Below are 115,343 nucleotides of genomic sequence, written 5' to 3'. Positions count from 1 at the left end.
AGGATAAATTCTGGGCCACTTTGTCTGGCTTTTCGTTTGTTATTTAAGTTTTATGAGGCTCTTATGCGCACCGCTGCAGTCATCTCTATGCTGTTGTTTGGCGTGTTAACCAGTGTTAACGCCAGCGCCAAGGATAATGAGTTAGTGTTTGCTAGCGATTTTGAGGGTAACCGCTTATCACAACCTTGGTCTTGGATCATGGGGTGCCAATTTGAGGGTGCTGAGCCCCATAGTGGCGAGAGTGCGTTGTTATGTGCAGAAGGCAATAGCAGTATTGTCAGTAAATACCCTGTATCGGAAGCGGGTCTATTAGAGTTTTGGGTAAAAACTCAAAATATCCAAACCCAATATCGGATTAATGTGCTCACATCGCCCGTATTAAAACTGGATGCCCAGTGGCAGCATGTGGCGCTTATCGATGTTACTCCTGGCACAAATGAATATTTAGCCCATCGGGTGTCGATTGACGATCCGAGTCGTCAATATGTTCGCCTCGATATTGAAGCGATTAATGGCCCTATCAGTTTGGATGATTTAACCCTCGATAAAATTCGCTTAGATATTGCCCTGCAAAAAAACGAGCAAAAAATTATCGGCGGCATTTTAGATAAACTTAAAGAAGACAAAAACTACGAGGTTCAGGCCGAATCCTTTAGAACGCTGGGGAAAAACTACGCCGCCCAGCTCGAAAGCCAAAGACAATACCTTGAGTATTCGAACGCGATTTATTCCAGTATCACCTTTGTACTGGCGACCTCTGAGCGCAATAAAATGTCTAACCCTTTGGGTTATAACACCTTTAGGTCGGTGTTAACTGACGCTAAGCGGATTGCGTCGCCGATTCAACAGGCGCGTTTAGGCTCTATGGTTAAGCCCTTTGGCGACTTAGCAACCGCCACCTTAAATGTAGTGAGTGCTGGCGCCTACTCAGCCTTTGCTGAACCTTTTAAATCCTTCCTTGCGGCCACCTTTGACCGCTCAAACTATGACAACAGCGACTTAAGTCGCAGTGATAAAAAGTTTGCCGAGGAAAACGGCCTTAAGATTTACCAGCAGGCCGAGCGCTTTATGTCTGAAATCGAAAAAGAGTTGCAACAGGTGACCGCACTCGATAATGATTTAGTCAGTATGCAGAAGAACTTAGATAATTTCCGCAAGGATTTAGACAAACATCTGCGTAGCTATCTGCAACACGCCAGCATTGCCCGTACGCCCGAAAATTACAGTAAGGTGATGAGTAAAGATGAGCAGACTCGGGCGCAAATCATGGCTGAAGTGAATGCCAATATCAGCGCCAAAGCCGAAGCCTTACTTGCCTCTAATAGTAATGCTGAACTGGTACAGTACATGATTAAAACGACTGAAAAAATGGATGAGTTTCAGGAGTTTAAAGAACGTTTTAATCAAATTACTTCAGCGATGTTAACCTTCTATGACCGCTTTGAGCGCTCGATTGCCGCCGAGCAAAATCCCTTTACCGATCCAAGCGATAGGGCGGTATGGGAACAACATGCTCAAAGTGCACGCAATTATATTCGCCAGTCGAAGGAAGCCTTTACGAAAGCCTTTATGTAGTGATGTGTTGTAGAAAGGTTTACTGGGCTTGTTCATCAAAATGGCAGCGAAGGTTTTGCGCTGCCATTTTATGTTATCCATAGTGTTGTTCGTAAACTCAAAGTGCCTCAAAGCAAGATAGCTTGATCATTAGGTGTACTGAGTGAATTGTCATTGTTTCCCCAGTGACACGCCGTGAATATGTCCTTATAGGCTCGACGGCGACATCCATGTCGCCAACGGTCACTGGTGCAACAATGCCAATCTTCACGACCCCTCTGGCAGTTCGTTCAGCTAAAAGTTATTGCCCCAAAGTGTGTTTCAAAGTTAAAAATTCAAGTAGGGTGAATAAAGCAGTGGCTATAGAAAAGCTAATGTGATGAGGTTACTTTAAACCTAGAAGTCATGCCCGTCCGATATTTTAAAGCCAGCTAGTACTCCAGCTAGGATAGCCACGCCCGGAATGGCTGACAGTGAAAAGTAGTCAAACTTATAGGCGCAAGCCTGTGAGGGGGGGGCGGTACGAGCATCAGCCTGAATGTGAGGTCAGAATGCTGTCAACCAAGGTCAAAAACCAGTCGACAGTGAGCGTAAAAGAATGAGAAAGCTAAAACGATATCAAGTAATTACCCATCAAACTGTATAAAAAACCGCTACCGCAAAAAAGCAAATTCCTATAGCATCATTTATACCAATTGGCACGGATGTAGCAACGGCCATATTTAAGATTGAGTCAACAAGCGATTTATGCCCTGCAAACAGCGCAGCGCATAAATACTAAGACGTTAAATTTCTCAGAGAGATTCGTGCGATGAACGAGAAGAAATTCCCGAATAAAGAAAGTCTAAAAAAATGGTTAATTTCTGCAACTGGCATTGTACTTACATCTGTTTCTATGATGAGCGATGTTCAAGATTTGGAGTTTCAATTTTCAAATCCAAAGGCTCTGGTTACGGTGATGGAAGGAGCTCCTACTTATTTTCCTGATGGGCAATACATCATTACCTATTCCAACAGTTCAGATCTGGATTCTGATGATCTCGATTATTCAAAAATGGCAATGGTAATATCCCTTGAAGCAAAGTTGGCTAAATCGGATACATTAATTGGTGGTTTAAGACCACTACTTACTGCACTAGCCGACTTTGAATATTGCTGTACTATAGATCGAACCAATCCAGCTTACGTGACCGCAGGCATCTGGATAGTAGAGCCGAGTAATCCCGCTGAACTTGAGAATTTGAAACAAGTTTTGCACGAAAATTCTGTATTTTATGCTTTTAATGATGGTTCTGGCTTTGTCACACTCAACAACGCAAGGATGGGTAATGGTGTGCAGAAGCTGGTCAAAATTTAACAAGCAAAGGCAGGGCGACGCCAAAACGCGGCGCGCCTGCTTTGAGCTTTATGAATTATGGATGAATTGTGGAGTATTATTTAAAAAAGTATGGGGATTGGGCGTTTCTTGTATATATCTTAGTTGGAGTCGCTCCAACATTTATGTACGACACAATCCTAAATGAATCATACGATTGGGCATTTAAGTTCTTATCTCTTCCTATCGGCGCGCTTTGTTTTTATGTGTACCTTTTTAAAGTTCCAAAATATCGAAGGAAAGCAGGAAAAGTAAAAGGTTTTCTGTGGACTTCAATGATTGCAGCAATGCTTATTTTTATAAGTGGTGGCTATGTTATGGGACTAAACGCAATGGTTGGGGAACAGCAACAAGTTCAACTAACGGGTGAAATTGTCGAGCTAGACACATATGAAAGTACTAAGGGTGGTATGAGTTACTATGTTTATATTCAAACTACTCATACCAACGAGCCAACTAAACTTGATGTTTCAAAGAGGCATTTTGAATCACTAAAAGTTGGTGACTACTTTTCAGAGAGTTGGTCAAAAGGCTCATTTGGTCTGCTTTATAAGCGGAGATAATGCATAACAAAGCAATTATGAATGGGACGTCTAAAGCTTGGCTGGCGCTCATTCTTCGCTAATTTTAGCCAAGCTTAATACGCCCCATATTGCAGCGTCTATGCAAATACAGGAGGAACAATTGACTATTGCAGATACTGCACGTGATTATTTTCACATCAATAGAGCTGCTCCTTGGTCTCCATTTGAAATGTGGAGAGAAGGACAGGAAATAGATATTGGTGGAGAGAGTAATCCATATTTCAAGTTTTTTGAGACTCAACGAAAAGAGTATTCAGTAAACACCGAATCAGGTTCTATCATGGTACCAGCTGCAAAGTTTGTTGGGAGTGTCGCTAGAGGTGAGATCAATTCTCCTCATGTGGCTGATATTGCTAGTGAGGTTATTAGGCATTTTGTTGCTTATGTTAGAGAGTTGATTTGGGAAGATATAAGAAAGCAAGAGTTTCCTCATTTGCCATCAAGGCAGCGGTGCATCTGGTTAATCCTAGAACGGGAAGGTGTCAGGTTCTGGCTTGAGCGTTTAGGGCTCGAGGGACAAAGTTTTCAAATAGCGCGGGTTAGATTGCAAGGTCGTCTGCACACTGGTAGTGATGAGCACCTTTTAGGTGATAGCGAGCCAATGGAGATGACACTAAAACGTGCAAGACAATATTGGTTAGGAATCCATAATGATTCAGCGACTCAGGAAATCCTTTTTGAAGGACGCCTTCGAGTTATGGAGTTTCTGAGCCCTGAAGAATTTGCATAACAAATAAGGATAGGCCGCGCGTAGCCGCGACCCATTCTCAAAAGGCATGGCAAGTGTTGAACAAGTCCGATGTTGGTTATTGACACTTTATTATGCAAATAGCTGATTGAGAATTTGAAGGTGCTAAGGTCGTATTTTGAAAGAGACTTTTGTGCAGATATGACCTGCCCTTAGAGAACAATTGGTAGAAGAGGATACTGGGCGAATCATTCGCAATGATAAACGTGGCGCCATCAGTGAAACTAGCACTAAGTTACTGACAAGATTAAATATCCTCATGAAAACTGGCTCAAGCCCACTACTGAGTTTGGCAAGTTAAAGGGCCTGAGGAAAGTTAACTCAGACCCTATAAGTACTCGGTTAAAGCGCTGGCCAAATAGAGTTGACCATTGAATGAGTCCATTTAGGAGGAAGAGGGTTACACTGGCTTACAACACACTCCATATCTTAAGCTCGCTCTGCGATGGAGTTCATAGACTTCACAACCTAACAATGGCTCAGTTCTATTCAGTACTGCGCCAAAACGCTCAAAGTAGTCCTCATTAACTTGCTTTGCACTGATAAGCGGCACTTCAATACTGACATCTACACGACCTTTACGTATCAACGCAGGGTCAAGATGATCGAGATGATTTGTGGTCATTATGACAAGGCAGTCATCAAGAGGAATGACGCCGTCTAACGCGTTGAGTACGCCACCTAAAGTGAGTGGTGGGTTGTCTACGTTGCTTTCAGCTGTACGTGATACCGTAGCCTTTACACAATCACAGTCCTCTATTAACAACATCGCTCCGGGCGCTACCTTTCTAATCGCCTTATGAATAGTGGCATCATTGACAGTCGATAGATTCAATATGTATAGATCGCGATGATACTCAACCGCTAAGGCCCTCGCGATACCCGTCTTACCCGTGCCCGTTTTTCCATGTAGCAGTATGGTTAGCTTACTTACAACCGATTTTCCCCGACTTGCAAAGTTATCAACTTCCCTCATCAAGTCCTGCTTAAACCCTTCATCTAGCACTAAGTCACTAAAACCCGATGATTTCAATGTACCGTAGCGACACCATTCGGTTTCTTCGAAAATATTCACTTTCGGCTCAGTAGGAATGTCTCCACGAGTATCTTCTAAAAAACGATATAGTTTATCTTTTGCCCACCATGGTGCTCTTACAGTAATAGAATCGTATGCCATCGAACTATCGACCTTAGTACGGGTTGCCAACATAAAACAACCACCGTATTTAAACAGATGCATACCATAGCCGATAGACTTAACACTGACACGCCCGTCGTAATTCACACCATAGTCAAAGTACACAGCCTCAGAGATAGAACGTGAAAAAAACGGAATGGTAGTATTACTGATCAAAAAGGACAGCTTATTGAATATCTCTGTGCGTGCCTGATGGCTATCGTCTATAGTGAGCCGCACAAATAGCAGGCTACTGAGCCAACTTAACAGTTTCGCGGGGACATCTTTTAGCATGTAGCCTACGAGTCCAATTAACGTAAATGTTAATACTCCAACAATGACAGCCGTCAACAAAGGATCACTATTGGTGAGCGCCTTTATTTGTAGTAATACCTCGTTCATTTACTCACCTTTACTATAAATGCCTAATAGATATAGTCGAGAATACGACCTGCCGCGTCGAGGATACTCGTAAGGTATCTTCAGTATTGCGCTATCGCATCTGGTTAAAGCGACTTGATAAAGATCCTTTACTTATCACTAGTTATTGCTTTAGGCTGCGGCGCTCATCAAAGAGCAGTACGGCGCGGCCTTGCATCCACTGATTGACTTGCACTACATCCGTGTTTAACAGCCCGTTCGCCATCTTATAGGTAGGACGCCTGAATGTCGTGCAATGCAGGGATACGTGAGAACGACCATGGCTCTCGTTCATAAGCTTAGAAATCCTAGATTTCTCTATTCACCGAGTCGGCGGCGAATGCCATGGCAAGCCTGTACCTGTAGGCGAATAACCCTTATAAATCAAATGTTTCAAATATTGTTATGCTAAATTTTAAATAAGAAAGCCGCCAATAAAGGTCGGCTTTCATGTTTCGATTGTCCCGTAACCTTTGCGTTTCTTGGTTACATTAAATCTTGAGGCATTACAGCAAATACACGTTCGAGCTGCAGGCGCCGTGAGCACCGACGACGAGGGCTTGTTCGATATCGGCGGTTTTTGAGGGACCGGCGATAAACACCCCAAACTCACCTGAGGCTAGCGTGATTTCTTTTGCCGCTTGATGCATGTTTGGCACAATCTTATTGGCTGGCAGGGCTAAGATCAGGTTTTCACAGATAAAAGGCGTTACTCTGTGGCCTAAGTTCTTATTGTTTACCCAAATGGCACCATTTTCGGCAACACCAATATCCCCAGGTATCACCGCATAATCGATATCCCTGAGCTCGTGAGCCGTTGGTGGCACATCACGGTTTGCTGTGATGCCCTCAACGAGGGAGATAACCTGTAAGCCTTGGGCGACAAGCTCATCCACTTTGGCTTGCAGTGCCGCGAGGCCGCCTTCACGGTGAAGTGTACCCGCAACGGTTTTCAGATTGGTTTCAAACTGGCCAACCAGATCTTCAACCCTTGGGGCGACATCGATGCTCGGCATAGGATGGTTTGTTAAAGCCGACAGTTTGAGCGCATTGAGAATTTCGTGCTTACTAGACATCTTATAGGCTCCTGTGTTTCTTAAACCAAGCTTCGAAGCTGGAGTTGGGGGCGACTGGCAGTTCACGGTATTTACCCCAGGCACCGCTAAAGGGCTTGAGCAGACTACCCGGCAGAATGCGCAGTGCAGTTCGGGCCGCGCCCATTGAGCAATTGAGCAGAGTCGTGCTTGCCATAAATTTACCCACTAATGGCATATAGCCGTTTTTGCCGTAGGGGAGTTGTCCGGCTTCGGCCTTAAGGCGTCTGTGGTGGTGAATAATCTTATCGAGCGGCACCTTGGTCGGGCAGACATAGGTACAGCTACCACACAGAGTACAAGCCCAAGCGATGGAGTTGGTATCGTCATGCTTGGCACCCACCGCAATCCCAATCGGGCCGGGAATGGTGTAGTTGTAGCTGTAACCACCAGAGCGGCGATACACAGGACAAGTATTTAAACAACCGCCGCAACGAATACATTTCAATGATTCGGCAAGGATTTTATCCTTCATCATCTCGGTACGGCCGTTATCGACGATGATCACATGCATCTCTCCATCGACCTGTGGTCCACGGTAGAAGGCGCTATAAGTAGTGACGGGTTGGCCAGTTGCGTTGCGTGCGAGGGTGCGTAGTAACACGGCGGCGCTGTCGATATCGGGGACAATTTTGTCGATCCCCATTGAATGCAACTGCAACTTGGGCAGGTTAGCGCCCATATCGGCGTTACCTTCGTTGGTACAAACGACCACGGCGCCCTTATCGGCAATCGCCATGTTTACCCCTGTCATGGCGGCATCGGCGCTGAGGAATTTTTCACGCAAATGCGCGCGGGCGGCACGGGTTAAATACAAGGGATCGGCTGCCCCCGCTTTAGTGCCGAGTTTCTCATGGAAGAGGTCACCGACTTCTTCTTTTTTCATGTGAATAGCGGGCACCACAATGTGCGAAGGCGGCATTTTCGCGAGCTGAATAATGCGCTCACCTAAGTCGGTGTCGATGACTTCAATTCCACGCTGCTCTAAGTAAGGATTGAGATGACATTCCTCGGTGAGCATGGATTTGGACTTAACTAACTTCTTCACTTTATGGCTAGCTAAGATCTCGTGCACGATACGGTTGTGCTCGGCACCATCTTTAGCCCAATGCACTTTGATGCCGTTGGCAAGGCAGTTTTGCTCAAAGGTTTCAAGGTATTGTGCAAGGTTGGTTAAGGTGTGCAGTTTGATTTCAGAACCTAACTGACGCAGTTGCTCCCATTCGGGTAAGCTGCCAGCGGCGCGGTCACGTTTTTCACGCAGTACCCAGAGGGCTTTAGAGTGCCAGTCAACTCGGGTTTCATCGCGGCAGAAAATATCGGCTTTATGAGCGTGAACCTGTGAACCCGTGGCTCCGTGATTATGTTGATATGCCATAGTGGGTCTCCTAGAGCGCGGCGTTTAGCACTTGCGCTATGTGGCGAATTTCAATCGGCAATTGTTGTCTGCGGATCATGCCATCGAGGTGCAAGAGGCAAGAGGGGTCGAAGCCAACCACATATTGCGCGCCTGTTGCCGCGTGGGCTTGGGCTTTGTCTTTACCCATCTTGGCGGATACGGCACCTTCATCGACGGCAAACGTACCACCAAAGCCACAGCATTCATCGCGGCGGTCTGGATAGACAATGTCGATACCTGCGATATTAGCAAGCACGGCTTCAACTTTGTTGAATCGTGGGCCCATTTGCTCGCTTGGCGTGGCAAGGCTCAGCATACGAATGCCGTGACAGCTTAGTTGCAGGCTGATCTTATGGGCAAAAGGTTTGTTGAAGGCGGGAATGGGAGCGATATCGTGGAGGAACTCGGTCAGCTCATAGAGTTTGTCGATAACGGCTTGAGCTTCTGGGCTGCTATCAAACTCGTGGAAATTTTCTTTGGCGGCCACTAAACAAGAAGCGGCAGGACAAACAATGGCATCGCATTCTACACCTTTGAAGGCATTGAGTAATTTCAAGGTGGTACTGCGTGCTGCATCAAAGCAACCCGAGTTAGTCATCGGTTGGCCACAGCAAGTTTGGCCTGCGGGTAGAATCACTTGGTGTCCGAGTTTTTCCAGTAATTCCAGAGTGGCAATGGCCACATCCGGCATCATTTGGTTAACAAGACACGGGATGAAAAGGGCGATTTTCATTGTGCTTTCTCTTTCTTGTTAGTGAACGACATTGCCTTGCATTGTGGCCCCAAAGTCCACACAAATGCTAAGGTAGTTGATCCAATATAGGCTTATCTAAAGTAAATAAGTAGCCCTAATTTAGTAAATGATCTACTAGATTTTTGCAAAAATGAGAAGTTTTTAACAATATGATTTTAAATGGTTAATTTGGTTTTTATTTTAAGATTTATTTCGTTAACTTTGCGGAGTTGTCGATAAATGAGAATAGTTTTCTTCTAAAGAAAAACGGGGCTATCTTTAGCCCCGTTTGGTCAGTGTGTTAGCGACTGCACTCTTCGAGCAGATACGCTAAGTGGCGGTAGGAAATACCACTGTGTTGGGTCAAACCGACCTCGCACATACGGTTGGCGTAATAGCCTTCTTTAACCTCAACTGGGATTAACTTCTTAATATTGCGCAGGGCGCTGGCGTTGATTTCTGGCTTATATAAACCTTTTTCACCGGCGTATCCACAACATTCAATACCCGCGGGTTTGAGCACTTGCGCCGAGCAAGCATTGGCAATGGCTTGCATCTTAGGCTCTAACTTCATCTTGCGAGCACTACAACCTAAGTGTAAAGCAACATTGACCTTTTTGTTGATGGTCAGCTTGTCCAGCAGCTTGTCATGCATAAACTCAACTAGATCCGTTATTTGTACCTTTGGGTTACCCGTGAGGGTGCGATAAGTACAAGATAAGGCATCGACTAACACTGGGATCTTGCCGCCATTGCTCATCTTGCTAAGCACATCGATAAGCTCTTGGCGTTTGGCGTCGGCGTTTTTAAAGTCGCCCTTTGATTCCCACATTTGGCCGCAACATAAATCGCGGGTCTTTTCTGGCGTGACAACGTTATAGCCCGCGCGCTCTAGTAGGGTTACAACCACTTCTGGCAAGGTGCGGTTATCCGGATCTTTCGGCGTTGGACCAAAGGTCCGGCCACCACAGGCGGGGAAGTAAACCACGGTTTCTTGGCCTGCTTTGGCGGGTGACGGTTTAGGCAGTTTGCCGCCTTTGGGGAAGTCAGGATTCCAGTAGGGCACTTCTTTAGAAATCAGCCGACCCGTTTTCATCAGTGCATTAGTAATGCCATCGCCGGTGATTTTATGGATAACGCCAAGTACATCAAAGCCCGTACTGATCACTTGGTTTACCGCGCCAAAATGCTTGGCTTGGAAATCCAATACTTTTTGCTCTGTGGTGCTGATATAAGGTGTACGTAGTTTACGGACTAACTGACCCATGCTGTTATCGACTGGACAGGCGATAGTACAAAGCTGACAGGCAGCGCAGGTATCAATCACATCGTATTTTGCATCGGCGCGCATTTTAGCGGCCGCAGCTTTATCACCGGACTGCTCTAAGCGTTCGATTTCACGCAGAGTAGCGATACGTTGACGTGGCGAGAAGTTAAGTGCTGATGTTGGGCAGGTTTTTTCGCAGAAGCCACATTCAATACATCTATCAACAAAATCATCGACAACAGGGCAGGGCTTAATATTTTTAACGTGGACGTTCGCATCATCGTTAAGAATAACGCCTGGGTTTAGAATACCCTGAGGATCAAATAGTTGTTTGATGCTCTTCATCAAAGTGTAAGCATCTTGTCCCCATTCTTTTTCAACAAATGGTGCCACAGCGCGGCCGGTGCCATGCTCAGCTTTCATTGAGCCGTTGTACTTGTTAATCACCATATCGGCAATATCGTCCATAAAGGCATGGAAGCGGTCAATATCGGCTTGAGTGGAGAAGGTAGGAGTAATAATGAAGTGGAAGTTACCTGCTAGCGCGTGGCCATAAATACAGCCTTCAGGGTAACCATGTTTATGGAAAAGCTCAGTGATATCGTGAGCTGCTGCGGCTAGATGTTCAAGCTCAAAGGCCACGTCTTCGATGATAACTGAGGTTCCTTTTGGACGCTCGCCACCGACAATGGGGAAAAGCCCTTTACGCATCGCCCAGTACTTGTCGTAAACCGCGGGATTGGTACTGAATTCCATCGGACGGATGAAGTCAAAACCAGCCAGCTTGGTACTGACATCTTGGGTATAGCGTTCGAGCGTTTGAGCATCATCCGCACGGGATTCTATCAATAGAATCGCCGATAATGCAGGCAGTTCCGACAACCAATCTGGCATGCCTGGCTTGCCTGTTACCGCTTTAATGGATGGCCAGTCAAGGAGTTCGGCCGCAGAAACACTTTCACCATTAATCAGCGGAATGGCGCGTGCAGCATCTTCCATATTATGGAATACAGCCATGGCTGAGGCTTTAAATTTAGCTTCATTTACAGTGTGGTAAGTGACTTCGTTAATGAAAGCTAACGTACCTTCCATCCCGACCATTAAGTGGTTAATGATGTCAAATGGGTCGGTAAAATCGATTAAGGAGTTAATACCGTAGCCAGTGGTATTTTTGATGGAATACTTTTTACGAATGCGCTCGGCCAATACGGTGTTATGGCGTGTCAGATGGGAGAGCTCGCTCAGATCTTGCAGTAATTTTCCGTGGGTCTTAGCAAACTCAGCCTTAGATTTTTCACAGCCAGTATCGAGTTCAGTGCCATCGGCAAACAACAGTTTTGCCGATGCGATGGTTTGGTAACTGTTTTGAGCAGTACCACAGCACATGCCTGAAGCGTTGTTAGCAACAATTCCGCCAATTTTTGCCGAAGCAATCGTCGCTGGATCGGGGCCGATTTTGCGATTCAGTGGCGCAAGCGCAGCATTCGCGTCTGAACCAATAACGGCGGCACCTAAGGTAATTTGTTTTGCATCGCTACTGACTTCAATCTTTCTAAAACCATCATGGCCAAGGATAAGTAGTATCCCTTCACCAATCGCTTGGCCAGATAAACTGGTGCCTGCTGCTCTAAATGTGACGGGCGCATTATGCTTGCGGGCAACGGCTAAGGTGAGTTTTACCTGTTCTAAGGTCTCGGTATGGACAACAACTTCGGGCACGATTCTGAAGTAGCTGGCATCGGTAGACCAAGCAAAACGACGGACGGGATCATCCGTCACCGGACGATCACCTAATTGTGTTCTGAGATCACTGATGACCTCTTTGTAGTTAATCGACATAACATCACTCTCTTTATCTTATAGAAGAAAGTCGAAGTCACTCGGCGTGACTTCGAACAAGATGGATTAGAAGCCACCCCAAAGTGTTGCGATAGTGCCTGCAAGTAAGGCGTAGCCAAGGGCAACAGGCATGGTTTTACGAATAATTTCCGACTCTCTACCCGCCATACCTACTACAGTTGCTGCGGCAACCACGTTCATTACGCACATCATGTTACCGGCGTTTGCACCGATACCTTGCAGTGCCAATATCAGCGTATGGTTCATGCCAACATTATCAGCCACACTGTATTGCAGGCTTGAGAACATCATGTTTGAGAACGTCGCTGAACCTGACAGGAAGGCACCAAAAATCCCCACGATAGGCGCCATCCATGCCCATACCGCGCCCATTGAATGGCCCAACATATCGGCTAAGGCCACTGGCATAGAGGCTAGTCCAGCACCATTAGCACCTGAGTTTAAGAAGATTTTCACCATAGGTACTGAAGCACCTAATGAAATAATCGTCGGTAACATTGATTTGCATGAAACACCGATGGATTGCTTAATCGCAGGACTTTTCATTTTGAACAGGAAGAAACCGATAATACACACTGCGACGAAGAAGGCGCCAGGGGCGTATAAGGTTGCAAAGCTCGCTTTAAGCTCAGTACCCATCAGGCCTGTCCAGCTAATGTTGAAACTCGATAACCAAGCTTTCAGTGGCGTGACTGTACGAGATAACACTAACAGCGCAGCCATGATGATATAAGGTGTCCAGGCGGCAATTTGTGAAAACTGGGCTTTCGCTTCGATCTTCACACCTTCTTGGTTGTCATTCTCTGCGAAATCATTCCAAGGTGTTTTAGGCAGTAGGTAGCCCTTACGCGCAACAGGGATCACCAGTGCCATACCGATTAATGCACCAATAACTGATGGGAATTCAGGGCCTGCAAGGTAGTTAATAATCCAGGCGGGGACAGTAAAGGCAAGACCTGCGAAAATCGCAAATTTCCAAATGGCTAAGCCTTCTTTAAAGGATTTGTTGCGGCCAAAGAACCCGGTCAGCATCGTCACCATAACCAGTGGAATTAATGAACCTGTGATTAAGTCGATAGTGATCATATGCATTACGATATATCGAGCATAACCCGCATAGGTTCCACCATGGGCAGCAAACTGCTCAGCAGCCATGCTTACACCACCTTGGATAAGACCCTGTTCCATCCCAAAGAGCACGGGTAAACCAATTGCCCCAAATGATACGCAGGCTGAGTCAGCAATTAAGGCGACTACGGCGGCGGCGACAGGAGGTACTCCCAGTAATACCAGCAGTGGCGCGCCAATGGCGGCTGGCGTACCAAAGCCTGCGCTACCTTCGATAAAGGCGCCGAATAACCAACAAATAATAATCACCTGTACACGGGCATCGGCACTGATGTTAGTGAAGCCTGCTCGGATAGTATCCATTGCACCTGAATATTTCAGAGTATTAAGTAGGAATACCGCACCGAAGATGATGGTTAATGGCGTGATCGCTGACAGCAGTCCTTCAAGAACGGATGCGGCCAATAGAGTGGTATCCATTTGCCAAATAAATACGGCGGCGATGGCCGTAACTACCATGGAAATGGGCATAGCTTTTGACGCGGGCATTCTCAGTAATACAAGAAAGATCATTACACTGAGCACTGGCGTCAAGCTGGCGAAGAGTTGGAGTATTGTCATGCTTGCCTCTACATAAAGTGGTCTGTCTTATTTTTTATAGGAATCTTATTGGTGCTTCGATATCAGAACTTATGGTGGATAAATCAGCAGTATTCACTACTAATAATCACTGTTACGACATTCTGTGGTGTGTACTAGACGCTATTCGGGGTTGAACTTATATGATCTAGATCATTTTGACTGCTGTATGAAATGCTAATTTACAGTGCTGCGGGAGGCTTCTCTCATAGGATTTCTTCAACTGTGACCAATGTCACTTAAAGAGTGGTTTGTATATTCCTGTTATTAGTAATTTATTTAACTTTTATGCTTTTTAGTTATAAAAAATCAGATCTTCACTAAATTAGCGATCAGTATTGCAATTAACTGATCCATTTATTTCATTAATGGGCACTTAATGAATTTTTAAGACAATATTAAGGTGTGATCTGCGTCACTCAGGCTCTCATTAAAAGGAACGGTGGTTTTTAATGATTTATTTTAAATATATGATTTTTATTATTTTATATGATTTTTAGATGGAGATTTTTAGTGTGATCTAGCTCACGCTTTATCGGGCGGGGAAATTGAGTGTGAGCAATGTCACTTTATGAAATATGAGTTAATCTGAAATTTAATAACGGTTAATAAAGCTGTTTACAGCAATGCAGCTGCACAACTCCATTTTGTTAACAACTATAGTCAGTCATTGTCTATATTTTTTTATGGTAGGTTGCTTGAGTTAAGCTTCGCATCATCTCATCGTACAAACTCAAAACAACTTACTGCCCCAGCCAAGTTTGCTTCGTAATACATGGAAGTAATTATGGCCTTTAGGATGGATAAGCCTAAGTTGCTCAGAGCTGCGGCGCACGATGATCTCATCACCGGGTAATACTGCTAAATGCACATGGCCATCACAGCTAACCTCAAGGTTTTCGCCATTTTCAGGGGAAACCACCATCTTAATGGTGCTGCAAGCATCGACCACAATAGGACGGCATGACAAGGTGTGTGGAAACATCGGGACTAAAATTAATGCCTGTAAATTGGGGGTGAGAATCGCCCCACCTGCTGACAGTGCATAGGCGGTTGACCCCGTGGGAGTGGAAACTATCATGCCATCGGCGCGTTGGCTGTACATGAATTGATTGTCAATATAGACTTCAAATTCAATCATGTGAGCGATCTTCCCCGGATGCAGCACCGCTTCATTTACCGCGGTATTACTGGCTTTTAGCTGTCCATGGCGATAGACCTCTGCCTCAAGTAAAAAACGGTGTTCGGTATCAAACTCACCATCGAGCACTTTAGCGAGCGCCTCTTCGAATGCATCCGGCGGTAAATCCGTTAAAAAGCCAAGGTTGCCACGGTTTACACCAATCACGCCCACATCGAAGCGCGCCAGCACTCTGGCGGCGCCGAGCATATTGCCATCACCGCCAACGACTATCGCTAAATCACAACGCTCGCCAATCTCTAATAAATCAACCGCCACAATTTGTGGGCCTAACTCAGTTGCTACCCGCTCTTCTACGAGGACTTCATAACCTTGCATCGTCAGCCAGTGGTGCAGACGTTTGAGGGTTTGATTTGTCCCTGGATGATGCGGCTTACCAATTAGGCCAATGGTGTGGAACTTTGTGGTCATATTTATGCTAGATCTGGCCTTAGGCCTTGAAACGTCAAAATTGATCCCCATAATATGCCCAGAGTATTTAGAAACAAAGCATTTTTAGCTGGAGTGAAAATGAGCAACGAGTCGATTAAAGCAGAACAGGATCTGATCCAAGAGGGTGTAGAGTCTGAAGTTTCTACCGAAGAAGCAAGTCTGATTGATGAGCTTACCCAAGCCAATTTCCGTATTGAAGAGCTGGAACAGTTACTCGCTGACGCTTTGGCGAAAGTTGATGAGCAAAAAGATTCAGTAATACGTGCAGCTGCCGAAGTGGATAACATTCGTCGTCGCGCTGCGATGGATGTAGAGAAAGCCAATAAGTTTGCTCTGGAAAAATTCGCCAACGAATTGCTGCCAGTGATAGACAATATGGAGCGAGCGCTGCAAGGGACTAATCCGCAGGATGAAACCACTAAAGCTATCTATGAAGGTGTTGAGTTAACACAAAAGAGTTTGTTGACCGCTGTGGCGAAATTTGGTGTAAAACAAATTGATCCTCAAGGACAAGCCTTCAACCCTGATCAACATCAAGCGATTGGTATGCAACCAAGTGCTGAATTCCCAGCCAATACTGTGATGTTAGTAATGCAAAAAGGCTACGAACTGAATAGCCGTTTATTGCGCCCAGCCATGGTGATGGTGTCTCAAGGTGGCCCTAGCCAAGAGTCAGCTTCGATTGATATTGAAGCTTAAGCGGTAAAACGTTAAACCAATAAAAAGGACTGCCGATACAGTCCTTTTTATTTGTCTGTTGCTTTTCTATTTGCCGTTAATCGTGAATTATCACGTTTGTAGTATTGATGGGAGCTTAGCCCCCATCAATAATCAATCGGCGAGATAGGCATTAATCTGCGCTAACATGCCTTCGGCATCGAGTTGTAAGTCATGGATCACTTCTTCTGGTGATCCATGTTTAATAAACTCATCGGGCAAGCCAATTTGTAGTACAGGTTTAGGCATTTTAAGCTTTTGCAGAAGCTCTAGCACACCTGAGCCAGCGCCGCCCATAATGGCGTTTTCTTCCACTGTGACGAGCACATCGTGGGTTTGAGCCATCTCTTTGACTAAATCCACATCCAGCGGTTTCACAAAGCGCATATCGACCACTGTTGCATCTAAACTCTCTGCGGCAGTGAGTGCTGCGGCTAAGGTAGTCCCGAAGTTAAGCATCGCGATACGTTTGCCTAAACGCTTAATCACCCCTTTACCAATTGGCAGTGCCGTCATGGCTTCAACTTGAGTCGCACCTGTTGCACTACCTCTTGGATAGCGTACCGCGCTTGGGCCTGCATCATAGCAATACCCGGTATACAGCATCTGGCGACATTCATTTTCATCCGATGGCGCCATAATCACCATATTTGGGATACAGCGCATAAAGCTTAAATCGAACGCCCCTTGATGGGTTGGGCCGTCGGCACCGACAATACCTCCACGGTCAATCGCAAATAGTACGGGTAAACGCTGCAATGCGACGTCGTGGATCAGCTGATCATAGCCGCGTTGCAAGAAAGTCGAATAAATGGCGACCACAGGTTTATAGCCCTCACAGGCAAACCCTGCGCCTAAGGTCACCGCATGTTGCTCGGCAATGGCTGCATCAAAATATTGTTTTGGGAAGCGCTGCGAGAACTCCACCATACCCGACCCTTCACGCATGGCAGGGGTAATGCCTAAGACTTTTTCATCCTGCTCAGCGATATCACATAACCATTTGCCAAACACTTGGGAAAAGGTTGGTAGTCCCGGCTTAGTCGCTGGCTTCTTAAACTGTGATGGGTCAAATTTAGGGACGGCGTGCCAACCGATAGGATCTTTTTCTGCTGGCTCATAACCGCGACCTTTTTTGGTCATAATGTGTAGCACTTGTGGCCCCTTGAGATTGCGCATATTGCGCAGGGTTTCCACTAGGGCATCGACATCGTGGCCATCGATAGGGCCGATATAGTTAAAGCCTAACTCTTCAAACAGTGTGCCAGGAACCACCATGCCTTTGAGGTGTTCTTCGGTGCGCTTGGCCATTTCTTTGATAACAGGCATGCCCTTGAGCACTTTCTTGCTGCTTTCACGAATCGTGGTGTAGAAGCGGCCTGACATCAATTGGGCTAAGTGATTGTTGAGTGCGCCGACATTTTCTGAAATCGACATTTCATTATCGTTTAGCACCATCAGCATATCATTGTGCAAATCACCCGCGTGGTTCATTGCCTCGAACACCATGCCGCCTGTCATGGCACCATCGCCAATCACGGCAACCACTTTACGGCCTGCCTGTTCTTTTTCGGCTGCAACGGCCATGGCTAATGCGGCACTGATGGAGGTGCCTGAGTGGCCTACGCTAAAGGTGTCATATTCACTTTCTTCCCGCCAAGGGAAGGGGTGTAAACCGTTCTTTTGCCTAATGGTGTGCATTCTATCACGGCGACCAGTGAGGATTTTATGGGGATAGGCTTGGTGACCAACATCCCAAATCAAACGGTCAAACGGGGTGTTATAGACATAATGCAGGGCAACAGTCAGCTCGACTGTGCCAAGCCCAGAGGCAAAATGTCCGCTGGACATGCCAACGGACTTAAGAAGGAACTCCCGCAACTCATCGGCCAATTGGGGTAATAGGGCCTGTGGAAGCTGGCGGAGTTCATTAGGTGTGTTGGCCTGTGCCAACACCGGAAACTGAGAAATGTCCAAACTCATAGCGAGATACTTCGTCTCTTTTTATATTCTTCGCTCAATAATATAGCGGGCGAAGTCTGCAATTAACTGGCTATTGTATGGCAATTTAGCCAGCGCTGATAGTGCCTCTTGGATCAGTTGCGCGGCGGTATCTTTTGCGCCTTGCAGTCCAAGTAGTTGCGGAAAAGTACTCTTATTTGACTCGGCATCTGAGCCTTGAGGTTTGCCGAGTTCTTCCGTGGTGGCAATAATGTCCAGAATATCGTCTTGGACTTGGAAGGCAAGTCCTACGGCATGGGCAAATTCCATCATAGTCTGATATTGATCTTTTGGCGCGTTCGCGGCAATCAATGCTAACTCAACGGCGCAGCTGATCAGCGCCCCTGTTTTCATATTATGCAGTTGAGTTAATGCTTTAAGATCAATGTGCTTATCGGTGGAGGCTAAGTCGATGGCTTGACCGCCACACATCCCCCGATAACCAGAGGCTTTTGCCAATGCTCTGACCATAGCGATATGTTGCTCGCTGGTAATCCCTGGCACGGCTTCAGTCACAATCTCAAAAGCTAAGGTTTGTAGTGCATCCCCAGCAAGAATTGCGGTGGCTTCATCGAAAGCGATATGCACTGTGGGTTGACCACGGCGAAGTGCATCATCATCCATAGCGGGTAAATCGTCATGGATTAACGAATAGGCGTGGATGCATTCAATCGCGGCGGCGCAGGCATCGAGTTTTTCAAGTGCTACACCAAACATTTGCCCGACACTGTAAACCAAGAAGGGACGAATGCGTTTTCCCCCTAAAAGGGCGCCATGGGTCATCGCGGCTTTTAACTGAGGAGCTGTATCTTCGAGTGTACTAAAACGTTGTTTTAATTGGTTATCAACTCGTAGTTGATATTCTTTTATTGCATTGACTAACACGCTTATTCGCCCTCAACGGCATAGGGAGAGAGGGGCGCATTTTCATCCTGCTTGAGTAAAATGGCCACTTTTTGCTGAGCTTGTTCAAGTTTTGCCTGGCTGTTACGCACCAGATTGATGCCTCGTTCAAATTGTTTTAACGCATCATCGAGAGAGACATCGCCCTGCTCTAACTCAGCAACGATGCGCTCGAGTTCACCAAGGGATTCTTCAAAACTGAGATTTTCGGGTTTCTTTGCCACGTTAATAATTCCTTTGAAAGAGCGGACACAAGGTATATCAGGGCGGCTCAAGGGTCAAATTCAGTCGATGGATATTTGCTCGATAGCACGCTTTGTTGCTGAATTTTTTTCAGAAAATAGAAATTGCCACTAAACTTGCTTAGAGCTTGTCCGATAAATGACAATAGTAGCATTATGCTTATAATCATCTTAAGACATCATAAAATAAGGCTTGGGTTAAGACCAAAGTGTTAACCGTTGACGGATGACATTTAGTGTTATTTTGCCAATAGAGTCAGTATCATGTCGTTTATACAGAATATTGAGGAGCCGTTGTGGATTTAGCTACAGTTATTGGACTAGTCGGGGGCTTTGGTTTTATCCTTTGGGCCATGATGACCAGCGGCGGCATTGCCATTTTTATCGACGTCCCCTCTGTTTTTATCGTATTCGGTGGTTCCTTCTTCGTCGTGATGATGAAATTCAATTTAAAACAGTTTTTAGGTGCGGTAAAAATCGCAGTAAAAGCCTTTATGTTTAAAATTGATAAACCTGAAGATCTTATCGAACAATCAGTGACGATGGCTGATGCGGCGCGTAAAGGTGGATTTCTTGCTCTTGAAGAAGCACAAATTTCCAACAGTTTTATGCAAAAAGCCGTCGATATGTTAGTGGATGGTCATGACGGTGAGGTGGTGCGTGCCGCGCTTGAAAAAGATATCGCCCTCACCGAAGAGCGCCATCGTAACGGCATTGCCATTTTCCGAGCTTTTGGTGACGTAGGACCCGCGATGGGGATGATTGGTACCCTAGTGGGCTTGGTGGCGATGTTATCCAATATGTCGGACCCGAAATCGATTGGCCCTTCAATGGCGGTTGCGTTGTTAACTACCCTATATGGTGCGGTAGTGGCTAACATGGTGTGTATTCCTATCGCCGATAAATTAAGCCTTAGAATGGGTGAGGAAATGCTAAACCGTAACTTGATTATGGATGCGGTATTGGCGATTCAAGATGGCCAAAACCCTCGAGTAATTGAAGGCTTTTTGAAAAACTATCTTGCTGAAAAACAGCGGAAAATCGATACAACGGACGGAGAGTAGCCCATGGCTAAGTGCAACTGTCCACCGCCCGGAGCACCACTCTGGTTGGCAACATTTGCCGATTTGATGTCCCTCTTGATGTGTTTCTTCGTGTTGCTGCTGTCATTCTCCGAAATGGATGTGATGAAGTTTAAGCAGATTGCAGGTTCGATGAAGTATGCATTTGGGGTGCAAAACAAAGTCGAAGTCAAAGATATTCCTAAGGGGACGTCTGTGATTGCCCTCGAGTTCCGTCCTGGTCGTCCCGATCCCACGCCGATTGAGATCATCAACCAACAAACCAATGAAATGACCGAACCCACGTTGGATTTCCAAGCGGGGGAAGATGATAGTGCGGGTGGGGTACAACAACAGAACGGTTCGCAGCGAGGTGGCGAAGCAACGGCTACAGCCCAAGAAACCGCAGATGCAGTGAAGGCCGAGGCTGCGGCAGCGCAGGATAAGATTAATCAGCAAGTGAAAAAAATGGCGCAGGAGCTCAATAAAGAGATCACCGATGGGGCGATTGAAATTGAGTCACTTGGACAGCAGATTATTATTCGAATCCGTGAAAAAGGTTCATTTGCCTCAGGCTCTGGTTTCCTACAACCGCGATTTAAACCAGTGGTGCGTTCGGTGGGTGAGTTGCTCAAAGATGTGCCGGGAATTATTACCGTATCGGGTTATACCGACGATATGCAGATAAGTGATGAGCTCTATAGCTCAAACTGGGATCTCTCCAGTAAACGTGCTGTAGCTGTGGCTGATGTGTTATTGCAGGTCAAGGGCTTTGATCCTAAACGGATGAAAGTGGTCGGTATGGCCTCAAATAATCCAATTGTTTTAAATGATTCGCCTGAAAATCGCGCGCGAAATCGTCGAGTTGAGATTGCGATTGAACAAGGTAAAGCAAAAGAATCCGAAGAAATTCAAGTAGGTAAATAGCTTTTAATCCAAATAAGTTATTTGATAAAAACGCCGTGACTTGCTCACGGCTTTTTTATTTGGGCTTTTTTGACTATAAGTTCAACTGTGCGTAAGCGCACGCCACGAGCAGCCCTAGTGTGGAAACAGGTGCGCCAATCGCCGTGAGTTTGTTATAATCCGGCGATTATTCTTTTAACCAATTTTGCTGTTGCCAAAATTGCCCGCGGAAATCCCATGAAGTTTATTGTAAAGCTGTACCCAGAAATCATGATGAAGAGTAAGCCTGTGCGCATGCGCTTCACTAAAATGCTTGAAACCAACATCCGTAACGTGCTCAAAAAAGTTGATGAAGATGCTAAAGTGCAACGTCAATGGGACCGTATTTGGGTAAAGGTGCCAAATGATAAACCTGAATTAGCTCAGGCCTTTGGTGAGCGTTTAGCTTGTATCCCTGGGATCGCCCACGTAGTGCAAGTGGATGAATACAGCTTTACGTCAGTTGATGATATCTACCAGCAAGTATTACCCGTTTATCGCGACCAAATTGCCGGCAAAACCTTCTGTGTACGTGTCAAGCGCACTGGTAATCACGATTTTAACTCTATTGAAGTAGAGCGTTATGTCGGTGGTGGTTTAAACCAGTTTACCGATGCGATTGGCGTGCGCTTAAAGAACCCCGAAGTCACTGTTAACCTCGAAATCGAGGGCGATAAACTGTATATGGTGACTAAGCGTATCGAAGGCTTAGGCGGTTTCCCAATGGCAACGCAGGAAGATGTGTTGTCGTTAATTTCGGGCGGTTTTGACTCGGGCGTATCGAGTTATCAATTTATTAAGAAGGGCGCTCGTACCCATTACTGTTTCTTCAACCTAGGCGGCGCGCAGCACGAGATTGGCGTTAAGCAGGTTGCTTACCATTTGTGGAAAACCTATGGTGAATCCCACAAGGTGAAGTTTGTGTCCGTGCCGTTTGAGCCTGTGGTGGCCGAGATTTTAGAGAAAATCGACAATGGTCAAATGGGCGTGGTGCTCAAGCGTATGATGATGCGCACCGCGGCACGTATTGCTGAGCGTATGGGCATTCAGGCGATTGTAACAGGTGAAAGCTTGGGTCAAGTGTCGAGCCAAACCTTAACCAACTTAAACGTGATTGATCGTTGCACCGATATGTTGATTTTGCGTCCGCTGATCACTATGGATAAGCAAGATATTATCAATGAATGCCGCCGTATCGGCACCGAAGATTTTGCTAAGTCTATGCCGGAATATTGCGGTGTGATTTCACAAAAGCCGACTGTTAAAGCGGTACTGGCTAAGGTGGAAGCGGAAGAGACGAAATTCTCTGAGGATTTGATTGACCGTATCATAGAGCAAGCCGTGGCTATTGATATCCGGGAGATAGCAGAACAAATGAATACCCGTATCACTGAAACTGAGACCGTTGTTGCTATCGACACCAATGAAGTGGTGATTGATATTCGCGCCCCAGAGGAAGAAGAGAATAAACCGCTGGAGATTGAAGGCGTGGAAATCAAGCGCATTCCTTTCTTCAAATTAGCGACTCAGTTTGCCGATCTCGATAAGCAAAAGACTTACCTGCTGTACTGTGAGCGTGGCGTGATGAGTAAATTACAGGCACTTTACCTGATTGAGCAAGGTTATCACAATGTTAAGGTTTACCGCCCTTAAGCGATAACCAGCAAAGTGTATGCAAGGTCAAGCCTCGGGTTTGACCTTGATATGCAGCAATCTACGGGATTATGAATACAAAAAAGCCGCATTGGAATGCGGCTTTTATGTTATTGCGAAGCAGTGCAATTTACTCGGTTTTGACCACTTGCTGTGCTGGTAACACCTCATCGGCAATCAATAAGGTGGGATCTTGCAGCGCTTCTTGGTGCATTTTTTCCATCGTTGCCGTCAGTTCGGCATTGATACTTGTTTGTAAATCACTGGTGTCGATAATAATTTCAGCATTGATAACATTAGCGTAGACATTGGCACTGAGTGCGCTGACTAACACTAACGCAAAAGCAGATTTTAAATTGAACATAGTCGCCTCCGGGCTGACAAAGTATTGCTGTCAGACATTCCCATCACCCGTTCGAGATTGTCCAACTCATGTGTTTCGTTGGCGCAAAATTTAATCAAAAATGCTGGCCTTTACAAACGATTAAATGTAACAATACGGATTAGAAAAACTAATTAAAAATTGAGATAGAGATCACTATGTCAAGACGCTTACCACCACTGAATGCGGTTAAAGCATTTGAGGCCGCCGCACGGCATTTGAGCTTTACTCGAGCGGCTGAAGAATTGTTTGTGACTCAGGCTGCGGTGAGTCATCAAATTAAAGCGCTGGAAGATTTTCTCGGATTAAAATTATTTCGCCGAAAAAATCGTTCACTGCTGCTAACCGAGGAAGGCCAGAGTTATTTTCTCGATATTAAGGACATCTTTATTCAATTGGCAGATGCGACCGATAGGCTGCTCGCACGTAGTGCTATTGGTTCGTTGACCGTGAGCATGTCGCCAAGCTTTGCGATTCAGTGGCTGGTGCCGCGTCTGTCCAAGTTTAGTGAAAAGAATCCTGATATTGACGTACGGATCAAGGCGGTGGACACAGAGGCCAGTTCCTTAACTGACGATGTTGATGTCGCGATCTATTATGGTTTAGGCAATTGGCCTGGGCTGCGGGCCGATAAACTTCGCAATGAAGTGCTTATTCCGGTGTGTTCACCCATGCTGTTAAATGGCCCTAAGCCGCTGTCAAAGCCGGAAGATTTAAAACACCACACATTGCTACACGATATGAGTCGCCACGATTGGCAGGCGTGGTTTAGACAATGCGGTATTACCGATATCAATGTGAACCAAGGTCCAATTTTCAGTCATTCTTCCCTCGTCTTGCAGGCGGCAGCTCATGGTCAAGGTGTGGCGTTAGGTTATAGCGTGTTGGCTCGGCCCGATATTAAGGCGGGACGACTGGTATGCCCATTCCAAGAAGTGCTAGTGAGCAAAGATGCTTACTACCTCGTTTGCCAACAGAATCATGCCGAGCTGGGTAAAGTGGTCGCGTTTCGTGAGTGGATGTTAGATATGTTTGCCGAGGAGTCACGCAGTGAGTTGTTGCCCGGATAATCCCTCGGTAAATGTTGCACTGAGTGCCCATGTGTTAGAAGGTGAACCCTCAGAGATCTTGATTTTATTTGCCCATGGCGCGGGAGCGAATCGAGACTCAGACTTTATGTGCCAAATGGCAGCAGGTCTTGTTGCCAAGGGCTTTCAAGTGATGCGTTTTAACTTTCCCTACATGCAGGCTAATGCCATGGATGGTAAAAAGCGACCGCCAGACAGGGCTCCAAAGCTGCTTGCCTGTTTTAGCGAGATGCTCGATGTGGCACACGCTCAGCCTAAGGTTAAGCGTGTGGTCTTGATGGGCAAATCCATGGGCGGACGCATGGCGGCTTTACTGGCTTGTGATAGCGTACAAGCCAGCCGTATCGATAGGGTTATTTGTTTAGGTTATCCCTTTATTCCGCTTAAGGGCGGTGAGCCTAGGTTGGAACCCCTGAACGACTGCCAAGTGCCCGTGTTAGTGCTGCAAGGGGAGCGGGATAAGTTTGGCGGCAAGATGCAAATCCCCACTAATGATATTCAAATTGAATACTTAGCTGATGGGGATCATAGTTTTGTCCCAAGAAAGTCGTCAGGTACGACTGAAGCGGCTAACCTTGCACTGGCTGTTGATTTATCAGCAAAATTTATTGGCTAATGTTTCTTCTTGATATGACGTAAAGTGCTCAGAGTCTGGATTAACGGCTCGGGCGTCATCCGTTGTAAAGCCTATTGGTTTTTGGAGGTTAAAATGCGTAAAGGATTGTTGTTACTCGCCGCGGTAAGCGGTTTTTTTGCGGTCGCGCTAGGTGCTTTTGGTGCCCACGGTTTAAAAGCCGTGGCGCCCCCAGAGTTGATTGAAGTGTTTAATCTTGGGGTGCAATACCACTTCTACCATACCTTTGCCTTGATTGTGGTTGCTTTTGCGGGGCAGTGGTTAACCTCACGTTTACTCGATTGGGCGGCGTATTTATTTATTGCGGGTATAGTGCTGTTTTCTGGCTCGCTCTACGGTTTGGCGCTGGTCGGCAGCAAATGGTTTGGCCCTATCACGCCGATGGGCGGCGGCTGTTTCCTCTTAGGTTGGTTATTGCTGGCCGCGGCCGTATGGCGCCATAAAGTGGTGGATGGTAACGAGTCATAATGCTTGTATGGCGCAGCTACTGCGCCGTGCGTCCACGCAGCCAATAGCACAAAAGCCCGATAGCAAATCGGGCTTTTGTGTATTGAAATTGCTATACTGGCGCCCAAATCGATAGTCGGCCATGTTTATGGCTTGGATTTCTTAAGGATCTCCATGAAAAACCTATTTTTATTTTGCCGTGCAGGCTATGAGAAAGAATGCGCAGCAGAAATCCAACAGCGAGCCGCCGAGCTCAATGTGGGTGGCTTTGTTAAGGCCAACAATAACGATGCCTATGTGGTATACCAATGTTTTGACGATGATGGCGGCGATACCTTGGCTAAGCAGCTGTCGTTAGATTCGCTGATCTTTGCTCGTCAGATGTTTGCCGCGAGTGAACTGCTAGCCGATTTGCCCGAGTCTGACCGTGTCAGCCCGATTGTGGCAGCGCTCAGTGAGGTGAGTAAAGCGGGCGAGCTGAGGGTTGAAACCCCTGATACCAATGAAGCAAAAGAGCTGTCGGCATTTTGCCGTAAGTTTACTGTGCCTTTGCGCCAGCATTTGAAAAAATCAGGTAGTTTACTGGCGCAGGAAAACCCTAAGCGTCCGATTATTCATGTGTGTTTTGTTGGCCCAGGACGCGCCTACGTTGGTTATTCCTTCAGCAACAACAGCTCACCCTATTTTATGGGGATCCCGCGCCTGAAAATGGCTGCCGATGCACCAAGTCGTTCAAGCCTGAAACTCGATGAAGCATTCGCGCAGTTTGTGCCTAAAGAAGCGCAGGAAGAGCGGGTTCGCAGCGGCATGAATGCGGTGGACTTAGGCGCTTGCCCAGGTGGCTGGACCTATCAGTTAGTGCGTCGTGGCATGATGGTCTCCGCGGTCGATAATGGCCCAATGAACGAAAAACTGATGGAAACCGGACAAGTGAAACATTTCCGTGAGGATGGTTTCCGCTTCGAGCCACAGCGTAAAAACATTTATTGGTTAGTGTGTGACATGGTTGAAAAACCCGCGCGCGTGGCTGAGCTGATTGAGGCTTGGGCCATCAATGGCTGGTTTAAAGAAGCCATTTTCAACCTCAAGCTGCCGATGAAGAGCCGTTATAAAGAAGTGATGGCGATTTTGAATACCATGCAGGAAATCCTCAAGGAAAATGGTATCAACGAATTCCAGTTGCAGTGTAAGCACTTATACCATGACCGCGATGAAGTGACGGTGCACTTATGGCTTAAACCTAGCCAGCCTTGGAACTAATCTACGGTTTTTTACCGTTCTGTTAGTGAGTGAAGCCCCAAGTCATGTTTGGGGCTTTTTATTTGGCTGTTCTGCTAAATGGCGGGCATAAAAAACGCACCCTAAGGTTAATGCCGTTCACTTAAGAGTGAACGGCATTTTTCTTTGGTCTAACCGGAAACTTGTTTTTGCTCATTTTAAGGACTCGTGGATATGCCCTTTCCCGTTTACCATCCAGCTTAAATTGCCGTGCATTTCGTTCTATATCCAATACGTCTCTCGGGACATTCCCCGGTGTTTGTGATGACAGTTGTGTCAACTTGAAGATGATATAACTCGCCGCATCCCGAAAACTCAGTTGATTGGGATGGACCGATGGCAAGCTTTTAGCCATCAGCAACATCTTATATCTAATGAGATTATAGGCCAGTAGCACGCCCCATAACTCTTGAGTCACCAGCTCCGGTAGTTGACTGCGGAGCGTAAAACGGCTCTCCAGTAGATGTTGTTTCATCTCTCTATAGCCCAGTTCGATTTCCCATCGATGGGCATATAAGTCGACGATGTCTTCGCTGGGGTAACGCATCGGGTCTGTCAACGAGGTCAAAATGGCGACTGACTTACCTTTCACTGTCTTAGTCAATAAACGCGCTTCAAGAGTTTCAGGGAGCTGCGGCCATTTCTTTCTGGCTTGAGGTGTCGTGGTGAGTTTCACCCTCTGGTCATGCTTTCCTAGCGTTCGCACCACCTCATATTGAGTGCCTTTCTTCAATGGCAACAACCAGTGGCTATCAGGTTGCGCTTGCTGCCAAGCGTGCAGCAGGCCGAGCGAGTAAAATCCTCGGTCAAATAGGGTTAGGCTGTGATTAGGAATGCTAGGAATGAGCTGGGACGCTAAGTTCATTTCATTTTCGGCAACCGAATCAAAGGCGCTGTTGACCAACAAATGGCTGCTTAATTCCATCAAGCAAACCATGCGAATTTGCGGATAAGCCGCTTCGCCTAAAGCGTTGGCGGTTCGTCCAAAGGCGGCTTGATTTTGGACACTATCGGGTGTCCGCCACACGACACCGTCAACACCATACAAGTTAAGGCCGCACCAATGAGGATGTTCAGCTCTCGCGTGCCAGGTATTGGCGCTGCGGCTAAATACTTCTCTAATAACCTCACTGCCCAATCGTTTACGCGCCTGAGTCACGGCGCTGCGTGCAACATAATCAATCTCTTGCGGCAAAACAATGTCGAGTTTGTTGATGAGTGACCGAACAGACTCCCCTCGGAACAAAGCCATTCCGATAACGGCCCAAATCATCGCGTCCATCGGCAATTTACGCCGTCTTAACGTCGCAACGCCCTGGGAGTCTAGGCAAGATTGAATTAACTCAGGTTCTAACACATCAGCTAAGCAGGTGAATTCGGTTAGGCGGGTAATATGGGTACGGGCGAGTGCTTCTGAGAGTTGCATAAAAAATCCGATGACATGAGGTCATCGGATTTTGATCTTTTCAGCGAGATCGTCAAGCGATCTGTCTTAACTGATCGGCATTACACCCTAAGGTGCGTTTTTTGTTTCGCGCAAAGCGATTATGACAGACGGTCAAGCACCGCTTGAGTGAAGTCAGTTGTACCGTGGGTGCCGCCTAAATCGCGAGTCGTACGGTCGCCTTCTTCAATCACTGCCGATACGGCTTTACGGATCATGTCGGCTTTATCAGCCATGCCTAAGTATTCCAGCATTTGGATAGAGGCTAAGATCACTGAGGTTGGGTTAGCGAGGTTTTTACCCGCGATATCTGGCGCGCTGCCGTGAACCGCTTCGAAAATCGCTGCATCACGGCCAATGTTGGCGCCGGGTGCCATACCTAAACCACCGACTAAACCGGCACACAGATCCGACAGAATGTCACCAAACAGGTTGGTGGTCACGATGACGTCGAAGTTTTCTGGGTTCATCACTAACTTCATGCAAGTTGCATCGACGATCATTTCTTCAGTTTTGATGTCTGGGTAGCGTAGGCTCACTTCGCGGGCCACTTTCAGGAACAGACCTGAAGTTGACTTCATGATGTTTGCTTTGTGCACGATAGTGACTTTCTTGCGGTTTTCTTTACGGGCCAGTTCGTAAGCGAAGGTCGCGATTTGCTCTGCGCCTTGGCGAGTGACAATACTGGTCGCTTCTGCGGTGCTGCCGTCTTCAGACACTTTTTGACCGTGGCCTGAGTACATGCCTTCGGTGTTTTCACGCACTGTGATGATATCAATGTTTTCATAACGGGCTTGAGTGCCTTTGAAAGACAACACAGGACGCACGTTCGCGTACAGGCCGAATTTCTTACGTAATGTCACGTTGATAGAGGTGAAGCCTTCGCCTACTGGTGTCGTCAGCGGGCCTTTTAGGGTGATGCGGTTTTTTTCGATCAGTTCTAAAGTACGCTGCGGAAGTAGTTCGCCTTGCTTCTCGAGAGCGGTTAAGCCTGCATCTGCAAATTCATATTCAAAATCACAACCTGCTTTATCAAGAATTTTTAAGGCTGAATCAATAATACTTGGGCCAATTCCATCACCTGGAATTACGGTTATCGTTCTTTTTGACATGGAGAAGTCCTTCCACGGTTCGTCGTTACTGCAATTGTCCGACCCGGGATCAGCCGGGTAACATGACTATGAATTTGGTGTTTTTTCTCACTATTATTTTAACCGTCTTTGGTCAAACTTCACAGGAAATAGTGAGCAATATCACGATTTTTTATTGGGTAAAACTTGTAAAAATACTGGGTTATAACGATGATGGAGAGCCAATGGTTAAAAAAGTCTACTTTAGTCTAACAACTACATAAAAGAGGAAGACATTGAAGTTATTACCTATCACATCGCTAGTGCTGTTATCCCTCGGAATATTGCAGCATGCCCATGCTGAAACTAGCACTAAACCCCTTACCCTAAACGACATCATGCATTTTGAGTCCCTCGAAAAGCCCGTTATCGCTGACAATGGTCAAGTGCTAGCGGTAGAGGTGGCGCCGGATCGTGGCGATAGCCATGGTTTAATTAAAAATCTACAAACAGGTAAAGCGTTTCAGATTGAAGGCGGCTCAGATCCTATCGTGAGTCACACAGGCCGTTATGTAGCGATGGCGGTTAAGCCAAGTTTACTCACCGTTGAAACCAGCGATGCTAAAGCGAAGAAAAAGCTTAAGGCCGATATGGTGCTGCTCGACACTGAAACGGGCACACAAACCAAATTTGAACGGGTAAAAGAATTTGTCTTTAGTGACGATGGCGCGCATTTAGCCATTTGGTTTGAAGCCGACGAAGAGGCCAAAAAAGACGCCAAAGAGAAGAGCGAAGGCACTGATGATAAGCCCAAAGCCGAAAAGGTGAAGATTGATAAGTTCGACCAAGGCCGTCGTTTGAGTTTAGTGAATTTGTCTTCACCATCGCAGCGGGTGGATCTGGAGCATGTGACCGCCTATCAGTTTGATAAAGACAGTCGCCGCTTGGCCGTCGCGGTTAATGATATCGAAGCAAAGCAACATCAATTGCAACTGATTGATTTGAAAAACTACAAAAAATCAACGGCATTTGAGTCTCAAACCCAACAAATTGGCGCGCTAGCACTTTCAAAAAATGGTCGCTGGCTGGCCTTTACTCAAGGTGATGCGAGTGAATTACCCTATGGCCGCAGTTATCAGTTAAGCCTAGTCGATATCGCTTCGGGCAAAATTCGCCCTGTGCCAAACACCAAAGAGTGGACGTTAAACAGTTACGCCAGTTTAAACTTTTCATTAGACAGTGAGCGACTCTTCTTTGGCCGTGTGCCTGAGGTGAGCCAACAGCTCAGCCTGAAGAAAATCGCCGAAGAAAAAGATCTTTATGATAAAGAGATTGTGACTGGCCAGCGCAAACTTAAAGTTTGGCATGGGGACGATCCGCGGATTAAACCCCATGAAATTAAGCAATATGAGGCAGAGCAAAAGCGTACTTATTTAGCGGTACTGCATTTAGGCTCTAACAATGTGGTGCAGCTTGGCGATAAAACGGTGCCGGATGTCACCCTGTCACAGCATAAGCGTTTTATGCTGGCAAGCTCTGACTTACCCTATCGCAAGATGATCACTTGGGCAGGGTTCTATCAAGATTATTATTTGGTGGATATCAATACGGGTCGCAAGTTGCCGCTGTTAACCCAACAACCCAGTGATGCTGAGCCAAGCTTATCGGGCGACGGTAAATATGTGGCCTATTATCAGCAAGGTCATGTGTATTTATACGATATTGCCGAAGGTCGCCGCACTAATCTGACCCAGTCTTTAAAGGTGAGTTTTGCCGATGAAGATCATGATTCTCCCTCCAATGCGCCGGGTTATGGTTTTGGCCCTTGGCTTAAGGACGATGCCGGCTTCCTCGTCTACGATAAATTCGATGTGTGGCAGTTTAATACCGCATCGAAAACGGGCTTTACCTTAACAGCAGGGCTGGGACGCGCTCAAAAAATTCAATATCGTGTTGAAGGTTTAGTCGATAATCCCGATGAGCCAACCACATTGGCCTACAACGCCACTGTGCTGCTGCATGGTTACAGCGACAAGACTAAGGCCGATGGTTTTTATCAAGCGACCCTTGGCGAAGCGGGCGTTAAGACCTTGATGGAAGGCGAGTATAAATTAACTGTGCTTGGGCGCAGTAAAGATGCCGATACCTTGGTGTTTTCTAAGGAGCGATTTGATCTCTTCCCCGATTTATACACCGCAAGCTATCAAGCGCCACAACAAGCAGTGAAGCAAACCGATTTTGATAAGCAGCGCCAAGCTTTTAATTGGAGCCAAGCTGAATTAGTGCATTGGATCAATGGTGATGGTAAACCCCTCGATGGTGTGTTGATAAAACCGACCAACTATCAAGCGGGCGAGCGTTATCCTGTGCTGGTGTACTACTATGAATTGATGACCGACAGACTGCATGCCTTTCCGCAAATGAAGGTCAACCATAGACCTAACTTCGCTTGGTATGTCAATAATGGTTATGCGGTATTTTTGCCGGATATTCGTTTCGATATCGGTTATCCCGGTGCTAGCTCAGTACAAACATTGACCTCGGGCGTGCAAAAGCTTATCGATATGGGTGTTGCCGATGCTAACGCCATTGGTTTACAAGGACACTCTTGGAGCGGTTATCAAACGGCGTTTGCCATCACCCAAACTAAGATGTTTAAAGCCGCGGTGGCGGGGGCGCCAGTGGCGAATATGACCAGCGCCTACAGCGGTATTCGCCATGGCACCGGCATTGCACGCCAATTCCAATACGAAACAGGCCAAAGCCGCATAGGTGCAAGTTTATTTGCAGCGCCACAAAAATACATTGAGAACTCGCCCGTGTTTTATGCCGATCGCATTAATACGCCGTTGATGATCATGTTTGGCGATAAAGACGATGCGGTGCCCTGGGAGCAAGGTGTTGAAATGTACTTAGCGATGCGCCGTGCGGGTAAAGATGTGGTGTTTTTACAATATGAAGATGAACCACATCATCTGAAGAAATACCCTAATAAGCTCGATTACAGCATTCGGATGATGGAATACTTCGACCATTATCTTAAAGGCAAACCCGCGCCAACTTGGTTAAGCCAAGGCGAAGCCTATGTCGAATATAAAGCCGATGATGAGTAATCGTCTGTTTTAGGTTTATCTATAAGCAAACGCCACCATAAGGTGGCGTTTTTTATGGCAAAAAGGGCGCGAGCTAGCTCATTGAAATAGTCCTTTTATCCCCTTGGAATTACCATGGCTCACCTGTTTGGCATTAGCGTAGTCTGTAAGTTTTAAAGAAATACAAAGCATGCTTTGGGGCAAGAAGAGCGTTAAATATCGGAAGACGAATATCATTGCTTGGTTATTGAATGCAGACCATATTTAAGGGCGAACCATGGTATTTGCTCAACGACACGGTGAATAGAAATCTAGGATTTCTAAGCTTATGAACGAGAGCCATGGATGGCGAACAGGCCGTTAAACAGGGATGTTGTTCAAGTCCATCCGTTAATGCTCGACCGCCCCGTCTGATGTTAATGGATTCACGAATGCCGCGATGGCATGGATGCCAAAGAGCGGCCATGGGGCGGACGGTCGTCTCGCTAATCACCATGGCTCACCTGTTTAGCATTAGCGTGGTCTGTAAGTTTTAAAGAAATACGAAGCACGCTTTGGGACAAAAGCGTGTTAGATCCCCAACTCTAATTTTTGAGTTTCGGATTAAAAATTCTATGGGTTTAACGCCGCAATAAAAGGCGAGCGGAAGCGAGTCCAGCCCACGCCTTTTGTGGGCGATTTTTAATTGCCTTGTGTACGCCCAGCATGGGCATGAACTAATGAGGTGAAAGTCCTCTGTAGGAAGGTCACCGTTCAATAACATGCTGTTATTAAACGCTAACTACTAGTGAATGGCAAGGGCTTATCCGCGAGGATTGGTCTGAAGGAAGCCGCTAGCAAATTTGCGAGCTGATGAACAAGAACATCATATGAGGCGTAGGCTAGAGGTGAGTTGGCACAAGACGACGAAACCACGTGATCTAATGGCCACCGTAAATGATGCAGCAGTGCAAAGAAAGTTCATGTTCTTATCTGGGGAGATCTGCTTAACACGCGATCGGTCAATAACCAGTCAGGCTCTGGTCTATTAAGTGCCTTGGCTTTTCAATCTCATCGACTGAAAAGAGCGAACCAGATGAAAACCGATAGCGCATGACGGGGCAACTCGGCATGTGATTAAGCAGAAGTCAGCAGACGGCATAGTAGCCCAACGCCCATCGTAATGGATGGGATAGCATACCCCGCGTTAGCGTTGTGGGTACATGGTGAAGGCCTGAACATTTAGAAGAAGGAGGAGTCTTGTCAAACTTGTCGATACCCACTACGTCGCCAGACGATTACTATCGGCAGCGTATTGATATGCAACCGGCCTTCAACAGCGATTTATTCCAACAACTACTCGAACCTGAAAATCTACACCGAGCTTGGCGTCAAGTTAAAGCCAATAAAGGCGCGGCTGGCATCGATGGCATGACTATCGAAGCCTTCCCGCTTTGGGTGCAGCAAGGCGGTTGGCAACAGTGTAAATCTCAACTTGAGTTAGGTGAATATCAACCCTCAGCAGTCAGACGCGTAGAGATCGACAAACCCGATGGCGGTAAACGCAAACTGGGTATCCCTAACGTCATTGATCGTGTGATACAGCAATCAATTGCTCAAATTCTCACGCCGTTGTTTGATCCTTCCTTCTCGGCTAATAGCTTCGGCTTTAGACCGAATAGGAATGCCAAACAAGCAGTCTTGCAAGTCAGGGATATCATCAAACATAAACGCAAATTTGCCGTCGATGTTGATCTGTCCAAGTTCTTTGATCGAGTAAATCATGATCTCTTAATGACTCAGTTAAGGAGCAAGGTACAGGATAAGCGTCTGCTGGCGCTTATTGGTAAATACCTGCGTGCTGGCGTAATGATCAACGACCAATTTGAAGCAAGCTTCGAAGGCGTACCTCAGGGTGGCCCACTCTCACCATTACTATCAAACATCATGTTGGATAGTCTGGATAAAGAGCTGGAAAGCAGAGGGCACAAATTCGCCCGCTACGCGGATGACTTTATCATCTTGGTCAAGTCTCAACGAGCGGGCGAACGTGTCCTCAAGAGTATTACTTGCTATCTTGCCACTAAGCTAAAACTGGTTGTTAACGAACAGAAAAGCCAAGTGGTTAAGGTAGGCCAAAGCAAGTTCCTAGGGTTTACCTTTAACCGCGGAAAGATCCAGTGGCATGTCAAAACACTGCACATCTTCAAACAAAAGATAAGACGACTGACAAACCGCAATTGGGGCGTGAGCATGAGCTATCAATTGTTTAAAGTGCGGCAATACATGCAAGGCTGGATCAACTACTTTGGCATAGCGAACGCTTACCAAGGATGTGTCGATTTAGACCACTGGATCCGTCGTCGAGTACGTATGTGCTACTGGCGTCAATGGCGAAAGCCACGGACTAAGGTACAAAACTTACTCAAACGTGGCGTCAGGATCCAAGCGGCCGTTGCTTGTGGAATTACAAGCAAAGGGCCGTGGCGAAGCTCGAAAACACCAGGGATACAGCAAGCGCTGAGTAATGAGTATCTTAAGAAAGCAGGATTGTATTCACTGAGAGATGGATGGATCGCGGTTCACTATCCGAACCAGAAAACAGGTTAGGCGTTCTAAATGAACCGCCCTGTGCGGAGCCGCATGCAGGGTGGTGTGGGGGCTGGAGGCTAAATACCTCCGGCTACCCGATTAGGTGCTTGGATCATAGCTGCGTAATAACCTCTATAGAGGAATCTGTGACAACCGCATTTGTTAAAGTACCTGAGGTAAAATAAACCGCAGGAAAACTCGAAGCAACTCGCCCATTTGGGTATGTAGCTTTAAATTCCATTGCAGCTTCATCAGTAACTTCGAACTCAATCATAGTGCCTGGTGAAAGCTCGCCAAGGTCCTTAATTTTCTCTCTCCAATGAGCCGTAACCTTAATGGGAACGCTGGCTTTATTTTGGACGATAAACTTTGGCGTTGCCACATGTGGTGCAACCAAATAGACCAATGCGCCAATACCAAGGATTAAAAATGCGGCGATCGATAATAGTAACTTTTTGATCATGGGTAACTCGGTCACCTAACGCCGCGCTTTGCGGCTGTTTTGGAGCGCAGCGGAAAAACAGTCCGACAACAGCGCATTGTTAGCTTTTTTCACAGTTCTGTTTCCACTCTTTAAACAGAGATTTCACGGTTTCACTGACTTCGCTACGAAGATGTAGATCATGTGCTTGTAGCTCATATTCATAGAATATGGACTCAAAATTAATTGTTTGTTTGCAGCTAAAGCTGCCTGCCGATTCAGAGCAATGGCCTATATACCAGTCCGCTGAATAGCTTTTCCTGGTTCTTCAAAGGCTCAGATCGAACAAGGTGCCACATAAACAGAGGCTCGTGATACTCGTAAACACGATAAAAAGGCAGGCTTGGGTCTTTTTCCACAAACACGGTATCTCTTCTGTCGTAAACGTTCCAAGCTGCTTCAGCCATTCCATTAGGATTGCCAATCTGTGAGCTTGCATATGCCAACCCCATTAGCTCATGCTCAAAATCAACCCCATTCTTGTTGATATGGCTTAATGTGTATCCCGACACCTTAGCCTTAATATTTTGAGCTGGGATGTATATCAATTCTTGACCATCTGAACTATCGAGCTTGTCAGCGATAGGATCCAGAAATGCGTTCATAAATGAACTGTCCGGTGAAAAACTAGATGGATAACAAATCGTAGTGTCATCAAGTCGTACTTTTCTAAGGCTTTCAGCGTAAGCAACTTGCGAGCTAAAAAATCACCAAGATAAAGAGATAAAACTTCATATTTCTCCTGAAAGCTAACGCCCCGCTAAACGGCGAGCGTTAGCGAGTCCGGTGGAGGCCACGCTTTTTGTGGCCGGAACGTATTTGAGCGGCTTGTTAGAAGTCATTGCTTAGCAACGCCTCGACGCTAATATATTTATACATTTCTAATAGGTAGAAGTTGCCATTTTTGTCTTGGGGGTCTGGGCGATAAGACAAAATACCTTTTTCCTTCAATTTATCTAGGTCTTGCTTTGATAATTGGCCAATTTCTACAGCCCACTCGAAAGGCTCCTTGTACTCTGTAAGCAGCGAATCAAAATTTTCGAAGGATAAAAAATGCATAATATCAATTGGCCTATATATGCGAGATTCTCCTTCAAAGTTATCAATTCTCACGCTACCAGTAGACCATATACCTCGATGCTCATTTTTTGAAAGAAAAATTATTGCCTCACCAAACCCAATATTCTCAGCGAGAGGGCGACATAGATCAATTTTGTTCTGTGCAAATTCTATTAGGCCTGGACCAGCACCCTTAATGTATTTCTGAACCTCAAAGGAAACTTCTTCGGACATGCAGTAACCATGACCGAAAGCACTGTGATATACAGATGTAGGCTTACGAAGCACCTCCTTCTGCAATTTTCCATAGACTACGATATTTTCCCAAAACACATCATCATGAATATGCTTGAAATATACAGGCTCACCCGAAAGCTTCTCTTGATTCAAAGAGCAACCAAACAGGGATGCAGCTAAAAAAACTATCAATAACACTCGATACATGATGATGACTTCTAACATTTTATTAGTGCGCATGCGCGTTTACCTCGTTTGACCAGTAAAAACGCGCACAGTTAACTACTTGTATTGCAAATAACTTATCAGCTTCTCTTCAAATATACTATCTGGAAAAACGCGCATGCGCGTTTTCCAAACCTATTATCTCAAATCGCAAGCACATAACTGATTGAAATAAAATAATTATATAAATTAGTCCGTGTACAAACGCGCAAAATTTTTCCACTATTTTCCTTGATATCCGGGAATTTTAAATAATACTGTATAAAATAACAGTATTTAAGAGCGAGGATTATCATGAGTCTAAAAAGCCCATTTCTAAGCGGCCTTCAAGAAGAAATGCGTATGCGTGGTTACAGTATTAGAACGGAAAAAACCTATCTCTATTGGATCAAGGCCTTTATTAACTTTCACAACAAGCGTCACCCTGAAACAATGGGAACGGAAGAAGTTACACAATTTTTAACCTTCCTTGCCAATCAACGAAATGTGGCCATCAACACACAAAAAATTGCACTTAACGCATTAGCCTATTTATATCAGAAGCATTTGCACCATGAGCTTGGGGATTTAGGTTTTTGCTATGCCACTAAACAGAGACATTTACCGACAGTGTTATCCCCATCAGAAATCTCACTAATATTAAATGAACTTGATGGCCGCGATAGGCTAATAATAGAACTACTCTATGGTAGTGGACTAAGAGTTTCAGAATGCCTCAGGTTACGTATCCAAGATATTGATATTGTGAGAGCTTCGCTGACCGTTAGAGACGGTAAAGGACATAAAGATAGGCAAACCATCCTCAGCCATAGATGCGCAGAAAAGCTCACTACATATATTGAAAAGGCTATTAAAATTCAACAGAATGATAACCAGCAAGGGATAGGTCCATCTCTGCCAAATGCATTAGAACGTAAGTATCCCAATGCGTTTAGGCAACACGGGTGGATGTTTATTTTTCCTTCCAGCACAACCTGTATCAATCCTTATACAGGAACACTTTGCAGGCATCATTTACATCAAAGTGTTATTCGTAAAGCGCTCGGGAATGCCGTGCGTAATATTCAAATGAATAAACGCGTCACCTGCCATACGTTTAGGCATAGCTTCGCAACCCATTTACTTCAAGCTGGTCGTGATATAAGAAGTGTTCAAGAGTTACTGGGCCACAATGACGTTAGTACCACACAAATCTATACACATGTACTTGGCCAACATTTTGCGGGAACAACTAGCCCGTTAGACACATTATAAATGTCAGAGTCCTTTTGTAACTCTGTAGCATTACTAAAATTGAGTCAACATACTGATGTTAAAGTGAGCTAGATACTACTTTGCTAACTAGGAATGGGGCAAATATCTTTTTAGCTGACCTAGCAGCTAGAGGGATAGTTAGGATTGGCATTGTTGCAACAGTGACCGTTGGCGACATGGATGTCGCCGTCGAGCCTATAGGGATACTTCTTGTAAAATAAAAGGACGGCGTGTCACTGGGGAAACAGTGACAATTCATCCTACACACCTGACGACAAACTTATCTCGCTTTGGGGCAAAAGCTTTTAGCCAGATGAACAGTTCAATGGTCGTTAAGATTGCCACTGTTACAACAGTGACCGTTGGCGGCATGGATGCCGCCGTCGAGCCTATAGGGATATATTCACGGCGTGTCACTGGGGAAACAGTGGCAATGCATATATCGCAATATCCGATTCAGCCGACTTGTTTTGGGGCAAAAAGCTTTTAGCCGGATGAACAGTTCAATGGTCGTAAAGATTTTTATTGTTGCAACAGTGACCGTTGGCGACATGGCCACTCTTTCACATCCATGTAATCGCGGCATTTACACTTCCATGTATTGCAGATGCCGCCGTCGAGCTCTCAGGGATGAGTTTATGGCGTGTCGCAGGGGAAACAATGGCAATTCATCCTACACACCTGACGACAAACTTTTCTCGTTTGGGGGCAAAAAAGCTTTTAGCCAGATGAACAGTTCAATGGTTGTAAAGATTGTCATTGTTGCAACTGTGACTTTCTAAAACATCTAGGTTTTAGTAGGGCCTTCATGAATGCTTCTTGTGAAATAACAAGGGGTCTCACAGGGGAAAATGACAATGCATCCTACACTCCTGACGATAAAGTCATCTTGCTTTCAAGCGGTTATAGAACATAAATGGCAATGTATTGATTTACACTGCCATTTTGGGGGATAGCTTAATAAGCTTTGGATATTTAGCTTAGGGATGATGGTGATATCAGAGCAAAATCAATTTTTGCTTGAGCTTTCGACCTCTTTGGCGGTGCGGCTAACAATATCTGTGCCGGCTTCGAGATACTGTTTATAGGTATCATCGCCCCAGGCCACGAGTTTATTATCTTTAAAAATCAGCGGGGTGCATTCTTCTTTGCTGGTCACGCCATCGGATTTTTCATGGTGAGTACGATAAAAGAGCACTTGTAGCTGGCTATCCTTAAGGGATTTTGCCTCTGTAAAATCGGCCTTACCAAATAGGGTTTTGACGGCGGAAATATCTTGCCCGAGTGTTAAATCGTTTAATTTCTGGCTGTTATAGACTTGCCTATCTTCCCAATCCATTTCATCTGGAGTGGGCTCATATACGAGCACCACTACGGCGACGAAGGCGACATAGGCGGCAAATATGCTACCAATAATAACCGAGGTTTTTGATTTCATTGAATCTAATTCCTTTGCATATCCAATGTGTTATTTGGCAAATGAATAAAATACGCCTTTGATGACCTGAGGTAAACGGCTTTATTGCAACTTAGTGTTAACAAGAGGCGCTAGTCGACGGGTGGCGTATGAATAGGGCTATTGACCCGAAAATCTTTTAAGTTGATGTTTAAGGGTAAATCGGTTTGTAGTTGGGCTAACTTATAACTGAGGCGTGCAATATCTCGGCCTTCTGCTAACTTTTTCGCTTGTTTGGCGCCGAGATTGGACAACGAGGAAAACAGTGTCGCTAAGGTTCTAAAGGTTCGGAGTAACTCGGCGGCCGATTTAGGGCCAATACCTGCGATACCGGGGATTTTATTGCCGCTATCACCCGCAAGAGCCATTAAATCGAGAAATTGGCTGCGATCGACTCCCAGTTTTTGTTCAAGCTCAGCGATGTTGAGATATTGCTGATTAAAGTGATCCCACTGGCTGATCCGCGGATGATTGAGTTGGCTAAAACCTTTATCCGTCGACACAATAATGGCTTCACCTTGGGCTTTGGCGGTTTTCATTGCAAGGGTGGCGATAACATCATCGGCCTCAGCAGCGGCATAAATTGATTGGATTTGTAAACTGTTAAGGTGTTCTTGCAATGCCGTTAAGCCCGCCGCCAGTGGCTCAGGCATAGGTTTACGGCCCTTTTTATAATCAGGGTAGAGCTGTTTACGCCAAGAGATCTCATCCCCATCCCAGACGATAGCGACATGGGTTGGGTGATGAATGCCCAGCAGTTTAGTGCAGGCGGCACTCACACGCTCCGTTAAACTGTCCATATCGTTCTCATCTGGGATCGCCGCATAAATCCGGCGGACTAAGTTGAGACCATCGATAATTAAAAACTTATTCATTGGCGGTTTTTGTTTTACTTCACGATTTGATAGCAGGGAACATAAGCGCTTCCCGGCAGTTTCATCCTATGCTGGGCGACAAAGGCCCCCAGCAAATTGTCCATCAACTCCATTAAATGCGGATCCCCTTTAATGTGGAAGGGACCTAATTGCTCAATTTGCTTGATGGTGTCGGATTTTACATTACCCGCTACGATACCCGAAAAGGCTTTGCGCAGGTTGGCTGCAAGCTCCGCTTTGTTGGTTTGAAAATGTAAATTTAAGTTTGCCATTACCTCATGGGTGGGAGTGAAGGGCAGTTGAAATTCTGGCTCAATTTTTAGCCCCCATTGATATTGGTAAGCATCTCCTGTGGCACGGCGATGGTTTTTCACTTGCTCCATGCCTTGCTTCATCACCCGAGCGACTTCGGCAGGATTATCAATAATGATTTGGTATTTTTGCTGCGCTTCAGGCCCTAAGGTTGCAGCGATAAACTCATCAATTTTAATAAAATAATCTGCGCTTTCGCTGGGGCCAGTTAATACCAGTGGGAAGGGCGTTTGTTGGTTTTCTTTATTGAGCAAAATCCCCAGTATATACAGCAGTTCTTCGGCTGTACCCGCACCGCCGGGGAAGATAATAATGCCGTGACCTAAGCGTACAAACGCTTCTAGGCGTTTTTCGATATCGGGCAAGATCACCAACTCGTTAACGATTTGGTTAGGCGGCTCAGCGGCGATAATACTCGGCTCTGTGAGGCCAATATAACGGGCATTTTTAATCCGTTGTTTAGAGTGACCAATCGCTGCGCCCTTCATCGGGCCTTCCATTGCGCCTGGGCCGCAACCAGTGCAAATATCTAATTCCCTTAGGCCGAGTTGATAACCGACTTCACGGGTATATTGGTATTCGATGGCATTAATGCTGTGTCCGCCCCAGCAGACCACTACATTAGGATCCTTCATGGGCGCAATGGCGCGGGCATTACGCAAAATATCAAACACGACGTTAGTAATGTGGCTAGCATTTGTTAAATTGATATGTTTTAGGGTGTCGTATTTGTCGCTGATGTAGAGAATATCTCTGAGCACCGAAAATAAATGCTCTTGGATCCCAGTGATAATTTGGCCATCAACAAAGGCTTGTTCCGGTGGATTGATAAGCTCGAGCTTAACCCCGCGTTCGCGTTGCAGTACATTGATGTCGAAGTCGTGATATTGCTCGAATAGTGCTTTAGAATTGTCGGTCTTTAAACCCGCAGCGAGTACCGCGAGTGAGCAGTTACGATACAGTTGATATAGGGCGCTTTTGGCGCTTTTTTTGAGGCGATCAACTTCAAGTTGTGAAAGCTGATCCATGCTGCCCTTAGGGCTGACTTTTACTATCATTTATCACTCCTTCGTATCGACAGGAGTGATAAGAAGCGACGTATAGTCTGACTTAGTTATACGTCAATCACGACCCTGTCTCTGCTTTCATGTTTTGCTTTGTAGAGTGCTGCATCGGCGCGCTCAAAGGTTTCGTGTATGAGCTCATTGCCCATGACTCGTGCAGCCCCTATAGATACTGTAACTGTAATTCGCTGATTTTTAAATTTAAATGGAATATTTTTTACTTTTTCTCTAACTCTGTTTAAAAGTTGAGCGATATCGTTATCGTCAATATCTGGCAAAATGAGCACAAATTCTTCACCGCCGTAGCGGGCGACAAACTCGGTATCCCGTAAAGAATTTTTTAATGCCATGGCGATGACCTGTAGGGTTTTGTCCCCGGTACTGTGGCCAAAACTGTCATTGATGCTCTTAAAGTGATCGATATCTGCAATCGCAATCCATAGCGGAGATTTATGACGTTGGTAATTGCGATACTCAAGCTCCATGCGCTCTTCTAAGGCGGCACGGTTAGGTAATTGAGTTAGGCTGTCCAGCAGATTGAGCTTTTGTTGTTCGAAAAGTCGTTCTTTATAGGTATTGGCCTCGTTGCTCAGCTCGTTAAGCTCTTTGCGCATGGTTTCCATCGATTTACGCAGTAAGGCTTGCTCCCGTTGTTCTAAGGCTTCTTTGCGGGCGAGGGCGGAGCGAATTGAATTGAGCTGTTCGGTTAAACGTGCTTTGAGGTCGACAATATCGTCGGTATCGATAATGGCTTCACCCACATTATCGACTCGAGAATTGATTTCACGATTAAGCTGGGTTTTGAGTTGGAAACTACGCTGGTTGTGATTATAGGATTCACTAACGACTTCCCGCACTGCTGCTAAGGCATCGTTTAAGGCGTAGAGAAATTCCTGAGAGGCGGATTTTTCCCGTGCAATATTATCGAGCAGCAGGGATAAAATCGTTTGATAAGCCTCCAGTAAATTATCGATTTCAATATCGGATGCTAGCATTTCTTTAATGACAAGCACTTGATCGCGTTGATCTTTACGGAATTCAATTTCCGAGATCATTTGTGCCAACTCATGGGCGAGTTGTCTGTGCTTTGGTAACACATCTAACTTTTCAGTTTCATTAAACTGTTGCTGTAGGATGGTGTCGTAGAAGCCGATAATTTGTTTTACTTTAGGAATGTACTCCCACACCGTATGGAACGGTTTAGCGAGATCTTGCTTAAAGTAGTTAATTTCTTTTTTGAGCTTTTCTGGTACAGAGTTAACCCGTTGAATTTGGCGGACGACCTGTGCAAGCCCTGCGCGACTTTCTTCAAGTTGTACCATTACGTGGTGGTATTGGCCTTTTAATAGGCGTTCAACATCGACCAATTCAGGTAGGGCTTCATCGACTCGCTCAAAGGTATTTAAGTTATGGCGAAGTTTGGCAAGCTTATTATCCAATTCTAAGTTTTGACCTTTGCAGGCAAGACTTAAATGACCAATAAATTGGAGTAAAGTTTGTAACTTAGCATTTCTATCTTCATTGACTTCATCGAGGGCAAGTTTTGCCGAATGAAGTTTCTGTTGAAGTAATGCAAGTTGTGTAACAGTCGCGTTGGAATCCTTCATCCGGAGTATTTTCCTAACTCTGCAGGGCTAACAAGCAAGACGTCCTCTGTCCAGATTAGCGTTTAACTCATATGCTTCTAATGTTATAACAATGGTCGTAGAGTGCAAATTGCTTTGCATGTACGATAGTGATTAATTGTCGATATTGATCAAATATTTTCTAACAAATGCCGATTTTGGTTATTTTCCCAGCAAGGCCATACAATATCTTCCTTTAGCGCATTCGTCTCGACTCGGATCAGGCCGCGTTCAATACCTTTCTCTAAGTGCAAAAACAGCGGGTCGGCAAACAGTGTCGGTGGCACAAAATCTAATGCTCTGAGACTCACATAATAGCAAGTGTCATTTGGCAAACTTCGTGCACCAGCGAGCGCCATTTGCACGGTTTCAAACAGCAATTTGGGGGCAATGTTAATCTCCGCTTTGGCAAGCAGGGGCAAATTGATAAAGCCGAGATTGAAACTAGGCGTAAATGCTTGTTTATCGAATTGCTGTTGAAGTTGTGTTAACACTTGCTGTGGTTCTACGGTCTCAGTAAACCTGACCGCAAATAAGCCCTGGCGGATCACATAGACGGGCATAAACAGACTATGGCTAATATGGTTTGTGAGCTGACGGGTCATAGTATTGGCAAAATATTGGCCGTGATTGAGGTCAGTCGATATATGGTCGCGAAATTCAATTAAAGCTAGCGCAGTGGTTTGAGAGCTAGGCGGGTTTAGCGTCAGATCGTTTAATAGTGCAGCATATCCCTTATGATGGGTAAAAGGTTCTTCTAAGCTTAATTGAAGCAGCGATGCGTTTTGCTGTTTGCTCTTGCGTCGTTGATTTAGTAAGAAGATAACTGCTATCACCAACAAGGTTATGATAAGACCACTAAATGCCAGGAATTGATTAGTATCCTTAGCGGTTTGAATGGCATCATTTAACTTGCTTTGAATCATATTGAGTTCTAACTTGAGCTGCTGTTCAGCAAGGACTGAAGCAGTGACGCCAGGATCTTTAGCGGTGTCTTTTAATGAGTTGTTTAACTCAATAATCTTTTTTTGCGTGTTGATCACTTTGGCTTGATCTTGCTGTTTTTCTGCCGAAAGGGCGATTTGTGTCAGTGCTGATTTTTGCTCCTCTGGTAGATTTAAATCTGTCGCCAACGCTAAAGCGTTTTCAGCATGCCCCATCATTAACGGCCAATCTTGCTTGCCTTGAGCAATTTCGCCAATCAGTAATTCGTTATAGACCAAGTAATGATGGCTTTGTTTTTCAGTGAATATTTTATTAGCCATCAACAAATACTTAAGTGCATTCACATCATCATTAAGATGCGAGTAAGCTTGACCTAAATTGTGGAAATTAAGCCCTTGAGCGATGTAATTACCGCGTTTAGCATCGAGTTGCTGAGCATTAAGGTAGTAATCAATGGCGCGGTTCCAATCCCCTTGCTCACCATACACCATGGCAATAACTGTCATACAGCTGGAAAGATAAGTATCGTTCCCTAGCTTTTTAAATCCTGCTGCGGCTTCGTGGGCATTTTTTAACGCTTCATCCCATTGTTTTAAATCACGATACACCTTAGCGAGTTGTAACTGAAGATGCGTTTTCATTGACGGATAATTGGAGCGATTTGATAGTCGAATCGCTTCACTATAATGTTGCAATGATTTGGTTAGTTGTTGATTTTTATTATAGTAGTGCCCTAGTTTCGATTCGGCCGCCGCGATGAGGTAGTCGTTTCTGAGCTTATAAGCTATATCGCGATAAGTGTGAAAATGCATTAGTGCAGGAACATCTTGGCGAATAACCAAGTGCATGCCACCTAAATGTTCATGGATGGTATGTTTTAGCAGCATAGACTCAATATCAACGCTTTCGCTGATCTGTGTCAGTGCTTCGTTATAAAAAGCGATCGCTTCTTGGTATTTTTGTTCGGTGCGGCCGATATAGCGCCCCTTTAGCATGGCGACGGTGGCTTGCTCGAAGGGCGTTTGCGCTATGCTTGCCAGAAGTTCGATTAAGTTGTTTGCGTCTTGAAAACCCACCTTGGTTTTGACATTGGGTTCCAGATTTAACCGTGCGAGGAGTTGCAGTATGTGCTCAAACTCATCACTGCTGTAGCCCTGTTCTTGGGCTGCTCGTTCGAATTGTTCACGGTTCTTAAAGGTGATAGGAAAAGAAATCGACTGATTAAGCCTGTCATACATTTTTTGTGGCGTTTCACGCAATTCTATTTCTTCAGCCTCAAGATCAACCGCCAATGTTTGAAAAGAAATAGATATTAACAAGGTCACGAAAATAACAATGAGTTTATGCATGTGTAGGTGGCCCTATATTCCCTAAGTCAAGGAACTTATTTTGTTAGCTTTTGTTAGCGCCTAATGAGGATGCTACATCGACTTGTTATACTTGGAAAAAATATAAGAAGCATAATAACAGAAGACGGAAGGAAGTCAGAGTGAAACCCAATAGATTATCTATTTTGGCATTAAGTGTATTAGGGTCGGCTAACGTATTTGCCGATGTGGATTACAAAATTGATTTAAGCCAACCCCAACATCATCTTGCACAGGTGAGTGTAACGTTTCCCGAAGCTAAAGCAGGTGAGCTAATAGTTAATCTTCCTGTGTGGCGTACGGGTAAATACCAAGTGTTACCACTCTCTGATGGCGTGCGTTTATTCACGGCAAAAGACAGTAAGGGCAATCCACTCCCATGGAAACGCAGTGCTAGTGGCGAGTGGAAAATTGCCTTAGATAATCCAACCAATGTAACCGTGAGTTATCAACTTTACGCCAATGAATTAGGCCAGCGCGTGCGTCATATTGATTCAAGCCATGCTTATCTCGATGCCAGTGGCGTATTAATGTATAGCCCGCAATTTCGAGAAGACCCAGTTGCAGTACAATTAACCGTGCCCGAAAACTGGCAGAGTTATTCGGGCATGTCGTCAGGCAAAATGGCGCATTCATTTATTGCACCTAATTATGATGTGCTAATTGACTCCCCCATTGAAACAGGGGTGAGTACTCACAATAAATTTAGTGCTAATGGCAAAGACTATGAATTAGTGTTTTGGGGTGAAGGCAACTACGATGCCGATAAGGTGGTGAAAGACTTAACCGCATTGAGTGGCCAAGCCAAAGCGATCTGGGATGATTATCCTTTTGATCGTTATGTGTATATGGTGCATGCCACCAGCGGGGCGGGCGGCGCGACCGAGCACTTAAACTCGACGGTTATCCAACTACCACGGTTTAGTTTTCGTGAGCGTAAGGATTACCTGCGCTTTATTAGCACGGCGTCCCATGAGTTTATTCATACTTGGAACGTTAAAGCTTATCGTCCGGCGGGTCTTGTTCCCTACGATTATCAGCATGAAAATATGACTGAACTGTTGTGGATTGCCGAGGGATCAACTAGTTATTTCCAAGGGCAATTGTTGCTGCGCGCAGGTGTAATGACGCCTAAGGAATTTTTAGAAGACCTCGCCAAACGCATCGAGAAGAGTGAGCTTACACCGGGGCGCGAAATTCAATCCGTTGCCGAAGCCAGTTTAGGCGAGTGGAGCAGCACGGGCGGCGATTATGCCATTAACCACAGTGTGAATATTTACTCCGAAGGTTATTTAGCCTCACTGGCGCTGGATTTCTCTCTGCTGACGGACTCGAATCTTGCCCATTCATACCGCGACGTGCATCGTAAACTCTATCAGGATTACCGCGTTCCTAAGGGGTACACTGTGGCCGATGTGCAGCAAATTCTGAAGGACTTATCGGGTAAGGACTATGGCCCATGGTGGCAAAGTCATGTGAATAGTCCACTGAGCCTTGAGTTTTCAAGCCTGTTGTCTCAGGCGGGATTAGTGATGTCCTACGGTAAAGACGCTAAAGCTGAGCCTTTTACGGGCATGACCTTAAGCAGCGAATATGGTTCTTTGGTGCTTGCCCAAGTATTGCGTAATAGCCCCGCCTGGCAGGCTGGTATCATGGCGGGAGACGAGATTATCGCGATTAATGGCTTAAAGGTGACCGCTCAAGGATTTGATAAGCGCATCAAAGACTTTAAAGTGGGTGATAAGGTCGAAATCACCTTATTTAACAACGACAAAATCAAGCAAGTGGCGTTAACCTTAGGTGAGAAACAAAGCGGCAAGCTAGTGCTCAAAGGCGATGTGAAGGCGACTAAACAGCAAAAAGCCTTCTTCAAGGCTTGGCTGGGCATCGATTGGCCGTTTGATAATAAGGGGGAGCTGCTGACGAAAAGTTAACTTGTTTGCGATTTGAGTGAGTGGGCTTTAGGTTGGCTTATTCGAATCACTACCAATGTGTTACTTCAGTCATAGAGACTAAAAAGGCGCCGCAGTGAACTGAGTCCAACTGCGGCGCCTTTTACTTTTCTAATACTCGCTAGGAAGGAGCCTTGGCCAAATACGATCAGCGTTTTAAGCGTTAAGCTTGAGCCTCTTCAATGCCACCCAATGCAGAAACTAGGGCGTGCATTAGTGCGACTAATTCACTGCCCATTAAGGCAAAGTCAGCATCGAGGCGCGCCATCGGATCTTCATTACCCAACTCATCGTTACCCGCTCTAAATTCTTCGGAGAATTTTAAGCGTTTCACACTGGCATCGGATTGCAGCAGTAGCGCAATCGATTGGCCAAAGTGCAGGGCGAGCTTATGCACTTCTTTACCGGTTTCAAGGTGGGCAAGTACTTCGTCTTCTTTTAGATCTTGCTGCTTAAAGCGTACTATGCCGCCTTCATCTGCGGCTGATTTCAGCTCAGCTTCATCTTGTATTTCAAAAGGTAAGGGGGCGCTGCCATTTTTAAGCCATTCAGTTAATTGGCTTTCAATCGGTGCTTTAAAGCTTAATGGGATCACTGGCAAGCTACCTAAGGCCTTGCGTAATAAGGCTAATAATTCTTCTGCCTTAGTGGCGCTTGAACTGTCAACGAGGATCATTTCTAACTCAGGTAAAATCAGTGCGCGTGTTTGGCTGCGGCGCGAAAAAGCGCGTGGCAATAGGCTAGTGATGATTTCATCTTTTAGCGCATCTTTTTCTTTTTTGGCAAGTTTACGATTTTCTTCGTTTTCAATTTGTGCCACTTTTTCTTCTAATGATTCTTTAATTACTTGACCAGGAAGAATTTTTTCTTCTTTAGTGACACAGATTAGATGACGATTGTTGGCGCTGTGCACTAAGGTGCTGCCCTGTTTACCTAAGGCATTGGAAAACCCAAATTTGCTGACGTCTTGGCTGGCGCACGGGGAAAATGTGAAATCGGCAAGTGCGGTTTCAAGTGCTTCTGTCTCGATGGAAAAAGGTTTATTGAAACGATAAATAGTAAGATTTTTAAACCACATAAGATGCGCTCATTGGAAAAATAAAGTCGCAGTTTACGGCATAGTTGCGGCGGGGTAAACCTACCTGAAATCGTTAAATTTTGCCTTGGTTGCAGAATTCATCAAAATGTAACATTGAGAAAAACTCAGCTATAACCCTTGGTGTTAATGGGTTTTGTCTTTTGTAGGTGGTGCGGTTTTATGGTGGTAGTCCTAAGTTGTCACAATTGAAATAAAACTGAAACAGATTCATTGCAAACTTTCGGTCGTTCCAAACCAATAACCAAGACGAACATAACGTCGAAAGGATTAAATGATGAACGTTTTTTGTAAAACTCTACTTGCTTCTGCGCTAGCTTCTGCAACTCTGGCTTCTGCTTATGCCGCTGAGCCACTGACTGTTTATGGTAAGTTGAATGTTAGCGCTCAATCAAACGATGAGAATGGTGACGCTACAACAACTATTCAAAGTAATGCTTCTCGTTTTGGTGTGAAGGGTGATTTCGAATTATCAAGTTCACTTACCGCTTTCTATACTGTTGAGTATCAAGTAGATACTGGTAATGCATCAAGCGACAACTTTACTGCGCGTAATCAATTTGTTGGTTTAAAAGGCGACTTTGGTTCGTTCTCTGTTGGTCGTAACGATACTTTGCTGAAGATTTCTCAAGGTGGTGTTGACCAATTCAATGACTTTATGAATTCTGGTGACCTGGCTAAATTGTTTAAAGGTGAAGTTCGTGCTGCGCAAACGGCAACTTACTTAACCCCTTCCTTTGGTGACTTTGTGTTTGGTGTCACTTATGTTGCGGAAGGTAATGATGTTAAAAGTCAATTTGCTCAAGATGGTTTCAGTGCTGCCGCCATGTATGGTGACGCTAAGTTAAAGAAAACCGCTGTCTATGCAGCCCTTGCCTACGATTCTGATGTGTCTGGATATGAAATCGTGCGCGCTAGCTTACAAACCAAGTTAGCAGGCATCACATTGGGTGGTATGTATCAGCAGCAGGAACAAACGTACAAATACAATGCAACAACGGGCCAACCAGTTGAGGTGTCTGCAGACAGTGCGACTGGCTACCTGTTAAGTGCTGCTTATGATATCAATGCTGTGACATTAAAAGCTCAATATCAAGACATGGAAGACTTAGGTGATTCATGGTCAGTGGGTGCGGACTACAGCTTAGGCAAGCCGACTAAAGTGTTTGCTTTCTATACCAACCGCTCTTTAGAAGCGAATACAGATGATGATAAATACATCGTTGTTGGTTTAGAACACAAGTTCTAATCTCAGTATTAAGATTGAATTAAGGAAGCTTCGGCTTCCTTTTTTATTTTTAGCCCAAAACCACCTACTTCAGTAGGTGGTTATCATCATTTGAGGCTTTGCCTGTATACCTACCCATGTTAAATGCATCTTTGATTTTTAGCGAAGTCAAAAGAGGCAAATAACATGAGTAGATACGAGCAAGCATCGCATGTGTTCTGGCGATGTCAATATCATATAGTCTGGACACCAAAGTACCGCTTTCGGATATTGAAAGGTAATGTCGGAAAAGAGGTTTATCGATGCATTCAGGTTTATTGCCATCAAATGGGATGCATAGTCATGGAGCTAAATGTTCAAGTTGACCATGTTCATTTAGTAGTGAAGGTACCTCCGAAGATATCTATATCGAATTTAATGGGGGCGTTAAAAGGTAAGATAGCTTTGAAAATATTCAGTAAATTTCCTTACCTACGTAAGAATAAACTTTCGGGAAATCATTTTTGGCAGAGAGGATACTTCGTCGATTCGATTGGAATTAACGAGGAAATAATCCGTAGATACGTTAGGCATCAAGAGAAAGTAGAGCGGCAAGAGCAGGGTCAACTTGCTCTTGAATAAAGGCCCCCTTTTAGGGGGTTAAAACAAAGCCACCTTCTTCAGAAGGTGGATTCTTTACTGCGATAAACAAACAGTTATATAAACTTAATATGACAATCATCGCTACTATATAGCTTGTGCGGCACACTTATTCATAAATCTGTAATAAAAATGACTAATAATAGCCGTGTTGACATTCACTGACAGAAAATCACCTATGACTGCAAGGATATTGATAGTAGAAGACGAGTTAGCTATCCGCGAGATGCTGACTTTTGTAATGGAACAGCATGGGTTTACCACCTCTGCGGCAGAAGATTTTGATTCGGCCATTGCGCTGCTAAAGGAGCCTTACCCCGATCTGATTTTGTTGGATTGGATGTTTCCTGGAGGAAGCGGTATTCAATTGGCTAAACGCCTCAAGCAGGATGAGTTTACCCGTCAGATCCCCATTATTATGCTCACCGCCCGTGGAGAAGAGGAAGATAAGGTTAAGGGCCTCGAAGTGGGCGCCGATGACTATATCACTAAACCTTTCTCACCCAAGGAGTTGGTGGCACGTATCAAAGCGGTGCTACGCCGTAGCGCGCCGACCCGTCTTGAAGAAACGATTGACGTACAAGGATTGTTACTCGACCCCGTGAGTCACAGGGTAAGTGTTGGCGATACTGTACTCGATATGGGGCCCACAGAATTTCGATTGTTACACTTTTTTATGACACACCCAGAACGTGTCTATAGCCGCGAACAGCTGCTTGATAATGTGTGGGGCACAAACGTATATGTCGAAGACCGAACCGTTGATGTGCATATTCGCCGCCTACGTAAAGCGGTTGAAGAGTCGGGCCATGATCGTCTCATTCAAACGGTTCGTGGTGCGGGTTATCGTTTCTCAACACGTAGTTAGTGCCAAATAAGAGATAGGCACAGGTTAGCTTTTCGGCTATCTTGTGCTCCTCTTATTTAGCCTGATGTTTGGGTTTATTTATGTTCGACTCTTATTCAGGGTACCGGTTGTTTACGCGCTTAGCCGTATTTTTACTGCTTTGTTTGCTCATTGGTTTATTGGTAGGGAAACCCCTCTGGATACTGATCATTGGATTGCTAGGGCTAGTGTTCTGGCATTACCGTCAGTTAGCGCGACTTAATTTTTGGTTATGGCGAGATAGAAAATTAACGCCTCCCCAAGGCACTGGCAGTTGGGAAGGCGTATTTAATGGTATTTACCGCCTGCAAGGTAAAAATCGTCGCCGAGTCGGTCAATTGGCGGCTCTACTTGGGCGTTTCCGTCAAGGCGCTGAAGCCTTACCCGATGCAGCAGTCGTGCTCGACTCAGAGCATAATATCTTATGGTGTAATAAATTAGCTCAGCTGATGTTGGGATTCGTTTGGCCACAGGATAATGGTCAACGAATCGATAATTTAATTCGTCATCCCGATTTTTCTGCCTATATCAAAGCGGCTGAATATAAGGAACCCTTAGAGCTGGCTTCGCCAGTATCGGAGCGGCGTTTACTCGAAATTCGTATCATGGCCTATGGCGATCGGCAGTTACTGTTGATTGCCCGCGATATTACACGGATAAGACAACTCGAAGGCATGCGTAAAGAATTTGTCGCCAATGTGTCACACGAACTCAAAACCCCGCTCACTGTATTGCAGGGCTATTTAGAGATGATGCAAAGCATGGCGGAACCCGATTCGATGAACGCTAAGCCCTTAGCCTTAATGCAGCAGCAGACTCGGCGAATGCAGTCGATGGTCGAACAATTACTGGTGTTATCGCGTATCGAAGATGCAGTGGATATTAATCTTGAGAACACGGTAAACATGTCGCAGCTAATGGAAGTTTTAAAGGAAGAAGCTAAAGCATTAGCGCAGGATAAATATGAGTTAAGTTTCCATTGTGAGCCGGGATTAGATTCCCATGGCAATGAGCTACAGCTTAGAAGTGCTTGCTCTAACCTGATTTCGAATGCGATTCGTTACACTGAGCCTGGTGGTAAGATTACGGTGCAGTGGCGTAGCGTTGCTACTGGCGGTCTCTTCAGTGTGACAGATACCGGGGAAGGGATTGCACCGCAGCATATCAATCGCTTAACCGAGCGTTTTTATCGAGTTGATAGCGCGCGCTCACGGCAAACGGGGGGAAGCGGCCTTGGTTTAGCCATTGTGAAACATGCGTTAAGTCATCATCACAGTGAGCTTAATATCAGCAGTGAATTAGGAAAGGGTAGCACTTTCAGCTTTATGATCCCGCAGCATTTGATTGAACGTAAAAAATAATTGCTATTTACTGTAACGTTATTTTTTATATTAAAAACAGGCCATTATGGCCTGTTTTGTTTTTTATCGGGTTTGAATCGGCGGATTTTTTATAAAAAGGTGTTTTGTCATCTAAGTGTCATATCTTGGACATAGAATTGTCATTGTAGCGATTGATACTGGCTGCGTCTGAAGAAACTTAAGTTACAAATTAGTTAGCTTATTACTGGAGCACATAATGAAACTGAAAAAGCTTGTCGGCGCGATGACTCTTACTGCCGCTGGTGTATTCTCTGCCACTGCAATGGCATCTGTTGATCAATCTCTGCCAACTTACGAGAAAGCAAGTGGGGTATCGGGCAACCTTTCCTCTGTAGGTTCAGATACTTTAGCCAATATGATGACACTGTGGGCTGAAGAATTTAAACAGATGTACCCTAACGTAAATATCCAAATTCAAGCAGCTGGTTCTTCTACTGCGCCACCAGCATTAACTGAAGGTACTTCACAATTCGGCCCAATGAGCCGCAAGATGAAGCCTAATGAAGAAGAAGCCTTCGAAAAACACTACGGTTACAAGCCAACTGCAGTTCGTGTTGCGATTGACGCTTTAGCGGTATTCGTACACAAAGATAACCCAATCAAAGGCTTAACTGTCGAACAAGTTGACGGTATTTTCTCTTCTACTCACAAATGTGGTAGCAGCGACATCCAACGTTGGGGCGATTTAGGCCTTGACGGTAACTGGTCAGCTAAAGACGTACAGTTATATGGCCGTAACTCAGTATCTGGTACTTACGGTTACTTTAAAGAGCACGCTCTGTGTAAAGGTGACTTCAAGGCCAACGTAAACGAACAACCAGGCTCTGCTTCTGTAGTTCAGTCAGTGTCTCAATCACTGAACGCTATCGGTTACTCAGGTATCGGTTACAAAACTGCTGGCGTGAAAGCCGTTGCCATCGCGAAGAAAGGTAACGAGTTTATCGAAGCGACTGCAGAAAACGCCGCTAACGGTACTTACCCATTATCACGTTACTTATATGTATACGTGAACAAGCAACCAAACAAAGACTTAGCACCAATGGAAAAAGAATTCATCCGTTACGTGCTGTCTAAGCAAGGTCAGCAAGTGGTAGAAAAAGACGGTTATGTGACTCTGCCTAAGAGCGTCGTTGCTAAAGATTTAGAACAGTTAGGCATCCGCCTCTAATGCTAAATCGCTAAACCTTAAGGGTCTCTTCGGAGGCCCTTTTTGTTTTGGGGGCTAAAACCACCAACGTCAGTATGGGGTTATCATGCGAGGTGATTACTAGCTGGCGCTTACGACTGAAAATAGGCATAAAAAAAGCAACCTAATTAGGTTGCTGTAAATTCCAATTCGGAATCTGGGGACGGTCGCGCTAGAAACCATCGAAAGGAGAATGATGATGAACGAAGAAACTCATTGCAAAGATTCGGTTCATAATATCTGACTCAAGGGCGCGAAATTAGTTCAGCCAAAATAGAAAATTTTTGAAAAAATTTTTACTATTTTTCTTTATGCATTGAAAAATATGTAAATTTTATTTTTATGAGTTAACTAAAGTCGATTATAGCAAAACTTGGATTCAAGCATTGTTACAAAATGCCGATGCGAGGACAGTTTATTCGATTGCGCGTCGGTAAATCTGCGTCCGATAATATGATTAGATAATTTACCGTTCACAGGTTAGCTAAGTGATGTCATCAGAAAGCCAGCAAATGCCAATCGCTCCCGCAGCATGGGATTTAACTCGGGATTACCATTCCTTTGCCAATAGCGACCAAGTGCAGGTCACGCACTTATCCCTCGCGTTGAAAATCGACTTTGCGACTCGCACTTTGCTCGGGGAAGCGATTCTGTCACTTCGCTACTTTGAACCACAGACTAGCGAGTTATGGCTCGATAGCCGTGATTTACATATTTTATCGGTCACGACTGATACTCAAGAGCCCCTTGAGTTTGTGCTTGAAGTGCCAAATGAAATCCTCGGGCAGAAATTGGTGATCCAGCTACCCGCTGAAAAGTGTGAGCGAGTCTGTATTCACTATCGCACCTCGCCAGAAGCTGAAGGGTTGCAGTGGCTTATGCCTGAGCAAACGGCTGGCAAACAGTTACCTTATCTCTTTAGTCAATCTCAGCCCATTAATGCCCGCAGTTGGATCCCCTTGCAGGATACGCCAAAGGCGCGGATAACCTTCGATGCGAAAGTCCAAGTGCCCAAGGGAATGCGTGCAGTGATGAGTGCGATGAACCATCCAGATACACCGCTTGAAGGGATATTTACGTTTGAGATGGAAAAAGCCATCCCAACCCATTTGCTGGCATTAGCGGTAGGTGACTTGGCATTTCAAGCCATAGGCCCGCGCAGCGGCGTGTATACAGAACCTTGCATGTTGGCCGCCGCAGCAACTGAGTTTGCCGATACCGAACATATGCTAGATGTGGCGCAATCGCTATTAGGCCCCTATGCCTGGGGGCGTTATGACATGATCATCTTGCCGCCGAGCTTTCCGTTTGGTGGCATGGAAAATCCCCGTTTAGCTTTTTTAACTCCAACCTTGATTGCGGGAGATAAGAGCCTTGTGTCAACGGTTGCCCATGAGTTGGCACACTCGTGGACGGGCAATTTGGTGAGCAATGCCACATGGCGTGATCTCTGGTTAAATGAAGGTTTTACGACCTATTTCACCAATCGAATTGTCGAGGAAGTCTATGGCAAGGAGCAGGCTGAGCTAGAATGGGTGATTGAATTTGGTCGACTAAAAGAAGAAATGGCCGTTTTACCGCGCTACAGGCAAACGCTACCCGCCAATGTACAACAGGCCGATCCTAATCTGGCCTTTAACCGTTTTACCTATGATAAGGCGTCGATCTTCGTCCATGAATTAGAGCATCGACTTGGCCGCACCGAATTCGATAAGTTTCTGTTTGCCTATGTGCAGCACTTTGCTTTTAAGGCAATCACCACTGAAGAGTTTGTCAAATACGCCAAAGTCGCTTTAGTTGAAGCCTATTCCGATAAGATAAGCGAAGCCGAATTGTTGGAATGGATTTATGGCGAAGGGCTACCTCAAGGTTATGTGGGGCCCACATCGCGAAGTTTAGATAAGGTCGATAGCGCCTTGGAGGACTTTTTAAAGGGCAAAGTGGCCAGAGAGCTTAAGGTGCAAGGCTGGCGTGTCCATCACTGGCAATACTTTCTGACTCAATTGCCTGAAGTCTTGTCTCAGGTGAAATTAATGGATTTGGACGATACCTTTAAGTTAACCGAGTCGAGCAATGCCGAAATTGCCTGCGATTGGTTTAGGGTCGCTATCCGCAATCATTACGATCCTGTGCTGCCCGCTTTAAGCGCTTATTTACAGCGTATTGGCCGCGGCAAGTTTGTCCGTCCGCTTTACGCTGAGTTAAAGATTGCGGGTTATCATGCTGAGTTACAAAAGATTTATGCAAGCGCACGCGCAGGTTATCACCCATCCATTCAAGTACAGTTAGATAGGATGTTTAACTCGTAAAAACAGATAAAAAAATGGCAACCAAAGGTTGCCATAAGAAAATCAAGCTAGGAGACAAAGGAATTCAGTGCGCTAGCGTGTATTCGATTGCTTCCCAAAAGGGAGATGATGATGAACGACCAACCAATTCGACTCTATGCAATAACTTGAAACTGTTCCATTGAATTAAACGGCATGTTTTATCCATTTAATCCTTTGCTAAACTTTTCATTTAGCAATCAATTGTGCATTAAAGCGGATTTGTTAATCCTTACATATAGTCAGACTAAGGCATTTTCATAAAGTTCAGTTTGCGGCTAAAAATTTTTGAAATTATTTTCGACCATGCCGACATGCTAAATATAGAAGTTAGTGGGTGACTACATTTATTTTACAAATAAAACATAGACATAAAAAAAGGCAACCAATTGGTTGCCTAGTGACCTCTTCCTAGGTCAAGGGGGCCGCGCTAGAAGCCCCTGGGAGAATGATGAACATGAAAAAGACATTCGCTGTTCAATATGTTTGAGGGGCTTATAGGGTTAAAGTTCCATCGAAAATAAAAAATAACTTAACTTTTTATTTAATAGAAAAGTTTCAACGGGATAGCTCGCTGATTACTTTAAAAGCGTTTCTATTTTGTCGCTAATGTCTTCTGGTTTTGTGGTTGGCGCAAAGCGAGCGACCACTTCTCCCTGACGATTCACTAAGAATTTAGTGAAATTCCACTTAATCCGTTCTGTGCCCAATAGGCCCGGCGCTGCTTTTTTAAGATACTGATATAAAGGGTGAGTATGCTCACCGTTTACCTCGATTTTTGAAAATAGGGGAAAACTCACGCCAAAGTTGAGTTCACAAAAGCTTTGGATGCCTTTCTCATCGGCTTTTTCTTGGGCACCAAACTGATTGCATGGGAAGCCTAAAACCACAAATCCTTGTGCTTTATATTTTTGATAAAGCGCCTCTAAGCCTTTGTACTGTGGTGTAAAACCGCACTCACTGGCGGTATTTACAATTAAAATTACTTTGCCTTGATATTGTGCCAGTGCCGTTGGATTGCCTTGAATGTCGTTTGCGCTGTGGCTATAGATAGTCGATGTCATCATTACCTCCTTAGGTGTGATGATTAGCATAAATAATAGTTAAGTTGTTATCAATCAATTTGTGTGCAATTTATTCTGTGTGTTTGCCAATCTTCTTCAATATCAATATAGTTACGCTAATTTTTATCTCAGCAGAAGGGCGTTTATGTGACTGAACATGAAGCCGAATACGAAACAAACACACAGGCCGATGTCGGGCAGGTTGTTCAGCAACTCACTGAAGTTGAAGGTGAAGAACAGGCTGAAGTGTTCAGTGAAATCTTAAATGAAGCAGAGCCTGGTACTATTGCATTAGCACTGGAGTCTTTACCCCTAGACGAGCGTTACGAGCGTTGGCAACAGGTTGAGTTTAGTGACCGTGTGACAGTGCTGAGTTTAATGCGTGCCGATCCGCGTATGGGTATCCTAAAGCAGATGCCCGACAATGAGGTGGATCTGCTATTCGCGCAGCTCAGTCCTGAGGATTTGATTGAGTGGAGTGATTATCTCCCCGAAAGTTTTACCGACCGCGCCTTGGCGCAGATGGGCGAGCGTCAGCGGCAGCGTTTCGAGTTGTATGACCAATATTCGGAAAACGAAATTGGTCGTTATACCGATCATCAAATGTTAGTGCTCAGCGATAAGGCGACTGTGGCTCAGGCACAGCGGTTTTTCAGGCGAATTGAACTCGACTGTAACGACAACTTATTTATTGTCGATGAGGCGGATAAATACCTAGGTACGGTCAGACGTTATGATATTTTCAAGCATGATCCCTCTGAGCCGCTGATTTCACTGTTATCGGAAGACAGTCGTGCATTAACTGCGGATACGACGCTACTCGATGCCGCCGAGGCGATAGAACATAGCCGCGAAATTGAGTTACCCGTGATCGATGAGGCTGGGGAGCTGATTGGCCGTGTCACCCTGAGGGCCGCGACTGCCTTAGTGCGTGAACATTACGAAGCGCAATTAATGGCGACCGCGGGTATGGATGAGTCCGACGACTTATTCGCCCCAATCATCAAAGGTGCGCAGCGCCGCGCCGTGTGGTTAGGGATTAACTTACTCACCGCATTTTTGGCCTCGGCAACCATTGGATTGTTTGAAAACGTCTTATCTCAAGTGGTTGCACTTGCGGTACTTATGCCGATAGTGGCGTCCATGGGCGGGATTGCGGGGAGTCAGTCGCTCACCTTGATGATCCGCGGTATGGCGATGGGGCAGATCTCTGCGGGTAACTTATTCTCGTTAATGAAGAACGAGTTAGGGATTGGTTTAGTCAATGGCACTCTGTGGGCGATTGTTATTGGATTGGTGGCGGGCTGGTGGTTTGCCGACAGCACCATAGGCATAGTGATAGGTTGTGCGATTTTAATCAATATGGCGGTCGCGGCTTTAGCTGGGGTGATCGTGCCTATGGTCTTGCAGCGATTTAACCAAGATGCGGCGCTCTCTGGCTCGGTGATTTTAACCACTGTGACCGATGTGGTGGGCTTTTTCACTTTCCTCGGTATGGCGACGATACTCTATCTTTAAGTGGATTTGGTTGTTTAACTCATTTGTATGAATCAAAACGATATTCAATTTGTTCTTTGTCAAAACGCGGCCGAATTAGCGGCTGCGGCGGCATTAATTGACCTGCGGGATGACAACGCGCATCCCCTCGACCATCAGGCTTTTGCTCTGTCCCGCGCCGTGATATTGGCGAAGACTCTCGAAGGCGAGATAGTCGGCTGCGCAGCGATTAAGGCTGGTTCTGGTCCAGTGGGGGAACTCGGTTATCTGGTAGTCTCGCCTTTATATCGCCGCCGAGGCATCGCCCAAGGGCTTACCCTTATGCGAATTGAAGTGGCTAAAGCACAGGGAATCGCCCTGTTATTTGCCACTATTCGAGATGAAAACAACGCCAGCAGAGTGAATTTACTCAAGGCCGGATTTCACTTTTGGCGTAACTATTTAAGTATTCGAGGAACGGGGAATACCGTGGGTTGGTATTACTTAACCTTGTTCGATGAGATTGATATTGAAGGAACGATGCAAACCTTAGTGGGAAATCGTATACCAGCACCTTAATGTGTAAAAATTGTTTTATTTAGGTTTTGCTTATGTTTATTGCAGGTTTTTATTTGGTTTTAAATTCAAAAATATCGGCACCAAAATCCTAAATATGCAGATTTTCTTTTTTTATTCGGTATGATCCGCGCTATTACCCACAGTCATTATTGAGGTGTTTTTATGGCTAAATTCAGAGTAGCAAGTGTCTTATTATTGAGTGCAGCCGCGCTGCAAGTGAATGCGTCAGAATTTAATCTTGGCTTAAACAACGATGTCGTTTCTACTGAATTAGAGCTGCAAGTGAATAAAGATACTAATGCAGTATTAGGATATATTTATTCGGACGATAGCGGTCATATTGCTCAAGGTGCAATGCACATGACCCACGATGCGGGAGTGCATCATTTTGAAGTGGGCGCTAAGTTAAGCCAGTTATGGGCAGACGATGCGCCAAATGGCAGTACTGTGTCTGTCGGTGGTCGCTATGCGTTAGCCTTAGGGCCAAATATTTCTATACATGCTGCCGCTTACTATGCGCCATCGGTATTGTCTTTCGGTAATGTCGATGGTCAGTATGAATTGGATTCCAAAGTGCAATACAACATCAACCCAAATATGGCACTGTACGTCGGTTATCGTAAAATTGCCTTTGAATACGATAATGCTCGTGATTTTACCTTTGAAGATGGTGCGTACATCGGCGGTAAATTCCGCTTCTAATCGAACCAGTAAATTGGCGACCTAAATGTGTCGCCTCGAATTTAAAGCCGGCCAAGGTTACCTTTGCCGGCTTTTCCATTTAGCTTTGAGCTCGCTGTAACTTGGTAGGATGGAGGAGAAGAGCACTAGTCCAATGCCAATACACACCACAATGCTAAGGGTTTCATCTAAAAACCACCAACCAAACAACGCGGCAAAAATAAGGCCTGTGTATTCCACTGGTGCCATTTGGCTCGCATCTGCTCATCGATAGGCATGGATAATCAGGTAGGTCATGCCGATATAAAACACGCCTAAGGTTAAGCCGACTTGAGCGACGGGGAGATTAAAATCTGCGCCCTCGTACCAAGTTGCCGGTATCAGAAAAACCATCGCAAAGGCATTAGACCAAAAGAGTGTTGAAAAGGGATGCTCGTGGGTTGAGTATGCCTTCAAAATCAAGCTGTTTGTTGCAGAAGTCATAGCCCCAAAAAAGGCTAAGCCAATGTAGAGATTAAATTCAGTTGGTTGGCTTATCAGTAATATGCCCGTAAAACCAATGATGCCTGCTACTGTTCGGCGATAGCCTATGCGCTCATGTAAAAAGAACGCGGACAATAACAGCAGTAATAATGGCGAGGTATAAATGACTGCGGTGACTGTTGCGAGTGGCAGATGCAATACAGCTAGCATAAAGATAGCATTGCCTAAACCAATTAATAGCGCTCGGCTTAAGTGCACTTTGTAAAAGGGACTTAACTTGAGATTGCCCTGTAAACGCCAGACAAAGGGCAGTACCAAAAGTGTGGCAAATAATTGCCGGTAAAGTACAAGTTGAAACACTGGCGTATTAGTTTCAAGCAACTTAACCAATAGGTTACCGCTGGCTATCAACAATTGTGCCGCTAAAATCATCAATAAAGGTGCCATAGGTATCCATGTTAACGACTGATATTGAGGCTAAAGTGTGGTTCTATAAGTTAACGACTAAAATATCATCATAAGGCATCCAATTGCCGACTAATTTAGTCTAATCAATTGTAAAAAATAAAATGTAGTCATAAAGTTAACACTCTAAATTGATTTTCTGCGTGGAACTAAACGCGGGTATATAAACCAAGATACCAATGAGCAAAACTAACGTGCATAATTTCTGGTGCTTTTTGTTGCTGTTTTGGACATTTAGTCCATTTGCCCTTAGCGCTGAAATTGCGTTGGACTCCCCTTATTTATTCCATGCAGAAGATAACCAGCTCCCGCCTGCCGATTTTAATGAGGTAACTCAATGGATGAGCCTACTCAAAGAAGCTAGCTCTGTGAGTCTGGCTGGTGGCGACTATTGGATGGTGTCTCCAGTGATGGTTAATAGCCGTCAAACTCGTTGGGTAGTCGATGCCAGTAATTCTATTGTTGAATCGGTCGATTATTGGTTACTTGGTAGTGATGGCTCAGTGCAAACGGCCCACAGTGGTTACTATGCACCCTATGAATTTTTATTCGATTACGGTCGCAAGGTTCAACTGAATATTGGGACTGATTATTGGTTGGTGACTCGACTGAGTAGCCGCTATTATTCCTCCGCCCCGGAGCTGGCTTTAACGTCAGAAGAGGTGCATCAGTTAACCAACGACCGTGTGGCAATGGCGATACTGATTTGTTTAGGGGGATTATTGTTTATCGCTTTATATAATATACTGATTTATATCTCTATTTTTGATAAAGCCTTCTTATATTATGGCCTTTATGTATTGGCCTATTTTGGAGGTTGGGCATTAACATTCCATTTACCCGCTCACTTGTTTAACTATCATCAATTAGAACTACATCATCTGTTTTTTATCAGTTTGCCGATATTTAATATTATGTTCTACAAGCACTTTTTACAGTTGCCTAGCTATTCGCCCCGATTGTGGCGACTGAGCCAGTACTTATTAGTTGCGTGTATTTTAGCCTTGCCAACTAGTATTTGGTTATTGCCCTATACCGCGATTATTGCCTCAGTCTTAATCATGCTGTGGATTGCGTTGGCTATCACCTGTGGCAATGTGTGTTTGATGAAAGGCTTTGCCCCAGCGCGCTATTTCATCATGGCCTTTAGTTGTTTGCTGTTGCCTGCGGTGATTATTTTACCGGGCAATATGGGGATTACTCCTGATTTTATTGAGCATGCTGAATTTGCTACTTTGCTCGGCGGCACTGTAGATGCCTTACTGTTATCTCTTGCCTTGGCTAATAAACTTAAACTCCTTTCTGAAGAACGTAAGGCGCATATCGAAGAGTTAGGGATCGCTTGGGAAAAAGCAAGGCTTGATGGCTTAACGCGAGTCGGTAACCGTTATGCCTTTGATGAGTTTATGAATTCTCAATTGGCCTTTTCCAATAAGGTGGTTAACCCTATGGCGTTGGTGCTGCTGAATGTCGACAATCTCAAGATGGTAAATGATACCTTGGGACATCAAGAAGGGGATCGTTTACTACAAAGACTTGTGCAATTTTTGCAAGCGACCCAAATTGCTCACCTCAAGATTTACCGGATCAGTGGTGATGAGTTTGTGCTTATTCTGCCTGCAAATAGCATGGAAACCTTAAGTACAAGCTTAAAGGAATTAACGGTACAATTTGCCGCAGAAGGCTTAAAGGATTGTCAGTTTAGCTTTGGTTTTGCCATCAATAGTGATGTGTCAGATCCCCACGAATGGCTACGCTGCGCCGATAGCAACTTATATCAATCGCGAATGGAAAAACGTCGTCAAGAATACGCCGATAGCCGCGCGGGAGAGATAGCTTCGATCTGAGCTTGAACACATTCAAAGATTTGGACTACAAAGGGGCTGCATAACACAGCCCCTTTGTATTTAGGCAAAGTCTTTTTCACCTTTGATAATGGCCGGATGGCCGCAGATGGCTTTAGCGGTATGCATGCCCGCCATGGTTGCTGCCTCGACACAACCGGCGTTGAGGCCGGTTTTAATCCAGTCACCCGTCATATACAGATTGTCGATACCTGTACCATCCGTGGTGATCCGATATTGTGAGCTGCCTTTAACGGATAAGACATAACGCTCCGAAGGATCCACATTGGCGCGCCAATATTGGCTATCGAATCGCGCTTCGCCTTGGCGGTTTTGTTCATCGTGCAACCATTCCCAGGGGAAGGTATCGCCAACATGCTGCCACAGTTTATGAATTTCCGTATTGAGCTGATTGATGGCGCCAGCCTTAGCCTCGGCGGTTTTTCGCTGCTGGAAACCGATATCCGAGCTAGGAGGATAGGCATCCACGGGTAAAGCCGAGCAGAAATAACTGGCATTTTTAGGCTCTAGTCCGCGCCAGTCTTCTTTATCGAGTAATTGGTCCATTGATGCCCACGTATCGAAGGGCTCGGTAAAGCCTGATAAGACAGGCTGCTCGCCATTCTCAGAATAATTGGGCCAACCAATACCATTAAGATCTTGATTCATCCACAGTTGATAGGCTTGGGTCGCGACTGTTTGTACTTTATCGACACAGGTTTTGAGCGCCGGACTCTGCGCCATGACCTCGCTCGCCACATGGGGGACAGAGCCAAGAGACAGCCCAAAAATGACTTTGTCGAAATCTACACCTTTGATTAGACGTTTTTTCGGAAGTGCTTGACCAAATTGCGCCTCGTATAGATTGTCCCAATCGCTCCAGAAGTGCTCAAGATTAATATCATGGGCTTTTAGCAAAGCGGCTTGTGCAGGCTCTAGCTGATCATAATTTGGGGTACTTGGCCAGCAGGCTAAGCCTTTGACATCCACGAGTGGATTATACTCTTTGACAGAAGGTGCCAGAGCTACTTGCTCAGTGATTTCAATCGCTTGAATGCTGTTATTGCGACATTCTAAATTATCGACCCGATTGAAAAAGTGGAAATTAACCCCGCGACGTTTTAGCACTTCATAGTAGGGGGTAAAGACCACATCTCCCATGCCAGCTTGCATTTTCCACATAATCCCGCCTTGATAACACAGTGCGATACGCAGCATAGAGCGGATAATGGTGCCTGCTTCGACATTCGGTTTGTCAAAATTGCCTTTTTCGTAGGCAAACACCAGATCATAAAAACCGCGTACTGGCGCGCTGTCGACCGTGTATTTTTGACTTGCACCGTGTTTGATTAACCATTCGCGGTAATCGTAGTCGTTGATGGCATCGAAGCCCTTTTCAAACACATCGTCGACAAACATCCCTTTTAAGATGGTTAAGCCTAAATCGACGGCGATATACAGATGACGCAACTCGTCGTTAGTGTCTAAATGGTCGCTAAAGCGTTTAACCAGCCTTTGGTGCAGGGCATCGACGGCGGACTCGACCAAACCATCGTCACTCTCGCTGTGGACATGCTCATCGCATTCGAGGCCAATCATTTGATTAAAATGGCATTCTAGCTTGTCACCCAGGGCGTCGAGGGATTCCATCGCATCTTCTACCGAATCCTCTAACTTATCCTTAAGTCGTTCAAACCAGCTGGTATCGAGCCAGTTTTTCGGTGTCGCCATGGCTTTTTCATCGGCCTCCAGCAGGGAGTCCATGTCCTTTAGCCATTCTTTTATCCAAGCAAAGGCGGCCTTAACTACCTTCCAGAAGGTTAAAGTTTCGGTACCATCTCCAGGGATCCCTGGGAGTGTTGGAAAGGTGATTGGCCAGCTAACGGAGCGACCATTAATTTCCTCCTGTAGCACAATAAAGTTATGGGGTTTAAAGGCATCGAAGAAGGTGGCCAGCGGTGCTTCGGGCGGGCGGTTTAATTCTTCATAGGCTTTACGCATCAAGGCGCAGGCATTTTGATAAAAACCAAACCAGATATGCAGGCCATGCTCTTCAATCCGTTGCCCCATCGCGGCATTGCGGCCACTTGCGCCCTTGCCGCCGATTCGCCAGCCTAATTGATAGACATCAATCTCATATTGGTTCTGCCAGCCGGGTCTGTCGGTGAGATAACAGGCGGCGGTCATGGCGGCGACACCTCCGCCGAGAATGGCAATTTTTTGTTTTTTGATTTCAGAGTTATCGACCAGCACTTCGCCCGGCGGTACTTCAAAATCAAAGTTCACATGGTAGGGCAGTAATACATGCTGCTCGCCGACCTCGACGCCTAGGGTCTCTTTGAGTGGGAAGCTAGCGTTATCAAAAATAGTGGCGACAAAGTCATTTTCCAACAGGGCGACACTGTGCACTTTGTTGACCTGTGCGGGCGATGCAGTAATCGCCTGATAAACCGCTTTTTGGCCTGAAGCGTCCGGAAACTGCTTTAAAAACACTTGGTCGATAGCGGGCTTAAACAGCAAATGGAAGAGTTGCTCCTCACCGAGCTTATCCAGCTCTGGAATAAAATCCGTTTGTTCTTTAAAGAGTTGCCAGGTTTGGGCTATGGCTTCTAGCGTGGTGAGCTGCGCCTCGGGCTTGGCATTGCAATTCACCTCAATCAGCGGGTGCATGGCAAGTTCAGTGTCAGGGCTAAAGTGTAAGAAGCTCTTTGTTGCCAGGGATAGGCGGGTTAATGGCTCTCCGACTGCGGGCATAGTGTATTCACACAAATACTTGGGATAACCGAATAACTCGCGGCCATTGATCAGGGCCATTGCATCATTCACCCAAATATGCAGCGGCTGAAAATACACATGGCTGATGGATGTGCTGTTGCTATTGTCTTGGCGACCGACCATGACCCAAGTGATGATGTCGGTTTCTTGGATCCAACCCTTGGCCCTGTCGGTTGGGTCTTCTGAATAGGCTTTCTCGATTTGGGTAAAAGTTGTCAGTACAAAGGGTGACAGCACTTTAAAGTACATGGCGCTTCCGGCCACTTGATTAAGGGTTTTATCGATAGAACGCTGTAAGTTGGCGAGTTTTCCCTTAAGAAAAAAACCGTACATATCGGCTTTATTCAATACTAAGGGCGAGTGCATTAACATACTGCCTGGGGGATAGATAAAATCGGGGCGTTGTTTTTCCATGGGATCATCCTTTAAACCCGTAAAGATGTGTAAGGTAGTTTTTGTCGACAAAAAAGCATGAGTAAACCCTAAAGAGCATAGGGTAAATAGGCCAATTAGCCTATTGATTTTACAATTGAATTAAAAGATGAATAGAGGGAAAAACTTAGATTAACTAGCAAGTTGGATTAACTCCAACTTGCTGGGATTTGACTGCTTATAAAGCTCGAATTTGCTAAGGCAAACGGGTCGTAGTTCAGTTACTTCGATTTATGCTGATAGAAATCCACCTCTGCATCATCTGAATAACGGCGCTTAGTATCCCTGCGACGTTGTTTTACGCGTTTGTTTTTTTGCTTACCTTTGACGTTATCGCCCCATGGCGCATCATCGTCGTCAAATTCATAGGAGTGTGACATGGTCAAAATTCCAAAAATACCTGTGCCATTCTCAGCACCCGATCTTTTTACCCAAAGGTGAGATTAAGCTAAAGCGAAATATTTAATCACTGATGGTGAAAAGTTTTGTCCAAGAAGGGGCGATACGTCTCTGTGGAATTGCGTTGGCGATTTTACCCCGCGCCGTAGGGTTTATCTTGATGATTATTAAATGAATAAGTGAAAAAGCGCATTCATATTGGGTGGAGGTAAAAAGAATGGCACTCAGAATATGAGTGCCAAGTTCTGATAAAAAATAAGGAGTTAGTGCTACTGCTTGTGTTGCATACGCGCCACAAACATTCCATCTGTGTTGGCTTCGAAGGGCCACACGGTCAACATTTCTGTTTGTTCGCCTGTAAAGGGGTGGCGGATCGGCACTAGGTTGAACTCGGGATGTTGTTGTAAAAAGGCGGAAACTACTTGCTCATTTTCAACCGGTGACAGTGAGCAAGTGGCGTAGACTAAGCTTCCGCCCCGTTTTACCGCCTTACTGCTGCGGCTTAATATATCCAGTTGCAGTGCTGCTTTATCTGTGACGGCATCGAGGCTGTCGAGCCAGCGCATATCTGGGTTACGGCGCCACGTGCCCGTGCAGCTACAGGGTGCGTCGACTAATACCCCGTCAAAATGGTTGGCGTCGACCGGCAGTGCATCACTGCGCCAGCGAGCAATGCTGATGCCGTCAAACTTTGCCCGTTGGGCGCGTTTGCTGAGTTCTTCTAAGGCGTGGGCGCGAATATCCGACGAGACTATGCTGCCCAAAAATGGATTGTGCTTAGTCGTGGCCGTTTGCATTAGAGCGCGCAATTGCAGGGTTTTTCCGCCTGCGCCGCTGCAGGCATCCCACCAATGTTGCCAAGGCTCTGGTGCACAAATTTGACCTATCACTTGCGAGGCTAAATCCTGGATCTCGATTTTGCCTTCTTTATAGAGTGATATTTCATTGAGATTCATGCTCTTAGTGCCAAGGTTTATGGCATCTGCAAAATAGGGGCTGAGACTCGCATCAATCTCTAGCGCTTGTAGTTGCTTAACAGCTGTTTGGCTGTTGATTCCCTGTGCACGTCCCCAAATTGGTGGCCGGCTAGACATGGCTTCGATGAGATTTGGGCGCAGCTCTGGGGCAATTGGGCAGACCTGCCAAAACCATTCAGGCAATAAATCCGCGAGTTCGAAGGACACTTCGGGAAATTGGCGCCGTACCAGTGCCAATTTATCCGTTAAGCTATTAACGCTAAGGGATTGAAGCTGTTGATAATCAGCCGGCGATTGGGCGAGCTCATGCCAGGCTTGGGCAATATCTTGCCATGGATGGGCTTCGATTAAGGCGCTCGCGCTCAGCATTGCAAAAAAGTGATCCGCCTGCTGATGATCGGCCGTGGCTTTAAACCAGCCCCACCAACGGAACAGGCTAAATAAGGATTCGCGGATGACCTTGCGATCCTTGGAGCCGTGCTTTTTATGTTCCCTAAAGTAGTTCGCGAGCACTCGGTCGGCGGGTTGCTTGGTATTTAAAATCTCATCGAACAATAACTTAATGGTATTGGCATAACTTAATCCGCGTTTTTGCGCGAGGGTTTGCGGTTCGATATTCACTGTAGATGCCATGGTTGCTGATGATAAGCCGTTTGGATTGCCCATAAAGTTAGCCTGAAAAGTGGCTCGGCCAAGTGACATCCATCCGGTGGGATGAATATGGCCAAGCAAATCAATAAGTGGCGCAGAGTGTAGCAGTTTTACGTATCACTAGCAGTAAAAAAGCCCCAATGCTGAGTTGGGGCTTGATGGGAAAAACGAATGCGCGCGTGAGGAAAGGATGACTTACTTAGTCACCATCTTCTGGATTTGTTTAGCACGCTCTTCATCACTCAATACTGAGGGCGGAGGTGTCACTATGCCTTTTTGGCAAGCGGGCCTGAGCGCTAGCTCGTCTAACCAACGTTGTAGGTGAGTGAGTCCTTCCATATTGATACCGCTCCATTCATGGATGCGCACCCAAGGCCAAGTCGCGATATCAGCAATGGTGTACTCATCACCGGCTAGATACTGATGCTTGGCTAATTGGGTATTCATCACCTCAAACAAACGTCTGCCTTCTTTTTGGTAACGTTCAATAGCCGCAGGGATTTTTTCGGGGAAGTAACGGTAAAACACGTTAGCTTGACCCATCATCGGGCCAACACCACTCATCTGGAACATGAGCCATTGAATGACCTGCGAGCGTTTTTTAGGATCGGCAGGCAAAAACTTACCCGTTTTTTCCGCCAGATACAGAAGAATTGCGCCGGACTCGAACACCACAAAGTCCTCGTTATCTCGGTCGATAATGGCTGGAATACGGCCATTAGGGTTAATGGCGAGAAACTCAGGCTGCTTCTGTTCGTTGGTATTGAAATCTAATTTATGCACTCGATAGTCGAGACCCATTTCTTCAAGCGCGATGGAAATTTTAAAGCCGTTCGGGGTCGCGGCGGTATATAAATCAATCATAGTCATCCCTTAAGTCTTAACTGGTTAATGCTTAACTTGGATGCCCAACGGGCATCGCTGCTAGTTTTTTGGGGTAAGCGACACTATCGCGGGGCGCTGGGCCACTGTCGCAAACCAAGCTTGAATATGGGGCAGAGTGTCATCCACCAGAATATCTAAGTTTTTAATAAAGCTAATAAAAACGTATGCAGAAATATCGGCAATCGTAAAGTTATCGCCCGCAACATAAGTTGATTTGGCTAATTGTTGGTCTAAGGTCGGCAGGAAGTCAATGACCCGTTGGCGTGATTCTGCGCCCCAGGCTTCGACGCAATTTTCTCTATCTTTATAGATACCCGTTAGGTTTCTAAAGGCTTGAAAGCCGACCATCAGACCTTGTAATTCAATGATACGTTGCCACATTTCTACTTTGGCACGCTCTAGCGGGCTGTTACCAAATAGTGACGTTTCACTGGGATGGATTTCTTCTAAATAGCGGCAAATAGCCACGGATTCACATAGGTAGCTACCATCATCGAGTTCGAGCAGTGGAATGCGTCCGTTTAAGCTTTTGGCTTTAAATTCAGGGCTGAGATTTTCACCGCCGCGAATATCAACATTCACACGTGGGATATCGATGCCTTTTTCGGCGAGGAAAATACTCACGCGTCTTGCGCTTGGCGTAGGGGCTAATTCATAAAGCTTCATGCTCTTTCCTTCTGTTAATCTTTAAGTTTGGCTAAATAGAGCTTTAACGGAACGATCGGTTAGGATAAAATTTACGCCATATCTAAACGGTCAGTCAAGAATGTTTTGCCGTATGCACTCCGTTTAATACAGGCATCAATGTAGGTTTGAACCATGGCACGCAGTTGTAATTTTGATAGACAAGAAAAGCTCATTCAGGCGATGGAGCTATTTTGGCAGAAGGGATTTGCCGAGACATCGATTGCCGATCTGGTCGAACACTTAGGGATTAATCGCTTCAGCTTGTATAACAGTTTTGGTGATAAACAGAGTTTATATCGTGAATGTTTACGTTTTTATCTTGACCATTATTCCTTTGGGGCAAAGGAGAAAATCCTGCATGCACAGGCGGGATTGAATGAGATCTTGACCTATTTAGCGCGATTTGTGGCCTTGCAGCGCGAGCAAGAGTATGGCTGCTTTATGCAGAATGCAGTATTAGAAAAATGTCTCGATGATGACTGCGTGCAGCAAGAGTGCCAGCGCTTATTTGCCCAGTTGCAGATTAACTTTACCGATGTTTTACGCTACAGTCAGCGACAGGGTGAGTTATCTCAATCGGTTCAGCCTGAGTCGCTAGCGGCTTTTTTAGTGCTTCAATTACAAGGGATTAGAGTGTTAGGTAAGGCGAAGGAATACACCCTGTTGGATAATGCATTTACGGTATTAAGCGAATATCTTAAGAGTCTCGCGCTGACGCCACTTAAGCCCGTCTATGTGAAATAGGGCGTAGGTTAAACCGATAAGTATGAGACCAAGTCAATGCTTGGCCTCGTGAACCGCAAAACTGATGCAACCACTTATACAGAAACTTAAAAGTCCAACTCGAGGGCAAAGCACAAGTAGGCCATTAATTGGCTACAGTGGGCGAATTGTTCGGCGCAGTAGCGGGCGGCATCGGCTTGGCAGAGCCGTTCAAAGGGGACTGGCTTTAGCGCGATAAAGTCCTTACGTTTGAGCTCGGTTAGCATGGGGTGGTGTTTATCGAATCCCTTTGGCGGGCGAGTCAAGCTATCACCATCCATCATAAATCCATGGTCTATTAAGGTTTGCAGCGCCTTTTTGTAGCCATTGGGATTTTCATCAATACAAGTCCGAATCGCATTGAGCGCCTTCGACTCGGGGTGCCAAATACCCGCGGCAATAAAACAACCGTCTTCGGCAATGTGTAAATACAGCCCCGGCGCATGCACATCTTTGCCCTGAAAATGCCGAAACTGGATCCCCACATTGGTCTTGTAGGGTGTCTTATCGTTGCTAAAACGGCTATCGCGCTGCGGGCGCATTAAGCTGCCACCGACTTTTTTGGCTACCGCGGTCAATCTTGGTGAAATCGCAATAATATGAGGCTGAATTTTTTCGATAAAACGCAGTGCGGGCGTTCTGACGTTATCTTCATATTCATCCTGATGAGCTTTAAACCAGTCGCGGGAGTTATTGAGCGAAAGCCGTTTGAGAAAATCTAAGCTGGCAGCGGTAAATGTGCCTTCAGTCTGAGGTGGAGTGGTTAGCTTAGTCATGTCGATAAAACCTGTGATGTGCTTGAAAGAAAACCATTTAATCGGCTTCACGGCAGCAAGTGTGCATTATTAACGTGTCATTCTTATGGTTTTTTACTACCTTTTCAATCTGTTTGTGATTTAGCCATCTCTTGGTTACAAGCAGAACATTGTGGGTTACTAAAAGACTGCCAAGGTCAGAACAAGTACTTAGTCAATAATTCCTCTCTGGCTATTGGGCAGCGAGTAGCTGAACCGATTTAGTCGCTTAGCAAGGGACTTAGTACGATGCGCAGGATAATGTGCCTGAAGGTGATATTTTGAATGCTGAATCTTCAAGTGAAAATAACTTATTTAAAAATATATAGTTAACCTTTCATATCCAAGAGGCGCTAAAGGGAATATGCGTATATTGAATGGCAAAAAATCTCACAAATCAGCAGGTGACGCCGTTTCTGTCGGATGGCATCCCCGCGTCGGGGCGAGATATCAGACTCAGTTTAGCTTATGAATTTTAAGGATTAAATGGCAATTCCAAGGGTGAATAAACAGATAACTCATATAAAAAATAGGGTTATCTTGCCTTCCCCCCTGCCGTGAAAAGCCAATTTATGGCATAATCCGCGTTTTATTACGCATGTAGACAGAAAAAATGACTGAAAATGAATTGCTAACTCGCTGTGGCGGCAAATGTGAACTCTGCGCAAGTGACGTCGAACTCTCTATTTATGACTTACCGGCTTCCGATGGTCATGAAAACGAGATTATGATTTGTGAAAATTGCAGTAGCCAAATTGCAGCGCCGGATACTATGGACATGAACCTCTGGCGTTGTCTGAACGACAGCATGTGGAGCCAAGTCCCTGCGGTTCAAGTGATGTCATATCGCATGCTGAAACGCTTAAGCGGTGAAAGCTGGGCGCAGGATCTGCTCGATATGTTGTATCTTGAAGATGATTTACGCGCTTGGGGTGATGCCGAAGCCGCTGCCGCCAGTGATGATACGCCACCGACTTTAGACAGCAACGGTGCCGTGCTTAACGCCGGAGATACCGTGGTCATCATTAAAGATCTTAACGTCAAAGGTACCAGCTTTGTGGCAAAACGTGGCACCGCAGTACGCAATATTTCGTTGACCAACAATCCAGAGCATATCGAAGGTCGTGTGAATGGTACTCGCATTGTGATCCTGACCTGTTTTGTGAAAAAGTCTTAAGTCATTTCGCTTAAACTTGCTTGAACGTAAAACCGCCCAATTTGCATAAATTGGGCGGTTTTTTTATGCAGAATTTACTCTTATCTACCCACTAAAAGTAGCCACATATACAAATCATTAAATTAGGCGATAAAATGGTTAGCATGTGAAGAATCTTTATATAGAGATAAACCTATGGCAAACGACTCGCAACTACTCGACGCAAAGCAAATGTCGGCTTCAGTTGAAGATGGATTAGATAAAATCCTCGGCCAGTGGCGGGCTGAAGGGGTGACAGAGGATTTAGTCCCCATGGCGGTGTTAGGGCGCATCGCAAGGCTGACCAAATATATGGAAAACGCTATCGCCTTATGCCACGGCGAATTTGGCTTAGGTCAGGGGGAGTTTGATGTGCTCGCGACACTCAGACGCTCAGGTAAGCCTTATACTTTATCGCCTTCGCAGCTGTATCAAAGCATGATGTTAAGTTCAGGCGCCATGACCAGTCGTTTAGACCGGCTGGAAAATAAAGGCTTGATTGCCCGTGAGCACTGTAAGGAAGATCGCCGCGCCGTGCATGTTTCGCTCACTTCGGCAGGTAAATCACTGATTGAGGCTGCGCTCCCCAAACATATCCAATGTCAGAGCGCGCTATTATCGGGGGTCCCGACTGCTGAGCGTGTGGCATTGCAGCAAATTTTAAAACACTGGTTAACCCAGTTTGAAGGCGAATAATAGCGTGGGCGTGTTAAGGCTTAATACTAGAGTTATCACATACAGCGCAATGCAGATCAGGGAGTGACCATGGTTAAAAAACGCGAAGCGTTTGAGATTGAAGGCAAACGAGTCATTGCGGGTACGCAAATGGGGATTAAATTACCCGCTGCCAAGCTTTATACCGATACCCAACTCGATATTCATGTCGAAGTCTTTCACGGCCTCAAACCTGGGCCGACACTCTTGGTCTGTGCTGCTATCCATGGCGATGAGCTCAATGGTATTGAGATCTGTCGGCGGTTACTTGGACGGGTTAACCCTAAAAATTTAGCCGGCACCCTGATTGTGGTGCCCATAGTCAATGTGTTTGGTTTTATTCAACAATCCCGTTATTTACCCGATAGGCGCGATCTCAACCGTTGCTTCCCTGGCTCCAGTAAAGGGGCGTTGGCAAGCCGGTTAGCCAACCTGTTTGCTACTCAGTTATTAGTCCATGCAACCCATGTGATTGATTTGCATACGGGGGCTATCCATAGAGATAACTTACCGCAAATCCGTTGCGATACCGGTGATGAAACTATGTTAGCCATGGCGAATGCCTTTGGCGCACCGCTTATTATGCACTCTAAGGCGCGTAGCGTGTCGATGCGCGGCTATGCGAATCAGCAGGGCATTCCCTGTATTTTGTATGAGGCGGGCGAGGCGCTGCGCTTTAGTGAGCTTGCAATTAAGTCGGGTCTTAAGGGCGTGCTCAATGTAATGCGTAGCCTTGGTATGCTTAAGGGGCGAGTCAGTAACAAGATCGCGAGTGTCAGTGCGATACGCAGCTATTGGATCCGCAGTGAGTCCGATGGCTTAGTCAATATGAAGCTCAAACTCGGGCAGCGGGTTAATAAGGGCTATATTATTGCCCATATTGTCAGTCCGCATGGCGGTGATAGTGTGGCGATCCGCGCGCCAACCGATGGCATTATCATCGGGATCAGTAATATTCCTGTGACGAATGAAGGCGAGGGCATGTTCCATATTGCGCAGTTCGAAGGCGATGAGATCGAAATTGCTAACGAGCAACTCGATGAGTTTTTAATGGAATATGCTTAGGCTGTTATTCTGCCAGTGTTTGCTAAAAAAGCAGCCATCAGTTTACTGATGGCTGTTGTTTTTATGTGGTTATCTCGGCTCTGATACATTTAGCCATATAAGTATCAATGCACTTATGGCTACAGTGTAAAGCGTTCGACAGAGCGGGTGAGCGAGTGGGCTAACTGAGTCACTTGGTCACTGCGTTTTGCCATATCCATTGCTTCATGGGCATTTTGATCTGCCGCGAAGGCGACCTCCCCCATACTGGACTCAATATGTCGGCTGTAATCGAGTTGTTGGTGGGCTGCTTGGGTAATTTGTAAACTCATCTCATTAATGGCACTGAGTGTGACTTCAATCTGTGCTATGGCATGGTGTAGTGTTTTACTTTGCTCCACACAGTCGTTGGCTTGTGTTTGCCCTGAGCTTATGGCCGTTGAGGCCGTGGTAGTTTCCTGCTGTAACGCTAAGATCATCTGTTGGATTTCGGCGGTTGAGGCTTGTGTCCTTGAGGCTAATGAGCGTACTTCATCGGCAACGACCGCAAAACCTCGACCATGTTCGCCAGCCCTTGCGGCTTCGATGGCGGCATTGAGGGCGAGTAGGTTAGTTTGTTCTGCAATGCTACTAATGGTGGTGAGAATCCCACCAATATTGTGGCTGTGTGCACTAAGGCGCGACATGATAGCGACAGAATCACTTAGCTTTGTGCTTAACTCCGCTATTTTGGCTTGATTATCGGCGGCAATAAGCTGGGCTTGTTGGCTATGTTTCGATGCTTGGGTGATTTGTGTTGCCGAACTACTGGCTTGTTCTGCAACAAGGTTAGAGCTGGTAAACATTTGTTCTGTTAAGGCTTTCGTGCCATTGATGCGCTCAATTTGTGCGGTAGCTGCATTAGCGATGTCTTGACCTTGCTGATGTGTTTGTGTGGCTGAATTATCTAAAGAGTGGGCGTCATTGCTGATATGGGTTAATAATTTAGCCAGATCATCACAAAGAGTATTCATATTATCAATAAGTACCCCAAATTCATCATTGTGACGTTTAGGTATTCTCTTGGATAAGTCTCCCCTTGCAATGTTTGCTAGCGCACTATTTGCCAAGGTGAGTGGTACTAACATGGCCCTTAGGGTAAAGAAGGATATTGAACTGACCATAAACACAAACATGGCCGCTAGTACAATGGCCAATGTTTGACCGCGTTGAATATCGTCATTTGCAATGTTTTGCAACAGACTAAAACGTCTGTCAGCTAGGGCTAATAATTTATCTAACGCAAGGGTATTGGCATTAAATTCTTGTTCCGTATTTTTAAAATGCTGTTCTGCTTGAGTGTGATTATCAACCACTTGCTGTTGTGCCAGATATAGCTCGCCTGGGGTTGAAAGTAACCGATTGAATATGGTGGCTTGTTGCTCAAAAATCTCCAGCAATCCTAGGGTATTTATCCCCGAAGCTTGTTGTTTTAAAAAGGTAAAGTTAGTACTTAGATTCCCTAGCAATAGGGCTATATCCTGTTTATGCGAGTTTATAGAATGAGAATCCTGAGCATGCGTTAGCTCTGACATTGTGTTGGTTAATGTGTAAAGCATATCGTCAATGCGGGTTCCTGTTCCGATTATCTCCTCCAAAAGTGCCGGATTATCGGGCAATGAGATCGTTTCTAAATCGATCATTGCATTACTTGCTTGCGTTTTTGCCTCAATAAACTGATTAAAAAGTGTTTGATAATGTTGTTTTGCTTGTTCGTTCGCGAGCTTAGCGCTAAACATATCTTGGCTTTGTTGCTGGTAGGCTTGGTAGCGTTTTTGAGCTTCATTCAGTGATGCTTGCATCTGGGGTTGGTCGCTAACCATCTGTTTCAGCTCGTTTTCAATACTTTGATATTTATGCTCTAGCGCATTGAATCCTTTTTGGCTTTGCATGAGCTCTGCGGTGTCATTTTGGCTATGGGCTAAAGTTGCAAGGCGCGACATTTTAACGAGCACAAGTTGTAAGTTATTGCTTTGCTTCTGAACTGGTATGGCGAGTGTCTCGATATTGCTATAACTGATTTGAACTTGATAGAGCGAATAGTAAAAGAAGCTATTGCCAGCTAAGAGCAGGATACCAATTGCGCTGAAGCTTAAGAGCATTTTTTGCTTGATACTGAGTGTTAACATTGAGTCATCGACCTTTTCGTCTATGATGTCAGCCAAATAAGGCGATAACATCGCGTGGACAAGGGAAGAATACGCCGTAGTACAAGTACTTAGTTGCTTGTTTTTATTGGGGTATAAAAATAAGTGTAGCAGAGAGTTGTCAGAGTAAAGTCTTAACGAAGAAGGCTTGGATAATTATGTTGTCCCGCTGATGTTTAAAGGAGCGTTAATGAAAACGGTGATGTTAGAAAATAAGGCTATTGCTCCCAGCAAAATCCTTTGTATTGGGCGTAATTATGTTGACCATATCCATGAGCTTGGCAATGAAATCCCCGATGATATGGTGGTGTTTTTTAAGCCTAATTCGGCCATCAGTACTCAATTAAATTCCCAGCATCTTGGTGAGACGCTGCACTATGAAACCGAGCTGTGTTTTTTGTATCAGCAGGGGCGCTTTAGCCATGTGGGCGTGGGGCTGGATCTGACTAAGCGGGAACTACAGAGCAAACTTAAGGCCAAGGGATTACCGTGGGAAAAAGCCAAAGCCTTTGATGGTGCAGCGCTTTTTAGCCCTTTTGTTGCGATTGATGATCCGAGCGCGCAATTTCAATTTAGCTTAAGTATTGATGGGGTGTTAACCCAACAAGGCTATATTGATTTAATGATCTATCCGCCGCAAACCATTTTGTCTGAGTTGCAACGCTTTACTCGTTTAGAAGATGGCGACATTGTGATGACGGGCACCCCAAAAGGCGTCGGCATCATTCCACCGAATCGCGTCTTTAAGGTGACCTTAGGATTAAAGGATGCGTCACACCAAGTGCCCTTGGTCGAATGTGAATGGCAAAGTCGGTGATGCAATGACAGCGCACTCTGCATCGGCTCATCAGGCGGCAACTGAGCAGGCAATCAAACCCCTTTGGCAATATTTGCTCGCTTTAGGGGCGGAGCCTGATCACTTAGCACTGCTGCTCACCCAAGCAAGGGCGCTTTCATGTCAGCCCGGGGAGTGCTTATTACCCCAAGGCGAGCACCAAACCTTTGCCTACTTTGTGGTGGATGGCATAGTGCGTGCTTGCCACTATACACAAGAGGGGAGTGAGCGCTGCAAGGAGTTTTACTTCGAAGGAGAGCTTTGTTTCTTATATAGCAGCTGGCTAAAGCAGGATGTTGCGCCCTATCAGTTAGAAACCGTCGGTGCTTGCAGGTTAGTGCAAATACCACTTGCTGTGCTAAATGAGCCATTTATGCAACAGGTACAACTTGCGCTACTTAAACAACAGTTATTGTATAAAGAACAAAAAGAAGCCTTTTTACTCCTCAATACGCCAGAGCAGCGTTACTTACATTTACTCGAATATTTTCCCCTCTGGGTTGAGCGCTTAACCCATGCCCAACTGGCTAATTATATTGGTATTACCGCCATTAGCTTGTCGCGTATCCGTAAACGTTTACAAGATTCGCCGTAAAATTGCCTGCCAATTAACTTAAGTTAATGCGCCTAAAAGTGATTCCCTTCATGCTCCTTAGCGATTGCTAATCCAAGCAAATCCGTTTGTTGTTGGGCGACGTCTAAGCCTATACCGAACTTTTAAGGAGCCTATTGTGGATGCTTTTACTCTGTCGCAATTGTTGGTGGCCATTGCCATCGTATTTGACGTGATATCGTTTCAATTTAAAGCGCGCGAACGCATTGTCGCTTGCTTATTTATGTCGGGGATCTTGATTTCAATCCACTTTTGCTTTTTAGCACAATGGACTGCGGCGGGATTGATGGGGATTGCCACAGTGCGTTATCTCACCAGTATTTTTACTACGTCTAAAAAGGCCATGTGGGGTTTTAGCGGGGCAGCGGTACTGATGAGTAGCTTGACCTTCAGCGGGCTTGTGAGTGTGATCAGTTGTATCGGTACACTATTTCAAACCCGTGCGGCATTTTGTCAACGTGATAAAGACTTGCGGCTACTGATGATAGTCGGCACCAGTTTTTGGTTAGTCCACAATATCTTAGTAGGCTCGCCAGTGGCGGTCTTAATGGAAATGTTGTTTATTGGCAGCAATTTAGTGGGATATTATCGCCATTATTTTCGTGGACAATTGCACTCGTCCAAAAGGAAGGCTTAGATACCTGCTACGGCCTCCATGTCTAGCTCGATATCGGTACAGCCTTTGGGGCAGAAAATACCTGCTGCCTGTTCGGCTTTAGCTGTCTCCGGCAAGATGACTTTGAGGGTTTGATTGCAGCTTGGACATTGCACTGGTTTGCCCTTAAAGACGCGCTTAATTAAGTTTTTTTGTTCATTAAACGAGTGTGCCGTGGTTTGGTTTAACACGGCAAATGGGCTAGTAGAGGCATTGGTCATTGGCAATTAAATCCTTAATACTCGATCGTTGTTCAAGACTGCTGGTGTCGTTTAAGCCAAGGAATTATAGCCCGATTGCGAACATTAATGAAAAGGCTGAATCATATATATGCCAGCATGGGTTAACTTGCTGAACTTGTGCTGACTAAAGCAAAAATATGCGATTTTGGCCTTGTAGAAAGAGCGATTTTTTGATGCTATCAGCAAGGCTGGTTTTGCCATCAGCGCAAATGATACAGCACTTAGGCTATTGGGGGAGAAAATGAGTATGTTTGTTAAAGTCACCATCGCGGCGACAGTCCTAGTGCTGAGTATTCTTGCCGTGGGAGTTTATCGCTTTAACATGACCAATGATGATATTTACATGGTCATGGAAGATGGCCAAGTGTTGCAATACGATGAGGCCATGGCGCAGGCTGATGCTAAGGCAAAAGCCCAAGAAGCCATATTATTAAGCAGTGAAGATGCGCTTGAATCTGTGGTACCCAGTGAAGTCAAGCCCGTTGCTAATGCCTCGGAAGTGATGCTTAAGCTGTTTAGTTTAAATACCGCTAATAAATTTGAAGTGAGCTTACCGGACAGCCACAAAGCCGTAGTGTTAACCCACTTTATTAACGTTAAACAAACGGAGTTTGCTATTGGGGATTATCAGGATGGCGAGGCTAAAGGCCGAGTGTTATTAGATTATTTACGAGTTACTCCGCTTAATTTTGACCCCGCTTTAGAGCCTGATACCCAAAGTGATGCGCCATTACAGGATGATCCACAGCAGCAAACCATGCCCTTTGTGGCGCCTTTTATTGTGACTAACCAAGGTTCAGGTGTGTTCTGGTATCTCGGCTTGTTTAGCCTAGATTATGGCCAAAATCGTGTGCAGCACTTAGGCAGTGTATTTATTGGCGATCGTATTGAGGTCGATAATATTGAACCTGTTTATCCCTTTGAATCCCCATTTAAAGTAGCTGTTACTTACCGTGAGAGGGCGGCTGAACAACCCATGACAACACCGCCAACTGTAATTAAAACCCTTAAAATCGGTGTCAGTGAATCAGAAATCAAAGCGCTGCATTAGGTTTAGAGCGGGGCTTATGCTAAGTTAATTTTACCTCAGCTGCGGCTGAGGTATTTATTTCATCTAGCGGCCGGAAAGCGAAGGTTTTGGCATAAAGCATAAAATTAAAACAAGGAGCGTGTTATGGAAATGACCAAAGTCACAGGCAAATTTGATGTTAAGCTCAATCCCGAGAATGCCTATGCCACAGGTGTGGGCGGTGTGAACTTGGGCAGAATGACTTTAGATAAAACCTTTTATGGTGAGCTAGAGGCCCGCAGCCAAGGCGAAATGCTCAGTGCCATGACCGCGGTAAAAGGCTCTGCTGGTTATGTGGCGATTGAACAAGTCGTGGGTAAACTGTGCGGCAGACAGGGCAGTTTTGTGCTGCAACATTTTGGCATTATGACCGATGGGCAAAACCGCTTACACCTTGAGGTCGTCCCCCATTCTGGCGCGGGTGAACTCACAGGGCTATATGGTACGATGGCGATAAGCATTGAAAACGGTCAACATTTTTATGAATTTAGCTTCTGCCTTGAACAGGAAGCCTAAGGCATGATTAACATAACATCGCGCCGATAAAACAAAACCAGCCGAAGCTGGTTTTGTGGTTTTTGCCCGAGTGACTAATACCAACAGCTGAGTTATCAAGAGTATCTAGAGCTGAATTAGCAAGGGCTGAATGTTAAGACCATTATGAGGTTTTGACTTTGATCTTATCGACGACCTTTTTCACATCATCGGTATTTTTGGCAATGGTCAGTGCTAATTGACGCTCGGCATCGCTGGCCACTTCACCCTGTAAGGTCACTACGCCATCGGCAACGTCTACATTAATTTGGGTGCCCGAAACGTCGGTCGAGAACAACAGGCGGGTTTTTACGACCGTTGCGACCTTAGAGTCGGTTAAGGTCTTCACTACCTCACTGGTGCTCTCGTTTTCATTCATCACGGTTAATTTGTTTTCAACCCCTTTTACCCCATCCAAGCTTTTGATCAGCTCCGCTGCGAGCGCCTTATCGACACTGCTTTCCACTTTACCGGTTAAGGTCACATGGCCGTTTTTCACGTCGGTCATAATGTCAAAGGAGTTGAGGTTAGTATTAAGCAACAAAGTCGTTTCGGCCTTGCCATCGAGCCAAGCATCTTTGGCATCGTCTTTCCAATCCTGTGCGGCGGTCACATTTAAGCTGATAGAACCGACAAGTAAGGTGGTTAAGGCTAAAGTTGTCGTGTTTTTCATAATGATATCCTCCGTTGTTATCTCGAAGGGACTAAAGCGTGAATCGTGCCAATATTTTTATCTGATTGATTTTAAGATAATTATATTTGTTTTCGGCTCGTTTCGACTGTTTAATCCAAAAGCAAGCTCGGCGCTTTTTACCGACAAAATGTAAATATTACCGAGGGTGATAAAGCGATTGGGCTTAAGCAAGATAGGCGTTAAGAATCGCCAGATCGCAGGCAACAAAAACGCGGCTCAGTTGGCCGCGTTATTGGCTGGCATTGCTGCCTTACAGGGCTTGGCTACGCAGGTGTAAGGTATCCAAATGGATTTGTAGCCAAGCAATATCCTCGGCCAATTGGCTGATTAACCTTGGGTGATTGGCTTTTTTAATTAACTGTTTGAGGTGGTTAAGGCGCTGACGCTCAAGCTCGCAGAGCACGGTGAGGGCATCGGCGAGTTGCTGTTTAATAAGTAAAGCATCGACATCGGCATAGGGCCGAGTCTGCGACGGCGGCACCGAGTGCGGGCCTATGTACTGTAATGATTGGGCGAGCAGTTGCCTAAATCGCGCCAGCATCCCTTGGTATGTGTTGATTTGGGCAATAAAAATGCGTTTTAGGCTGTAGTCATCGACAGTGGTATTGGCCCGAGTATAAAAATCCACGCCGGTTTGCGTCAGCTCGATTAACTCATTAACCAGCTTAATATCGGCGCTCAGCTCGGTCTGATGTTGCGCAACATTAGACGTCATAACGACCTCCTGTGGTAGTTTGGGCAGCTCCGCCGACACGGATTGCCCACATTTTCATGGAAATATCAGTTTCATTCAGCTTCTATGCATATTTCGTTCACTTTTTAATGATAAGTTAATGGTTTGATTTAACTGATGATATTTATCTATTGTCGCCAGTGCCTCGCTTATTATCGGCAACTCTTACCGTTGAGATTGTTAAAATTTCACGGCTGGCATACAGTGATTCCTTATTCACAGGGAGTGGCACAAGATGATCCGACCAACGCTTTTCTATCATCTACAGGACGTCGAAACCGAGCAGGCATTAGTGAAGCTCGAGGGCGCGCAGACCTACAACAAGCTACGCAGTAGCGATGATTTATCTTGGATTAGTCAGCTGGAGGCCAATCGTATCGATGTGGCGATCATTGAGCTGCCCCGTCTTAGCCGTGAAGATTACTTAGCCTTACTCGAGTCCAGCGCCATTGCGGATGTGGAGTTTATTTTCCTCTCCGACGGCCTGCCGAATCCTCACCTCGATACACTATTGTCCAAATACGCGGGCTACCATTTCCGTAAGCCCATCGATATGTCCTTGCTGTGCGAAACCTTAGCCGATTTTGCCCAGCATCTGGTTGCCAATACCTCGACGCGCATTCGTCCCTATGCTAGCGAGTTAGACCAATATGGTTTGCTGGTGGGCTCCTCGTTACCTATGCACCGTTTGTACCGCACTATCCGCCGCGTGTCGGCCGCCGAGAGCAATGTGTTGATTATCGGTGAGAGTGGCGCGGGTAAAGAACTGGTCGCCAATACCATTCACTTAGCCAGCCCGCGGGTGAATAAGCCCTATATTGCGATTAACTGCGGCGCCTTGAGCCCAGAATTGGTCGATAGTGAACTCTTCGGCCATATTAAAGGCGCCTTCACCGGCGCGACTCGCGATCACCAAGGGGTATTTGAGCAGGCCGAAGGCGGCACCTTATTCCTCGATGAAGTCACCGAAATGCCGCTCGAGCATCAAGTTAAGCTATTAAGAGTGCTCGAAAATAATGAATATCGTCCCGTCGGTAGCCCTAAGGTGCTCAAGGCCAATGTGCGCATTGTGGCGGCGACAAACCGCGAGCCTTTAGTGGCGATTGAGCAAGGGCAACTGCGGGAAGATTTGTACTTTCGTTTAGCGCATTTCCCCATTCAAGTGCCGCCATTGCGGGAGCGCGGGGAAGATATAGTCGGACTTGCGAAGCATTTTCTGGCCTATCGCAATGCGGCGGAAAAACAGAGCAAAGTGTTCTCGTCCTCAAGTTTAGAGGCGATTGCGGCCCACGCTTGGCCGGGGAATGTGCGCGAGTTAAAGCATGCTATTGAGCGCGCTTATATTCTGGCGGACCATGAGATTACCCCTGAGCATTTACAGCTGACGCCCAGTGCGGAAAAAGAGACGACTGCGGAGGAAAATGTGGTGATCCCCCAAGGTATGCGCCTTGATGAGCTGGAAAAAATCGCCATTTACCAAGCGCTTGAAACGAGTCAGGGCAATAAAACCGACACCGCCGAGCAGCTTGGGATCAGCGTTAAAACCCTCTATAACAAGCTCAGTAAATATGAGCAGGAGTCAGACGCTCAAACTGTTGTTGATGCCGTTAGCGAAGATTCCGTTAGCAATAGCGTCGCTAAGTAGTAACCTACATTAAATGCCTAAAAATAAGCTAATGCATTGATTCAACTTTTAATGCAGCTTTTGATTCAGCGTTTGCTTTTGAATGTGTTAGCTTATTTTGACTCTGACTGCGGTTCAGCATTTTGCGCTTGATAGGGCACAAACACCTTCAAAGAGGCGGGTAGGATATCGATATTGAGTTCCTCCGGCTCACAAATCTCGCCATCAATCACATACTTGCATTGGGGCTGACTGCTGATCTTTACCTTTTTCGCGTGGGCGTGTTTTACTTTGCCCGTGTTGCCCGTGTTGCCCGTGTTGGCCGTGTTGGCCGTGTTGCCCGAGGGCGCAGAGTCGCTATTGGCGGCCTCTTTAATCCAGCCGGTAAAAGCCAGCTCAGCCAGACTGATAAGCTGTTCATTCGGCTCATTATTTGAATCCAACCAAGTGATATCCAACAAGCCGTCGGTCATATTGGGTTCGCCCTTACCTTGGGCGAGTAAGCTGGTAAAAGGTGCGGCATTGGCAACCACTAGGCTGTGGGTTTGCACTGTCATTGGGGCTTGGTCATCTAAAGTCAGCTGCAACTCGAGGTTGGTGTCGGTGTTCACCGCGCGCCACAAACCATCGAGATAGGCGAGTTGGCCGAGGGCATTTTTACGCTCGCGGCTCGCCGACTCAATCATTTGTTGCTCAAACCCAATGCCGACCAGCAGTAACACCAGCCGATCATTGCAACGCGCCGTATCTATGGTTTGTGTCTGGCCTTGGATAATATTATCAATGGCTTGGGAGACGGCATTGAGCTTACTGCTTAAACCAAAGAGGGCGTGTGACAGGGCATTGGTGGTGCCTAACGGGATAATGCCTAAGGTGATATCGGTGTCGATAATCTCCGCCGCGACCTCTGTGACTGTGCCATCGCCCCCGCAAGCGATGATGATATCGGCGCCCTGAAGCCGGGCTTTTTTCGCTTGGGTTTGGGCGCTAATCTCTGGCGTGGTGAGCGCTAACTGCACCTCAAAATAGCGTTTCAGTTCAGTGCAAATTTGTTCGCCATGGGTTTGCCATTTACCCGCGCCAGAGACGGGATTGGCGATAATCCAGGCTCGCTTATGCAGTTTGATTTCCCCTTGAGTGTACATCTGCTCCAGCGCTTTAAGTTGCCAGCGATTTAACCCTGCGGTTTTACGAATGCTTTTAATCTGTTGCAGCACCTCGGCAAAGCTGAGCTCGGGGCGGCGGCACACAAGATAAGCGGCCAGCACCATTACGGATCGCCCGCGGCCGAGCGCACAGTGGATTAATACCCGCTTTTGGGCGCGTACTTGACGGTGTAACCAGTTAATCGCCTGATTTAATTGGGCGCTAGTCGGCACGCTGTGGTCAAGAATAGGGATATTCAGATAGTCGATATGCTCTTCATACAGAGACACATCGAGGCCGTCGAATTCGGCGGTGACATCTAAAATAGCGGTAATGCCATAACGATTCAGTTTAGGTAAATCAGCAGCGCTTAAGCGGCTACCCAAGTATAGATATTTATCAATGGCTTGCATTGAAGGCACGCTATCACGGCGCCGCGCCCAGAGATTATAGAGTCGGCATCCTAGTAAAAATGGAATAAAGCCCCAACGAATATACCAAGGGATGGAGCCATCCTGACGTTTTCTAAAAATACTGGCGAGGTTAAACCAATAGGCCGAGCCGACAAGGGCGAGGGATAGGCTGGTCCATGCCCAAATAAAGGTGAGGATGGGGGAGTGCCCCGTTACGGCGAGATAGCCAAATAACAGCGCTCCGAACAGGTAGAAATACTTAATGTGGATCCTACGCAGCATTGGCATCTCCTCCATCGATAAACGGCGAACCTCAGGAAAATCCACTTTATCGTAACCAATGACTGTCGCGATAAAGTGGCTCGGTGGTACTCAATTGAACTGTGGTTATCCTGATAGGCTCGTTTGTGGGACTCACTACTCGCTGTCATCCGTTTTAGCAGCGTGTATCTTTCGCTTTAACGCCTTCTTTCAGTTCTTCACAGGCATCTTCAATTGCATTGCCGGTATCAGTGATGGCTTCATCGATTTTTTCGCCTGCGTCCTCGGCATGGTTGTCGCTACAGGCTGACAGTCCAAAGGTTAATAATAAGGCTAAAAATGCATTGGTAATCATGGTCATAGGTTTCATATCGATTCTCCTTTTATCCAATTTAAGCGCGTGGTGCCTTACCCTTAAGGGCGTTGACCAGCAGGGAAATCACAAGTAATACAATAAATAGGAAGAAAATAATCTTTGCGATTCCTGCTGCGGCGCCAGCGATCCCCGTAAATCCAAACAGTCCGGCGATAATGGCCACAACCAGAAACATTAAGGTCCAACCTAACATAGCCACCTCCTTTGTCTTATTTCGGTTTTTCTGTATTCTTCACTCTGCATGTTTACGTCGAGTGAGCTAGTTGCCGGGTGAGTTGGATAAGCTAGGTTACGTCTTACATCCCGTTATCACTCAATCCCGCAATAAACTCACAAATGAGATATTGCGAGCTTAATGCCAACTTTGAAGATGTTGATTAAAATTCTGATTATTAACGTTATTTTTAATTGGTGTGTTGGCAGGAGTAATGGCTGATATAAGCGAGATAGGCAATTTTTACCTGCGATTCGGTAAGAGTTGCAGTGAGAATATTGTGAGAAACAGCATAATGGCTTGATGGTACGTCGAAATGGCATTATGTTGTTGATTTAAAAGTGAGAGTTAATTTTTTTGCAAAACCAATGTTATTAGAACCGTGGAGTCACACATTCATAATATGTTAGTTCCTTCAAGCAACTCCTACTTCGTAAGCGAAATAGAAGCTTTCAGTTCAGATCCCGTTAGCCTAATTGGCTTTGTCATTGCAGCTGTTATATTTATTGTTGCTTATAAATATACGCCTTTCATAAAACACCTTTCGGAAACCGTTAACTTAAGACCAAGCACTATTTTTGTGCTGAGTTTTAGCTTTATCCTAATCGGTTTTTTCGCGACTCTTTCTACATATCTCGACATTTACCAAGTTCAACAATCCGTTTTGGAAAATAAAACACAGTTGATTTCTGGATGTATAAAGGATCATCAAGTCAACCAAAGCGCTAGCAGAGAGGAATCATTTTCGGTATCGGGTGTACGCTTTGCATACAATGACTACGTTACTGCAAGTTACTTTTTTTCAAATAAAAACCACGAATCATTTATTCGAAATGGCCAGTGTGTTTCCATTCTCTATTTGCCTAACTTTAAAAATGGCATATTAAAAATCGATAAACTGTAATTTTACAGGCCAGTTGCAGGTGAGCATTGTCGCGCTACGTTCTGTGACAGAGTGGGCCATCGGAAAAAGGGGTTTTTCCGTTGAGTCCCTAGGATGGGTTTACGGCGTGCCATTGAAGTGACAATGCAGAGCGGAAACTGAACTCCAATCGGTTTTAAGCCCAAAAAATGAATGTAAAAAAAGCGGGTTAAGTGTTCACTTAACCCGCTCAATAAGGTTTACCAATGCGAATTAGCAGCGTTGTAGTGGTTTCCAGCGTTGCAAGCTGACCGGAATACTTACCCCTTGGGATAACAACAGGTTAATCCGTGCTTGGTAGGCGGCGCCCTGCATTAAATGTTTAGCTAAATCGACTGCATTGCGCTCACGGTAATCATCTAAATAACTGCCTTTAGCCCAAGCATTAAAGGCGCCGAGGGCGGGGCCTGCCCAAATCTGATAATCCATTTCGCGACCAACTTCGCCCGTGTTTGACCAGCGACTCGAAAGACCTAAATACCAGCGGAAAATCAGTGCCATTTTGCGTTTTGGATTATCCAGCGCGCGCTCAATTTGCTTAGGATCGCGTTCATTAAAGTGCGCCACAGTACCTGCCCAAATCTCATCTAATGAGGCGCGAAACACTTGATCTTCCAGCTTTTGCCTTTCCTCTGGTGGGATCGCCTCAATCGAGTCGTAGCGGGTGTAAATCTCATAGAGTTTATTGGCGCGCATAGGGAATAGGGTGCCGCGCTTAACCACTTGTAACTTAACGCCCATTTCAAACATATCGGCGGCGGGCGCCATAGTCACATCGGCCATTTCGGTGGTGGCGAGTAATTTACGGGTATGTTCGCTGGCCCCAGCCTCAACACAGGCTTGGTTGATTGAGCCAGTGACAATATAGGCCGCGCCCATATTGAAGGTCGCCAGCGCCGCATCAGGCGTGCCGATACCACCACCAGCGCCCACACGGATAGGCGTTTTGTATTGGTACTTGGCTTGAATGGTATCTTTGAGCGCCAAAATGGTCGGCAATAACGTGACCAGAGGGCGATTGTCGGTGTGGCCGCCTGAGTCGGCTTCGGCGGTAATGTCATCGGCCATGGGCACAGATTGCGCCATTAGCATTTGATCTTCGCTGATAAGCCCTTCGTTCACTAATTGTTGCAGCATCTTAACGGGGGCGGGCTCCATAAACTTGGTGGCCACCTCGGTACGGCTGATTTTAGCAATCACTTTATTGCCAATCACAATCTCGCCGTTGGCATCGCGACTCAGGCCCGCGGCGCGGTAATAGACGATTTGCGGGGTTAAGCCCAAGAATGCCGAGGCTTCAACCGTACGCACTTGATGCTTGAGGAAGAGTTCGACACTGCCACGCTCCAGCGCTGGCTCGCTCGGGCTGTGAATCAGGTTAAAGGCGTAGAGGCCATTGGGCAATGCCGCTTGAATGCGTTTAATCGCGGCTTCTACGCGCGATGGAATTAACCCCGCCGCGCCAAAGGAACACAGAATGCCCGCCTGACCTAGTGCGATAACTAACTCTTCCGAGGCGATACCGTTGGCCATAGCGCCAGCGTAGTAAGCGTATTTCACTCCATGCACGCGGCGAAAATTGCTGTCACCCAAGCTTTGAGTGCCAAGGGCGGGGGCGAAGGCGCTCACCGGATGCAAACCATTGCTTTTGTGTAAGCTATTGCTGGGTTGAGCTTCAGCAAGACCCACCACCTCGGCGGTTTGGGCTATGCCTAGGCCTTTTTCGGCATGATTGATTAAGTAGCAGGCTTGATTGAGATCTTTAAGCTTTTTGCCAAGGGAATCGATATCGAAACTGATGGCGGCTTCATCAACCTGCCATGGCCAAGGACTGAGCTTGTTATTATCGAGAGCGTTATTATCGAGTGTGGTATTCGTCATTTGGGCTTTTCACTTTTAGGTGTTTGGGGCCTGAATTTGTTTGCCGCAGAGGGGTTATTCCCTTGCACTGCGGCAGTCTATGCTTCTGAAGCCAATTGTTCTTAAGCTAACTGTTGTTAATGCTGCAAGTTACGCGCAAGCGTTATGCCTCTTCGATGCAGATAGCAATATCGGTCACCTCATAAATGCGCAGGCCATCCTTACTCAGGTTGGCATCGCCCTTGATGATGCGTTTACCGTCTTTATCTTCAATGCTGGTGATATGCACATCCAGCGACATCTGTTTGTTTAATGGATTAATTTGACCGCGATACTTCCATTTAATTTCTGACAGAATTTGGCCAAATTTCGGATTATTGAAGCCTGCGCCTAGGTCTTGGTCTATGGCATAGGCTTGCAGTAATTCGATAATCGCCTCGACGCCGAGGGAGCCTGGCATTACCGGGTCCTGATGGAAATGGAACTGGAAGAACCAATCGCTTGGGTCAATGGTGCGCTCGGCGTACAAGTATCCCAGCCCCTTCTTACCGCCAGTTTTTACAATCTCAGCCTTGTCGATAAAGTTCAGCTGCCCACCCGCGAGGCGGTAGTATGGCTTGCCCTGCGGCGCCACAAAGCAGCGGCCATTTTTATCTAACAGATTGATTTGGCTGTCGGCTTTGATACCGCGCTCAATGTGCCAGGCTTGGGTAATTTTACCATTGTCGATACCCAACTGGTTTTTAAGCGCATCGGCCTTAAAGTAACCGAAAACCGCATTACCACGGTAGAAAGGCTCGCCATCGCAGCTCAGTTCGAAACTAAAGTTTTGAATGATATTGCTGCCAGCAATCACGGTGGACAGTAGGCGCGAATCGTTGACTATGGTCTTACCGCGTAAATCCACTTCACGCAGTAACTTGCCACTGCCGTCGAGGTTGCGGAAGAATAACTCCTGCCCCGGGAAGCCTAAGGTCGTGCCCATATAACCCGAGATAAAGCCATTGGGTTGCAATGAGATTTCCATCAGCACAGAGTAAGGCATCACGGCATGATGGCTGTTTTTAGCGTAATACCACGCGTTGCTGGGCACTTCATACTCGGCAATACAGGAAGATGGCTTTTTCAGCTCGCCACGTTTGCCCTCAATGGCCACCACGCGGGTGGTGAGTTGCAGATCGCCGCAGGGCGTACGCGGCGGGATTAAGCCACGGTAAATACTAAAATCGGGGCCGAAGCAGTTTTCAATATCGCCGGTGGCAAACTCAAACAAATGGTAGGGCGTAAACGGCAGGGTGTCGGGCACGCGGTTGGCGTACTTAGAGCCTGCTGGCGCAATCGGCGCACTTACATGCTTAAGCGGCACAACGCCTTTATTTACGGGAGCTGCCATATCCGGGATTTGTGCCATCAGCGGCGCTTGTTCCGCTTGGTTGTCGATATTTGCTGCTTGGGCATCATTACTCTGTGAAGAACTGCTTTGCGAAGATCTGCCCAGTGAAGAATGGCTTTGCGAATAGCGGGTGCAATCCGCTTCTTCTTTAATCATCACCCCGAGGTTTTGGAAATCCACCACCACTTTGCCATTGAGCAGAATATCGATATTCGCCTTGGCATAGGGGCGAGGGCTCATGCCAATTTCGGTAACTTCCATGCGATAGGTGAGGGTGCCAAATTGCGGCAATACCTGACCGCGGCAGCGCACTTTTTGCGATGCGTTTTCAAGGGGTTGGAAACGACCGTTAGTAACCCCAAGGTGCATACCAATATGCAACATAAAGAATTGCAGCAACTGGCCACAACCTTCGGCCATGAGGGAGCCTGCCATCACTTGGTCGCCCTTGAAATGGCAGGGGAAATACCAATGGTCGGGGGCTAATTGCTTGTGACCTTCAATCAAGCCTAAGCCCCATGCGCCGCCATGCACGTCGAGCTTGCTGACTTGTTCGATCATCAGGAATTTTTCCGAGGCGAAGCACAGTGAAGGCTGGAGACCAAACTTTGCTTGATGGGCTGTATGCTCACCGCCGAAACAGCCGCCAATGTCGGCGCTCAGCAGGCGATGGATTTGGCCGTAGCTAAAGGCCGTTTGTGCGCAGTTAAGTAGCGGCGTGAAGCGTGGCTTATTGCCGTTTCGGGCATATTCATTGGCCAGTGCAATTTGTGCCTGCTCGCGCGCCTTAATTTCGGCCTCGGTGTGGATCACCCCTTTGCCATCGGCCAGTTCTTTATCGGTAAAGAATCCCGCGCAGCCGCCGTCCATCTTGAGGATTAGCTTATCGCCCACGAAGCATTCGTAGGAGAAGAAAAACAGCAGGGTATCACCATTGCGGGCAAAGTGGTTGATGGAGATATCGTAGCGCAGGGTATCACCGCCGCGGGGCAGATCTCCAAGGAAGGTGAGGGTGCAGTCGAGCAAGCGATAGACGCGCTCGCCCTTGTTTTCAAAATCGATACCTAAGTAGCTGATCAGCATCAAGTCGCACTGGCCCGATTCGACCGCCACCGCCCACGGAATTTGGCCATCGACCAAGAAGGGCGCATCCACGGGAATGTCGTACTCTGTGGTCATAGTGCTCGGCTGATAGCGGTTCATTTGCGCGTTGAGCTTAGTCACCCGCGAGACCAGCAGATAATCCGAGGTTGGCAGGCGCACGCGGCGGGCGTAGCTATCGATAATGGCGTAATCGGCGCCAAAGACCTTGGCAATGTCGCCCTCGGCATATTCCACCAGATCCTGATAGTTCCAAATGCAGGGCTTATCCGCTGGGATAGGTGGTGTATAGGGCGGGACTCTTGCATGATTAGGTGCATGATTAGGCATGAGCTCTGGGATTGATACCGCTTGCTGCGCCTTCGTTTCAGCGACATTTATGCAGGTGACAACATGGGTTGTAACAGACCCCGTTTGTGTTGTCTGGGATAATTGTGCCTTTAACAACGCATCGGCCAGTTTGAGCCCTTGCTCACGGCTCTGTAAAAAGGCTAAGTGCGCCTCGCGTGCAAGCTGCTGGTTTTGCAACAGTTGCTGGTTTTGTAACAGTGCCGCGCTATCCTGCGACGCCCTATCCTGCGCCAAGGGCGCCGCCGAATATTGGTGTGGTGCGTTAGATGACATACCGCTCTCTACTGCTGTTGGTGTGGCAAATGGGGTGGCGTTTTTTGCCGTGATATCAAGTGCTGTTTCTACTGTGGGCTCAGTTTGTGTCGCCTGTGGTACTACAGGCTGCAACTGGCGCATTTTGCCTTGGATGGCGGCAAGTGCGGGCAGCGGCGTATCCACAATATGTTGATAGATATCGCGGCCACCGAGCGTCACTGGTTTGATTAAATGCTTTTGCTCACTCAAGGTTAAATCCTGTGCAAGGCGCAGTTCTAGTTGCGCCGCCTGCGTTGCAGTCTGGCTTAACAGCAGCAGCGAACTCACTCCTTGGCTTTGGGTAGACACTAGTGCCTGCTTATCGACGTTTTTATCCGAACCCGCAGACCCATTTTTTAGGCTTAACAGGGCATTCAGAAGACTAGCCATACCCGCAGCGGCAAAGTTATGCCCAAGGGTATTGGCGACTCGATTGCATGGCGTCCCCATAAGATTAAGCTGCGCTAATAGCTGCTCCGCTGGCAGTTGCTCTTCTGGGGCAATACATTGCTCAACCATATGGATGGCAGCGGGTACTGAAGGATTGGCGATAGCCGTTTCGGTTATCAGCGAATCAAGCAGCTTGGGCAGCTGATGGTTTGTGCCAAATGCTTGACCACGAATTTGGCCGTAGCCCTTTTGAGAACTGTTACTCGCTTGTTGACTGTTGCTCGCTTGCTGGTTTGTCAGCACGATAGCGCCCGAGCCTTCACCCACCTTCCACTGTGGATTCGCGCTGTTGGCATCGAGATCAACGGCGACCTCGGCGTTTTTCAATATAACCTGTTCAACACTGCCGCTTAAATCCACGGCGGCAATCACGACGCCATCGAGGGCCTCTTGGGACAGTAGGTTTTGCGCCACATCGATACAGCGAGCGACCGATTGTTCGGCGGCTGAGATGGTAAAGGCCGGGCCGTTAAAGTCCCACAGCGAGGCGATGCGCGACGCCATAATATTGCCAATAAAGCTGGTGTATTGATTGAGCTTGGCGGCATCGAGCACGCTGTCCATGGCGATGGCTTCGAGGGCAAGGTATTCATCATTGGAGAGGTGAACGCCTTGTCGCGTTAAGCTATCTGCAAGTTGGGTGTGCAAATTCACGCGGCCACGGAATTGGTGCAGCTCAAGCTCGGTTTCCATCGCCACTAACACGGCGACCTTGCTGCCCGCGGTTAACTTGGCATCGCGAATCGCCTCATCAGCGACTTTGATCAGCAACAACTGCTGGGAGATAAGCCTGTCATCCTCATTGGGCGGCACTTTAAAGCGCAGAAAATCAAAATCAAACTGCTCGATATAGGCACCTTTTGGCGCGCGATTTAGACCAAACAGGTTAAGGATATCGGGGTGTTTATCTAAGCCTTTCCAGCGGTTAGGTGGCAGAGGGATAAAGGCATCCGTTTGGTTTAATAGCGCCTTATCCAGCGCATTGATGGAGGCCAAAGGTCCAAAGTGCGACGCCATGCCGATAACGGTTAATGCTTGCTGTTGATAAACAGGTTTGTTGGCTTGCTTCTCGGTGCTGTGCGCTGTTGGTTGATAGGATTCCAACAATAGATGGGCATTACAGCCACCAAAACCAAATACAGATACCCCCGCATGGCGACGATCGTTGCCTGCTTTATCGGGCCAAGTCTGCAACTGAGTAGGGATATTATTACCGCTAAACAATCCCTTAGGCGATGATATCGGCGCCTTAAGGTTTATACTCGCCGGTAGTTGCCCTGAGCGCATGGCGAAGATCATTTTCATGATCCCAGGCATGCCGGCAGCTGTGAGTAAGTGGCCAAGGTTGGATTTAGCCGAACCTATCAGCGGCGCTTTAGTGCCGCCGAGTTTATCTTCGAAAAAACGCTCCATCGAGGTGAGCTCAACCTTATCCCCCAGCGGTGTGCCGGTGGCATGGCATTCAATCACTTCGATATTGCTCGGGTGGGTGTTGGCAGCGGCATAGGCGCGCTCGAAGGCTTGTACTTGACCCTTACTGTTGGGGCTTAAGACAAATTGGCCTTTGCCATCGTTCGATAAACCAATGCCACTGACCACGGCATAGATATTATCGCCATCGCGCTCGGCATCCTCTAAACGCTTAAGCACTAATACGCCTGCGCCTTCGCCCGCGAATAAGCCTTTGCTATTGCTATCGAAAGGCGCCGAAATCCCATGGTCAGGATAGGCGTGGAAAATCGAGAATCCCATATTGATAAAGAAGGGATCGGCGCCCGATACCGCGCCTGCGAGCATCATGTCGGCCTTGCCCGTGGTTAAATAATCGCAGGCAAGTTTGAGGGCATAGACTGAGCTGGCGCAGGCGGCGTCGAGACTGAGCTGTGCGCCGCCAAGGCCGAGGGCATCGCTTAACAATTTAGACGCCGTATGGGCAATGGCACCATTGGCTGCCTGTTGTGTGTCCGCAATCGAACCATTGGCGAAGGGCGCTAAGGCAAATTGTGGTTGATTAAGCTTGGTTTTTAATGCCTTTTCAACCGCTTGATGGTAAATCGGTAAAAACAATTCATTAGAACTTGCGGTCGGGAACGACAGGGTGCCCATTACAATCCCTGTGCGTTCAAGTAATGGCGCCGTTAAATCCACGCCCGCATCCAGCAGGGCTTTTTTACTGCAATCTAATGCCCATAAAAAGCTTTCATCGAGCCCGTCAAAGGCCGTCGGCGGCAACTGATAACCCTGTGGGTCAAAACGAAAATTGCGGATATAGCCGCCCTTATCGCAGTAAAAACGGTCGGCTTGGCCTTGAACGCCTTGGTAATCCGCAGGATTGGCATTGAGTTTAGCCGCATCAATTTGGCTGCGGGAATCTTTTTTATCCAGCAGATTTTGCCAAAACTGCTCAGGTGTGTCGGCATCGGGATACTGGACGGCAAGGCCGACGATGGCAATCTTTGGCATCGCCTTTGAGCTTTGGCGCTGGTCGTTTGGCACAGCGGTGCTGTCTTGCAGAGTCGGGTGAGCATGCATTTGAGAACTCAAAGGGGTTCTCCTTCTTGGAATACGTTTGAATAATGGCCTAAAGCGCTGGCGCTGGCCGAGTGCGGCGCTATCGTTTTCGCTGTAGCCTTATCCGCCGATTGAGGCATAAGCGGCGCAAGGGAGAGTGGCACTCTATGGCTGATAAGTTGAGCTAAACATTTGAGTAAACTGGTGATCGTATCGCTGCCCTTGGCATTACATGCCATGGCTAATATCGGTTGTTCCTGTGTTTGAATGCCATCGGCACCCAACTCTAATTGGCGGCCGATTTTATCGATAAGGGTGCTGGTTTGCCGATCGGCGCCCACTTCAACAAATAAGCGCGCACCTTGGTGATACGCGGCGTTAATCAGCGCGGTAAAATTCAGCGGCGCACAAAAGGTGTCGGCAATACTCTTGGCAATGCTTTGGCTGTCGATACTGACGGTGCTTTGCCGCGCCGCGCTAATAAAACGCACCTGAGTCTCGCAGGCATTCGCCTTTAAGCCCAAGGTATAAAACTCTTGGATAGCGTTGTGCTGTGATTGCGAGGGCGGGGTATGCATGGCGGTGACTTTATTACTGGCAATGCCACGCTTATTCAGCCTTTTAAGGAGTTGTAAGCAGCTTGCTTCGCAGCCCGCGAGAATACAGGTATCGCCCTGTTCGATGGCTAGATATACCCGTGGAAAATCAGTCAGCAGGGTATTAATTTCGGCGCGAGAGGCTCGCACTAAAAAGCTATTCCACGCCAGCGGTGCATCTTCACTCAACTGCCAATCACGGCGCACCGCAAGCAGTGGGCCTGAAATCTCCTGATTGAAGATGGCGCTGTTTTGGGTGGCGTTAATCAGGGCATGTGGCGTTTGCCAGATATCCAAACTTGCCCACATGGCCGCTTCGCCCATGGAATAGCCCAGAGCGAGTTGCGGTTGAATAGTAAAGACTCGAGTTAGCAGCCGACTAAATAGGTAACTGGCGCCAACACCACTAATCGCAAGCTGGCTTAAGCTCATGTCTGCTGCGTCTTTTACGCTTACATTAATTGCAGTTTTCGCATAAGCAGCGCCTTGGTAAATCGCCTCGGCCTGCAACATGGCGGCTAAATCCCCTTCGCGTTCAAGCTCGCGATAAAGCTCTGGGAAATAGCCATGTAAGTCGCTGAACATATTCGGGTAAACCGTGCCAACGCCGGGGTAGACAAAGGTTAAGCCTTTATCACCAAGGGGCGAGGCCGTAAAATAACTGCCCACAGGAGTTTTAAAGGCCAGATTGGCCGATGGCATTAACACTGGCGTTTGGGCTGGAGCAGGAGCCTGTTGCGTCTTTTCAATATAAGCGCGCATCGCCTTGGCTTCTTGCATTAACTCCCCAAGGGAGCCCGCCATCAGCACTAAGGCTAATTTATCCTGTGCTTGATAACGCTCAAACCAATCACTACCTTGGGTACAAAGCCAATCCGTATCAGGTTGGTTTACTGATAAATCTAATGAATCAATCAGTTGCGACAACTTAAGCGTTAAAGATTCAAGCGTGTTGCCGCTGATGGGAATAAACAGCCTGTTGGCATTAAGCAACGGCTGAGCGATAAGCCGAGTGCCTTGGGTCAAGATAAGGCTTTGGGCGGTGCTCGCTCGAGGGGCCTTATCCAAGGGCTTATTCAAGATATTCCCCAAGAGATTTAGGCTTAACACCCTTGCCTGATGGGGCTTGGTAAACCAATAGCCGTTCTGCGCGTTTTTTACGGGCTTTTCAGCGCGCTGTTCAGCGTATTGTTCAGCAAGTTGCGCTGCATTAGTCGCATCAAGCATTGGTTCAATGCCTTTGAGACTGCGATGACTTAACGCCTCAGCCGCTTGAGATAATACATTCAACTGACGGGCAAGATTGCCTGCCTGCGTGTAGCAATTAACCACCTGAGCACAATCGCGTTTCGCCAAGGTAAAAGCGCTGTTTAAGCAGCGCCCGACTGTATTTGTATTGATAGTATTTGTTTCTTCAGCTGTTTCAGCTTGGATTTGCGCTAATGCTGAAATATAAGCCTCGGCATGCAGGTGTAACTGCGCGGCAAGCAGTCCATCGAGCAGATACAGACTACGGACTTGCTGTTGATATTCAAAGCGGATTTCAACGAGTTGTTTTTGCGCAATATGGGCGAGCTGATCCGTGATCAAGGCAACCAGTGTTGGCTCATCAGATGGCTCATCAATCAGTGGCTTATCTTCAACATTGAGCAGAACTCGACAAGCCATCAACTGTTGCAGCTTACTGACATCGGTTTGTGCATGGTTAAGCACACTCAGCATCCGCGTATCGTCAAGCCTGGCATCACCAAGCCATACGGCTATTCGCAGTGGCTTGGCATTGGGATGTGGACTGTTTAGTGCCGCATTACTTAATACAGGATTGCTTAATGCGGCATGTGCGCTTGGGTCGAGTGTCACTTAACACTTACCTCGGCCATGTTTTGGATTGATGCCTGCACTTGCGCCAGTTGTTGAGGTTTATTAGCCAAAAATGCTTGGTTAAGCGTCTTACTGATCGTGACTTTTGCTCGTTTCATCTCGCAGCTTAATCGACCATCTTGATGATAAAGCGCAATATTGGCTTCAAGTGAGCGGGAGGAATGCTTGATAACATCCAGCACTAATACCGCCTTCTCGCCAAAAGCTAAGGGCGAATAGGACACAAACTCGCCAATGGCACTGGGTAAGCTTGCCGCTTGATATTTAAGGCGCGCCCACACGAGCATGGCCTGCAATAACAGATCTTCGGCAAAGGGTTGTGTGCCTTTATCCTCAAGATTTGGCGCAAACTCACCGCAGTCATCTAAGGCCACCGTTGGCAGTGCTACCTTAGCGATAAGCTGCTGATCATCAAAGGCGAGCACTTCGCTTATGCCTTGCAGCCTTGGGCCATGGAACAGTGTGCCATCACTGTAGAGCGACTCTCGATCTGCGATAGCGGGTTGCTGTGGCATCTCCTGCATCAGAGAATGCAACTCGCCAACCTCGAAACGCTGCGCGTCTGCCGTATCATCCGTCTGCGCCACTAACACCGCCTGATACTGCGGGCGACCTTCAAAGCTTATCAACGCGGTTAACGCTTCAGTCGATTGCTGTGTAGCGTCGGCAAGCGGCGTGAGCATTAGTTCGAGCTCAATAGGCGCATCGCGGGCAAGTAGTACCTCATCGAAGATAATTCCCTTGAGTAGTCGATAATCGCTGACACTCACCGTCTTACCTAAATGGGCCTTGGCGGCCTCACGCATCCAATCTATGGCGCATACCGTTGGCAACACCGCATGACCGTTGATGCAATGATCCTCAATAAAGCTCATGCGTTTAGGGTCGAGGCTGCGCATGACGCGAATACTCTGCGGCACCGTTTGGGCCATAGGCTGCGGATCTAACGCCGTGGTTAGATCCGCTTCAGGCTTTTTTGCTGATGCAGCTTCAACAGTATTAGCGGTATTGCCCTGCATATCGGTTCCGACCAACAGCTGCGCTCCCGTATCACTCAATAATTGGCTGGCAAATAACTCGGCACCGGCTTTGAGTGGAATGACATAGACCCCACGGTCGATAAACATCTTTTTCAGCGCAGGATTGACCATGCCGCCATCCCAAGGCCCCCAGTCAAAGCTCATCACCTTGGCTTGCGGCAATTGCTGCGCGAGTTGCAGCGCGGCCTTGTTGAGAATGTCGTTAGACATGGCGTAGTCGCTTTGGCCTGTATTGCCGTAAAAACCCGCTGCCGAAGAGAACAGAGCTATGAGCGTTAACTGGCTAAGATCCAGTGCCGACAGCAGATTGTTAAGTCCGGTCACCTTAGTGCCATAAACGCGTTCAAGTTCGCTTAAGGTTTTGTCTTGAATATGTTTATCGGCAAGTACGCCCGCGCCGTGGATAATCCCCGTGATGGGCGATAGGGCGCTGATAGGCGCAATAGTGCTGGCAATGGCGTCAGGATCGTTAACATCTAGGCTTAAGTATTCGGCGCTGGCGCCAACCGCTTCAAAGGCCTGTAAGGCATGGCTGATTTCAAGGCTGCTTTGTACTGGCCAAACTAAGGCATCCACTTGTTTTGGTGTGGGTTTATCACCCAGGCTTTGCAAATGTGCAATGGCAGCGGCTTTCAGCTCGTTGCGATTTTTACCCTGAGCCCAAGCGGGGATCCCTTGATGGGCGCTGCGACCCGCGAGGATAAAATGTGCCTTGCAACGTTTCGCTAAACTTAAGGCGCACTCGAAGGTGACGCCCTTAGCGCCGCCTGTGACGAGGATTTTATCTGCATTGCTAAGGGCGGCGGGTGGATGACGAAGTGCTGCACTGCCCGCGACTAAGGTGGTGCGCTCAAGCTCGCTATCAATACCGACTTCGACTGGCGCATCTTGGAGGTAGTATTCCTGCACTACCGCATTGGCGACCGTTTTAGCGTCCAAGTTTGGCGCGATATCCAGCGCGCGGCAGACCACTCCTGGCCACTCGTGATTTAAGGTTTTAGTGAGTCCAGAGAGCGCCGCTTGGTTGAGTTCACTCTGACTGATGAGGGCTCCTGCCGACTCGTCCATGCCGATATAGCCAAAGCCGCCGTCGATACGGCTGACGGTGACAAAGCGGCAGTAGTCGCGCTCCGTTAACAGCGGTTGTAAGTGTTTGGCGAACAAGAAGGCTTGCTCGACCGAGGCTTTGGCTTCGTCTGCCAGCACTAGGCCAGCACTTTTATCGGCAACGGACTTATGCTGTGGCTGCAGATGAATAAAACCAGCGATTTGGCCAAGCGCTTCAATCTGATTGATGACCTCACAAATGCTTTCATCATCAATCGCCTTCAGCGTGAAGTTGGCAATATGGCTATCGAGTGGCGATGCGCTGGCCACAACCGTTTTAGGTGAGCGTACAACCGCAACCTTAACCCCTTGGGCGTGAAGCTTTTCGGCAATCACCCCCGCGTTGTGGCCATCGTCGCCGATAACGACGTAACTGTTTGCCGTCAGTTGAACATCGCTAGTTGCTATGATGCGCGCTAACTCAGCCGCCGCTGGCAACTTTTTTAGCATCACCTCACTATGGGGCGGCAGGTCGATGATTTCCTCGACTGTTTCTGTAATCGCCTCTTGAATTGGCGCAGCATGGTTTTGTTGTAGCGCCTCACTTGAGGCTTGCGAACCAGCATAGAGGGCGACAATTTCACCCAAGGTGCGACATTCAGCTAAATCTTCAGGGCTCAGTTCTGGCAGGTTCGGCAGTTGGTCTTGTACCGTGCCTAGAATTTCCACGCGCTTGATAGAATCGATACCAAGGTCTGCTTCCATATCCATGCTAAGTTCTAACATTTCAACCGGATAGCCCGTCTTGTCGGCCACGACCGCCATCATAGTGCGCTCAATCGCGCCATTAGAAACCGCCGCACTTGCAGCAACTGCATTTTGTGTCGCATGGCTCACTGTGGCGGCAGCTGTTACGGCTGTTGATACTAGAGGAATTGCTTGGCTAAAGAGCGCCACTATTTCCCCTAGAGTGCGACACTCGGCTAAATCTTCTGGGCTGAGTTCTGGCAGGTTCGGTAATTCGTCCTGCACTGTGCCTAGAATTTCCACCCGCTTAATAGAATCGATCCCAAGGTCGGCTTCCATATCCATGTTCAGTTCCAGCATTTCCACGGGATAGCCGGTTTTATCGGCCACCACCGCCATCATAGTGCGTTCAATTTCATCATTAGAAACCGCTGCGTTTGTGGCTACTGCACTTTGTGTCGCATGGCTAACAGTGGCGGCAGCTGTTACGGCTGTTGATACTAGAGGAATTGCTTGGCTAAACAGCGCCACAATTTCCCCTAGGGTGCGGCACTCGGCGAGATCTTCTGGGCTCAGTTCTGGCAAGTTCGGTAATTCGTCCTGTACTGTGCCTAGAATTTCCACGCGCTTGATGGAGTCGATACCAAGGTCGGCTTCCATATCCATACTCAGTTCGAGCATTTCCACGGGATAGCCCGTCTTGTCGGCTACCACCGCCATCATAGTGCGTTCAATTTCATCATTAGAAACTGCAGCTCCTTTAGCTACTGCACTTTGTGTCGCATGGCTGGCTGTGGCCGCAGCTACTACGGCTGTCGATACTACAGGAGCCGCTTGGCTAAACAGCGCCACGATTTCCCCTAGGGTGCGACACTCGGCGAGATCTTCAGGGCTGAGTTCTGGCAGGTTGGGTAACTCGTCCTGTACCGTGCCTAGAATTTCCACCCGCTTAATAGAATCGATACCCAGATCGGCTTCCATATCCATACTGAGTTCCAGCATTTCCACGGGATAGCCTGTCTTGTCGGCTACCACAGCCATCATAGTGCGCTCAATTTCATCATTAGAAACCGCCGTACTTGCAGCTACTGCGATTTGTGTTATTGACTGCGGGCTTGCTGTAACGGCTGTTACAGGAGTCGCTTGGCTAAAGAGCGCGACAATTTCCCCTAGGGTGCGGCATTCAGCGAGATCTTCTGGGCTCAGTTCTGGCAGGCTGGGTAATTGGTCCTGTACCGTGCCTAGAATTTCCACGCGTTTGATGGAGTCGATACCAAGGTCGGCCTCCATATCCATGCTAAGTTCCAGCATTTCAACCGGATAGCCTGTTTTATCGGCGACCACCGAGAGCATAGCGTGCTCGATTTGCTGCACAACTGACTTCTCGGAAAGCGCGCGGGTTGCTGCCGCCACAGTTTGCACTTGTGGTTGCTGAACCTTGGGCTCGCTCACAGGCACCGCAGTAACTTTTGGTTCTGCGGCTAAGGCTTGAACCACGGGCGCCTGCGCTGGAACGACAGGCGTTGCCACTGCTACCGCCACTGGTGCAGCGACTTGAATGGGGGCTTGAACCTGAGGCGCAGGCATTTGGCCGAGTAGGGCTAGTGCTGCTTGGCTGCTGCTGGTCTGCAATTGCATAAATTCAGCATGGCTCTTTAGGGTTTGTGCCTGATGCTGGTGGAACAGCTCCATAGAGCGTTGCAGGCTCTCCGGAATGGCGATGCCAAGGCTTGCCATTTTGGCTTGCTCTGCCATTAGGGAACTGACGGTATCACCGTATTGCTGCGGGATAGCTAAAAATTGTTGATGTAATTGCGCTGCCTGGGTTTGGGCGGCAAAAAAGGCGCTCAGGGCATCTTGATTCGCCTGTCCAGCGGCAAAGCTGGCTGGCTGTGCAGACGTTTGTTGTTGAATATTATTGCTATTTTGTGCCACTGGCTTTTCCACTTCGACAACCTTTTCTAGAATTTTTTCGACGATCACTGGTTTTTCAACGACTTTTTCAACCACTTTCTCAACGAGGCGATCCACATACTGCACTTGGCTGGTAATTTTGCCCGATTGCAGCGAGTCGACCATTTTGTTGCGGGTCGCTGGGCTGATGTAGTTGGTCGCGTTGAGCTTGATATTCATGGCTGAAGGCGTTGCTGGCGCAATCAATTCGGCTTGATAAGGGTCGATTTCCCCTAGTGTTACCCCCGCAACCGCCAGTTGCACCGCAGCGCTGCGCAGTTGGCTGTCGGAATCAGCTTTAGGATTCGGGTTAATGCTGATAAGGCACAGCTCGTTTAACTGCGCGGCTAAGGTATTTTCTGTCAACTTCTGCAGAATGTTTTTCGGGCCGAACTCGACAAACACTCGTGCGCCAGCGGCATACATGGCCTCTAGTTGCTCGCTAAAGTGCACCGATTGCAACATATGCTCTTTAAAGGCGGTTTTGATGGCATTTGGATCGGCGGGATGTAACTTGCCTGTGCCATTGGCATAAAGGGCAATCTTTGGCGTGTTGAATTGAGCCTTATCAATGGCTTCACTAAACGGCTTTTGCGCATGGGCAACCAATGGCGTGTGGAAGGCGCCGGAAACTGGCAGGGCAATTGCCTTAAAGCCTAACTCGCCAATGGCCTTAGCGGCCTGTTGTGTCGCTGTGGTAGCGCCTGCAATTACCAACTGAGTGGGGGAGTTGTAGTTGGCAATCTTGACGTCGTCAAACTGCGCCAGGCAATCGTTGATAGTTTCAATATCCTGTTTTTGCTTAAGAATAACGGCATACATGATGCCAGCATCACGACTGGAGTCGGCATCCAGAGGTGACTGCGCCATTGCCTGTCCACGTTCAAAGGCAAGCTTGATGTAGTCATCCATGGAAATCACTCCTGCGGCGCACAGGGCCGAGAGTTCACCAAAGCTATGACCTGCGAGCATATCTGCGGTGAAACCCGCCTGAATAAACAGGGCGTACTGCGCCATAGAGATCGCGCCGATGGCACTTTGGGCATAAAGGGTATTGGTTAACGCACTTTCCTGCGCTTTTCTCGATTCATCATCGAAGGCGGGGATCGGGTACAGCACGTTTGAAAGCGTCGCTTCACCACGGTCGCTAAACACTTTATCGCTGGCGTGGATATGGCGACGAAGCTCGGGGAAGTTATTGGCAATTTCCAGTCCCATATTCAGGTACTGTGAGCCTTGGCCGGCAAATAAGGCCGCGACCTTGTGGTTATCCTTGACCAGCGCTTGGGCGCGGAAACTTATCCCTGAGGGCAGTTGCCAGCCATCGGCGCTATTGGATTCTAGCTGCGCTATCGCTTGGGTTAACAGAGTCTGTAACTGGGCATAGTCCTTGGCGATAAAACCAAGGCGAGCCGATTGCGGTGCTAGTTCACGCAGGGCGTAGGATTTTGCAAAGGCAACAAAATGGGCATCAGAAAGCTCTGCCTTAGCCGCAGTTGCTTGCTGTAGCGCGTTTTTTAACTCGGCAAGCAGTGCGGTTTTGTCGGCGGCGGCAAACAGCCAGCTTTGTGCCACGCTACGTTGACGATAGGCGTCATCGCGCGCGTGCTCGGGGTGATATTCTTCGAGCACTAAATGGAAGTTAGTGCCACCAAAACCGAAGGAGCTGACCCCAGCGCGGCGGGGCGTATCGTCACTGCGTTGGATCCAAGGGCGCGCCTCGGTATTGAGATAAAAGGGCGAGCGGGCAATGTTTAATTTAGGGTTAGGCTGACTGACGTTTATCGTAGGCGGCAAGACTTTATGGTGTAGTGCTAATGCTGCCTTAATCACACCCGCTGTGCCCGCGGTGGACTTAGTATGACCCACCTGAGATTTGACTGAGCCTAAGGCAATATGCTGTAACTGCTCATTATCCTTAGAAAATACTGAGGTCAAGCCATTGAATTCGGCCACATCGCCTGCGGCTGTGCCTGTGCCGTGTGCCTCAATCAAGCCAACGGTGTGCGGCGCAAAGCCTGCGTCATCATAGGCGCGCTCTAATGCCTTGGCTTGGCCTTCGGGACGCGGCGCATAAATGCTCTTAAATTTACCGTCCGATGAAGCGCCCACGCCTTTGATTACCGCATAGATACGGTCGCCATCGCGCTCGGCATCGTCGAGGCGTTTTAAGGCGACCATGCCGATCCCTTCGCCAATCATCATACCCTTAGAGTCGATATCGAAGGGTTGGATCTGTTCGTTTGTGGTAAAGGCTGGCGTCTTTGAGAAACTCATATACATGTAGGGTGAGTTGTCGGTACAGACACCGCCGGTAATCATCATGTCGCTGCGACCTTCGGTCAGTTCGGTCAGCGCCATACGCATGGCGGCAAGCGAACCGGCGCAGGCGGCATCGACGACGCAGTTCATCCCCCCTAAATCGAAACGGTTGGCGATACGTCCGGCAATCACGTTACCAAGGGAGCCGGGGAAAGAGTTTTCTTCCCAGTGGACATATTGATCTTGGAATTTTTTGATCAGCAGCTCGCTATCTTCATCGCTCAGGCCACTGCTTTTAAATACTTTTTTCAGCACTGGATATTGCAGGCGCGCATTGAGGCTATGGCTTAACTTTTGACCGCCGCCAATTCCTAGGGTGATACCGATACGGTCACGGTCGTAATCGTCTGGCAGATTGGCATCCTGCAAGACTTCCTTGGCGACGACCAGTGAGAGTAATTGTGAGCTGTCGGTGAGTTCCAAAATATTGGGCGGCAGACCAAACTCCATCGGATTGAAGTCGACCTCAGGCATAAACCCACCGCGTTTGCAGTAGCTCTTATCGGCCTTGGACTTATCCGCATCGTAATAGTCATCAATCGACCAGTGGGATTCGGGCACGTCGGTGATGGCATCAATCTTGTCGCAAATTAAATCCCAAAACTTATTCAAATAGCGGGAGTTAGCAAAGATACTCGCCATGCCAACGATGGCAATTGGCATATCTTTTAAGCGTTTATTCAGTCTCTTATCGGCTTTTTCATCGGTTGATAATTGAGGCTGTGATGGGGTATGGCTCATAAAGAGTCTCCACTGGCAAAGCGGGTGGCTGTGCCTTATTAAGGGATTTAGCGAGGGCTTTTGGGGTTTGCACACCAGGAAAGCGGGCTAAAAATGTGTGGTAGTTGCGCACCAGCAATTTACGCAGATGAAACGGCCCATCCTTCAGCACATAGGCGATGTAGCGATTGGCCGCTTGGGTGTTACTATCTTGATAAATATCGATATAAATCCAATCTGTCTTGCTATCTATACCAAGGAGCACTGATTTAGGCTCGGCTTCGGTTAATTGCGGTGGCAGCGTTAATGACACCACTTGCACTACGGTGTCGCCATCTGTGCTTGGCAGAGCGAGCGCCTTGGCTAAGGTTTCGGAGTTAACCGTATAGGTTTGTACGTCGCTGCCTTGGGCAATCGGTAATTGATTAAAATACTGTTTAGGCACAAGTTCTTGATCAAACTCATCGAGGCGCGAAACCCCATAACGCTTAAGGCAGCGGGCTAAACCTGAGCGCGATACATTGGGATTAATAAAGGTTTGCGTCGCTTTAAGTAGCCTATCGAGTGGCAGTTTTAGCTGATACCTCAGTCCCACCACCACATATTCTTCAATTGGGGTGAGGGTGGTATTGAGGTTATGCGGGGTATTCGGGCTGTCGTTCACTGACTCGCGCTTGCGCCATTTACGCACTGTGGCTTCGGTAATATTTAAAATTTTGGCGAGCTGACTCACACTCAATTCAGATTGCTGAATAAAGTGGCGCATTTCCGGCGTGGTGGTGGCATTGCGGTGCCTTGCCGTGTTATGGCGAGACTTTTTCTCTGTGCTCAATTTCTTTATGCGAGCGTTATCAGAAACTTGAGTGTCGACTTTTGGAAAACTCATACTTGTTAGTGCGGTCCCATCATTATTATTTTCACCCACATAATCTATCGGGACTGCATGATATTGCCATTTTAACTGAGTCAACACTCATGCTTAAAAGAGGCTTAAAACCCGTGTTTTTGGGTGTTTTACAGTACACAGTGGTGATGCAGATTACCCTAGGTTTTTGCTCGATACAATCATATGGGACTTGAAATGGTTTTTTAATGATCAAATTGTTTTCGAACAAAGCAGCTAAATGCAATTTCATCAAAAATAGTTTTTAAAATTCAGTTGGTTATTGGTAAGGTTCAGATATTGTTCGTCAGCCGAGCAGAACTGAGTAGAATAGGGCTGCCGTTAAACTCAGGTGTTGTTGGGATAAATTAATGAATATTGAGCTTTTTTTTATACCATTAACCGAAATGGATGCGGCTAGCACGAGTGCCTGTATGGCGCTCTTGAGTGAGGACGAGCGCGCTAAAGTGGCGCGTTACCGGGCACCCAAGGCACAAATGAATGGCTTATTGGTGCGAGCGGCGCTGCGCTGCGTCTTATCCCAAGGACTGCAATCTCGTGGTGGAGCCTCACCTTACTCCTCCCAACGACTGATTGCGCCGCAGGACTGGTGTTTTGAATACGGTGAAAAGGGCAAGCCTAGCCTCTGTCATAAGCAGTTTCTGAGCACTGGCATTGAGTTTAACTTAAGCCACAGTGGCGACTGGTTGTTGATTGCCTTGGCGCAAGATGATAACAAGGGAGAAACCGCTAACACAGCGCTGCCCCGTTTAGGCTTGGGGGTGGATATAGAGCGTTCCCGCGCTAGCACTAATATTTACCCGATCCTGAATCATTATTTTTCCCCGATTGAAGCCGAAAGCTTATTAGCCCTTGAAGGTGAAGATGCGCAGCGGCAGCGCTTTTTTGACCTTTGGGCTCTTAAGGAATCCTACATCAAGGCAACGGGTTTGGGCTTAGCACAGTCGCTGAAATCCTTTGCCTTTGACTTAGCACCAAACAGTTTACTGGCGGTTGATGATGGCGCGCTGCAAGCTGCCGAACCCCGTCACTGGGTTGAGCTTAATCAGAGGCATAACGTTGCTTTACCGAGCCAAGCTAAGCACCGTTCTTATCTTCAACTCCCCTCGCATATTCAGCTTTATTCCAATATTAAGCTGTTGATTGAACCTAGAACAGCACTCGATGCAACAAGCTCTGGTGTACAGCATTGGCAGGGGTTCTTTGGTCGACTTAATGATGAATATCGTTTTGGTTTGAGCTTAATGCATAGTCATAGCTTGGGGAATGTGGCGATTTCCATGCAGCTAACCAGTATTACCGGATTACTGGCGGCATGCTCAGTCGTCTAATGTACTCAGTGGCGATAAGGCTTTTGCTTGCAATGAGTCACTTTGAATTTAGATTACGGTTTTTTAGCTGAGTTTGTTATTCCTTCCTTGATTATTCATTTTAGATTAAACCTCGCTCGCTATAGTCATGCAAGAGAACTCACTGATAAGGTTGTTAATGATGAAATTCAAATGCCTTTTATCGACTAGCACTTTGCTACTGCTCGGTGGCTGTGGCTACTTTGGTGGCGATGAAAAACAGCAATTAGAGCAGGCATGGCTTGCTCAAGATCCGCAACTACAGCAAGTGGTTGAGCAAATTCGCAGCCGCGGACTCGATGTTGTGGCTCAAAGTGCGGCGGCGGGCACAGTGTCGGCCTGCGTGACAGAGAAACTGACGCAAGATCCCTTAGGTAAGTTAGTCAATGTCGAAGGCGCCTTAGTGGAGTCGGCCAAGGTGACAGAATTACTCGGCGACCTACAGAAGCTAATGGAACAAGAGGTGAGTTTTGATCAAGTGGCAAGCTTGCTGCAAAAGGGCGCCGATGCCGCGGCCTATGCGAAAAACCTTATTGAGCAGCAAGGATTAGATCAAGCAATGCAAAGCCTTAAACAAATGGCACTGGCGAGTGAGCAATTTGCTCAGCAGGATTTAGGCACGCATTTTCAGCAGTTATTGTTGGAGTGTAAAACCACATCCCCAGCGACAAGCACTGCCAACTAACCAGTGTGAACGTCACGCCTTCATCCTATAAAAACGCCCTGAATATTCAGGGCGTTGAATTATCTACTTGGTAATCGGCGGTAGTGGGACAATTTCAAAGTTGGCATCGAACTGGACTAAGGTCGACATAATTTTACCGAAAGCGGTTTTATCGCCTTCCAGTTTGGCACTGCCGTTAGCCAGCAAGTCTTTAAGGGTCGTTTTACCGAGTAAAATGCCGGTAATATAACGCTTATCAATATAAAGATTGGTATCAGCCTCCATCGGTTTATCAACTTGAATATTGCTTAAATTACCATTGCTTAGCTCTACATAGAGCGTTTCTTTAGTGTCAGGATTAATCACATTAAGCCTTAACAGCCCAAGCTCAGCGGCCTTGATGCTATCGACTTTGACGGCGAGAAAGTCAAACAGGGTTGAGATATCCATTTCACCTAAAATATCAGCTGAGGCTGATTTAGGTGCACCGGGCTGGACTCCTGTGCGTAACTCTTGGGCACCCGTCAGATAAATATTGCGCCAGCCAGCGCCTTCGGCTTGATAACCCAGTTGTTCATAGGTATCGGCAAGTAATTGTCTGGCTTCAGTGTTATTAGGTTCTGCCATCACGACTTTATTGAGTGCGGTGGCTACAAAACGGTATTCGCCTTTTGCATAGTCGGTTTTGGCATGTTTAAGCACGGCGTTAGCGCCGCCCATATACTCAACAAATTTGGCGGATTCATCCTTTGTGGGTAGTGGGTTTAAGTTGGCCGGATTCATATCAAAATAGCCTAAATACATGTTGTACACGGCTTTAGCATTGTGGCTATAGGTGCCGTGATAACCATTGGTATACCAAGTATCGCGCACGGCTTGAGGGATAGTGGTTTGAATCGCATCGCCAATATCTTGAATACCCACCCCATTATTGGCTAATCGCAGGGTTTGATTATGGACTAGGCCATAGTTATCCCTTTGCATTCTTAAGTAGGCGTTGACATCCGTATTACCAAACACGGGCGCGGAGTGTGCTTCAAACAGTACCTGCGCATCATCACCAAAGCGTGTTAGCAACGCATTGATATCTTTAGACCATTTGATGGCATCCCGTACTTTTGCCCCACGTAAGGTGTAAATGTTGTGCATGCCATGGTAGGTGAGTTCAGCCGTCCATAGGGCCTTCATTGAGGGAATATAGGTGGCCATTTCCGACGCAGCTTCGGTGCCCGAGGCATCCATAAACACCATTTCGATACCATCGATAGTTAGCGTTTCCCATTTATCTTTGCTGTTAAGGGTGATATCGGGTTTTACATAGGTGACTTCGCCTTTGGATAAGCCTTTGGCAAGTGCGGCATCGACAATGCCTTGTTCATTGCGCTCTAATGTGGCGCCGTATTGATAGGCGGCGCGGCGACTCATGGCATTTCCTGCGAGGACGTTTTCGTCAACAATTTCTTTGGTGATGTTATGGGAACCATAGACTTTGACGTTTGGAAACATGTCTTTAATGGCGCGGGAACCGCCAAAATGATCTCCATGGCTGTGGGAATAAATCATCGCGACCACAGGTAAATCATTGCCCTCTGGTAAATGTTTAAGCGCAAATTCCAATGACAACTTTGCCGATTCTTTGGTGAGTAGCACGTCATACAGGATCCAGCCTGTTTTACCGCGGATAAGGGTTAAGTTGGCTAAGTCGGTGCCGCGCACTTGATAGATGCCGTCGGTGACCTTGTATAAGCCGTTAGACACCATATTCAACTGGGCCTGACGATACAGTGACGGGTTAACTGTGTCAGGAGTTTTATCGCCAATAAAGCTGAAATCGGCCCGTAAAATCGCTGCCGTAGGTTCATCGAGTTCGGCGATAAGATTCTTCGAAAACGCTTCAAAGGCTTTTTTATCGGCAAAGTTAAGGGTGGCTGCTGTGGCCTTGTTTACCTCTATGGTTTGTTTGGTAGCAGGCTTGCCTTGATAGTGCAGGCTGATGTGTTCATGCTCGTGTTCAGCGGCGACTGCGCTTAAGGAGAAGCTAGCGATAATACTGATTGTCATCAAAGATTTTTGCATCATTTTACCTACCGATAAGTGGGATTGTGTCGTTGATGGTTTGAGTATAGCCAGCTTGTATATTTAGATAACTCGAGTTAGCTTAGGTTGTAATATTTATCTTGTGAATGAGTGTTTCCCCTATGCCGACACAAAAGCCGTTAGATTTAAACTTATTACGTGTGTTTATGGTGGTTTATCGTACACGTTCGTTTACCCAAGCGGCGCAGGAGTTAGATTTAACTCAGTCTTCCGTGAGTAATGCCATTGGCCGATTGAGATCATGGGTAGGAGAGTCGCTGTTTACTCGGGTTGGGCGTGGAATTGAACCAACCGCAGTAGCTCGAGAGATGTATCGCAAATTTGAGCAACCCATGGCCGATATCGAAACCGTATTACTTGGGTTTGAGCATTTTGATCCCCGCTCAAGCCAGCGGCGCTTTTATGTATATGCCAATGAGTCGGTTATTGAAACGCTGCAAGCAGGTGTGCAAGCTTTATTGTTGGATGCGGATATCGAAGTGATTTTTCGTGAGTCGCCGCCACAGGAGGCTGAGTTATATCGTGATATCTTGCTTGAGCAGGTTGCGGTGGCGATCGATATTAAACCCGCTCAGCAAACTTTGCTCTCAAGCAAATTACTCTTTACTGAAAGTTTAGTCTGTATTGCCAGTAAGCAGCATCCTCGTATTCATGGAGCCATTACTCATCAACAGTATTTTGAGGAGAAACACGTATTTTTAAATTTGCGGCGTTTTAATTTGACGGCGGGGGATTTGTTTACTGAAGGCGTGTTACCAAGGCGCAGGATGTACAGTGAACAGTCCTCTCTATTAAGTATGTTTGCAACCGTAGGTAAAAGTGAGGCGATAGGTATCGCCCCTTTACGTTATGCCAGTCAATACGCTGAAATGTTTGGCTTACAAATACTACCTATGCCACTAAAAACAAGACCAATTGATTTATATATGGTGTGGAGCAGTAAATATACCCAAAACCCGAGTCATCAATGGTTACGAAGCTTATTACTTAGTGCCAGTACCATGACAACAAATGAAAAAGCGCTGGTTCAGGCTCGTAGCGAGTGAATCAGCGCTTTTTGCGTGCTTATCTTATTGTTGTAAGAAGGTATCTATTACTGTCTGGCTAACCTGTGGCTTTCACCCGGATGCTCAAAGTCACTGCGGTAGGGGTTAATGTCTAAGCCGCCACGACGGGTGTAGCGGGCGTATACAGTTAACTTAGCACAGTGACAGTAATGTTTTAGGTCGACAAAAATTCGCTCGACACACTGTTCGTGAAACTCATTATGTTGGCGGAACGAAATCAAATAGCGCAGTAATTTTTCGCGATCGATTTTTGGCCCTTGATAACGGATCATCACACTGCCCCAATCGGGTTGAGAGGTAATTAAGCAGTTTGATTTCAATAGATTAGAATTGAGTGTCTCTGCGACAATCTGTTTTTCATCTGTGCTGTTTTCAAGATAATCAGGATTAAAATCATAATCACTGACTTCAATATCCAGATCGTCAATGCAAGTGCCTGGCAGTTCGACGACACGTTGAATTCCAAAACTTTTAGGCTCAATAATCTTAACGTTAACATCGCCTTGGGCACATTCACTTAGATCTTTAACTAAGGTTTTTTGCACCGCATCGAGATTGTCGAATTTGGTTTGATTAAAACTGTTTAAATACAGTTTGAAGGATTTTGACTCGATCAGATTTTGGCTTGCATGACTTAGCTGAATGTCGGCGATAGCCACCATAGGTTTACCCTTGGCATTTAGCCAAGACAGCTCATAGGCCGTCCAGATATCGGCTCCGTGGAAAGGTAAACTCTCCGCAGTCAGGTTGATAGCGTTACGGTTAAGTGAGCGAGGAACCCCTTGCAGCAGCGATGCATCATACTCGGCTTGGTAATCAGTAGCTTTACCTAAAGTTAAGCTCGCAAGTTCTTTTGCATCACTATAGGGATCGTGATTCTGTGTCATCAATACTGTTTCCATGTCAAAATAGGCGCACATTATACCCGAAATTGGATTGTGCTTAAGTGTCTTGTCTGCCTGCTCTCGATAAATTTTTGCAAAACTATCATCAGTCTTACCTATCAACTTTAGGCGAATTACCGCGATATTACCCGCGAGGTGAGCCATCTTTGTGCATTCAAGGAGAGTTTGATGAATCATCCGATGATGCGGTGAGCTGGTTACCTGTTAAACGTGAACAAGTAGGCAGCTTTGCGAATGTTGAGCATGCACTTGAACTTAAATTATGGTCTGATATCAATTACTTCTATGGTGAGTATTTTGCGGCGCCCGTGCTATTTGATTCACCATGGGGCACAGGAGAATTACTACAGGTATGGAACGAGGTGGATTTTGACGCGTTGCAGCAAAATATCATCGGTCACTTAATGATGAAGCAAAAACTTAAGCAACCGCCCACCTGGTTTATTGGTTTGCTTGATGAGGGCGATAAGATGCTAACGGTGGATAATGCCGATGGTAGTGTATGGGTGGAAATCCCCGGCGAGCTTCCCTCTACCCAATTGGCGCCGAGTTTAGCGGCGTTTATTGAGGCGTTATCGCCACGTATCGCGCCACCCGTGAAACATGAAGAATTGCCTATGCCAGCGCTCGAGCATCCTGGGATTTTTGCCAGCTTTAAACGTATGTGGCACAACCTGATTGGTAAGCGTTAAGCGCGTTGAAATGCAGCAAGGCCTAAACATAGTAAACTCGACATGCATATCTAGCCTGTCGAGTTTAGGCTTTAATAAGGCAAGGCTATTGATGATCCCAAGACAAGTTAGACACTATGCGGCAAGGTTCGCAGCGAAAGTGGAACATATCTAATAGCGGTTCATCGAGTTTCCAGTCGTGGCTGCCACAACGCGGGCAGGGGCGTGCCAGCTCAGATTGCAGATCCTGCCCTCCGACGCGATACAAATAATAGTAAGTGGGAATTTTAGTAAGGTATTCGATTCGGCCACGTAAGTCCCAACCTCGTCTAAATAAATCACTGTTTGGGCTCGATAATTCTTCTAGCGCTGCAAATTCTGCCTTAGTGGCGGCCGCCATTTGTAACTCATCACAGGCTTGCCACTCGGTTTGCCAGCGGATAACTCGCTTATGATCGCCATTAAAGGTCGCAGGGATTTGATACAGCGGAATAGGTAATAAGTTATCACCACTACGCAGGGGGGAACACATATGCACATAGCTAGTGTAGAGCAGCTGCCAGCTGGGCGGCTCAGTGTTACTGACCTCAGAATTAATATCCTGACCGATAAACTTTTCACGTGGCGCCAGTAGTTTAGCCTCGGTTAATTCCGCCAGCGCTTTTTTCACCCAAGGGCTGTGGTAACGATGGGCCAAACTGTTTTTTTCCGGCGTGAGTAGACGTACTCGAAATTCGCCCTCATTAAAGGCTACGGCAAATTCGCGGCCGAGGATTTGACCATTAGCGCGATAGGCTTCGAGTAATTGATTGATGGCACGTTCTGCCGCACTGATGGTTGTATCGGCAAAGCATTCAAAGCGCAATTCGGTGACAAACATTAAGCGGATTTTCCTTGGGATTCGAGTTGACTGACACGTTGTTTCAGCTCGATAAGTTCATTTCTGAGTTGCATGATCTCGTTGTTTTTTAACGCGAGGGCCTGTTCAATGCCTTGTTGCAACTGGGCTAACTGTTGCGCCAATGTGGCGACTGTGAGTGGCGAAGCATCGGTGGTATGTGTTTCTTCAACCACGGGCTGTGATTGGGCCGCTAAACGTTCCCGCTCGGCTTTAGGTACCGATTTAAATTGCTGTAATCCTTGGATTAATATTGGCATAGGGATTTTGTTACCGACACGGCTTTTTATCAGGGCAAGGCTTGGTGTTTTACCGCTGGCTTCGAGTGCGCAGGCTGCTGCTAACACTTGGTCAATGGGACTCATAATAAGTGAAATTCCTTAATGTATATCGTGTTTTTCACTAACTTACTGTGATGTGGTTATTTTAGTTCTTATAAATCAATGTATTGCTGTTTGGCATTGATTTTGCTTTTTAACAATTTTTATAACAAGTACACAGGAAGTCATAATATGAACGCAAATATTAATCGCAAACTCATCGCGGTCACGTTTTTAGGGTTAGCAAGCTTAGGTCTTAGCGGTTGTGTGGTCAATGTCGGCGATGGTGAATCTAAGTGGGATAGCAGCGAATCTTGGGAAAAAACACAGGATAAAAACCGCACTAATCTGACTAAGCTCAGCCTTGGCATGAGCAAAGACCAAGTGATGACGCTAATGGGAGCAGCAGACTTTAGCGAGTCCTATTTACAACAAAGCGCAGGACAAGCAGACAAAGAAGTGTTGGTCCTCTTTTATCGCACTCAGCACTCCCATAGCGATGGTAAAACCACTAAGGATGAATGTACGCCTGTAGTCTTGAGTAACCATGTTTTAGTAGGTTGGGGCGACACTGCGTATCAAAAGATTTAACCCCAACTTCCCCAAAATACACTTGAAAGCCCTAAAAAATTAGGGCTTTCTTAACTGAGCATCAAGCTGCTCAATCAGTTCGGTCCATTGTGCATCAGCCTCTAAGGCTTCGACGAGAAAACTCTTTTGCGCTTGTGTCCAAAAAGGCGCTTCAGTTAAGTGTATTTGTGCTGCAAGCTTGTGAGTCGCAATAAATTGCGCAATAGCATTGGGTTGGTTCTCTAATCCCAGTTGTTCAAATAGATGGCTTAAATCAATTGGTGTAGTATCCATTCGATCTCTCCCTTGGTTAGCTTTTTATCTAGGTTATGCATCTCTTTAGGAAATGCAATCGATGATTAAAATTTGCACTTTTGGGTTTCCTTGATACATTGATAAAGACTCATAAGAGTGTGATCTAAATCAAGGAATTCTAACAATGGACAATAAAACCTTGGATGAGTATCGTGCCGTTTATCTCACCGCAGAAGATTTACGCTTGGCCGCTTCAATTATCTACAATGCGTATCACG

At 46.6% G+C, this 115,343-nt stretch carries 90 protein-coding genes and 2 pseudogenes (1 of these 92 only partly in view); 44 read left to right on the top strand and 48 right to left on the bottom strand.

The genetic code is table 11. The annotated features are described in order from the left end of the window. Window positions 1–63 precede the first annotated feature (63 nt). From FJD32_RS15600 to FJD32_RS25105, 5 genes and pseudogenes are all read left to right on the top strand, one after another. Window positions 64–1,575 (top strand): hypothetical protein, encoded by a 1,512-nt coding sequence (locus FJD32_RS15600; RefSeq protein ID WP_037416051.1) that lies wholly within the window; start codon window positions 64–66, stop codon window positions 1,573–1,575. A gap of 790 nt (window positions 1,576–2,365) precedes the next feature. After that, complete coding sequence (locus tag FJD32_RS15595; protein WP_197278440.1) at window positions 2,366–2,911, top strand: hypothetical protein; 546 nt, start codon at window positions 2,366–2,368, stop codon at window positions 2,909–2,911. 68 nt (window positions 2,912–2,979) lie between these two features. Next, window positions 2,980–3,492 (top strand): hypothetical protein, encoded by a 513-nt coding sequence (locus FJD32_RS15590; protein WP_037425858.1) that lies wholly within the window; start codon window positions 2,980–2,982, stop codon window positions 3,490–3,492. A gap of 100 nt (window positions 3,493–3,592) precedes the next feature. After that, window positions 3,593–4,243, top strand: coding sequence for a DUF2441 domain-containing protein (locus FJD32_RS15585; protein ID WP_050991295.1), 651 nt, complete (start codon window positions 3,593–3,595; stop codon window positions 4,241–4,243). Window positions 4,244–4,433: 190 nt separating this feature from the next. After that, a pseudogene (locus tag FJD32_RS25105) lies at window positions 4,434–4,561 on the top strand (transposase); the annotation flags it as partial. Between the two features lie 100 nt (window positions 4,562–4,661). Here FJD32_RS25105 and FJD32_RS15580 read toward each other — a convergent pair. The 8 genes from FJD32_RS15580 to nadK form a co-directional block, all read right to left on the bottom strand. Further along, window positions 4,662–5,840: an AAA family ATPase gene (locus FJD32_RS15580; protein WP_037425855.1), complete on the bottom strand. Its 1,179-nt coding sequence runs from the start codon at window positions 5,838–5,840 to the stop codon at window positions 4,662–4,664. Window positions 5,841–5,982: 142 nt separating this feature from the next. Continuing rightward, on the bottom strand, window positions 5,983–6,153 hold the full coding sequence (locus FJD32_RS15575; protein ID WP_181159879.1) for a hypothetical protein: 171 nt from the start codon (window positions 6,151–6,153) through the stop codon (window positions 5,983–5,985). Between the two features lie 211 nt (window positions 6,154–6,364). Further along, entirely contained in the window at window positions 6,365–6,934 is a 570-nt protein-coding gene (locus tag FJD32_RS15570) for an LUD domain-containing protein (RefSeq protein WP_037425853.1), read from the bottom strand. 1 nt (window position 6,935) lies between these two features. Beyond that, window positions 6,936–8,330: a lactate utilization protein B gene (locus tag FJD32_RS15565; RefSeq protein WP_055648002.1), complete on the bottom strand. Its 1,395-nt coding sequence runs from the start codon at window positions 8,328–8,330 to the stop codon at window positions 6,936–6,938. 10 nt (window positions 8,331–8,340) lie between these two features. Then, window positions 8,341–9,084, bottom strand: a complete 744-nt coding sequence (locus FJD32_RS15560) for a (Fe-S)-binding protein (RefSeq protein WP_037416062.1) — start codon at window positions 9,082–9,084, stop codon at window positions 8,341–8,343. Window positions 9,085–9,385: 301 nt separating this feature from the next. Next, entirely contained in the window at window positions 9,386–12,190 is a 2,805-nt protein-coding gene (locus FJD32_RS15555; protein WP_088585853.1) for an FAD-binding and (Fe-S)-binding domain-containing protein, read from the bottom strand. A gap of 66 nt (window positions 12,191–12,256) precedes the next feature. Continuing rightward, a complete protein-coding gene (locus FJD32_RS15550; RefSeq protein ID WP_037416068.1) occupies window positions 12,257–13,900 on the bottom strand; it encodes an L-lactate permease in 1,644 nt (547 codons plus the stop codon). A 751-nt stretch (window positions 13,901–14,651) separates the two neighbouring features. Continuing rightward, window positions 14,652–15,530 (bottom strand): NAD(+) kinase, encoded by an 879-nt coding sequence (nadK, locus tag FJD32_RS15545; RefSeq protein ID WP_086023973.1) that lies wholly within the window; start codon window positions 15,528–15,530, stop codon window positions 14,652–14,654. 99 nt (window positions 15,531–15,629) lie between these two features. On the opposite strand from nadK, the gene grpE reads away from it, so the two are divergent. Further along, window positions 15,630–16,250, top strand: coding sequence for a nucleotide exchange factor GrpE (grpE, locus tag FJD32_RS15540; RefSeq protein ID WP_037416074.1), 621 nt, complete (start codon window positions 15,630–15,632; stop codon window positions 16,248–16,250). A gap of 132 nt (window positions 16,251–16,382) precedes the next feature. Here the strand turns inward: grpE and dxs are convergent, their stop codons facing one another. From dxs to xseB, 3 genes are read right to left on the bottom strand one after another with little or no spacing between them, the layout of a single operon-like run. Next, window positions 16,383–18,251: a 1-deoxy-D-xylulose-5-phosphate synthase gene (dxs, locus tag FJD32_RS15535; RefSeq protein WP_037416077.1), complete on the bottom strand. Its 1,869-nt coding sequence runs from the start codon at window positions 18,249–18,251 to the stop codon at window positions 16,383–16,385. Window positions 18,252–18,272: 21 nt separating this feature from the next. Further along, the gene (gene ispA / locus FJD32_RS15530; protein WP_069454565.1) at window positions 18,273–19,154 is read right to left on the bottom strand and encodes a (2E,6E)-farnesyl diphosphate synthase; all 882 of its coding nucleotides are present in this window, start codon (window positions 19,152–19,154) and stop codon (window positions 18,273–18,275) included. A 2-nt stretch (window positions 19,155–19,156) separates the two neighbouring features. Beyond that, entirely contained in the window at window positions 19,157–19,396 is a 240-nt protein-coding gene (gene xseB / locus FJD32_RS15525) for an exodeoxyribonuclease VII small subunit (RefSeq protein ID WP_011623480.1), read from the bottom strand. A gap of 314 nt (window positions 19,397–19,710) precedes the next feature. Between xseB and pomA the strand changes: the two genes are divergently transcribed. The 3 genes from pomA (at window position 19,711) to thiI (ending at window position 23,073) form a co-directional block, all read left to right on the top strand. Beyond that, window positions 19,711–20,478 carry a flagellar motor protein PomA gene (pomA, locus tag FJD32_RS15520; protein ID WP_037416085.1) on the top strand — a complete coding sequence of 256 codons (768 nt, stop codon included), beginning with the start codon at window positions 19,711–19,713 and terminating at the stop codon, window positions 20,476–20,478. Between the two features lie 3 nt (window positions 20,479–20,481). Then, window positions 20,482–21,402, top strand: a complete 921-nt coding sequence (locus tag FJD32_RS15515; RefSeq protein WP_037425837.1) for a flagellar motor protein MotB — start codon at window positions 20,482–20,484, stop codon at window positions 21,400–21,402. A 216-nt stretch (window positions 21,403–21,618) separates the two neighbouring features. Then, window positions 21,619–23,073 carry a tRNA uracil 4-sulfurtransferase ThiI gene (gene thiI, locus FJD32_RS15510; RefSeq protein ID WP_055647997.1) on the top strand — a complete coding sequence of 485 codons (1,455 nt, stop codon included), beginning with the start codon at window positions 21,619–21,621 and terminating at the stop codon, window positions 23,071–23,073. A gap of 130 nt (window positions 23,074–23,203) precedes the next feature. Here the strand turns inward: thiI and FJD32_RS15505 are convergent, their stop codons facing one another. Continuing rightward, a complete protein-coding gene (locus FJD32_RS15505) occupies window positions 23,204–23,437 on the bottom strand; it encodes a hypothetical protein (RefSeq protein ID WP_037416521.1) in 234 nt (77 codons plus the stop codon). A gap of 176 nt (window positions 23,438–23,613) precedes the next feature. On the opposite strand from FJD32_RS15505, the gene FJD32_RS15500 reads away from it, so the two are divergent. From FJD32_RS15500 to rlmM, 4 genes are all read left to right on the top strand, one after another. Continuing rightward, window positions 23,614–24,525 carry a transcriptional regulator GcvA gene (locus FJD32_RS15500; protein ID WP_037416523.1) on the top strand — a complete coding sequence of 304 codons (912 nt, stop codon included), beginning with the start codon at window positions 23,614–23,616 and terminating at the stop codon, window positions 24,523–24,525. Beyond that, window positions 24,506–25,159, top strand: a complete 654-nt coding sequence (locus FJD32_RS15495) for an alpha/beta fold hydrolase (protein ID WP_055647996.1) — start codon at window positions 24,506–24,508, stop codon at window positions 25,157–25,159. Before FJD32_RS15500 ends, FJD32_RS15495 begins: the two co-directional genes overlap by 20 nt. Before the next feature lie 93 nt (window positions 25,160–25,252). Further along, entirely contained in the window at window positions 25,253–25,645 is a 393-nt protein-coding gene (locus FJD32_RS15490) for a DUF423 domain-containing protein (RefSeq protein ID WP_037416529.1), read from the top strand. Between the two features lie 153 nt (window positions 25,646–25,798). Beyond that, complete coding sequence (rlmM, locus tag FJD32_RS15485) at window positions 25,799–26,884, top strand: 23S rRNA (cytidine(2498)-2'-O)-methyltransferase RlmM (RefSeq protein ID WP_037416532.1); 1,086 nt, start codon at window positions 25,799–25,801, stop codon at window positions 26,882–26,884. A gap of 121 nt (window positions 26,885–27,005) precedes the next feature. On the opposite strand, the gene FJD32_RS15480 is transcribed toward rlmM, so the two are convergent. Together FJD32_RS15480 and FJD32_RS15475 are read right to left on the bottom strand one after the other, a co-directional pair. Next, entirely contained in the window at window positions 27,006–28,328 is a 1,323-nt protein-coding gene (locus tag FJD32_RS15480) for an IS4-like element ISSba6 family transposase (protein ID WP_088585852.1), read from the bottom strand. Between the two features lie 119 nt (window positions 28,329–28,447). Continuing rightward, window positions 28,448–29,458 carry an isocitrate dehydrogenase gene (locus tag FJD32_RS15475; RefSeq protein ID WP_037425822.1) on the bottom strand — a complete coding sequence of 337 codons (1,011 nt, stop codon included), beginning with the start codon at window positions 29,456–29,458 and terminating at the stop codon, window positions 28,448–28,450. 254 nt (window positions 29,459–29,712) lie between these two features. Between FJD32_RS15475 and FJD32_RS15470 the strand changes: the two genes are divergently transcribed. After that, window positions 29,713–32,529: a prolyl oligopeptidase family serine peptidase gene (locus FJD32_RS15470; RefSeq protein WP_140906869.1), complete on the top strand. Its 2,817-nt coding sequence runs from the start codon at window positions 29,713–29,715 to the stop codon at window positions 32,527–32,529. Window positions 32,530–33,747: 1,218 nt separating this feature from the next. Further along, window positions 33,748–35,097 (top strand): group II intron reverse transcriptase/maturase, encoded by a 1,350-nt coding sequence (gene ltrA / locus FJD32_RS15465; RefSeq protein ID WP_205403011.1) that lies wholly within the window; start codon window positions 33,748–33,750, stop codon window positions 35,095–35,097. Window positions 35,098–35,191: 94 nt separating this feature from the next. Here the strand turns inward: ltrA and FJD32_RS15460 are convergent, their stop codons facing one another. The 3 genes from FJD32_RS15460 to FJD32_RS15450 all read right to left on the bottom strand — a co-directional run bounded on the left by FJD32_RS15460 (window position 35,192) and on the right by FJD32_RS15450 (window position 37,096). Continuing rightward, the gene (locus FJD32_RS15460; RefSeq protein WP_055646945.1) at window positions 35,192–35,542 is read right to left on the bottom strand and encodes a hypothetical protein; all 351 of its coding nucleotides are present in this window, start codon (window positions 35,540–35,542) and stop codon (window positions 35,192–35,194) included. Between the two features lie 236 nt (window positions 35,543–35,778). Then, entirely contained in the window at window positions 35,779–36,165 is a 387-nt protein-coding gene (locus FJD32_RS15455) for a hypothetical protein (protein ID WP_205403010.1), read from the bottom strand. Window positions 36,166–36,391: 226 nt separating this feature from the next. Further along, window positions 36,392–37,096, bottom strand: a complete 705-nt coding sequence (locus FJD32_RS15450; protein WP_140906864.1) for a hypothetical protein — start codon at window positions 37,094–37,096, stop codon at window positions 36,392–36,394. Between the two features lie 279 nt (window positions 37,097–37,375). Between FJD32_RS15450 and FJD32_RS15445 the strand changes: the two genes are divergently transcribed. Then, entirely contained in the window at window positions 37,376–38,335 is a 960-nt protein-coding gene (locus FJD32_RS15445; protein WP_055646947.1) for an integron integrase, read from the top strand. A 1,009-nt stretch (window positions 38,336–39,344) separates the two neighbouring features. Here the strand turns inward: FJD32_RS15445 and FJD32_RS15440 are convergent. The 5 genes from FJD32_RS15440 to FJD32_RS15420 all read right to left on the bottom strand — a co-directional run bounded on the left by FJD32_RS15440 (window position 39,345) and on the right by FJD32_RS15420 (window position 45,961). Further along, the gene (locus tag FJD32_RS15440) at window positions 39,345–39,773 is read right to left on the bottom strand and encodes a DUF3192 domain-containing protein (RefSeq protein ID WP_037416564.1); all 429 of its coding nucleotides are present in this window, start codon (window positions 39,771–39,773) and stop codon (window positions 39,345–39,347) included. Between the two features lie 110 nt (window positions 39,774–39,883). Further along, window positions 39,884–40,666: a flap endonuclease Xni gene (gene xni / locus FJD32_RS15435; RefSeq protein ID WP_126511644.1), complete on the bottom strand. Its 783-nt coding sequence runs from the start codon at window positions 40,664–40,666 to the stop codon at window positions 39,884–39,886. A gap of 14 nt (window positions 40,667–40,680) precedes the next feature. Further along, a complete protein-coding gene (gene ppnN / locus FJD32_RS15430; protein WP_037425808.1) occupies window positions 40,681–42,036 on the bottom strand; it encodes a nucleotide 5'-monophosphate nucleosidase PpnN in 1,356 nt (451 codons plus the stop codon). A 56-nt stretch (window positions 42,037–42,092) separates the two neighbouring features. Next, window positions 42,093–43,649 carry a GGDEF domain-containing protein gene (locus FJD32_RS15425; RefSeq protein ID WP_037416573.1) on the bottom strand — a complete coding sequence of 519 codons (1,557 nt, stop codon included), beginning with the start codon at window positions 43,647–43,649 and terminating at the stop codon, window positions 42,093–42,095. A 149-nt stretch (window positions 43,650–43,798) separates the two neighbouring features. Continuing rightward, window positions 43,799–45,961: a tetratricopeptide repeat protein gene (locus FJD32_RS15420; RefSeq protein ID WP_140906863.1), complete on the bottom strand. Its 2,163-nt coding sequence runs from the start codon at window positions 45,959–45,961 to the stop codon at window positions 43,799–43,801. Between the two features lie 140 nt (window positions 45,962–46,101). On the opposite strand from FJD32_RS15420, the gene FJD32_RS15415 reads away from it, so the two are divergent. Continuing rightward, a complete protein-coding gene (locus FJD32_RS15415; RefSeq protein WP_140906862.1) occupies window positions 46,102–47,913 on the top strand; it encodes a PDZ domain-containing protein in 1,812 nt (603 codons plus the stop codon). A 181-nt stretch (window positions 47,914–48,094) separates the two neighbouring features. On the opposite strand, the gene rdgC is transcribed toward FJD32_RS15415, so the two are convergent. Beyond that, complete coding sequence (gene rdgC / locus FJD32_RS15410) at window positions 48,095–49,009, bottom strand: recombination-associated protein RdgC (RefSeq protein WP_088585848.1); 915 nt, start codon at window positions 49,007–49,009, stop codon at window positions 48,095–48,097. A gap of 292 nt (window positions 49,010–49,301) precedes the next feature. Here rdgC and FJD32_RS15405 point away from each other — a divergent pair, with 292 nt between their 5' ends. The 6 genes from FJD32_RS15405 to FJD32_RS15380 all read left to right on the top strand — a co-directional run bounded on the left by FJD32_RS15405 (window position 49,302) and on the right by FJD32_RS15380 (window position 56,657). Next, complete coding sequence (locus FJD32_RS15405; RefSeq protein ID WP_181159797.1) at window positions 49,302–50,276, top strand: porin; 975 nt, start codon at window positions 49,302–49,304, stop codon at window positions 50,274–50,276. Between the two features lie 165 nt (window positions 50,277–50,441). Then, window positions 50,442–50,876, top strand: a complete 435-nt coding sequence (gene tnpA, locus FJD32_RS15400) for an IS200/IS605 family transposase (protein ID WP_088585846.1) — start codon at window positions 50,442–50,444, stop codon at window positions 50,874–50,876. Window positions 50,877–51,072: 196 nt separating this feature from the next. Then, window positions 51,073–51,762 carry a phosphate regulon transcriptional regulator PhoB gene (phoB, locus tag FJD32_RS15395; protein ID WP_011071727.1) on the top strand — a complete coding sequence of 230 codons (690 nt, stop codon included), beginning with the start codon at window positions 51,073–51,075 and terminating at the stop codon, window positions 51,760–51,762. An 80-nt stretch (window positions 51,763–51,842) separates the two neighbouring features. Next, window positions 51,843–53,141 carry a phosphate regulon sensor histidine kinase PhoR gene (gene phoR / locus FJD32_RS15390; RefSeq protein WP_122040753.1) on the top strand — a complete coding sequence of 433 codons (1,299 nt, stop codon included), beginning with the start codon at window positions 51,843–51,845 and terminating at the stop codon, window positions 53,139–53,141. Window positions 53,142–53,358: 217 nt separating this feature from the next. Then, on the top strand, window positions 53,359–54,330 hold the full coding sequence (locus FJD32_RS15385; RefSeq protein WP_011623458.1) for a phosphate ABC transporter substrate-binding protein PstS family protein: 972 nt from the start codon (window positions 53,359–53,361) through the stop codon (window positions 54,328–54,330). A gap of 509 nt (window positions 54,331–54,839) precedes the next feature. Then, the gene (locus FJD32_RS15380) at window positions 54,840–56,657 is read left to right on the top strand and encodes a M1 family metallopeptidase (protein ID WP_181159796.1); all 1,818 of its coding nucleotides are present in this window, start codon (window positions 54,840–54,842) and stop codon (window positions 56,655–56,657) included. Between the two features lie 596 nt (window positions 56,658–57,253). On the opposite strand, the gene FJD32_RS15375 is transcribed toward FJD32_RS15380, so the two are convergent. After that, entirely contained in the window at window positions 57,254–57,739 is a 486-nt protein-coding gene (locus tag FJD32_RS15375; protein ID WP_037425797.1) for a glutathione peroxidase, read from the bottom strand. A 147-nt stretch (window positions 57,740–57,886) separates the two neighbouring features. Between FJD32_RS15375 and FJD32_RS15370 the strand changes: the two genes are divergently transcribed. From FJD32_RS15370 to FJD32_RS15360, 3 genes are all read left to right on the top strand, one after another. Further along, entirely contained in the window at window positions 57,887–59,257 is a 1,371-nt protein-coding gene (locus FJD32_RS15370; protein ID WP_088585845.1) for a magnesium transporter, read from the top strand. Between the two features lie 27 nt (window positions 59,258–59,284). Next, window positions 59,285–59,794 carry a GNAT family N-acetyltransferase gene (locus FJD32_RS15365; RefSeq protein ID WP_088585844.1) on the top strand — a complete coding sequence of 170 codons (510 nt, stop codon included), beginning with the start codon at window positions 59,285–59,287 and terminating at the stop codon, window positions 59,792–59,794. A gap of 162 nt (window positions 59,795–59,956) precedes the next feature. Further along, window positions 59,957–60,496 (top strand): YfaZ family protein, encoded by a 540-nt coding sequence (locus tag FJD32_RS15360; RefSeq protein WP_037416607.1) that lies wholly within the window; start codon window positions 59,957–59,959, stop codon window positions 60,494–60,496. Window positions 60,497–60,553: 57 nt separating this feature from the next. Here FJD32_RS15360 and FJD32_RS15355 read toward each other — a convergent pair. Further along, window positions 60,554–61,405 (bottom strand): annotated as a pseudogene (locus tag FJD32_RS15355) (DMT family transporter). Window positions 61,406–61,602: 197 nt separating this feature from the next. Between FJD32_RS15355 and FJD32_RS15350 the strand changes: the two are divergent. Further along, window positions 61,603–63,270 carry a diguanylate cyclase gene (locus FJD32_RS15350; protein WP_122040752.1) on the top strand — a complete coding sequence of 556 codons (1,668 nt, stop codon included), beginning with the start codon at window positions 61,603–61,605 and terminating at the stop codon, window positions 63,268–63,270. A gap of 60 nt (window positions 63,271–63,330) precedes the next feature. Here the strand turns inward: FJD32_RS15350 and FJD32_RS15345 are convergent, their stop codons facing one another. From FJD32_RS15345 to FJD32_RS15325, 5 genes are all read right to left on the bottom strand, one after another. Further along, the gene (locus tag FJD32_RS15345) at window positions 63,331–66,456 is read right to left on the bottom strand and encodes an NAD(P)-binding protein (RefSeq protein WP_122040751.1); all 3,126 of its coding nucleotides are present in this window, start codon (window positions 66,454–66,456) and stop codon (window positions 63,331–63,333) included. A 239-nt stretch (window positions 66,457–66,695) separates the two neighbouring features. Beyond that, complete coding sequence (locus FJD32_RS15340; RefSeq protein ID WP_011626757.1) at window positions 66,696–66,854, bottom strand: hypothetical protein; 159 nt, start codon at window positions 66,852–66,854, stop codon at window positions 66,696–66,698. A 288-nt stretch (window positions 66,855–67,142) separates the two neighbouring features. Beyond that, window positions 67,143–68,516 carry an RsmB/NOP family class I SAM-dependent RNA methyltransferase gene (locus tag FJD32_RS15335; protein WP_088586964.1) on the bottom strand — a complete coding sequence of 458 codons (1,374 nt, stop codon included), beginning with the start codon at window positions 68,514–68,516 and terminating at the stop codon, window positions 67,143–67,145. A gap of 180 nt (window positions 68,517–68,696) precedes the next feature. After that, window positions 68,697–69,365 carry a glutathione binding-like protein gene (locus tag FJD32_RS15330; RefSeq protein WP_037416621.1) on the bottom strand — a complete coding sequence of 223 codons (669 nt, stop codon included), beginning with the start codon at window positions 69,363–69,365 and terminating at the stop codon, window positions 68,697–68,699. 60 nt (window positions 69,366–69,425) lie between these two features. Beyond that, window positions 69,426–70,052, bottom strand: a complete 627-nt coding sequence (locus FJD32_RS15325; RefSeq protein WP_088585843.1) for a glutathione S-transferase — start codon at window positions 70,050–70,052, stop codon at window positions 69,426–69,428. Between the two features lie 153 nt (window positions 70,053–70,205). Here FJD32_RS15325 and FJD32_RS15320 point away from each other — a divergent pair, with 153 nt between their 5' ends. After that, on the top strand, window positions 70,206–70,817 hold the full coding sequence (locus FJD32_RS15320; RefSeq protein ID WP_088585842.1) for a TetR/AcrR family transcriptional regulator: 612 nt from the start codon (window positions 70,206–70,208) through the stop codon (window positions 70,815–70,817). An 86-nt stretch (window positions 70,818–70,903) separates the two neighbouring features. Here the strand turns inward: FJD32_RS15320 and FJD32_RS15315 are convergent, their stop codons facing one another. Beyond that, complete coding sequence (locus FJD32_RS15315) at window positions 70,904–71,611, bottom strand: DUF2461 domain-containing protein (RefSeq protein ID WP_088586963.1); 708 nt, start codon at window positions 71,609–71,611, stop codon at window positions 70,904–70,906. Window positions 71,612–72,242: 631 nt separating this feature from the next. On the opposite strand from FJD32_RS15315, the gene FJD32_RS15310 reads away from it, so the two are divergent. The 3 genes from FJD32_RS15310 (at window position 72,243) to FJD32_RS15300 (ending at window position 74,603) form a co-directional block, all read left to right on the top strand. Beyond that, window positions 72,243–72,806: an alkylphosphonate utilization protein gene (locus FJD32_RS15310; protein WP_140906861.1), complete on the top strand. Its 564-nt coding sequence runs from the start codon at window positions 72,243–72,245 to the stop codon at window positions 72,804–72,806. Between the two features lie 174 nt (window positions 72,807–72,980). After that, entirely contained in the window at window positions 72,981–73,520 is a 540-nt protein-coding gene (locus FJD32_RS15305; protein ID WP_069454586.1) for a MarR family transcriptional regulator, read from the top strand. 69 nt (window positions 73,521–73,589) lie between these two features. Then, on the top strand, window positions 73,590–74,603 hold the full coding sequence (locus FJD32_RS15300; RefSeq protein ID WP_037416636.1) for a succinylglutamate desuccinylase/aspartoacylase family protein: 1,014 nt from the start codon (window positions 73,590–73,592) through the stop codon (window positions 74,601–74,603). Between the two features lie 119 nt (window positions 74,604–74,722). On the opposite strand, the gene FJD32_RS15295 is transcribed toward FJD32_RS15300, so the two are convergent. Then, on the bottom strand, window positions 74,723–76,750 hold the full coding sequence (locus tag FJD32_RS15295; protein WP_069455418.1) for a methyl-accepting chemotaxis protein: 2,028 nt from the start codon (window positions 76,748–76,750) through the stop codon (window positions 74,723–74,725). A gap of 208 nt (window positions 76,751–76,958) precedes the next feature. Between FJD32_RS15295 and FJD32_RS15290 the strand changes: the two genes are divergently transcribed. The 3 genes from FJD32_RS15290 (at window position 76,959) to FJD32_RS15280 (ending at window position 78,853) form a co-directional block, all read left to right on the top strand. Continuing rightward, complete coding sequence (locus FJD32_RS15290) at window positions 76,959–77,585, top strand: fumarylacetoacetate hydrolase family protein (protein WP_055646825.1); 627 nt, start codon at window positions 76,959–76,961, stop codon at window positions 77,583–77,585. A 4-nt stretch (window positions 77,586–77,589) separates the two neighbouring features. Continuing rightward, window positions 77,590–78,198: a Crp/Fnr family transcriptional regulator gene (locus FJD32_RS15285; protein ID WP_055646839.1), complete on the top strand. Its 609-nt coding sequence runs from the start codon at window positions 77,590–77,592 to the stop codon at window positions 78,196–78,198. 136 nt (window positions 78,199–78,334) lie between these two features. Then, window positions 78,335–78,853: a YgjV family protein gene (locus tag FJD32_RS15280; RefSeq protein ID WP_055646826.1), complete on the top strand. Its 519-nt coding sequence runs from the start codon at window positions 78,335–78,337 to the stop codon at window positions 78,851–78,853. On the opposite strand, the gene FJD32_RS15275 is transcribed toward FJD32_RS15280, so the two are convergent. Beyond that, entirely contained in the window at window positions 78,850–79,092 is a 243-nt protein-coding gene (locus tag FJD32_RS15275) for a hypothetical protein (RefSeq protein WP_055646827.1), read from the bottom strand. The two genes, FJD32_RS15280 and FJD32_RS15275, sit on opposite strands and share 4 nt — an antisense overlap. Window positions 79,093–79,354: 262 nt before the next feature. Here FJD32_RS15275 and FJD32_RS15270 point away from each other — a divergent pair, with 262 nt between their 5' ends. Continuing rightward, complete coding sequence (locus FJD32_RS15270) at window positions 79,355–80,164, top strand: hypothetical protein (RefSeq protein WP_055646828.1); 810 nt, start codon at window positions 79,355–79,357, stop codon at window positions 80,162–80,164. 123 nt (window positions 80,165–80,287) lie between these two features. Then, the gene (locus tag FJD32_RS15265) at window positions 80,288–80,698 is read left to right on the top strand and encodes a DUF3224 domain-containing protein (protein ID WP_088585841.1); all 411 of its coding nucleotides are present in this window, start codon (window positions 80,288–80,290) and stop codon (window positions 80,696–80,698) included. 142 nt (window positions 80,699–80,840) lie between these two features. Here the strand turns inward: FJD32_RS15265 and FJD32_RS15260 are convergent, their stop codons facing one another. Together FJD32_RS15260 and FJD32_RS15255 are read right to left on the bottom strand one after the other, a co-directional pair. Next, a complete protein-coding gene (locus FJD32_RS15260; protein WP_037425750.1) occupies window positions 80,841–81,389 on the bottom strand; it encodes a BON domain-containing protein in 549 nt (182 codons plus the stop codon). 271 nt (window positions 81,390–81,660) lie between these two features. Continuing rightward, complete coding sequence (locus FJD32_RS15255; RefSeq protein WP_047536301.1) at window positions 81,661–82,125, bottom strand: hypothetical protein; 465 nt, start codon at window positions 82,123–82,125, stop codon at window positions 81,661–81,663. A gap of 253 nt (window positions 82,126–82,378) precedes the next feature. Here FJD32_RS15255 and FJD32_RS15250 point away from each other — a divergent pair, with 253 nt between their 5' ends. Then, the gene (locus FJD32_RS15250) at window positions 82,379–83,788 is read left to right on the top strand and encodes a sigma-54 dependent transcriptional regulator (RefSeq protein WP_088585840.1); all 1,410 of its coding nucleotides are present in this window, start codon (window positions 82,379–82,381) and stop codon (window positions 83,786–83,788) included. Between the two features lie 92 nt (window positions 83,789–83,880). Here FJD32_RS15250 and FJD32_RS15245 read toward each other — a convergent pair whose 3' ends face one another. The 3 genes from FJD32_RS15245 to FJD32_RS15235 all read right to left on the bottom strand — a co-directional run bounded on the left by FJD32_RS15245 (window position 83,881) and on the right by FJD32_RS15235 (window position 86,156). Further along, entirely contained in the window at window positions 83,881–85,608 is a 1,728-nt protein-coding gene (locus FJD32_RS15245) for a diacylglycerol kinase family protein (protein WP_140906872.1), read from the bottom strand. Between the two features lie 154 nt (window positions 85,609–85,762). Beyond that, window positions 85,763–85,957: a hypothetical protein gene (locus FJD32_RS15240; protein ID WP_088585838.1), complete on the bottom strand. Its 195-nt coding sequence runs from the start codon at window positions 85,955–85,957 to the stop codon at window positions 85,763–85,765. Window positions 85,958–85,979: 22 nt separating this feature from the next. Then, on the bottom strand, window positions 85,980–86,156 hold the full coding sequence (locus FJD32_RS15235; protein ID WP_011626732.1) for a DUF1328 domain-containing protein: 177 nt from the start codon (window positions 86,154–86,156) through the stop codon (window positions 85,980–85,982). A gap of 424 nt (window positions 86,157–86,580) precedes the next feature. Between FJD32_RS15235 and FJD32_RS15230 the strand changes: the two genes are divergently transcribed. Then, window positions 86,581–87,081 (top strand): hypothetical protein, encoded by a 501-nt coding sequence (locus FJD32_RS15230; RefSeq protein ID WP_037430880.1) that lies wholly within the window; start codon window positions 86,581–86,583, stop codon window positions 87,079–87,081. Window positions 87,082–87,312: 231 nt separating this feature from the next. Here the strand turns inward: FJD32_RS15230 and pfaD are convergent, their stop codons facing one another. From pfaD to FJD32_RS15205, 5 genes are all read right to left on the bottom strand, one after another. Then, on the bottom strand, window positions 87,313–88,980 hold the full coding sequence (pfaD, locus tag FJD32_RS15225; RefSeq protein ID WP_088585837.1) for an eicosapentaenoate synthase subunit PfaD: 1,668 nt from the start codon (window positions 88,978–88,980) through the stop codon (window positions 87,313–87,315). A gap of 142 nt (window positions 88,981–89,122) precedes the next feature. Further along, complete coding sequence (locus tag FJD32_RS15220) at window positions 89,123–95,080, bottom strand: beta-ketoacyl synthase N-terminal-like domain-containing protein (RefSeq protein ID WP_181159800.1); 5,958 nt, start codon at window positions 95,078–95,080, stop codon at window positions 89,123–89,125. An 8-nt stretch (window positions 95,081–95,088) separates the two neighbouring features. Then, entirely contained in the window at window positions 95,089–97,515 is a 2,427-nt protein-coding gene (locus FJD32_RS15215) for a PfaB family protein (RefSeq protein ID WP_088585835.1), read from the bottom strand. Continuing rightward, entirely contained in the window at window positions 97,512–105,386 is a 7,875-nt protein-coding gene (locus tag FJD32_RS15210; protein WP_088585834.1) for a type I polyketide synthase, read from the bottom strand. Before FJD32_RS15210 ends, FJD32_RS15215 begins: the two co-directional genes overlap by 4 nt. Further along, window positions 105,346–106,251, bottom strand: a complete 906-nt coding sequence (locus FJD32_RS15205; protein WP_226871892.1) for a transcriptional regulator — start codon at window positions 106,249–106,251, stop codon at window positions 105,346–105,348. The genes FJD32_RS15210 and FJD32_RS15205 overlap by 41 nt, the downstream gene beginning before the upstream one ends. A gap of 368 nt (window positions 106,252–106,619) precedes the next feature. Between FJD32_RS15205 and FJD32_RS15200 the strand changes: the two genes are divergently transcribed. Together FJD32_RS15200 and FJD32_RS15195 are read left to right on the top strand one after the other, a co-directional pair. After that, complete coding sequence (locus FJD32_RS15200) at window positions 106,620–107,600, top strand: 4'-phosphopantetheinyl transferase superfamily protein (protein WP_088585833.1); 981 nt, start codon at window positions 106,620–106,622, stop codon at window positions 107,598–107,600. 157 nt (window positions 107,601–107,757) lie between these two features. Next, entirely contained in the window at window positions 107,758–108,303 is a 546-nt protein-coding gene (locus tag FJD32_RS15195) for a hypothetical protein (protein ID WP_088585832.1), read from the top strand. Between the two features lie 63 nt (window positions 108,304–108,366). Here FJD32_RS15195 and FJD32_RS15190 read toward each other — a convergent pair whose 3' ends face one another. Further along, entirely contained in the window at window positions 108,367–110,358 is a 1,992-nt protein-coding gene (locus tag FJD32_RS15190; protein ID WP_140906860.1) for an alkyl sulfatase dimerization domain-containing protein, read from the bottom strand. A gap of 122 nt (window positions 110,359–110,480) precedes the next feature. On the opposite strand from FJD32_RS15190, the gene FJD32_RS15185 reads away from it, so the two are divergent. Continuing rightward, a complete protein-coding gene (locus tag FJD32_RS15185) occupies window positions 110,481–111,425 on the top strand; it encodes a LysR family transcriptional regulator (RefSeq protein WP_088585831.1) in 945 nt (314 codons plus the stop codon). Window positions 111,426–111,472: 47 nt separating this feature from the next. Here the strand turns inward: FJD32_RS15185 and queF are convergent, their stop codons facing one another. After that, window positions 111,473–112,333, bottom strand: coding sequence for an NADPH-dependent 7-cyano-7-deazaguanine reductase QueF (queF, locus tag FJD32_RS15180; protein WP_037416675.1), 861 nt, complete (start codon window positions 112,331–112,333; stop codon window positions 111,473–111,475). A gap of 59 nt (window positions 112,334–112,392) precedes the next feature. Between queF and syd the strand changes: the two genes are divergently transcribed. Beyond that, on the top strand, window positions 112,393–113,043 hold the full coding sequence (syd, locus tag FJD32_RS15175; RefSeq protein WP_140906859.1) for a SecY-interacting protein: 651 nt from the start codon (window positions 112,393–112,395) through the stop codon (window positions 113,041–113,043). An 85-nt stretch (window positions 113,044–113,128) separates the two neighbouring features. Here the strand turns inward: syd and FJD32_RS15170 are convergent, their stop codons facing one another. Together FJD32_RS15170 and FJD32_RS15165 are read right to left on the bottom strand one after the other, a co-directional pair. Further along, a complete protein-coding gene (locus FJD32_RS15170) occupies window positions 113,129–113,902 on the bottom strand; it encodes a Zn-ribbon-containing protein (RefSeq protein ID WP_037416681.1) in 774 nt (257 codons plus the stop codon). Next, window positions 113,902–114,285: a hypothetical protein gene (locus FJD32_RS15165; RefSeq protein ID WP_140906858.1), complete on the bottom strand. Its 384-nt coding sequence runs from the start codon at window positions 114,283–114,285 to the stop codon at window positions 113,902–113,904. Before FJD32_RS15165 ends, FJD32_RS15170 begins: the two co-directional genes overlap by 1 nt. Window positions 114,286–114,432: 147 nt before the next feature. On the opposite strand from FJD32_RS15165, the gene FJD32_RS15160 reads away from it, so the two are divergent. Then, entirely contained in the window at window positions 114,433–114,831 is a 399-nt protein-coding gene (locus tag FJD32_RS15160) for a DUF3192 domain-containing protein (RefSeq protein WP_047534614.1), read from the top strand. A 39-nt stretch (window positions 114,832–114,870) separates the two neighbouring features. Here the strand turns inward: FJD32_RS15160 and FJD32_RS15155 are convergent, their stop codons facing one another. Continuing rightward, a complete protein-coding gene (locus tag FJD32_RS15155) occupies window positions 114,871–115,104 on the bottom strand; it encodes a DUF2789 domain-containing protein (protein WP_140906857.1) in 234 nt (77 codons plus the stop codon). Between the two features lie 145 nt (window positions 115,105–115,249). Here FJD32_RS15155 and FJD32_RS15150 point away from each other — a divergent pair, with 145 nt between their 5' ends. Beyond that, window positions 115,250–115,343: the 5' end (the start) of a GNAT family N-acetyltransferase gene (locus FJD32_RS15150; protein ID WP_037430045.1), read on the top strand. Its footprint extends 545 nt past the window's final position; the window shows 94 of its 639 coding nt (coding positions 1–94); the start codon lies at window positions 115,250–115,252; its stop codon lies beyond the right edge, outside the window.

The sequence above is a fragment of the Shewanella sp. LC6 genome (assembly GCF_006385735.2).
Classification (GTDB): domain Bacteria; phylum Pseudomonadota; class Gammaproteobacteria; order Enterobacterales; family Shewanellaceae; genus Shewanella; species Shewanella xiamenensis.
The sequence above is the reverse complement of the archived record's forward strand: the minus strand, read 5'-3'. Positions and strand labels throughout refer to the sequence as shown.

What these genes read in the sequence shown, in the direction of transcription:
- FJD32_RS15315 (WP_088586963.1), bottom strand. Translation starts at nt 71,611, where the DNA reads ATGACTAAGCTAACCACTCCACCTCAGACTGAAGGCACATTTACCGCT.
- dxs (WP_037416077.1), bottom strand. Translation starts at nt 18,251, where the DNA reads ATGAGTTTGGACATTTCTCAGTTTCCGGTGTTGGCACAGGCCAACACA.
- FJD32_RS15170 (WP_037416681.1), bottom strand. Translation starts at nt 113,902, where the DNA reads ATGTTTGTCACCGAATTGCGCTTTGAATGCTTTGCCGATACAACCATC.
- FJD32_RS15550 (WP_037416068.1), bottom strand. Translation starts at nt 13,900, where the DNA reads ATGACAATACTCCAACTCTTCGCCAGCTTGACGCCAGTGCTCAGTGTA.
- grpE (WP_037416074.1), top strand. Translation starts at nt 15,630, where the DNA reads ATGAGCAACGAGTCGATTAAAGCAGAACAGGATCTGATCCAAGAGGGT.
- FJD32_RS15275 (WP_055646827.1), bottom strand. Translation starts at nt 79,092, where the DNA reads ATGACCAATGCCTCTACTAGCCCATTTGCCGTGTTAAACCAAACCACG.
- FJD32_RS15345 (WP_122040751.1), bottom strand. Translation starts at nt 66,456, where the DNA reads ATGGAAAAACAACGCCCCGATTTTATCTATCCCCCAGGCAGTATGTTA.
- ppnN (WP_037425808.1), bottom strand. Translation starts at nt 42,036, where the DNA reads ATGATAGTAAAAGTCAGCCCTAAGGGCAGCATGGATCAGCTTTCACAA.
- FJD32_RS15505 (WP_037416521.1), bottom strand. Translation starts at nt 23,437, where the DNA reads ATGTTCAATTTAAAATCTGCTTTTGCGTTAGTGTTAGTCAGCGCACTC.
- FJD32_RS15475 (WP_037425822.1), bottom strand. Translation starts at nt 29,458, where the DNA reads ATGTCAAAAAGAACGATAACCGTAATTCCAGGTGATGGAATTGGCCCA.
- phoR (WP_122040753.1), top strand. Translation starts at nt 51,843, where the DNA reads ATGTTCGACTCTTATTCAGGGTACCGGTTGTTTACGCGCTTAGCCGTA.
- FJD32_RS15365 (WP_088585844.1), top strand. Translation starts at nt 59,285, where the DNA reads ATGAATCAAAACGATATTCAATTTGTTCTTTGTCAAAACGCGGCCGAA.
- rlmM (WP_037416532.1), top strand. Translation starts at nt 25,799, where the DNA reads ATGAAAAACCTATTTTTATTTTGCCGTGCAGGCTATGAGAAAGAATGC.
- FJD32_RS15580 (WP_037425855.1), bottom strand. Translation starts at nt 5,840, where the DNA reads ATGAACGAGGTATTACTACAAATAAAGGCGCTCACCAATAGTGATCCT.
- FJD32_RS15555 (WP_088585853.1), bottom strand. Translation starts at nt 12,190, where the DNA reads ATGTCGATTAACTACAAAGAGGTCATCAGTGATCTCAGAACACAATTA.
- FJD32_RS15325 (WP_088585843.1), bottom strand. Translation starts at nt 70,052, where the DNA reads ATGAAGCTTTATGAATTAGCCCCTACGCCAAGCGCAAGACGCGTGAGT.
- FJD32_RS15310 (WP_140906861.1), top strand. Translation starts at nt 72,243, where the DNA reads ATGACTGAAAATGAATTGCTAACTCGCTGTGGCGGCAAATGTGAACTC.
- FJD32_RS15260 (WP_037425750.1), bottom strand. Translation starts at nt 81,389, where the DNA reads ATGAAAAACACGACAACTTTAGCCTTAACCACCTTACTTGTCGGTTCT.
- FJD32_RS15380 (WP_181159796.1), top strand. Translation starts at nt 54,840, where the DNA reads ATGTCATCAGAAAGCCAGCAAATGCCAATCGCTCCCGCAGCATGGGAT.
- FJD32_RS15185 (WP_088585831.1), top strand. Translation starts at nt 110,481, where the DNA reads ATGCCGACACAAAAGCCGTTAGATTTAAACTTATTACGTGTGTTTATG.
- FJD32_RS15235 (WP_011626732.1), bottom strand. Translation starts at nt 86,156, where the DNA reads ATGTTAGGTTGGACCTTAATGTTTCTGGTTGTGGCCATTATCGCCGGA.
- FJD32_RS15265 (WP_088585841.1), top strand. Translation starts at nt 80,288, where the DNA reads ATGGAAATGACCAAAGTCACAGGCAAATTTGATGTTAAGCTCAATCCC.
- queF (WP_037416675.1), bottom strand. Translation starts at nt 112,333, where the DNA reads ATGACACAGAATCACGATCCCTATAGTGATGCAAAAGAACTTGCGAGC.
- FJD32_RS15270 (WP_055646828.1), top strand. Translation starts at nt 79,355, where the DNA reads ATGAGTATGTTTGTTAAAGTCACCATCGCGGCGACAGTCCTAGTGCTG.
- FJD32_RS15420 (WP_140906863.1), bottom strand. Translation starts at nt 45,961, where the DNA reads ATGCATAAACTCATTGTTATTTTCGTGACCTTGTTAATATCTATTTCT.
- xni (WP_126511644.1), bottom strand. Translation starts at nt 40,666, where the DNA reads ATGAATAAGTTTTTAATTATCGATGGTCTCAACTTAGTCCGCCGGATT.
- FJD32_RS15330 (WP_037416621.1), bottom strand. Translation starts at nt 69,365, where the DNA reads ATGATTGATTTATATACCGCCGCGACCCCGAACGGCTTTAAAATTTCC.
- FJD32_RS15205 (WP_226871892.1), bottom strand. Translation starts at nt 106,251, where the DNA reads ATGAGTTTTCCAAAAGTCGACACTCAAGTTTCTGATAACGCTCGCATA.
- FJD32_RS15230 (WP_037430880.1), top strand. Translation starts at nt 86,581, where the DNA reads ATGTTAGTTCCTTCAAGCAACTCCTACTTCGTAAGCGAAATAGAAGCT.
- FJD32_RS15585 (WP_050991295.1), top strand. Translation starts at nt 3,593, where the DNA reads ATGCAAATACAGGAGGAACAATTGACTATTGCAGATACTGCACGTGAT.
- FJD32_RS15460 (WP_055646945.1), bottom strand. Translation starts at nt 35,542, where the DNA reads ATGATCAAAAAGTTACTATTATCGATCGCCGCATTTTTAATCCTTGGT.
- FJD32_RS15160 (WP_047534614.1), top strand. Translation starts at nt 114,433, where the DNA reads ATGAACGCAAATATTAATCGCAAACTCATCGCGGTCACGTTTTTAGGG.
- FJD32_RS15290 (WP_055646825.1), top strand. Translation starts at nt 76,959, where the DNA reads ATGAAAACGGTGATGTTAGAAAATAAGGCTATTGCTCCCAGCAAAATC.
- phoB (WP_011071727.1), top strand. Translation starts at nt 51,073, where the DNA reads ATGACTGCAAGGATATTGATAGTAGAAGACGAGTTAGCTATCCGCGAG.
- FJD32_RS15515 (WP_037425837.1), top strand. Translation starts at nt 20,482, where the DNA reads ATGGCTAAGTGCAACTGTCCACCGCCCGGAGCACCACTCTGGTTGGCA.
- pfaD (WP_088585837.1), bottom strand. Translation starts at nt 88,980, where the DNA reads ATGACGAATACCACACTCGATAATAACGCTCTCGATAATAACAAGCTC.
- FJD32_RS15455 (WP_205403010.1), bottom strand. Translation starts at nt 36,165, where the DNA reads ATGAACGCATTTCTGGATCCTATCGCTGACAAGCTCGATAGTTCAGAT.
- thiI (WP_055647997.1), top strand. Translation starts at nt 21,619, where the DNA reads ATGAAGTTTATTGTAAAGCTGTACCCAGAAATCATGATGAAGAGTAAG.
- FJD32_RS15350 (WP_122040752.1), top strand. Translation starts at nt 61,603, where the DNA reads ATGAGCAAAACTAACGTGCATAATTTCTGGTGCTTTTTGTTGCTGTTT.
- FJD32_RS15575 (WP_181159879.1), bottom strand. Translation starts at nt 6,153, where the DNA reads ATGAACGAGAGCCATGGTCGTTCTCACGTATCCCTGCATTGCACGACA.
- FJD32_RS15220 (WP_181159800.1), bottom strand. Translation starts at nt 95,080, where the DNA reads ATGCATGCTCACCCGACTCTGCAAGACAGCACCGCTGTGCCAAACGAC.
- FJD32_RS15195 (WP_088585832.1), top strand. Translation starts at nt 107,758, where the DNA reads ATGATGAAATTCAAATGCCTTTTATCGACTAGCACTTTGCTACTGCTC.
- FJD32_RS15300 (WP_037416636.1), top strand. Translation starts at nt 73,590, where the DNA reads ATGGTTAAAAAACGCGAAGCGTTTGAGATTGAAGGCAAACGAGTCATT.
- FJD32_RS15295 (WP_069455418.1), bottom strand. Translation starts at nt 76,750, where the DNA reads ATGTTAACACTCAGTATCAAGCAAAAAATGCTCTTAAGCTTCAGCGCA.
- FJD32_RS15285 (WP_055646839.1), top strand. Translation starts at nt 77,590, where the DNA reads ATGACAGCGCACTCTGCATCGGCTCATCAGGCGGCAACTGAGCAGGCA.
- rdgC (WP_088585848.1), bottom strand. Translation starts at nt 49,009, where the DNA reads ATGTGGTTTAAAAATCTTACTATTTATCGTTTCAATAAACCTTTTTCC.
- FJD32_RS15560 (WP_037416062.1), bottom strand. Translation starts at nt 9,084, where the DNA reads ATGAAAATCGCCCTTTTCATCCCGTGTCTTGTTAACCAAATGATGCCG.
- FJD32_RS15440 (WP_037416564.1), bottom strand. Translation starts at nt 39,773, where the DNA reads ATGAAATCAAAAACCTCGGTTATTATTGGTAGCATATTTGCCGCCTAT.
- FJD32_RS15565 (WP_055648002.1), bottom strand. Translation starts at nt 8,330, where the DNA reads ATGGCATATCAACATAATCACGGAGCCACGGGTTCACAGGTTCACGCT.
- FJD32_RS15335 (WP_088586964.1), bottom strand. Translation starts at nt 68,516, where the DNA reads ATGGGCAATCCAAACGGCTTATCATCAGCAACCATGGCATCTACAGTG.
- FJD32_RS15165 (WP_140906858.1), bottom strand. Translation starts at nt 114,285, where the DNA reads ATGAGTCCCATTGACCAAGTGTTAGCAGCAGCCTGCGCACTCGAAGCC.
- FJD32_RS15320 (WP_088585842.1), top strand. Translation starts at nt 70,206, where the DNA reads ATGGCACGCAGTTGTAATTTTGATAGACAAGAAAAGCTCATTCAGGCG.
- FJD32_RS15490 (WP_037416529.1), top strand. Translation starts at nt 25,253, where the DNA reads ATGCGTAAAGGATTGTTGTTACTCGCCGCGGTAAGCGGTTTTTTTGCG.
- FJD32_RS15385 (WP_011623458.1), top strand. Translation starts at nt 53,359, where the DNA reads ATGAAACTGAAAAAGCTTGTCGGCGCGATGACTCTTACTGCCGCTGGT.
- FJD32_RS15245 (WP_140906872.1), bottom strand. Translation starts at nt 85,608, where the DNA reads ATGCTGCGTAGGATCCACATTAAGTATTTCTACCTGTTCGGAGCGCTG.
- FJD32_RS15600 (WP_037416051.1), top strand. Translation starts at nt 64, where the DNA reads ATGCGCACCGCTGCAGTCATCTCTATGCTGTTGTTTGGCGTGTTAACC.
- FJD32_RS15155 (WP_140906857.1), bottom strand. Translation starts at nt 115,104, where the DNA reads ATGGATACTACACCAATTGATTTAAGCCATCTATTTGAACAACTGGGA.
- FJD32_RS15360 (WP_037416607.1), top strand. Translation starts at nt 59,957, where the DNA reads ATGGCTAAATTCAGAGTAGCAAGTGTCTTATTATTGAGTGCAGCCGCG.
- FJD32_RS15340 (WP_011626757.1), bottom strand. Translation starts at nt 66,854, where the DNA reads ATGTCACACTCCTATGAATTTGACGACGATGATGCGCCATGGGGCGAT.
- FJD32_RS15595 (WP_197278440.1), top strand. Translation starts at nt 2,366, where the DNA reads ATGAACGAGAAGAAATTCCCGAATAAAGAAAGTCTAAAAAAATGGTTA.
- FJD32_RS15250 (WP_088585840.1), top strand. Translation starts at nt 82,379, where the DNA reads ATGATCCGACCAACGCTTTTCTATCATCTACAGGACGTCGAAACCGAG.
- FJD32_RS15480 (WP_088585852.1), bottom strand. Translation starts at nt 28,328, where the DNA reads ATGCAACTCTCAGAAGCACTCGCCCGTACCCATATTACCCGCCTAACC.
- nadK (WP_086023973.1), bottom strand. Translation starts at nt 15,530, where the DNA reads ATGACCACAAAGTTCCACACCATTGGCCTAATTGGTAAGCCGCATCAT.
- FJD32_RS15450 (WP_140906864.1), bottom strand. Translation starts at nt 37,096, where the DNA reads ATGCGCACTAATAAAATGTTAGAAGTCATCATCATGTATCGAGTGTTA.
- FJD32_RS15445 (WP_055646947.1), top strand. Translation starts at nt 37,376, where the DNA reads ATGAGTCTAAAAAGCCCATTTCTAAGCGGCCTTCAAGAAGAAATGCGT.
- FJD32_RS15255 (WP_047536301.1), bottom strand. Translation starts at nt 82,125, where the DNA reads ATGACGTCTAATGTTGCGCAACATCAGACCGAGCTGAGCGCCGATATT.
- FJD32_RS15210 (WP_088585834.1), bottom strand. Translation starts at nt 105,386, where the DNA reads ATGAGCCATACCCCATCACAGCCTCAATTATCAACCGATGAAAAAGCC.
- FJD32_RS15425 (WP_037416573.1), bottom strand. Translation starts at nt 43,649, where the DNA reads ATGAAGGATTCCAACGCGACTGTTACACAACTTGCATTACTTCAACAG.
- FJD32_RS15305 (WP_069454586.1), top strand. Translation starts at nt 72,981, where the DNA reads ATGGCAAACGACTCGCAACTACTCGACGCAAAGCAAATGTCGGCTTCA.
- tnpA (WP_088585846.1), top strand. Translation starts at nt 50,442, where the DNA reads ATGAGTAGATACGAGCAAGCATCGCATGTGTTCTGGCGATGTCAATAT.
- FJD32_RS15375 (WP_037425797.1), bottom strand. Translation starts at nt 57,739, where the DNA reads ATGACATCGACTATCTATAGCCACAGCGCAAACGACATTCAAGGCAAT.
- FJD32_RS15240 (WP_088585838.1), bottom strand. Translation starts at nt 85,957, where the DNA reads ATGAAACCTATGACCATGATTACCAATGCATTTTTAGCCTTATTATTA.
- FJD32_RS15190 (WP_140906860.1), bottom strand. Translation starts at nt 110,358, where the DNA reads ATGCAAAAATCTTTGATGACAATCAGTATTATCGCTAGCTTCTCCTTA.
- FJD32_RS15500 (WP_037416523.1), top strand. Translation starts at nt 23,614, where the DNA reads ATGTCAAGACGCTTACCACCACTGAATGCGGTTAAAGCATTTGAGGCC.
- FJD32_RS15570 (WP_037425853.1), bottom strand. Translation starts at nt 6,934, where the DNA reads ATGTCTAGTAAGCACGAAATTCTCAATGCGCTCAAACTGTCGGCTTTA.
- FJD32_RS15200 (WP_088585833.1), top strand. Translation starts at nt 106,620, where the DNA reads ATGAATATTGAGCTTTTTTTTATACCATTAACCGAAATGGATGCGGCT.
- FJD32_RS15405 (WP_181159797.1), top strand. Translation starts at nt 49,302, where the DNA reads ATGATGAACGTTTTTTGTAAAACTCTACTTGCTTCTGCGCTAGCTTCT.